Source organism: Neisseria perflava, from assembly GCF_024170405.1.
Taxonomy (GTDB): domain Bacteria; phylum Pseudomonadota; class Gammaproteobacteria; order Burkholderiales; family Neisseriaceae; genus Neisseria; species Neisseria perflava_B.
On sequence record NZ_JALJYC010000002.1, the window covers coordinates 1 to 112626 of the forward strand.

At 53.5% G+C, this 112626-nt stretch carries 117 protein-coding genes, 1 tRNA gene and 2 pseudogenes (1 of these 120 only partly in view); 73 read left to right on the plus strand and 47 right to left on the minus strand.

Annotation, left to right across the window (positions count from 1 at the left end):
- The 3 genes and pseudogenes from J2T37_RS00820 to J2T37_RS00830 form a co-directional block, all read left to right on the plus strand.
- Nucleotides 1-126 (plus strand): annotated as a pseudogene (locus tag J2T37_RS00820) (IS110 family transposase); the annotation flags it as partial.
- Between the two features lie 179 nt (nt 127-305).
- Nucleotides 306-620: a hypothetical protein gene (locus tag J2T37_RS00825; RefSeq protein ID WP_253353297.1), complete on the plus strand. Its 315-nt coding sequence runs from the start codon at nt 306-308 to the stop codon at nt 618-620.
- Nucleotides 621-995, plus strand: coding sequence for a hypothetical protein (locus tag J2T37_RS00830; RefSeq protein WP_253353298.1), 375 nt, complete (start codon nt 621-623; stop codon nt 993-995).
- Between the two features lie 53 nt (nt 996-1048).
- Here J2T37_RS00830 and recG read toward each other — a convergent pair whose 3' ends face one another.
- The 5 genes from recG to grxC form a co-directional block, all read right to left on the minus strand.
- Nucleotides 1049-3088 (minus strand): ATP-dependent DNA helicase RecG, encoded by a 2040-nt coding sequence (gene recG, locus J2T37_RS00835; RefSeq protein WP_253353299.1) that lies wholly within the window; start codon nt 3086-3088, stop codon nt 1049-1051.
- Nucleotides 3089-3217: 129 nt separating this feature from the next.
- Entirely contained in the window at nt 3218-4477 is a 1260-nt protein-coding gene (gene waaA / locus J2T37_RS00840; RefSeq protein ID WP_253353300.1) for a lipid IV(A) 3-deoxy-D-manno-octulosonic acid transferase, read from the minus strand.
- 409 nt (nt 4478-4886) lie between these two features.
- The gene (locus tag J2T37_RS00845) at nt 4887-6044 is read right to left on the minus strand and encodes an FUSC family protein (protein WP_253353301.1); all 1158 of its coding nucleotides are present in this window, start codon (nt 6042-6044) and stop codon (nt 4887-4889) included.
- A 139-nt stretch (nt 6045-6183) separates the two neighbouring features.
- Nucleotides 6184-6618 carry a protein-export chaperone SecB gene (gene secB, locus J2T37_RS00850; RefSeq protein ID WP_253353302.1) on the minus strand — a complete coding sequence of 145 codons (435 nt, stop codon included), beginning with the start codon at nt 6616-6618 and terminating at the stop codon, nt 6184-6186.
- Between the two features lie 25 nt (nt 6619-6643).
- Complete coding sequence (gene grxC / locus J2T37_RS00855) at nt 6644-6901, minus strand: glutaredoxin 3 (protein WP_253353303.1); 258 nt, start codon at nt 6899-6901, stop codon at nt 6644-6646.
- Nucleotides 6902-7161: 260 nt separating this feature from the next.
- Here grxC and rng point away from each other — a divergent pair, with 260 nt between their 5' ends.
- Nucleotides 7162-8655: a ribonuclease G gene (gene rng, locus J2T37_RS00860; RefSeq protein WP_253353304.1), complete on the plus strand. Its 1494-nt coding sequence runs from the start codon at nt 7162-7164 to the stop codon at nt 8653-8655.
- A 51-nt stretch (nt 8656-8706) separates the two neighbouring features.
- Here the strand turns inward: rng and J2T37_RS00865 are convergent, their stop codons facing one another.
- From J2T37_RS00865 to rlmD, 8 genes are all read right to left on the minus strand, one after another.
- On the minus strand, nt 8707-10266 hold the full coding sequence (locus tag J2T37_RS00865; protein WP_253353305.1) for a TerC family protein: 1560 nt from the start codon (nt 10264-10266) through the stop codon (nt 8707-8709).
- A 281-nt stretch (nt 10267-10547) separates the two neighbouring features.
- Nucleotides 10548-10623 (minus strand) — tRNA-Asn (locus J2T37_RS00870).
- 105 nt (nt 10624-10728) lie between these two features.
- Nucleotides 10729-11088: a roadblock/LC7 domain-containing protein gene (locus tag J2T37_RS00875; RefSeq protein ID WP_253353306.1), complete on the minus strand. Its 360-nt coding sequence runs from the start codon at nt 11086-11088 to the stop codon at nt 10729-10731.
- 38 nt (nt 11089-11126) lie between these two features.
- Entirely contained in the window at nt 11127-11768 is a 642-nt protein-coding gene (locus tag J2T37_RS00880) for a peptidase M23 (protein WP_253353307.1), read from the minus strand.
- Between the two features lies 1 nt (nt 11769).
- Nucleotides 11770-12306 carry a GTP-binding protein gene (locus J2T37_RS00885; RefSeq protein ID WP_253353308.1) on the minus strand — a complete coding sequence of 179 codons (537 nt, stop codon included), beginning with the start codon at nt 12304-12306 and terminating at the stop codon, nt 11770-11772.
- Between the two features lie 18 nt (nt 12307-12324).
- Entirely contained in the window at nt 12325-13422 is a 1098-nt protein-coding gene (locus J2T37_RS00890; protein WP_253353309.1) for a response regulator, read from the minus strand.
- A 41-nt stretch (nt 13423-13463) separates the two neighbouring features.
- The gene (locus J2T37_RS00895; RefSeq protein WP_437179428.1) at nt 13464-14795 is read right to left on the minus strand and encodes a 23S rRNA methyltransferase; all 1332 of its coding nucleotides are present in this window, start codon (nt 14793-14795) and stop codon (nt 13464-13466) included.
- A 236-nt stretch (nt 14796-15031) separates the two neighbouring features.
- Nucleotides 15032-16396, minus strand: coding sequence for a 23S rRNA (uracil(1939)-C(5))-methyltransferase RlmD (gene rlmD, locus J2T37_RS00900; RefSeq protein WP_253353463.1), 1365 nt, complete (start codon nt 16394-16396; stop codon nt 15032-15034).
- 146 nt (nt 16397-16542) lie between these two features.
- Between rlmD and J2T37_RS00905 the strand changes: the two genes are divergently transcribed.
- Nucleotides 16543-17529: a L,D-transpeptidase gene (locus tag J2T37_RS00905; protein ID WP_253353311.1), complete on the plus strand. Its 987-nt coding sequence runs from the start codon at nt 16543-16545 to the stop codon at nt 17527-17529.
- A gap of 202 nt (nt 17530-17731) precedes the next feature.
- Nucleotides 17732-18778 carry an N-acetyl-gamma-glutamyl-phosphate reductase gene (gene argC / locus J2T37_RS00910; RefSeq protein WP_253353312.1) on the plus strand — a complete coding sequence of 349 codons (1047 nt, stop codon included), beginning with the start codon at nt 17732-17734 and terminating at the stop codon, nt 18776-18778.
- Nucleotides 18779-18908: 130 nt separating this feature from the next.
- Here the strand turns inward: argC and J2T37_RS00915 are convergent, their stop codons facing one another.
- Entirely contained in the window at nt 18909-19184 is a 276-nt protein-coding gene (locus J2T37_RS00915) for a hypothetical protein (RefSeq protein WP_253353313.1), read from the minus strand.
- Between the two features lie 292 nt (nt 19185-19476).
- On the opposite strand from J2T37_RS00915, the gene J2T37_RS00920 reads away from it, so the two are divergent.
- The 6 genes from J2T37_RS00920 to tyrS all read left to right on the plus strand — a co-directional run bounded on the left by J2T37_RS00920 (nt 19477) and on the right by tyrS (nt 25932).
- Nucleotides 19477-20163, plus strand: a complete 687-nt coding sequence (locus tag J2T37_RS00920; RefSeq protein ID WP_253353314.1) for a S24 family peptidase — start codon at nt 19477-19479, stop codon at nt 20161-20163.
- Nucleotides 20164-20282: 119 nt separating this feature from the next.
- Complete coding sequence (erpA, locus tag J2T37_RS00925; RefSeq protein ID WP_253353315.1) at nt 20283-20621, plus strand: iron-sulfur cluster insertion protein ErpA; 339 nt, start codon at nt 20283-20285, stop codon at nt 20619-20621.
- A 315-nt stretch (nt 20622-20936) separates the two neighbouring features.
- Nucleotides 20937-21608, plus strand: a complete 672-nt coding sequence (locus J2T37_RS00930) for a hypothetical protein (protein ID WP_253353316.1) — start codon at nt 20937-20939, stop codon at nt 21606-21608.
- Nucleotides 21609-21730: 122 nt separating this feature from the next.
- On the plus strand, nt 21731-23242 hold the full coding sequence (ubiB, locus tag J2T37_RS00935) for a ubiquinone biosynthesis regulatory protein kinase UbiB (RefSeq protein WP_253353317.1): 1512 nt from the start codon (nt 21731-21733) through the stop codon (nt 23240-23242).
- A 180-nt stretch (nt 23243-23422) separates the two neighbouring features.
- Nucleotides 23423-24514 carry a redox-regulated ATPase YchF gene (ychF, locus tag J2T37_RS00940; protein ID WP_253353318.1) on the plus strand — a complete coding sequence of 364 codons (1092 nt, stop codon included), beginning with the start codon at nt 23423-23425 and terminating at the stop codon, nt 24512-24514.
- A 116-nt stretch (nt 24515-24630) separates the two neighbouring features.
- Nucleotides 24631-25932 carry a tyrosine--tRNA ligase gene (gene tyrS / locus J2T37_RS00945; RefSeq protein ID WP_253353319.1) on the plus strand — a complete coding sequence of 434 codons (1302 nt, stop codon included), beginning with the start codon at nt 24631-24633 and terminating at the stop codon, nt 25930-25932.
- Between the two features lie 150 nt (nt 25933-26082).
- Here tyrS and putP read toward each other — a convergent pair whose 3' ends face one another.
- Both putP and dacB read right to left on the minus strand, forming a co-directional pair.
- Nucleotides 26083-27600: a sodium/proline symporter PutP gene (gene putP / locus J2T37_RS00950; RefSeq protein WP_253353320.1), complete on the minus strand. Its 1518-nt coding sequence runs from the start codon at nt 27598-27600 to the stop codon at nt 26083-26085.
- Between the two features lie 188 nt (nt 27601-27788).
- On the minus strand, nt 27789-29204 hold the full coding sequence (gene dacB, locus J2T37_RS00955; RefSeq protein ID WP_253353321.1) for a D-alanyl-D-alanine carboxypeptidase/D-alanyl-D-alanine endopeptidase: 1416 nt from the start codon (nt 29202-29204) through the stop codon (nt 27789-27791).
- Nucleotides 29205-29375: 171 nt separating this feature from the next.
- Here dacB and J2T37_RS00960 point away from each other — a divergent pair, with 171 nt between their 5' ends.
- Nucleotides 29376-29900: an SRPBCC domain-containing protein gene (locus tag J2T37_RS00960; protein WP_253353322.1), complete on the plus strand. Its 525-nt coding sequence runs from the start codon at nt 29376-29378 to the stop codon at nt 29898-29900.
- Between the two features lie 147 nt (nt 29901-30047).
- Here the strand turns inward: J2T37_RS00960 and J2T37_RS00965 are convergent, their stop codons facing one another.
- The 3 genes from J2T37_RS00965 to J2T37_RS00975 form a co-directional block, all read right to left on the minus strand.
- Nucleotides 30048-31505: an efflux transporter outer membrane subunit gene (locus J2T37_RS00965; protein WP_253353464.1), complete on the minus strand. Its 1458-nt coding sequence runs from the start codon at nt 31503-31505 to the stop codon at nt 30048-30050.
- A 69-nt stretch (nt 31506-31574) separates the two neighbouring features.
- Nucleotides 31575-34808, minus strand: a complete 3234-nt coding sequence (locus J2T37_RS00970; RefSeq protein ID WP_253353323.1) for an efflux RND transporter permease subunit — start codon at nt 34806-34808, stop codon at nt 31575-31577.
- Between the two features lie 17 nt (nt 34809-34825).
- A complete protein-coding gene (locus J2T37_RS00975; protein ID WP_253353324.1) occupies nt 34826-36097 on the minus strand; it encodes an efflux RND transporter periplasmic adaptor subunit in 1272 nt (423 codons plus the stop codon).
- A 233-nt stretch (nt 36098-36330) separates the two neighbouring features.
- Here J2T37_RS00975 and mtrR point away from each other — a divergent pair, with 233 nt between their 5' ends.
- Nucleotides 36331-36966 carry a multidrug efflux system transcriptional repressor MtrR gene (gene mtrR, locus J2T37_RS00980; RefSeq protein WP_253353325.1) on the plus strand — a complete coding sequence of 212 codons (636 nt, stop codon included), beginning with the start codon at nt 36331-36333 and terminating at the stop codon, nt 36964-36966.
- Between the two features lie 96 nt (nt 36967-37062).
- On the opposite strand, the gene J2T37_RS00985 is transcribed toward mtrR, so the two are convergent.
- The 11 genes from J2T37_RS00985 to J2T37_RS01035 all read right to left on the minus strand — a co-directional run bounded on the left by J2T37_RS00985 (nt 37063) and on the right by J2T37_RS01035 (nt 55561).
- Nucleotides 37063-39147, minus strand: a complete 2085-nt coding sequence (locus J2T37_RS00985) for an O-linked N-acetylglucosamine transferase family protein (RefSeq protein WP_253353326.1) — start codon at nt 39145-39147, stop codon at nt 37063-37065.
- Nucleotides 39148-39222: 75 nt separating this feature from the next.
- On the minus strand, nt 39223-39981 hold the full coding sequence (locus J2T37_RS00990) for a glycosyltransferase (RefSeq protein WP_253353327.1): 759 nt from the start codon (nt 39979-39981) through the stop codon (nt 39223-39225).
- A gap of 44 nt (nt 39982-40025) precedes the next feature.
- Complete coding sequence (locus J2T37_RS00995) at nt 40026-41906, minus strand: O-linked N-acetylglucosamine transferase family protein (RefSeq protein WP_253353328.1); 1881 nt, start codon at nt 41904-41906, stop codon at nt 40026-40028.
- Nucleotides 41907-41928: 22 nt separating this feature from the next.
- On the minus strand, nt 41929-43920 hold the full coding sequence (locus J2T37_RS01000; RefSeq protein ID WP_253353329.1) for an O-linked N-acetylglucosamine transferase family protein: 1992 nt from the start codon (nt 43918-43920) through the stop codon (nt 41929-41931).
- A 70-nt stretch (nt 43921-43990) separates the two neighbouring features.
- The gene (locus J2T37_RS01005) at nt 43991-45886 is read right to left on the minus strand and encodes an O-linked N-acetylglucosamine transferase family protein (RefSeq protein WP_253353330.1); all 1896 of its coding nucleotides are present in this window, start codon (nt 45884-45886) and stop codon (nt 43991-43993) included.
- A 97-nt stretch (nt 45887-45983) separates the two neighbouring features.
- On the minus strand, nt 45984-47870 hold the full coding sequence (locus J2T37_RS01010; RefSeq protein WP_253353331.1) for an O-linked N-acetylglucosamine transferase family protein: 1887 nt from the start codon (nt 47868-47870) through the stop codon (nt 45984-45986).
- 80 nt (nt 47871-47950) lie between these two features.
- Nucleotides 47951-48838 carry a glycosyltransferase family 90 protein gene (locus J2T37_RS01015; RefSeq protein WP_253353332.1) on the minus strand — a complete coding sequence of 296 codons (888 nt, stop codon included), beginning with the start codon at nt 48836-48838 and terminating at the stop codon, nt 47951-47953.
- Nucleotides 48839-48855: 17 nt separating this feature from the next.
- Nucleotides 48856-50700 (minus strand): O-linked N-acetylglucosamine transferase family protein, encoded by a 1845-nt coding sequence (locus J2T37_RS01020; protein ID WP_253353333.1) that lies wholly within the window; start codon nt 50698-50700, stop codon nt 48856-48858.
- A gap of 30 nt (nt 50701-50730) precedes the next feature.
- Nucleotides 50731-51606, minus strand: coding sequence for a glycosyltransferase family 90 protein (locus J2T37_RS01025; protein WP_253353334.1), 876 nt, complete (start codon nt 51604-51606; stop codon nt 50731-50733).
- Nucleotides 51607-51638: 32 nt separating this feature from the next.
- Nucleotides 51639-53537, minus strand: coding sequence for an O-linked N-acetylglucosamine transferase family protein (locus J2T37_RS01030; RefSeq protein ID WP_253353335.1), 1899 nt, complete (start codon nt 53535-53537; stop codon nt 51639-51641).
- A 137-nt stretch (nt 53538-53674) separates the two neighbouring features.
- On the minus strand, nt 53675-55561 hold the full coding sequence (locus J2T37_RS01035) for an O-linked N-acetylglucosamine transferase family protein (RefSeq protein WP_253353336.1): 1887 nt from the start codon (nt 55559-55561) through the stop codon (nt 53675-53677).
- A gap of 391 nt (nt 55562-55952) precedes the next feature.
- On the opposite strand from J2T37_RS01035, the gene J2T37_RS01040 reads away from it, so the two are divergent.
- Nucleotides 55953-57506, plus strand: coding sequence for a glycosyltransferase family 61 protein (locus J2T37_RS01040; RefSeq protein WP_253353337.1), 1554 nt, complete (start codon nt 55953-55955; stop codon nt 57504-57506).
- A gap of 3 nt (nt 57507-57509) precedes the next feature.
- Nucleotides 57510-59180 carry a glycosyltransferase family 61 protein gene (locus tag J2T37_RS01045; protein WP_253353338.1) on the plus strand — a complete coding sequence of 557 codons (1671 nt, stop codon included), beginning with the start codon at nt 57510-57512 and terminating at the stop codon, nt 59178-59180.
- Between the two features lie 429 nt (nt 59181-59609).
- Here J2T37_RS01045 and J2T37_RS01050 read toward each other — a convergent pair whose 3' ends face one another.
- The 3 genes from J2T37_RS01050 to ettA form a co-directional block, all read right to left on the minus strand.
- The gene (locus J2T37_RS01050; RefSeq protein WP_253353339.1) at nt 59610-60770 is read right to left on the minus strand and encodes a CDP-glycerol glycerophosphotransferase family protein; all 1161 of its coding nucleotides are present in this window, start codon (nt 60768-60770) and stop codon (nt 59610-59612) included.
- A 147-nt stretch (nt 60771-60917) separates the two neighbouring features.
- On the minus strand, nt 60918-61550 hold the full coding sequence (locus tag J2T37_RS01055) for a hypothetical protein (protein ID WP_253353340.1): 633 nt from the start codon (nt 61548-61550) through the stop codon (nt 60918-60920).
- Between the two features lie 78 nt (nt 61551-61628).
- On the minus strand, nt 61629-63302 hold the full coding sequence (ettA, locus tag J2T37_RS01060) for an energy-dependent translational throttle protein EttA (RefSeq protein ID WP_253353341.1): 1674 nt from the start codon (nt 63300-63302) through the stop codon (nt 61629-61631).
- A 188-nt stretch (nt 63303-63490) separates the two neighbouring features.
- On the opposite strand from ettA, the gene J2T37_RS01065 reads away from it, so the two are divergent.
- Nucleotides 63491-63709, plus strand: coding sequence for a hypothetical protein (locus tag J2T37_RS01065; RefSeq protein ID WP_253353342.1), 219 nt, complete (start codon nt 63491-63493; stop codon nt 63707-63709).
- 32 nt (nt 63710-63741) lie between these two features.
- Here the strand turns inward: J2T37_RS01065 and J2T37_RS01070 are convergent, their stop codons facing one another.
- Nucleotides 63742-64461: a LexA family transcriptional regulator gene (locus tag J2T37_RS01070; RefSeq protein ID WP_253353343.1), complete on the minus strand. Its 720-nt coding sequence runs from the start codon at nt 64459-64461 to the stop codon at nt 63742-63744.
- Nucleotides 64462-64679: 218 nt separating this feature from the next.
- On the opposite strand from J2T37_RS01070, the gene J2T37_RS01075 reads away from it, so the two are divergent.
- From J2T37_RS01075 to J2T37_RS01085, 3 genes are read left to right on the plus strand one after another with little or no spacing between them, the layout of a single operon-like run.
- Nucleotides 64680-64931, plus strand: a complete 252-nt coding sequence (locus tag J2T37_RS01075) for a helix-turn-helix domain-containing protein (RefSeq protein ID WP_253353344.1) — start codon at nt 64680-64682, stop codon at nt 64929-64931.
- Between the two features lie 38 nt (nt 64932-64969).
- Nucleotides 64970-66997, plus strand: coding sequence for a Mu transposase C-terminal domain-containing protein (locus J2T37_RS01080; protein ID WP_253353345.1), 2028 nt, complete (start codon nt 64970-64972; stop codon nt 66995-66997).
- A 23-nt stretch (nt 66998-67020) separates the two neighbouring features.
- On the plus strand, nt 67021-67254 hold the full coding sequence (locus J2T37_RS01085; protein WP_253353346.1) for a hypothetical protein: 234 nt from the start codon (nt 67021-67023) through the stop codon (nt 67252-67254).
- On the opposite strand, the gene J2T37_RS01090 is transcribed toward J2T37_RS01085, so the two are convergent.
- Entirely contained in the window at nt 67222-67509 is a 288-nt protein-coding gene (locus tag J2T37_RS01090; protein ID WP_253353347.1) for a hypothetical protein, read from the minus strand. The two genes, J2T37_RS01085 and J2T37_RS01090, sit on opposite strands and share 33 nt — an antisense overlap.
- Before the next feature lie 52 nt (nt 67510-67561).
- Here J2T37_RS01090 and J2T37_RS01095 point away from each other — a divergent pair, with 52 nt between their 5' ends.
- From J2T37_RS01095 to J2T37_RS01145, 11 genes are all read left to right on the plus strand, one after another.
- Nucleotides 67562-68476, plus strand: a complete 915-nt coding sequence (locus J2T37_RS01095) for an AAA family ATPase (RefSeq protein ID WP_253353348.1) — start codon at nt 67562-67564, stop codon at nt 68474-68476.
- A 25-nt stretch (nt 68477-68501) separates the two neighbouring features.
- Complete coding sequence (locus tag J2T37_RS01100) at nt 68502-68699, plus strand: hypothetical protein (RefSeq protein WP_253353349.1); 198 nt, start codon at nt 68502-68504, stop codon at nt 68697-68699.
- A gap of 72 nt (nt 68700-68771) precedes the next feature.
- A complete protein-coding gene (locus J2T37_RS01105) occupies nt 68772-68975 on the plus strand; it encodes a hypothetical protein (protein ID WP_253353350.1) in 204 nt (67 codons plus the stop codon).
- The gene (locus J2T37_RS01110) at nt 68956-69402 is read left to right on the plus strand and encodes a hypothetical protein (RefSeq protein WP_253353351.1); all 447 of its coding nucleotides are present in this window, start codon (nt 68956-68958) and stop codon (nt 69400-69402) included. The genes J2T37_RS01105 and J2T37_RS01110 overlap by 20 nt, the downstream gene beginning before the upstream one ends.
- A gap of 96 nt (nt 69403-69498) precedes the next feature.
- Nucleotides 69499-69666 carry a hypothetical protein gene (locus tag J2T37_RS01115; RefSeq protein WP_253353352.1) on the plus strand — a complete coding sequence of 56 codons (168 nt, stop codon included), beginning with the start codon at nt 69499-69501 and terminating at the stop codon, nt 69664-69666.
- Nucleotides 69663-69803 (plus strand): hypothetical protein, encoded by a 141-nt coding sequence (locus J2T37_RS01120; RefSeq protein ID WP_253353353.1) that lies wholly within the window; start codon nt 69663-69665, stop codon nt 69801-69803. Before J2T37_RS01115 ends, J2T37_RS01120 begins: the two co-directional genes overlap by 4 nt.
- 54 nt (nt 69804-69857) lie before the next feature.
- Nucleotides 69858-70157 carry a hypothetical protein gene (locus J2T37_RS01125; protein WP_253353354.1) on the plus strand — a complete coding sequence of 100 codons (300 nt, stop codon included), beginning with the start codon at nt 69858-69860 and terminating at the stop codon, nt 70155-70157.
- A gap of 1 nt (nt 70158) precedes the next feature.
- The gene (locus J2T37_RS01130) at nt 70159-70449 is read left to right on the plus strand and encodes a hypothetical protein (RefSeq protein WP_253353355.1); all 291 of its coding nucleotides are present in this window, start codon (nt 70159-70161) and stop codon (nt 70447-70449) included.
- Entirely contained in the window at nt 70446-70895 is a 450-nt protein-coding gene (locus tag J2T37_RS01135) for a hypothetical protein (protein WP_253353356.1), read from the plus strand. The genes J2T37_RS01130 and J2T37_RS01135 overlap by 4 nt, the downstream gene beginning before the upstream one ends.
- A complete protein-coding gene (locus tag J2T37_RS01140) occupies nt 70892-71374 on the plus strand; it encodes a hypothetical protein (protein WP_253353357.1) in 483 nt (160 codons plus the stop codon). Before J2T37_RS01135 ends, J2T37_RS01140 begins: the two co-directional genes overlap by 4 nt.
- Complete coding sequence (locus J2T37_RS01145) at nt 71367-71891, plus strand: host-nuclease inhibitor Gam family protein (protein ID WP_253353358.1); 525 nt, start codon at nt 71367-71369, stop codon at nt 71889-71891. The genes J2T37_RS01140 and J2T37_RS01145 overlap by 8 nt, the downstream gene beginning before the upstream one ends.
- A 76-nt stretch (nt 71892-71967) precedes the next feature.
- Here the strand turns inward: J2T37_RS01145 and J2T37_RS01150 are convergent, their stop codons facing one another.
- The 3 genes from J2T37_RS01150 to J2T37_RS01160 all read right to left on the minus strand — a co-directional run bounded on the left by J2T37_RS01150 (nt 71968) and on the right by J2T37_RS01160 (nt 73091).
- A complete protein-coding gene (locus J2T37_RS01150) occupies nt 71968-72165 on the minus strand; it encodes a hypothetical protein (protein ID WP_253353359.1) in 198 nt (65 codons plus the stop codon).
- A gap of 3 nt (nt 72166-72168) precedes the next feature.
- Nucleotides 72169-72771, minus strand: coding sequence for a BRO family protein (locus J2T37_RS01155; protein ID WP_253353360.1), 603 nt, complete (start codon nt 72769-72771; stop codon nt 72169-72171).
- Nucleotides 72772-72896: 125 nt separating this feature from the next.
- A complete protein-coding gene (locus tag J2T37_RS01160; RefSeq protein WP_253353361.1) occupies nt 72897-73091 on the minus strand; it encodes a hypothetical protein in 195 nt (64 codons plus the stop codon).
- Between the two features lie 593 nt (nt 73092-73684).
- Between J2T37_RS01160 and J2T37_RS01165 the strand changes: the two genes are divergently transcribed.
- The 13 genes and pseudogenes from J2T37_RS01165 (at nt 73685) to J2T37_RS01225 (ending at nt 78583) form a co-directional block, all read left to right on the plus strand.
- Nucleotides 73685-73876 (plus strand): hypothetical protein, encoded by a 192-nt coding sequence (locus J2T37_RS01165; RefSeq protein WP_253353362.1) that lies wholly within the window; start codon nt 73685-73687, stop codon nt 73874-73876.
- The gene (locus J2T37_RS01170) at nt 73873-74301 is read left to right on the plus strand and encodes a hypothetical protein (protein ID WP_253353363.1); all 429 of its coding nucleotides are present in this window, start codon (nt 73873-73875) and stop codon (nt 74299-74301) included. The genes J2T37_RS01165 and J2T37_RS01170 overlap by 4 nt, the downstream gene beginning before the upstream one ends.
- Nucleotides 74302-74466: 165 nt before the next feature.
- Complete coding sequence (locus tag J2T37_RS01175; RefSeq protein WP_253353364.1) at nt 74467-74913, plus strand: gp16 family protein; 447 nt, start codon at nt 74467-74469, stop codon at nt 74911-74913.
- Nucleotides 74910-75389: a Mor transcription activator family protein gene (locus J2T37_RS01180; RefSeq protein WP_253353365.1), complete on the plus strand. Its 480-nt coding sequence runs from the start codon at nt 74910-74912 to the stop codon at nt 75387-75389. Before J2T37_RS01175 ends, J2T37_RS01180 begins: the two co-directional genes overlap by 4 nt.
- Before the next feature lie 150 nt (nt 75390-75539).
- Nucleotides 75540-76031 (plus strand): annotated as a pseudogene (locus J2T37_RS01185) (glycoside hydrolase family 108 protein); the annotation flags it as partial.
- Nucleotides 76032-76159: 128 nt separating this feature from the next.
- Nucleotides 76160-76399: a hypothetical protein gene (locus J2T37_RS01190; protein WP_253353366.1), complete on the plus strand. Its 240-nt coding sequence runs from the start codon at nt 76160-76162 to the stop codon at nt 76397-76399.
- Nucleotides 76400-76402: 3 nt separating this feature from the next.
- Entirely contained in the window at nt 76403-76633 is a 231-nt protein-coding gene (locus J2T37_RS01195) for a hypothetical protein (protein ID WP_253353367.1), read from the plus strand.
- A complete protein-coding gene (locus J2T37_RS01200) occupies nt 76620-77039 on the plus strand; it encodes a hypothetical protein (RefSeq protein ID WP_253353368.1) in 420 nt (139 codons plus the stop codon). The genes J2T37_RS01195 and J2T37_RS01200 overlap by 14 nt, the downstream gene beginning before the upstream one ends.
- On the plus strand, nt 76933-77256 hold the full coding sequence (locus J2T37_RS01205) for a hypothetical protein (protein ID WP_253353369.1): 324 nt from the start codon (nt 76933-76935) through the stop codon (nt 77254-77256). Before J2T37_RS01200 ends, J2T37_RS01205 begins: the two co-directional genes overlap by 107 nt.
- Nucleotides 77253-77597 (plus strand): hypothetical protein, encoded by a 345-nt coding sequence (locus J2T37_RS01210; protein WP_253353370.1) that lies wholly within the window; start codon nt 77253-77255, stop codon nt 77595-77597. Before J2T37_RS01205 ends, J2T37_RS01210 begins: the two co-directional genes overlap by 4 nt.
- A complete protein-coding gene (locus tag J2T37_RS01215) occupies nt 77594-77869 on the plus strand; it encodes a hypothetical protein (protein WP_253353371.1) in 276 nt (91 codons plus the stop codon). Before J2T37_RS01210 ends, J2T37_RS01215 begins: the two co-directional genes overlap by 4 nt.
- Entirely contained in the window at nt 77866-78075 is a 210-nt protein-coding gene (locus J2T37_RS01220; RefSeq protein ID WP_253353372.1) for a hypothetical protein, read from the plus strand. Before J2T37_RS01215 ends, J2T37_RS01220 begins: the two co-directional genes overlap by 4 nt.
- 1 nt (nt 78076) lies before the next feature.
- Nucleotides 78077-78583 (plus strand): DUF1804 family protein, encoded by a 507-nt coding sequence (locus tag J2T37_RS01225; RefSeq protein ID WP_253353373.1) that lies wholly within the window; start codon nt 78077-78079, stop codon nt 78581-78583.
- 63 nt (nt 78584-78646) lie between these two features.
- Here the strand turns inward: J2T37_RS01225 and J2T37_RS01230 are convergent, their stop codons facing one another.
- On the minus strand, nt 78647-79060 hold the full coding sequence (locus tag J2T37_RS01230) for a type II toxin-antitoxin system HicB family antitoxin (protein ID WP_253353374.1): 414 nt from the start codon (nt 79058-79060) through the stop codon (nt 78647-78649).
- 40 nt (nt 79061-79100) lie between these two features.
- Complete coding sequence (locus tag J2T37_RS01235) at nt 79101-79283, minus strand: type II toxin-antitoxin system HicA family toxin (protein WP_253353375.1); 183 nt, start codon at nt 79281-79283, stop codon at nt 79101-79103.
- A gap of 215 nt (nt 79284-79498) precedes the next feature.
- Here J2T37_RS01235 and terL point away from each other — a divergent pair, with 215 nt between their 5' ends.
- From terL to J2T37_RS01295, 12 genes are all read left to right on the plus strand, one after another.
- Nucleotides 79499-81118: a phage terminase large subunit gene (gene terL, locus J2T37_RS01240; RefSeq protein WP_253353376.1), complete on the plus strand. Its 1620-nt coding sequence runs from the start codon at nt 79499-79501 to the stop codon at nt 81116-81118.
- A gap of 112 nt (nt 81119-81230) precedes the next feature.
- Nucleotides 81231-82682 carry a phage portal protein family protein gene (locus J2T37_RS01245; RefSeq protein WP_253353377.1) on the plus strand — a complete coding sequence of 484 codons (1452 nt, stop codon included), beginning with the start codon at nt 81231-81233 and terminating at the stop codon, nt 82680-82682.
- A complete protein-coding gene (locus J2T37_RS01250; protein ID WP_253353378.1) occupies nt 82682-84043 on the plus strand; it encodes a phage minor head protein in 1362 nt (453 codons plus the stop codon). The genes J2T37_RS01245 and J2T37_RS01250 overlap by 1 nt, the downstream gene beginning before the upstream one ends.
- On the plus strand, nt 84040-84375 hold the full coding sequence (locus tag J2T37_RS01255; protein ID WP_253353379.1) for a glycine cleavage system H protein: 336 nt from the start codon (nt 84040-84042) through the stop codon (nt 84373-84375). The genes J2T37_RS01250 and J2T37_RS01255 overlap by 4 nt, the downstream gene beginning before the upstream one ends.
- Nucleotides 84376-84422: 47 nt before the next feature.
- Entirely contained in the window at nt 84423-84782 is a 360-nt protein-coding gene (locus J2T37_RS01260) for a DUF2513 domain-containing protein (RefSeq protein ID WP_253353380.1), read from the plus strand.
- 246 nt (nt 84783-85028) lie between these two features.
- Nucleotides 85029-85961, plus strand: a complete 933-nt coding sequence (locus tag J2T37_RS01265; protein ID WP_253353381.1) for a hypothetical protein — start codon at nt 85029-85031, stop codon at nt 85959-85961.
- Nucleotides 85962-85972: 11 nt separating this feature from the next.
- Entirely contained in the window at nt 85973-86299 is a 327-nt protein-coding gene (locus J2T37_RS01270; protein WP_253353382.1) for an oxaloacetate decarboxylase alpha chain, read from the plus strand.
- 34 nt (nt 86300-86333) lie between these two features.
- Nucleotides 86334-87317, plus strand: a complete 984-nt coding sequence (locus J2T37_RS01275) for a major capsid protein (protein ID WP_253353383.1) — start codon at nt 86334-86336, stop codon at nt 87315-87317.
- Between the two features lie 3 nt (nt 87318-87320).
- Nucleotides 87321-87752: a phage protein Gp36 family protein gene (locus J2T37_RS01280; RefSeq protein ID WP_253353384.1), complete on the plus strand. Its 432-nt coding sequence runs from the start codon at nt 87321-87323 to the stop codon at nt 87750-87752.
- Nucleotides 87730-88179 carry a phage virion morphogenesis protein gene (locus J2T37_RS01285; protein WP_253353385.1) on the plus strand — a complete coding sequence of 150 codons (450 nt, stop codon included), beginning with the start codon at nt 87730-87732 and terminating at the stop codon, nt 88177-88179. The genes J2T37_RS01280 and J2T37_RS01285 overlap by 23 nt, the downstream gene beginning before the upstream one ends.
- Nucleotides 88176-88661, plus strand: coding sequence for a phage tail terminator protein (locus tag J2T37_RS01290; protein WP_253353386.1), 486 nt, complete (start codon nt 88176-88178; stop codon nt 88659-88661). Before J2T37_RS01285 ends, J2T37_RS01290 begins: the two co-directional genes overlap by 4 nt.
- A gap of 2 nt (nt 88662-88663) precedes the next feature.
- On the plus strand, nt 88664-89422 hold the full coding sequence (locus J2T37_RS01295; protein ID WP_253353387.1) for a hypothetical protein: 759 nt from the start codon (nt 88664-88666) through the stop codon (nt 89420-89422).
- 108 nt (nt 89423-89530) lie between these two features.
- On the opposite strand, the gene J2T37_RS01300 is transcribed toward J2T37_RS01295, so the two are convergent.
- Both J2T37_RS01300 and J2T37_RS01305 read right to left on the minus strand, forming a co-directional pair.
- Complete coding sequence (locus J2T37_RS01300; RefSeq protein ID WP_253353388.1) at nt 89531-89959, minus strand: hypothetical protein; 429 nt, start codon at nt 89957-89959, stop codon at nt 89531-89533.
- On the minus strand, nt 89952-90146 hold the full coding sequence (locus tag J2T37_RS01305; protein ID WP_253353389.1) for a hypothetical protein: 195 nt from the start codon (nt 90144-90146) through the stop codon (nt 89952-89954). Before J2T37_RS01305 ends, J2T37_RS01300 begins: the two co-directional genes overlap by 8 nt.
- A 378-nt stretch (nt 90147-90524) precedes the next feature.
- Between J2T37_RS01305 and J2T37_RS01310 the strand changes: the two genes are divergently transcribed.
- From J2T37_RS01310 to J2T37_RS01375, 14 genes are all read left to right on the plus strand, one after another.
- Complete coding sequence (locus tag J2T37_RS01310) at nt 90525-93722, plus strand: tape measure protein (protein WP_253353390.1); 3198 nt, start codon at nt 90525-90527, stop codon at nt 93720-93722.
- Between the two features lie 125 nt (nt 93723-93847).
- Nucleotides 93848-94258: a hypothetical protein gene (locus J2T37_RS01315; protein WP_253353391.1), complete on the plus strand. Its 411-nt coding sequence runs from the start codon at nt 93848-93850 to the stop codon at nt 94256-94258.
- 32 nt (nt 94259-94290) lie between these two features.
- Nucleotides 94291-97845 (plus strand): hypothetical protein, encoded by a 3555-nt coding sequence (locus J2T37_RS01320; protein ID WP_253353392.1) that lies wholly within the window; start codon nt 94291-94293, stop codon nt 97843-97845.
- 382 nt (nt 97846-98227) lie between these two features.
- Nucleotides 98228-99148 carry a hypothetical protein gene (locus tag J2T37_RS01325; protein WP_253353393.1) on the plus strand — a complete coding sequence of 307 codons (921 nt, stop codon included), beginning with the start codon at nt 98228-98230 and terminating at the stop codon, nt 99146-99148.
- 2 nt (nt 99149-99150) lie between these two features.
- Nucleotides 99151-99456: a hypothetical protein gene (locus J2T37_RS01330; RefSeq protein WP_253353394.1), complete on the plus strand. Its 306-nt coding sequence runs from the start codon at nt 99151-99153 to the stop codon at nt 99454-99456.
- Nucleotides 99449-101302, plus strand: coding sequence for a hypothetical protein (locus J2T37_RS01335; RefSeq protein WP_253353395.1), 1854 nt, complete (start codon nt 99449-99451; stop codon nt 101300-101302). Before J2T37_RS01330 ends, J2T37_RS01335 begins: the two co-directional genes overlap by 8 nt.
- Nucleotides 101303-101400: 98 nt before the next feature.
- Nucleotides 101401-101628, plus strand: a complete 228-nt coding sequence (locus tag J2T37_RS01340; protein WP_253353396.1) for a hypothetical protein — start codon at nt 101401-101403, stop codon at nt 101626-101628.
- A 63-nt stretch (nt 101629-101691) separates the two neighbouring features.
- A complete protein-coding gene (locus J2T37_RS01345; RefSeq protein ID WP_253353397.1) occupies nt 101692-102033 on the plus strand; it encodes a hypothetical protein in 342 nt (113 codons plus the stop codon).
- Complete coding sequence (locus J2T37_RS01350) at nt 102017-102220, plus strand: hypothetical protein (RefSeq protein ID WP_253353398.1); 204 nt, start codon at nt 102017-102019, stop codon at nt 102218-102220. The genes J2T37_RS01345 and J2T37_RS01350 overlap by 17 nt, the downstream gene beginning before the upstream one ends.
- An 11-nt stretch (nt 102221-102231) precedes the next feature.
- Nucleotides 102232-102723 (plus strand): hypothetical protein, encoded by a 492-nt coding sequence (locus J2T37_RS01355; RefSeq protein WP_253353399.1) that lies wholly within the window; start codon nt 102232-102234, stop codon nt 102721-102723.
- Nucleotides 102720-103076, plus strand: coding sequence for a hypothetical protein (locus tag J2T37_RS01360; protein ID WP_253353400.1), 357 nt, complete (start codon nt 102720-102722; stop codon nt 103074-103076). The genes J2T37_RS01355 and J2T37_RS01360 overlap by 4 nt, the downstream gene beginning before the upstream one ends.
- Nucleotides 103077-103254: 178 nt before the next feature.
- Nucleotides 103255-103365: a zinc finger domain-containing protein gene (locus J2T37_RS01365; protein WP_253353401.1), complete on the plus strand. Its 111-nt coding sequence runs from the start codon at nt 103255-103257 to the stop codon at nt 103363-103365.
- A gap of 72 nt (nt 103366-103437) precedes the next feature.
- On the plus strand, nt 103438-104274 hold the full coding sequence (locus J2T37_RS01370) for a DNA cytosine methyltransferase (RefSeq protein WP_253353402.1): 837 nt from the start codon (nt 103438-103440) through the stop codon (nt 104272-104274).
- Nucleotides 104275-104313: 39 nt separating this feature from the next.
- Nucleotides 104314-105150, plus strand: a complete 837-nt coding sequence (locus tag J2T37_RS01375; RefSeq protein WP_253353403.1) for a hypothetical protein — start codon at nt 104314-104316, stop codon at nt 105148-105150.
- A 67-nt stretch (nt 105151-105217) separates the two neighbouring features.
- Here the strand turns inward: J2T37_RS01375 and J2T37_RS01380 are convergent, their stop codons facing one another.
- From J2T37_RS01380 to J2T37_RS01390, 3 genes are all read right to left on the minus strand, one after another.
- A complete protein-coding gene (locus tag J2T37_RS01380) occupies nt 105218-105562 on the minus strand; it encodes a type II toxin-antitoxin system RelE/ParE family toxin (RefSeq protein ID WP_367398799.1) in 345 nt (114 codons plus the stop codon).
- Nucleotides 105495-105692, minus strand: coding sequence for a type II toxin-antitoxin system RelB family antitoxin (gene relB / locus J2T37_RS01385; protein WP_253353405.1), 198 nt, complete (start codon nt 105690-105692; stop codon nt 105495-105497). Before relB ends, J2T37_RS01380 begins: the two co-directional genes overlap by 68 nt.
- Before the next feature lie 113 nt (nt 105693-105805).
- On the minus strand, nt 105806-107278 hold the full coding sequence (locus tag J2T37_RS01390) for a protein adenylyltransferase SelO (protein ID WP_253353406.1): 1473 nt from the start codon (nt 107276-107278) through the stop codon (nt 105806-105808).
- Between the two features lie 197 nt (nt 107279-107475).
- On the opposite strand from J2T37_RS01390, the gene J2T37_RS01395 reads away from it, so the two are divergent.
- A complete protein-coding gene (locus J2T37_RS01395; RefSeq protein WP_253353407.1) occupies nt 107476-107970 on the plus strand; it encodes a DMP19 family protein in 495 nt (164 codons plus the stop codon).
- Nucleotides 107971-108246: 276 nt separating this feature from the next.
- On the opposite strand, the gene J2T37_RS01400 is transcribed toward J2T37_RS01395, so the two are convergent.
- Both J2T37_RS01400 and gdhA read right to left on the minus strand, forming a co-directional pair.
- Nucleotides 108247-109440, minus strand: coding sequence for an L-talarate/galactarate dehydratase (locus tag J2T37_RS01400; protein WP_253353408.1), 1194 nt, complete (start codon nt 109438-109440; stop codon nt 108247-108249).
- Nucleotides 109441-109697: 257 nt separating this feature from the next.
- Nucleotides 109698-111035, minus strand: a complete 1338-nt coding sequence (gdhA, locus tag J2T37_RS01405; RefSeq protein WP_253353409.1) for an NADP-specific glutamate dehydrogenase — start codon at nt 111033-111035, stop codon at nt 109698-109700.
- A 416-nt stretch (nt 111036-111451) separates the two neighbouring features.
- Here gdhA and J2T37_RS01410 point away from each other — a divergent pair, with 416 nt between their 5' ends.
- Together J2T37_RS01410 and J2T37_RS01415 are read left to right on the plus strand one after the other, a co-directional pair.
- Nucleotides 111452-112246 carry a thymidylate synthase gene (locus J2T37_RS01410; RefSeq protein ID WP_253353410.1) on the plus strand — a complete coding sequence of 265 codons (795 nt, stop codon included), beginning with the start codon at nt 111452-111454 and terminating at the stop codon, nt 112244-112246.
- A gap of 79 nt (nt 112247-112325) precedes the next feature.
- Nucleotides 112326-112626: the 5' portion of a sugar O-acetyltransferase gene (locus tag J2T37_RS01415; RefSeq protein WP_253353411.1), read on the plus strand. It continues 296 nt past the right edge of the window; only the first 301 of its 597 coding nucleotides appear in the window; it begins with the start codon at nt 112326-112328; the stop codon falls past the right edge of the window.

Consider the following 112626-nt stretch of genomic DNA (forward strand, 5'->3'; position numbering starts at 1 on the left):
GAGCGGCTGAAAGACAAGAACAAACCGTTTAAAGTCGCCATTAATGCGTGTATGCACAAACTGCTGCGAATTCTGAATGCGCGGGTAAGGGATTACCTGAAGTCAGACGGCCTGCAATGTGCATAATTAACCGTGTTTGATGTTACTGACCGACGGGTTGGCAACACAGTTGCTACGCATAGAATGGCATAACTATGCAGTCTACCGCTTGCTACGGCTTGCAAGTTATAATTCTATCAAGGTATTGAAATATGCTAATTTGACTATATATTTCTAGAATAATTAAATTACTAGCCATGATAAGCATGTTATACAAAATTTATGTAGATAACTGTACTGTTATTGCGCCTTATTCCTTAAAACTTACTAGCAATATAGATGTTACCCTTGATAATGTACAAGCAAATGGTGTAGATACTGTTGTTACCCTTGATAAAGTTCCTCAAAAATCTTCTAATACTTCCATGACTGTGAGAAATAGCTGCTTCTATGGTCATGAAACTCTTAATTCAAGTACACCTACCAACAGGCATTTTTTAAAGGGAAGTACTGAATATTTTAAAACATCATTTTCTTTCCCTATTTTTTACTCATGTTTAACATCTAAAAAGGTTAGATAAATGGCCGTAAAAATTAAAAATAGTAACATAAGAAATTTTAATACTCTCGTATCAAGTCCTGCAAGTAATCAAGAAATTGATATTAGTATCGTCGGCTCCGAAATTGATAATTTCCACACGCTATTAGATATTCGTGATTTTTCTCATGATTATTCTGAATTCTGTAAACAAATAGGTCTTAATGACCCTATTCCTAAAGATGATCTTGTAGATATTCTAACCTTAGTTCATGAAAAGAATTTAACTGTAAGTAATGTCAAAAATTCAAAGTTTGCTCAAATAAAAGATATTGTTGATGTTATATACAAAATAACTCTTTTATTAAAAAACTGCAGTATAGAAGCTATTAAATCCCACATTTCTTCGTGGTTTTAATTCTGTCTAAAAAGCCATCTGAAAATTTTTCAGATGGCTTTCCTATATTTTAATCACACCCCCAAATACCCTTCCCTGCTCGACAACCACATGTCCAAATGCGCTTCAACAATATCCGGCCGCTCTTCTATCAGTTTCGGCGCGATTTCGCGGGCTTTTTCCAGCAGGTGCAAATCTTCTTCCAAGTTGGCGAAGCGCAGCATGGGTACGCCGCTTTGCCGTGCGCCGAGAAATTCGCCGGGGCCGCGGATGTTGAGGTCTTGGCGGGCAATTTCGAAGCCGTCAGTATGCTCGTAAATCACTTTCAGGCGCGCTTTGGCCAGTTCGCTCAGGGGTTCGGCAAACAGCAATACGCAATGGCTGGCGGCTGCGCCGCGCCCGACGCGCCCGCGCAGTTGGTGCAGTTGCGCCAAGCCCATGCGCTCGGCGTGTTCGATGACCATCAGGCTGGCGTTGGGGACATCGACGCCGACTTCGATAACGGTAGTCGCGACGAGTACATTCAGACGGCCTGCGCTAAATTCGGCCATCACTTCGGCTTTTTCGGCGGCTTTCATGCGCCCGTGTACCAAGCCGATGGATAATTCGGGCAAGGCCGCTTGCAGCTCTTCCAGCGTTTCGGTGGCGGTTTGCAGTTGCAGGGTTTCGCTCTCTTCAATCAGCGGGCAGACCCAATACGCCTGCTGCCCTTTGCGACAGGTGTTCAACACAAAACCTTCCACTTCGGCACGGCGGGCGTTGTTGACGAGGCGGGTTTTAATCGGGGTGCGGTTGGGCGGCAATTCGTCGATGACGGAGACATCTAAATCGGCGAAAAAGCTCATCGCCAGCGTGCGCGGGATGGGGGTGGCGGACATCATGAGCTGGTGCACGTCCTGCCCTTTGGTTTTCAAGGCCAGCCGCTGCGCCACGCCAAAGCGGTGCTGCTCATCGACAATCACAAGGCCGAGATTGTGAAACTGCACGTCATCCTGAAACAGCGCGTGGGTGCCGACGGCAATCGGCGCAAGGCCGTCTGAAATGGCGGCTTTGTTTTGGTCTTTGGCCTTTTTGCGCTGGCTGCCGGAAAGCCATGCCACAGCCAAGCCCAGCGGCTCAAACCATTGTTTGAACTTAATATAGTGCTGCTCGGCGAGAATTTCGGTCGGTGCCATCACTGCCACTTGAAAACCGGCTTCGATGGCAGTCAGCGCGGTCAGCGCGGCGACGATGGTTTTGCCACTGCCGACATCGCCTTGCAGCAGGCGGTGCATGGGGTGGGTTTGCGCGAGGTCGGTGCGGATTTCGGCCAATACGCGCTGCTGGGCATTGGTGAGGGCGAAGGGCAGGCTGTGCACGAGTTTGTCGGAAAGCTCGCCGTTGCCCGCCAAAGGCTTGGCATTGCCGCTGACGCGCTTTTGCCGCGCCAGCCGCATGGAAAGCTGCTGCGCCAAAAATTCGTCAAATTTCAGCCGCTGCCACGCGGGAAGCGTGCCGTCGGAGAGCTGGTAGATGGTGTAGCTGGGCGGCGGCGAATGTAACAGGCGCAGGCTTTCGGCCAAGTGAGGCAGTTTCAGACGGCCTAAGAGTTCGTCGGGCAGGGTGTCGTGCAGCGGAATGACTTCCAAGGCCGTCTGAATAATGCGGCGCAAAGTGGGCTGGTTGAGGCCGTTTACCGTCGGATAAACGGGGGTCAGGCTTTCGGCAAGTCCGCCGCTGTCGGCATCGCGGATTTTCGGGTGTATCATCTCGTCGCCGTAAAAGCCGTGTTTGATTTCGCCCACGGCGCGGATACGTTTGCCCACTGCCAACTGCTTCTGGTGGCTGGGATAAAAATGGATAAAACGCAGGTGCAATACGCTGCCCGAGCCGTCGGCAATCTGTACGATTAATTGTTTGCGCGGCTTAAATTGCACCTCTTGGTGCAACACCTCTCCTTCCACCTGACAGGGCACGCCCGCCGGCGCATCGGCAATCGGCATGATGTGGGTTTCGTCTTCATAGCGCAGCGGCAGGTGCAAGGCAACTTCCCACGGCGTGTTGAGATTGAGCTTTTCCAGCTTTTTGGCGGTGGTTTCGGTAATTTTGAGCTGTTTTTGGTGGACGGGCAGCATGGCGGTATCGTCGGTTGGTTCGTCTAATCGGGCTATTGTAAAGGAAATTGCCGTAAAAAGGCCGTCTGAAACGGGAATCTGTTTCAGACGGCCTTGGGCATCTATAAAATATGCGCATGCCTATCCACTTTAGGATTTGACCACCTTCGCCACTTCCGCCGCCATCAGCGCACTGGCGCCGCGATGTTTCGCCACAAACGCCTGCGCCTTTTGCGCCATCTCCTGCCGCTGCGTGTCATCGGCCAGCAAATGCTCGGCCGCCCGTCGCCATTCGTCCGCGCTCTGCACCTGCCGCGCCGCGCCCGCCTTGACCGCATTTTCACACGCGGAAGCGAAATTATAGGTAGAGTAGCCGAACAGCGTCGGCACGCCGCAGGCAACGGGTTCGATGATGTTTTGGCAGCCGCTATCAACTAAGCTGCCGCCAACAAAGGCCACGTCCGCCGCCAGATAGTAGGCAAACAATTCGCCCATGCTGTCGCCAATCCAAACTTGGGTTTGCGCCGACACCATATCGTGCGCACTGCGTTTTTGCACGGTATAGCCCATCGCCTGCGCGGTTGCAAAAGCCGTCCGAAAACGCTCGGGATGGCGTGGCACGATGACCAATAATGCGTCGCCGCGATAAGCCTGCCACGCTTTGAGCAGCAGCTCGGTTTCGTCTTCGCCTTTGTAAAAGCGCGTGCTGGCGCACACCACAACGGGGCGCTTGCCGATACGCTCGCGAAACGCCACCGCCAGCGCGCGCATGCTGTCGGGCGGGGTGATGTCGTATTTGCTGTTGCCGCAGATGTGTACGTTAGACGCGCCGATAAGGTGCAGCCGTTCGGCGTCGGCAGCGGTTTGCGCGAAACAGCCGCTCAGGGTCTGCATGGCCGGTTCGACCAGACTGTGGATTTTCAGATAGCTGCGCTGGGATTTTTCCGACAGCCGCGCATTGGCCAGAAACAGCGGCACGCCCGCTTCGGCGCAGCCGTACATCAGATTCGGCCAGATTTCCGTTTCCATCAGAATGCCGCAGCACGGTTGGTGTTCGCGCAAAAATTGAGCCACCCATTCGGGGCGGTCATACGGCAAATAGCGGCATTGCGCCTGCGGAAACAGGGATTCGGCAGTGGCGCGGCCGGTGGGCGTCATCTGCGTCAGCAGCAAGGGCGCGTCGGGGAAATATTGCCGCAACGCCGCCACCAAGGGCTGCGCGGCGCGGGTTTCACCCACGGACACGGCGTGTATCCACACCGGCCGTTGCACCGGATTGGGATAAGCGCCGCCAAAACGCTCGTTCCAATGTTCCAAATAGGCAGGGGATTTTTGCGCACGCTTTTTCAAATAGCGGCGGATAAAGACAGGCGCCATGCGCCATAGAAAGGTGTAGAGGCGGCGAAGCATAAACGGGCAATCGAAAATAAGGCAAAACGGCGGCAAACCGTTGGAATCCGGCAGAAACTTTCAACCATTCTTTCAGACGGCCTGATACAGTCGCCCCCTTCATTTGATACCGCGCTACTGCGCTTTATCTCAAACTAACGAAACGGCTGTATTTTACCGGCCGGGATGGTTTCATCTGCCTGACGTTTTAGAACCTGTATTCATAAGATTGATAGATGGATTTTTGTTGAATAATCATACGAATACAAGGCGGACTTTTACGCCAATAGTCCACTATTGGCGTAAAAGTCCAACGCGGTAGGCGTGTGGTTAGGCAATAAAAAAACGCTATCAAGATTGTGAATACAGGTTCTTATATATAGGCAGACCATTCTAGCCCATTTTTCCCGCCAACGAAATGCCGCTTTTTTCAGACGGCCTCGGCGCGCGGTTCTTCTTCACGCGCGTCGGCTTTATTGCCGCGCAGGTGTTCGCGCAGGCGTTGGCGCTCGTGCGCGTCCAGCCATTTGCGGCGCGTGCGCTGCAACAGAATCACCAGCGCCGCCACTTCGCTGCGGGTATTGGTGCCCAGCCAGACAAAGCCCTGCCATTCAAACGGCAGATGTGCCGCCATTTTGCCCAGTTCGGGATTCAGGCGGGTGTCGATACGGATACGGCGGGCGTAGTGGCCTTTAATCAGGCGCACGGTCAGGCGCAGTTCGCGCTGCAACCGGGTAAAATGGCGTTCGAGCAGTTTTTTTTCATCCTCGCTCAACTCGGTGTTCGGCAATTTGGCGGCGGTGTTGAGTAATAGCTCGGTGCTGTTGACGATTTTGCGGTGCGCCAACTGCATGGCCTCCATCGCGGCGCGGGAAATATGGCTTTCGCCGGAAGTTGCCGCCAAATGGCTGCGGCTTTGCACCAAGCGCGAATTGATTTTTTTCATTTTGGCGGCGTTCTGCTCATACTGCTCGCGCGTCATGCGCTTGCCGCTGCCGATTTCGGCCATCAGACGGCCGCATTCGGTGAGGTTGTCTGCCAGCATAAAGCGCCACATCAGCGTCGAGCGCAACGGCAGCAGCTTGGCGGCGCAAATGGCAATCAACGCGCCGAGTAAAACATTAAACGCCCGCATTAAGCTGCTGTGCAGCCATTCGTCGCCCGTGTTCGCCAGCAGCATACACATCGTCAGCCCCGCCAGCATATGAATGTAGCCATTTTTTCCCACCGCCCACCAACCGGCCAAAGCGCTGGTGGTGCCGACGGTCAGGTAAAACAAAATGCCGTTATGAAAATACTGCTGGTTGAGCCACAACACGGCCAAACCGATGCCCAAGCCGATGACCGTGCCCAGCATACGTTCCACCGCCTTGGAATAAATTGCCCCCTGAAACTGCAACATGCCCAAGACCACGAATACCGTCATGCCGATCCATTCACCGTGTTGCAGATGAAACAGCCGCGCAATCAGCGTTGCCAGCAACACCGCCAACCCCAGCCGCACGGCATGAATCAGGCGGCGGTGGCGGTAGCGTTCGTAAGAATTGAGCCAACGCTCGGCAAAGTGGACACGTTCGGATGTTTTCATGGGCGGGCGCGAAATCATGGCGAAAATCAAGATGTAATCATACCTGAAACGGGATTTTTAGACGACAGGTATGACAAAAGGCCGTCTGAAAATTTAAATTTTCAGACGGCCTCATCAAGCGCTGCACAATCCATGCGGATTAGGCGTTGCCTTCCTGCTGTTGCTGGTAAATCGCTTCAAAGTTAATCGGCGCGAGCAATACCGGCGGGAAGCCTGCGCGGGTCACGGTTGAAGAAATGGCTTCGCGCGCATACGGGAACAGGATGTTCGGGCAGGCCACGCCGAGCAGCATTTGCACGTCTTCTTCCGGAATGTTTTCTAAACGGAAAATACCGCTTTGGGTCACTTCGTTCAGGAACATGGTGCGGTCTGCGCCCAGTTTGGCAGTCACGGTTACGGTAACGTCCACGCCGTAGAAGCCTGCTTCCAACTGGCTGCTGGAGGTAGAAACGCGCATATCCACTTCAGGTTCGCCGTTTTCCAGGAAAATCTGCGGGGCGTTGGGCACTTCCAACGACAAGTCTTTTACATACAGACGTTCAATGCTGAATACGGGTTGCAATTCTTCTGCCATTTTTATTTCCAATCAAATAAAGGGGTTAGGGATTGAGTAAATCGTTGAGTTCGCCTTTTTGCTGCAAGGCATATAAATCGGTAAAACCGCCGACGTGAGTGTCGCCGATGAAAATCTGCGGAATGCTGCGTTGACCGGAAAGCTGCTGCATTTCGGCGAAGTCTTCAGGATTTTGATCGACGCGGATTTCTTTGATGTCGGTCACGCCCACTGCGGCCAGCAGCTTTTTGGCCATGGAGCAGTAAGGGCAAAACGCGCCGGTGTATAGGGTAACGGGTTGCATGGTCGGTTTCTTCAATCAATAATGTCTTTACTATATGGGCAGCAGGCGGATTTTACAAGCGGTTTTGAGTATCGCTTGCCCAATCGGATAAACGGGCGCTTTTTTTCAAAGGCTTTCAGACGGCCTTATCGTGGCAAAACGGGCGTTTTTGCAGTATGATGGAGGCCGTTTATTATCTGCTTGAATGCAAGCTGCTTTTGCCATCGGTTTTTGAAAAAGAATTGATTGCAAAAGTATTTTTTATATTGATTGGAACAACCATGTTAGCCGGAATCCCGATTCCTAAGGACACTATCCGTCCGCCCGAAACCGTATTGGTCAACATCACGCCGCAGGAAACCCGCGTGGCGGTCTTGGAAGAAAACAATATTTGCGAACTGCATATCGAGCGCAACAGCGGCCACAGCTTGGTCGGCAATATTTATTTGGGCGTGGTGCGGCGCGTGTTGCCGGGTATGCAGAGCGCGTTTGTGGATATCGGCTTGGAACGCGCGGCATTTTTGCATATTGTCGATGTGTTGGAACAGCGGCGCAATCCCGATGAAACCCAGCGTATCGAGCATATGCTGTTTGAGGGGCAGTCGGTATTGGTGCAGGTTATCAAAGACCCGATTAACACCAAAGGCGCGCGCCTTTCTACGCAAATTTCGCTGGCGGGGCGTTTTCTCGTTCACCTGCCGCAAGACGAGCATATCGGCATTTCCCAGCGCATTGAAGACGAAGCCGAGCGCAGCAGCCTGCGCAACCGTCTGCAAAACCTGCTCTCGGAAACCGACTGCCACGGCTACATTATCCGCACCAATGCGGAAAACGCCACCGACGAGCAGCTTCAGGCCGACATCAGCTACCTGACCAAGGTGTGGGAACATATCCAATACCAAGCCAAAACCCAGCCGCCGGAAACCCTGCTGTATGAAGATTTGCCGCTGACCCTGCGCGTGTTGCGCGATATGTTCAGCATAGACACGCAGAAAATTCTGGTGGACTCTACCGAAAACCACCGCCGCATGACGCAGTTTGCCGAGCAATATGTACAAGGCGCAGTGGACAAAATCGAGCTGTTTAAAGGCGACCGGCCGCTGTTTGAAACCCACAATATCGAGCAGGAAATCAACCGCGCCTTACAACCGCGCGTCAACCTCAATTTCGGCAGTTACCTCATCATCGAATCTACCGAAGCGATGACCACTATTGATGTGAACACCGGCGGCTTTGTCGGTGCGCGCAACTTCGATGAAACCATTTTCCGCACCAACCTCGAAGCCTGCCATACCATCGCCCGCGAACTGCGCCTGCGCAACCTCGGCGGCATCATCATCATCGACTTCATCGACATGGCGCAGGAAAGCCACCGCGAAGCCGTGTTGCAGGAGTTGGCCAAAGCCCTGAGTTTCGACCGTACCCGCGTTACCCTCAACGGCTTTACCAGCTTAGGACTGGTGGAATTGACCCGTAAACGCTCGCGCGAAAACCTCAACCAAATTCTGTGCGAACCCTGCCCCGCCTGCCAAGGCCGAGGCCGTCTGAAAACGCCGCAAACCGTGTGCTACGAAATCCAGCGCGAAATCGTACGCGAAGCCCGCCGCTACGACGCGCAATCCTTCCGCATTCTCGCTGCGCCGAATGTGATTGATTTGTTTCTCGACGAAGAATCGCAATCCTTGGCCATGCTGATTGATTTTATCGGCAAACCGATTTCGCTGGCGGTGGAGACGGCTTATACGCAAGAGCAGTATGATATTGTTTTGATTTAATTGTTTGAAATAAAAATGCCGTCTGAAAATTTCAGACGGCATTTTGCTCATTTACTCTTCTTCCGGCAACTTGGTGATTTTCACCCGCTCAATCCGCTGCCCTTCTTTTTCCAGCACTTCAAAACGCCAGCCGTGGAAATCGACATAATCACCGACGTTGGGAATGCTTTGCAGCTCTTCCATAATCAAACCGGCCACGGTATGGAAATCAGCATCTTCCTCCGGCGGCGGCAAATGAAGCTGCGGTGCCAAATCGACATATTCCAATGCACCGTCCACAGTCAGGCTTTCGTCGGCGTTTTCCTGTACTGCTGGCTCTTCTTCGCGCTCAAATTCTTCCGGAAACTCGCCGGCAATGGTTTCAAACAAATCTTTAATCGTCACCATACCCAGCACTGCACCAAATTCATCCACCACCAGCGCATAATCGGCGCTACTTTGGCGGAACAGCTCGATGGCATTCAGCGCGGTTGTCGTTCCCGGCAAAACCAGCGGTTGGCGCAAGGCCGTCTGAATATTGATGTCGCTGCCGTCCAATAATTGCACCAGCAAATCTTTTTTGTTGATATAACCCAGCGGCTCGTCCACCCCAGCTTTGCCCACCACCAGCAAACGGCTGTACGGCGTATTTTGCAACTGCTCGCACTGTTCTTCTTTGCTTTGCGAAATATCCAGACGCTCAATATCGCGGCGCGGAATCATCACGCCCTGAATCGGGCGTTCCGCCAGCGTTAACACGCTGCGAATCATGGATTTTTCATTTTCCTCAAAATGGCCGTCATCCTCTGCTTCGTCACCGGCTTTGGCCAAAACGCTTTCGCGGATACCCATCATACCAAGTACGTTTTCCGCCGTGCGTTTGCGCCATGAGCTGCTGATGTAGGCATTTTTGCGGCTGTTTTTCTGCGAAATCTGATTAAACGCCTCAATCAAAATTGAGAAACCGATGGCAGCATACAGATAGCCTTTCGGGATATGGAAATGGAAGGCTTCGGCAATCAGGCTGAAACCAATCATCAGCAAAAAGCCCAAACACAGCATTACTACGGTCGGATGTTTATCTACAAACTCAGTCAACGGTTTGCTGGCGGTAATCATGACCGTCATGGCCACTGCCACCGCTGCCATCGCCACCACGATATGATCCACCATCGCTACGGCGGTAATCACCGAATCAATGGAAAATACCGCATCCAAAATCAGGATTTGCGCCACCACACCCCAAAAAGTGGAATGTTTTTTCTGGCTTTCCGCCACGGCAAACTGATTATGCCCTTCCAAGCGTTCATGCAGCTCGGTTGTCGCTTTATACAGCAGGAAAAGGCCACCGGCAAACATGATAATGTCTTTACCAGATACCGCTAAACTGCCAATGTCAAACAGCGGACGGGTAAGCGTCATGATATGAGCCATAAAGCCCAGCATAATCATGCGGATCAGAATAGCCAGTCCCAAACCGGTTACCCGCGCCCTGTCGCGCTGAGAAGGCTTGACCTTATTGGCCAAAATCGCCACAAAAACCAAGTTATCAATACCCAAAACCACTTCGAGCACAAACAGCGTTGCAAAGCCTACCCAAGTATGCGGTTCGGCTAACCAACTAAAATCCATAATTCTTCTTTTCCTTTAAATGCAAAAAGGCAGCCTGACGACTAAAAAAGCGTCGGGCTGCCTAAAGCGGGCATACACGTAGGGCACGGTATCGGACTACTCTGCTCTGCGTCTTTCATGATAAATGGGATATGCCTGTCGAAATAATGTGAACAGTAGTGTAACAGTTTGAACGGCTAATAGCAAAATTTGCCGTTCATCATTCAAAGGCCATCTGAAATCTTGGTATTTTTCAGACGGCCTTAAAGAGAAAACCACCCTGATAGGGTGGTTTTCAAATTTGGCTCCCCGACCTGGGCTCGAACCAGGGACCTGCGGATTAACAGTCCGTCGCTCTACCGACTGAGCTATCGGGGAAGAAAGGGGAATTATAGAAGCAAACCCTTACTTCGTCAATAAATCAATTTCAATCTAATCTCAACCATCTCATTTTCATAGAAATTAATTTACCAAACAAGAAAATTACAGAATATCGGCAATATGCTTGGCCGCACGTTTGGCATCCAATAAAATCAATCCAAGCTTACCGCTTTCTTTGGCAATCAACGCCAATACTGCATTATCCCCAGCTTGGCTCAATAAGATATAACCATGTTTGCCTTTTACCATGACCTGTTCCAATTCGCCACATGCAGACTCCTGCACGGAGCGGTTACCCAAAGCCAATAATGTTGCCGACATCGCTCCGACACGATCAGCATTCAAATGGCTGGGCAATAAAGTCGCAATTGGCAAACCGTCACGAGAGATAACAGCCGAAGCAATAATGTCAGCAGAAGTATTGTTCAAATCGCTCAATACAGAAAGTAATAATTGTTGCATATCGATTCCATTTCTAATAAACCCGGCAAAGACCAACCTTAGCGGCTGCCATACCGGTGATACAATACTTTAACCAATGTCACAAACGCTTCTTTATTCAAATCAGGCATACCGCCGATGACCAAGATAAGTTTGGTTGAACCAACATACAGCGGGAAAAAGGTCAATTCGCTTTGACCTGAAGGATCGCAAATCCCCCAAGCGCTGTTATTGATATGAAGGTTATTTCTAACCAGCAAGCGGTGTTTTTCTTCCATCTTGGCCACTTCACTGGCCAGTAATCCCAATTCTTCTGCTGCCTCATGATGGAAACCTACGTTAGCAAAATATAAACCGTTTTCATCCGCAAGCAGTACCTTACCCGTATTAGACAGTTGCGCCAATAAATTAGGCAACTGTTCATCAGATAAATACATATCATCTGTGCTGGCGGTTTCATCGCCATATAAGAATTCTAAGCGCTGCAAACGGTACAACAAACTTAACGCTGCATTAATATCGCTGGTATCTGCCCACGCCAAAATCTTTTCACTGCTGATGATTTCTGTTGGCTCTGCCCGCAATAATCCGTATAGCAAAGTTCTACTGGCGCTGGGCGTATCACTGGAAACGGCATAATATGCACCGGCAGGGGTAATACGGGGATACAAATTTGATTGTAAAGAAAGTGTTAATTCCATCTTATACCTCTAAGCCCGGATCAATCGAAAACAACATGGCACTTACCAGCTGTTTGACATCATCCTCACGCCGAGCATCAATTTCGAAAACCGGCACATTAAAATTGTTTTGAGCCAAATATTTCTGATAGACATCCACTCCCGGCAATGACCGGATATCCATCTTGGTTACGCCGACAACCAATGGTGCTGTTTTAAGCAAATCACGAAACGCATCCAAGAAAAACTGTAAATCTTTCAAAGGATTAGTTCGGGTATTATCCAGCAGCAAAACTAAACCCATGCTGCCTTGGCTTAAAATTTCCCACATAAAATTAAAACGCTCTTGGCCGGGTGTACCATATAAATGGACTTTGGTTTCCTCATCTAAATGAATAACACCGTAGTCCATTGCAACAGTGGTATAACCTTTGCGTACCAATGTCATATCCGAAGCAGATGCATCCGTCTGGACAGGCGGTTCATCCGACAAAGCGGCAATAGCAGTGGTCTTACCCACCCCTACCGGACCGGTAAAGATGATTTTGTTTTCCTTCATTGCGTATCTTTCTTAACCTTATCGTTTGCCAAGCAGTTTGCGCATCAAGCGTTGCAGCAAGCCGCGCGGTTGCTCTTTGGATGGACCGGCCACTTTTTCTGCCTCTTTGGCCATTTGGTTATCCGGAACATCGCTGCTGACATTTACCCGATCACCTACGCCGGAAGCAGCTTGCGAACCTGCATACTCACTATCCGTCGCTAAGAAGCCGGTAATGGAAGTGGCTGCCAAATAATTCAAAATATCCGGCATTTCCAATGGCATGACTTTATAAAGAATATTCAAATTAACCGACGTTTTGGTCAAAAATGCTGACAAGCGCATGGATTCCGGCACATGCGCCAAACGGGTCAAATTAGGCCAGCGTTTCAAAGTAAAGACCGTCTGCGGGGTCATCGGATAAATCAGACGGCCTTGGGCTGTCCAAATGGCCATCTGCCACAAACAAGACATGATGGTAACTTTGGCTTTTTCTTTCCACTGAGGATTGTCAGGAACAGCTTTGCATACGACAGTAAGATTATCATCTTTACATAATTTTTCCAGCTCTGCTGCACCAACGGTTAATAAAATGCGCTGAATGTTAGGAAAAACGATGAGAACCGGTTTTCCTTCATGCAAAACGGCAATATCTTGATGACCTTGGCTGGCTAATTTTAATGCACCCAACAGCCCTTTTTGCGGATTAAACCGGCGAATGGTGGCTTTGCGGGTACCGTCTGCATTAGTATGACCTACCAACGACTCGTCAGGCTGATTTTCCGAAACTTCAAATACATGCCCACCTTGTGCCAAACTGCGCAAAATAGGGAAGAGCGTATCAAATTTGATGGGTTTAGGAAGATAAGGCGTTGTTACGGTAGGCTCTTGCACAGAAAACATAGCAACGGGAATATCCGGATAAGTCTGTTTCAACGACTTCCAAGCTTCTATACCTTGAGCAGCATCCGTATCTACCAAAATTAAATCTGGTTTAACAGCAGATTCAGGTGTGACGATTTCGTAATTGGTCGTATTGTGCATTTTAAAAGCCATACGGAAGACAGCTTCTTGCTGCTCACCCATTTCTTGCAGCATAACCCGTATGGTTTTAATTTTAGGTAACAGATTGTCCATTATGATAGGTACTCTCTAATTTTATTTTATTTTAATTTATTCTATTTCTTAATATGCTGGTTGACATGTTGCAGCAAACCACTCATGGCCAATACTACTTCTTCTGGCAAGCTGACCACACGTTCGCGCAAAATCCGTAAGAACTGTTCCAAGCGAGACCAATCTTCGGCACGTTCATACAAATCAAACAGCATAATATACAATTGAGACTCCTGCGGGTATTGCAATACAGCCTGCTCCAAAGTATGAATCGCTTGATCCAGCTGTCCATACATCAGCAAAGATTCCACTTCTTTCAAAGCTTCATCAGCAGGAGAAGCGTGAGCGCTGATAATAGAAGAATCTTTTTGTACCAAATCCCGATATTTTGCTTTGACCTGCAAAGAAGTGGGCTGCAAGTATCCCCGCTCCAAACCAATTTCGCGAACCTGCTGTTCGTTTGGACCTTTTTCTAAATCATCGAATAATTCGTGATAGCCCAAACTGTATCCCCAGCCCAACATGCGCTCTTTGACTTGGCGGCCGTATTGACCCAGCGAGTAATATAAGCGCCATAAGTGTCCGGCAAATTGACCGACTTCTTCGTTTTGATAATCCAGCTTCAACGCATCAATAATCAGGCTGGCCGGCTTGGGAGAATGTTTAATCGCACGGTTATACTGCTGCAAAGCAGTCTCATAACCGACTTTGTCTTTTAAAATTTTTGCACTGTGCTCAGGTTTCACGAAACCGATGACAGCACCCATTTCTTCAGGCGTAATATCATCCAAATCTTTTTTACCGACCACAATAGGCGCATGATGTTTGGCAGCAATCGAGGCAGTTTGCTGCGCCGCTTCGGAAGATAATGCAACGGCACTGTTTTCTTCCAATCCTGTACGCTCGCCGATTTGACGGGCAACCTCTTGCATATTCCAGCCCAGCTGATTTTCTGCCAAAACACGCAAACGCAAGTTGGTAGGATCAGTTGTCAAGCCGACTTTGACATACTCTGCCAAACTGTCATGCGGCAAGGAAGCGCCGTGTCGTTCCAGCGTTTCCGCCAGCATATCGATATTGCCGACACGCAAATTCAAACCGACTAATTCATGCACCAATTTTTCAGGTGCACCATCCGGCAGGCGGTTGAGATAACCAGCCAAAGATTCGGCTGCTTTGCTCTCATAACCAAATTGCTTATATACTTGGTATTCTGTTAGCGGATCAACTTCTTGCGCGGACACGGAGGCGGTAGCTCCGCTACTGCCGTCACTACCCCACTCCCAGTCTTGATTATCTGCATTGGATACAGATTGGTTGACTTTATTCATCCAATCTGCATTTTCTGCAGCATCTGCAACTTGGCGCTCTTGGCGGTTACGCACCGCCTTCATTGGTTTGCCAGCCGCTGCGCCGCTTTGTTTATAGCGCACAAACAACAGCACCAGCAGCAGAAGCACCAGCAGAATGATTAAAAGCGAATAATTCAAGAATACCTCCCAACAAAGTATCGGAGTAGTAGATTAAACATCTGTAAATTTACGGCATTATATTAAAAATATGGTTGACATGCCGTATAAAACGTTATTCCCGAGGCGTTTATGATACCATGATTTAACCGATAATTACATTAAAAACCATCGTATTCTGCCCCGTTGGTGTCGTTTTGCAACTCAAACACGCCAATAGATTCTACATGCGCCGTTTGGGCAAACATATTCATAACCCCGGCCGCCTGAAAAGCATAACCTTTTTCAACCAAAACCGCCGCATCCCGCGCAAACGTTGCCGGATTGCAAGACACGTAAACAATTCTCTGCGGTAAATAAGGCTTATATAGGGATTTAACGACCGCATAGGCACCACTGCGCGGCGGGTCTAGCAGCATTTTGTCAAATTTCCCCCAAGACGTCACAACGGTTTCATCAGTATCAAACAAATCTGCCGTCAAAAATGTCGTTTGTTCTGCGCACAGGTTTTCCCGTGCATTTTGATGAGCGCGAACGACTAATGTTTCCGAACCTTCAATACCGACAACCTCCGCTCCGCATTTTGCCATTGGTAGGCTGAAATTGCCCAGCCCGCAGAACAAATCGGCAATTCTTTCGCCTGAACGGATGTCCAGCAGCTTCAAAGCACGCCCGACCATCACATTATTCATCTCGGCATTAATTTGGGTAAAATCGCCGGGGCGGTAAGGCATGTGAACATTAAATTCCGATAAATCATAAGTCAGCCCAAGCTTCCCTTCAGGATAAAAGGGGTGAGATTGCCACCCCTCCTGTAACCACACCTGCCATTGTTCGGGCTGCGCTTTGAGCGTGGTATCAAACCAGCGTTTGAGCGCGGTTAAATGGGTTTCAGACGGCCTTTTTTGAAAACCAAGATTCATTACCGTCAATTGCTTACTACTGAAAAACTCAACGAATTTAGCCGTTGCCCCTTCTGCCGCCAACTGCTGGAGCAATTTTTTCACCTCAGGCAATAGTAAAGACACATGGCGCGGCAAGATACCGCACGACGCAATATCCACCACATCATGCGTTTTTTTTGCCTGAAAGCCCATTTTCAGACGTCCTTTTTGATTAACAGATACGCTCAGGCGGGCACGGTCACGATAATGCCACGGCATACCGTAGATTGGCGGCAGGATTTGACTCGGCTTAACCTTACCAATCCGCTCAAGCTGCTCTTCCATAATCCGTTGTTTAAACGCTACTTGCGCTTGAGGACGGACATGCTGCAACACGCAGCCGCCACATGTCTCAAAATAACGACACTCAGGGCGTATCCGCTCCGATGACGCCTGTTCGATTTCTACTACCTCGGCTTCGTCAAACTGCTTTTTAGATCGGGTGACCCGATAGCAAACCTTTTCAGACGGCAACGCGCCTCTGATAAACACAGCCTTACCGTCAACCCGCGCCACACCGCGCCCCTCGTAATCTATCGAAGTTACCGTGGCCGTCTGAACCGCCTTTTCCACATCCCGCATTTGTTCCTCATTTACCTCTTGCACGGCATACCGCTACCGCAAGCACCTTACCGAAACCGCATATTTTCGCACAAAATGGTACATTTTGCGGTATGATTCACTAAAATCTTCTTTTAATCACTTTTAATTAAAATACAGACAAATACATGAAAAAGACTTGTTTCAGTTTATTCGCACTCACCTTGGCAACATCCGCATTGGCCAATACCGGCGCAACCTCCCTGCTGCCCGACGTTTCACCGGTTTCCGAAGGCTACCATGTCGTCATCAGCGTCACGCAGCAACGCCTGTTCCTCTATAAAAATGGTCAGATTGAAAAAGTTTACCCTATTACCGTCGGCAAAGCATTAACTCAAACCACACTGGGTGAACACAAAATCGGTGCCAAAGCCTTCAACCCGACTTGGCACATCCCGAAATCCATCCAAAAAGAACGTAACGACGGCGTTAAAAGCATTCCGCCCGGCTCGAAAAATCCGCTGGGGCCGGTTTTCGTCCGTCTTGGCGACCCGAAACTCGGCTTGGGCATTCACGGTACCAATGCGCCTTCCAGCGTACCGGGCGTACGCAGTCACGGCTGTGTCCGCATGAAATCTCCGGACGCTTTGGAATTCGCCAAAACCGTCACCACAGGTTCGCCCGCCTCCGTTATCTACCAGCTGGCTTCATTGAACGAAGATGCCAACAAAAACTTATGGTTAGCAGCTTACCGCGACCCTTACAACAAGAAAAATCTCGACACGGCTGCGTTGCGCAAAAGCATTGCTGCTTGGTCAAAAGCGCACGGCAAAAACATCAACAGCAAACGTGTTGACGCTATTCTGAAAAACCGTACCGGCGCCTCCAACTGCTTGACTTGTGCCAAAGGTGAAAAATTGAAAACTCCGCTGAAATCCATCGCCTGGACCAGCGGTTCGGCTGCATTCAGCAAACCGAAGGTTGTTCCGAAACCGGCACCGGTTCAAGATCAGGTATTACCGGCAGGCTCTGAAATTGAAATTGATGCCGGCGACAGCGTACCGAATTCCGCCGCTTCTGCCATCACCGCTCCGGCCAACAAAGCCGCTTCTGCACCTACTTATCCGGCTCAAAGTATTCCGAGCGGCAGTGAGCCGACCGAGCTGTTATTCTAAGCAAAATTCGTTTCTTGCCAAAAGGCCGTCTGAAACACAATCCCAGCTGTTTCAGACGGCCTTTGTTCATACCGCAATCCAAGCGTAATACTATTCATCAACTATCAAAAGAAAGCAGGTTCTCCCTTTTCAGACGGCCAAACAACCCTTAAACTACCCATCAACTGTTTTCAAACCAATAGCCATCGGAAAATCATTTATCATGAACACAAAAATTAAAGTTGGTATCGTCGGCGCCACCGGTTATACTGGTGTCGAACTGTTGCGCCTGCTGACCACACACCCCAACGTCGAAGTAACCGCCGTCACCAGCCGCAGCGAAGCGGGCATTGCCGTAGCCGATTACTTCCCCAGTTTGCGCGGCATTTATGATTTGGTGTTCCAAACACCCGATGAAGCAAAACTCGAGCAATGCAATGTGGTATTTTTTGCCACACCAAACGGCGTTGCAATGAAGGAAGCGCCCGCACTCTTGGCTAAAGGCGTGCGCATTGTGGATTTGTCGGCCGATTTCCGTTTGCAAGATATTCCGACTTGGGAAAAATGGTACGGAATGACCCACGCCTGCCCTGAAATCGTTCCGCAAGCGGTGTATGGTTTATGTGAAATGAACCGCGAAGCCATTGCAGGTGCGAAAATCGTCGCCAATCCTGGCTGCTACCCGACTTGCGTTTCCCTACCTTTGCTCCCCCTACTGAAAAACGGCTTACTGCAAGCGCACGCGCCGCTGATTGCCGACTGCAAATCCGGTGTGTCCGGCGCAGGCCGCAAAGCCAGCGTCGGTTCGCTGCTGTGTGAAGCCGGAGACAACTTTAAAGCCTACGGTATCGGCGGCCACCGTCATCTGCCGGAAATCAAGCAAACCATCGCCGGTTTGCAAAACGGTGTCGCCGAAGGCTTCGTGTTCGTCCCCCATCTCACGCCCATGATTCGCGGTATGCATGCCACCGTTTACCTACACCTGCAAGACGGTTGCAACCCCTATGACATCTTACGCGACTTCTATCAAGACAGTCCGTTTGTCGATGTCATGCAACCTGGTTCAACGCCAGAAACCCGTAGTGTTCGCGGCGCCAATATCTGCCGTATCAGCATTCAAAAAGCGGCGGGCAATGAGAATGTTTGGGTCATCTTATCGGTGATTGATAACTTGGTTAAAGGTGCAGCCGGGCAAGCCGTTCAAAATATGAACATTATGTTCGGCTTTACTGAAAATACCGGTTTACAAGCCGCACCGCTGCTGCCTTAATAAGCCCTTCCCATAATCGCCAACATGAATGAGGCCGTCTGAAAAAATCTATCTTTTTTTCAGACGGCCTGACCCCTACACATTGCATTTTGGCCGTTGTTTGCAGCACGAATGCCAACCGGTAATCATATTATTCATACACCACACCAGCCATCCGCTCCTGCTCGTTTAAACCGCCATACTGCTGCTCCCAATCATGCGAAGCCTCCAGCATATCGCACTGAAAAGACACCTCCTGCTGACGGATACTCATCTTTTCTAAAACCAAACCATCTAATTGCTCACATTCCGAAGCAGATAAATGTAAACCTGACGATTGCGCTTCCGAATAGCTGACCGGGAATGCCACCAACCCCAACACTACCGCTGCAACAGCCAACCAAGTATTTTTGCGATAAACGGTCATATCCATTCCTTTCCAATAAAATCTTACTTTTGCCAAAAATAGTAATATTTTTCTTACCAAATTAATACTCAAAAGCTGTTATAAATAATTAATCTATACATAATCGTACAAATACCCGAAAGAGCTACGATTAATCTTGAGTTAATCGAATAATACTAAGCAAAAACAAAAAATGCAATACTTTTTCTTATATCGACTAATATTTTTCTTACATTTTTCTGAAAAATAAGATAAACTATGGATAAATCACCCAGCGTAGTATGAAAAATCACACTACCCGCAAAGGAATAACATGAATACCTTTAAAGACAGATTGGCTTTTTTATGGAAAGACGAAGCCAAACAAGCCAAAATTGCCGCCGATATCGACATGACCATCGCCGGATTCAGTCGGATTTGGAATGAAGGCGGTCTACCGAAATCCGAGACTTTAAAAAAAATCAAGCAATTAAAAGGTTGTAGTATTGATTGGCTGCTTACCGGAGAAGGCGACCCTTACCCTAACGCTGCTGCTCAGAATACGACCGCTTACGATACGCTCGGTAATCCGGTGGATGTGGATGAATTTATTTTTATCCCCCGTTACGACATCCAAGCCGCCGCCGGTCACGGCCAACTGGTCGGCAACGAGAAACCTGTTTTTACCATGGCTTTCCGTCGGGACTGGGTAGAAACTTACGTTACCCGCGATACCAAGAATTTGTCGGTTATTTCCGTTAAAGGCGATTCGATGGAAGGCGTTTTGAATGACGGCGACACCATCCTGATTAATCATGGCGAAACCACACCGCGCGACGGTCTGTATGTATTGCGTTTAAACGAAAACCTGCTGGTCAAACGCCTGCAACTGATTCCGGGGGGTATCGTCAATGTCATCTCGGCCAACGAAGCCTACCCCGCTTTTGAAATTGATTTGAAACACCCGACTGATGACGTTGCTGTCATCGGCCGGGTGGAATGGTTTGGCCGCAGCATCTGAATCTCTGACATTTTTATCACTGCCTCTTGATTTTTGCGCAATCGGCCAAACTTGCCTTAGCAAACCGTTTGCGCGACAATACGCAGACATATCTACATAAAAGTAAAAGGAATCACATCATGTCAGACGAAAGCCCGATTGTCTTTACCGACAGCTGCTGCACCAAAGTGGCTGACCTAATCGCTGAAGAAAACAACCCCGATTTGAAACTGCGCGTCTTCGTTAACGGCGGCGGCTGCTCCGGTTTCCAATACGGTTTTACCTTTGACGAAATCAAAAATGACGACGATTTCGAAATTGAGAAAAACGGTTTGACCTTCTTGGTTGACCCGATGAGCTACCAGTATCTGGTCGGTGCAGAAATCGACTACACCGAAAGCCTACAAGGTTCGCAATTTGTAATTCGTAATCCGAATGCTGAAACCACTTGCGGTTGCGGCTCGTCATTCTCAGTTTGAGGCAAATCATGATGAAGGTCGTCTGAACAGTTTTTCCAAGCTGTTCAGACGGCCTTTGCATTTCCCCTACTTTTAAAGAACCGGGCTATCATTTATAATCCGCCTGTTTATATCTTCCAAAGTGATTTACCAAACTGGGGAGCTTACGTCTTATCGCAACCGCAGTGCCGATTTTAACCGAATAATACCCATTTATCCGTTGTGCAAGACAAGTGTCTGCATAACACTTATACTGAATAAAACAATTAGATAATCCGACGTGCCGGCGAAAATACCAAAAATGCGGCATTGCCATCCTTATCTACTGGGACAATAATGACGCAACAAAAAAAGTTTTATGACGTGTACGTTTCCTACCCTCCCGAAGTCGATCGGGAGCGTATCAACGCCTGCCTGTATGAGAATCTTCCTGAAACAGAAGCCGAAGATTTGATTAAAGCGCTGGCAGAGCGCCCGCAGGTCATCATCGCCGAAAACTGCACCCAAAGCGAACGTGAAAACGCCCAACACTATTTCAACTACTTGGGCTTGGACGTTATCGTGCGCCTTTCGATGGAATTGGAACCCAACAACGACGAAGCGGAAGAAGAAACCGGTACGCCCGAAATCCATCAATGTCCGGTTTGCCTGACCATCATCGAAAATCCCGAAGATACCGAATGCCGGATTTGCCACTTCCATTTCGCTTATGCCAACGAGCAAACCATCCAGCGCAAGCGTATCGAGTGGCAGGAAAAATTAGCGTTCGAGCATAAAAAGCAAACCGAAATCGCCCATAAGCTGCAACAGGAAAAAGAAAAAGAAGAAAAACGCCTGCGCAAACAAATCCGTGCGGAATTGGAAGAAAAATTGCGCGAAGAGTTGGGCAAAAATCCCGATTTGAAGTCGATTGCCAGCAAGCGGAAAAACTTCTTTCTCGGCATTTTCGCTGCCGTTCTGATGTTTGCCCTCATTGCCGTCGGCTATTTCGCAGCCAAATTTTTGTAAACCGTATCGTCAGGCCGTCTGAACCCTATCCGTTCAGACGGCCTTTTTCTGCTTGACTCCGCTTTGGCGATACCCGCCCATATCCCGTATAATCGTGTTTCCCCCGCTACCGAATGCTTGCTATGAAATGGTTCAAACGCATTAACACCATCCTGCGCACCCTATATCTCTACGGCTTGGCCGATTTATTTGCCGGTTTGGTTCAGCCCGGCTGGGCGCGCACGTTGCTGGGAAAACTGCCGCAATCCTCCGAATACGCCACCGAGCCGCTGCCGGTACGCCTGCGTTTGGCCTTGGAACACCTCGGCCCGATTTTCGTCAAATTCGGCCAAGTCCTGTCCACCCGCCCCGACCTGATTCCGCACGCCTATGCCGTCGAACTGGCTAAATTGCAAGACCGCGTGCCGCCGTTTGACGCGCAGTTGTCACGCCGCCAAATCGAGCAGTCTTTAGGCAAACCGATTGCCGAACTCTACGCCGAATTTGAAACCGAACCTGTCGCCAGCGCCTCCATCGCCCAAGTTCACCGGGCTCGTCTGCACAGCGGCGAGCATGTAGCAGTGAAAGTGTTGCGCCCGAATCTGATTCCCGTAATTGAGCAGGATTTGGCCTTAATGCGCTTGGGCGCAGGCTGGGTAGAACGCCTGTTTTCAGACGGCAAGCGCCTGAAACCGCGCGAAGTGGTGGACGAATTCGACAAATACTTGCATGACGAGCTGGATTTGATGCGCGAGGCAGCCAACGCCAGCCAAATCGGGCGCAATTTTCAAAACAGCGATATGCTGATTGTGCCGAAAGTGTTTTACGACTATTGCAGCCGCGACGTGTTGACGATTGAATGGATGGACGGCACGCCCATCAGCGACATCGCCCGCCTCAAAGCCGACGGCATAGATTTGAAAAAACTGGCCGATTACGGCGTGGAAATCTTCTTTACCCAAGTGTTCCACGACGGCTTTTTCCATGCTGACATGCACCCAGGCAATATTTTAGTGGGCGCCGACAACCGCTACATCGCGCTGGATTTCGGCATCGTCGGTACGCTCACCGATTACGACAAGCGCTATCTGGCGATTAACTTCCTCGCCTTTTTCAACCGCGATTACCACCGCGTCGCCACCGCCCACATCGAGTCGGGTTGGGTACCGGCCGACACCCGCGCCGAAGATTTGGAAGCCGCCGTACGCAGTGTGTGCGAACCGATTTTCAACAAGCCGATTTCGCAGATTTCCTTCGGCTTGGTACTCATGCGCCTGTTTGAAGTCAGCCGCCGTTTTAATGTGGAAATCCAGCCGCAACTGGTTTTGCTGCAAAAAACCCTGCTCAATATCGAAGGCTTAGGCCGCCAGCTCGATCCCGATTTGGATTTATGGGCGACCGCCAAACCGTTCCTTACCCGCTGGATGAACGAGCAAATCGGCCCCAAAGCCCTCTTCAACAACCTGAAAAACGAAGCGCCGGATTGGGCGCAAATCCTACCCAGCCTGCCGCGCAAACTCAGCGCACTGGTGGATGAAAACCGCCAGCAGGAAATGCGCGACGCCTATGTCCATCTGGTGAAAATCCAACAACGGCAAAGTCTGTGGCTGGCAGTGATTGCAGTGGCTTTGGTGTTGATTTTATTGTTTAAATAAACTGATAGCATCAAATACAACCATACGCCCGGTAAGCGCCCGCCTATCAATTTTGCCAGTATATAAGGCCGTCTGAAAACCTCTACCGGCATATCGTTTTCAGACGGCCTTGCCGTCCGCCCCATATGGCGCAACTATGCTATAATCCGCGATTAAATCAATCTATTTTCAGGAAAAAACATGAGCTTGAAATGCGGTATCGTCGGCCTGCCCAACGTCGGCAAATCCACCCTGTTTAACGCGTTAACCCAATCGGGCATTGAAGCGGCCAACTATCCGTTTTGCACCATTGAGCCGAACGTCGGCATTGTCGAAGTACCCGACCCGCGCATGGCGGAGCTGGCAAAAATCGTCAACCCGCAAAAAATGCAGCCTGCCATCGTCGAGTTTGTCGATATTGCCGGTTTGGTGGCAGGCGCGAGCAAAGGCGAAGGCTTAGGCAACCAGTTTCTCGCCAACATCCGCGAAACCGACGCGATTGTAAACGTGGTGCGCTGCTTTGACGACGACAACATCGTGCACGTGGCCGGTAAAGTCGATCCGATTGCCGACATCGAAACCATCGGCACCGAGCTGGCGCTGGCCGACCTCGCTGCCGTAGAAAAAGCCATCGTGCGCGAAGAAAAACGCGCCCGCAGCGGCGACAAAGACGCGCAGAAGCTGGTGGATTTGTGCAAAAAGCTGCTGCCGCATTTGGACGAAGGCAAACCCGTGCGCTCGTTTGGCTTGGACGACGAGCAACGCGCCATGCTGCGCCCGCTGTTTTTGCTCACCGCCAAACCCGCCATGTATGTCGGCAACGTCGCCGAAGACGGTTTTGAAAACAACCCGCATCTTGACCGCTTAAAAGAGTTGGCCGCCAAAGAAAATGCGCCTGTAGTAGCCGTGTGCGCCGCGATGGAGAGCGAAATCGCCGAGTTGGAAGACGATGAAAAAGCCGAGTTCCTCGCCGAAATGGGCTTGGAAGAGCCGGGCTTAAACCGCCTTATCCGCGCTGGTTACGACCTTTTGGGTCTGCAAACCTATTTCACCGCAGGCGTCAAAGAAGTCCGCGCTTGGACGATTCATAAAGGCGATACCGCCCCGCAAGCTGCCGGCGTCATCCATACCGACTTCGAGCGCGGCTTTATCCGTGCGCAAGTGATTGCCTATGAAGACTTTATCGCCCTGGGCGGCGAAGCCAAAGCCAAAGAAGCCGGCAAAATGCGCGTGGAAGGTAAAGATTATGTCGTGCAAGACGGCGATGTAATGCATTTCTTGTTTAATGTGTAAAAGCGCTGCCATCATGTTTTGGCATAGGAAAAGCGCAACGGCATGGCCTCCTGATTCCCATGCTGTCTGAAAACCGATTTTTCTAATCCACAACAATAAAAATTGAGAAAATATAAATGACCTCTGTTATCCAAGACCTCCAAGCGCGCGGTTTGATCGCGCAAACCACTGACATCGAAGCCTTAGACGCTTTGTTGAACGAACAGAAAATCGCCCTCTACTGCGGTTTCGACCCCACTGCCGACAGCCTGCACATCGGCCATTTGCTGCCGGTATTGGCTTTGCGCCGTTTCCAGCAGGCCGGTCATACGCCGGTGGCACTGGTGGGCGGAGCAACCGGTATGATCGGCGACCCGAGCTTTAAAGCCGTCGAGCGCAGCCTGAATACGCTGGAAACCATACAGCAATGGGTAGCCAGCATTCGCGCCCAGTTGGAGCCGTTTTTGAGTTTTGAAGGCGACAATGCCGCGATTATAGCGAATAACTACGATTGGTTCGGCGGCATGAACTGTCTGGATTTCCTGCGCGACATCGGCAAGCATTTTTCCGTGAATGCGATGTTGAACAAGGAATCCGTCAAGCAGCGTATCGACCGCGACGACGTGGGCATTTCGTTTACCGAGTTTGCCTACACCCTGCTGCAAAGCTATGACTTTGCCGAGCTGAACAAACGCCACGGCGCAATGTTACAAATCGGCGGCAGCGACCAATGGGGCAACATCACCAACGGTATCGACCTGACCCGCCGCTTAAACCAAAAACAGGTATTCGGCCTGACCCTGCCGCTGGTCACCAAATCCGACGGCACCAAATTCGGCAAAACCGAAGGCGGCGCGGTATGGTTGAATGCCAAGAAAACCTCGCCGTATCAGTTTTACCAGTTCTGGCTGAAAGTGGCCGACGCCGACGTGTATAAATTCCTGAAATTCTTTACCTTCTTGAGCGTGGAAGAAATCGACGCGATTGAAGCGCAAGACAAAGCCAGCGGTGCGAAACCGGAAGCGCAGCGCATTCTGGCCGAAGAAATGACGCACCTGATTCACGGCGAAGCGGCTTTGGAAGCGGCGCAACGCATTTCCGCCAGCCTGTTTGCCGAAGACCAAAGCAGCCTGACCGAAGCTGACTTCGAGCAGCTGGCTTTAGACGGCTTGCCGGTATTCAAGGTATCCGGCCATCTGAACGTGGTGGAAGCCTTGGTAACGGCGCAACTGGCGTCTTCCAATAAAGAAGCGCGCGGTTTTGTCTCCAGCAAAGCGGTGGCTTTAAACGGCAAGCCTGCCGAGCAAAACAACCCCGACCATGCTGCGGAAAAACCGGATGATGCTTACTTGTTGACAGACGAACACAAGCGTTTCGGCAAATACACCATCGTGCGCCGTGGCCGCCGCAATCATGCGCTGTTGGTGTGGGAAGACTAAGCGCCTTTTTCTTACACGCAAAAACGCCCGATAATGTTATCGGGCGTTTTATTTTGGCAACATAAGAGGCCGTCTGAAAAATGTGTCTAACTCATTTTTCAGACGGCCTGATGTTATTTACGCGACAGCTTACCCCGCGCCCATGCACCATTATTTCGCGGCATGATATTCTGCGTCGGCCTGCTCAAATGTTGCGATAACGGAAGCCTCCGGTTTTTTATCCAACAGCGAAACCACAAACACGGTCAGGCCGCAGGCGATAAATCCGGGGACAATTTCATACATGGTTGACCATCCGGCTGCTTTCAATGCCGGATTCGCCCATTCCGCCCATGACACGCAGACAACGGCACCGGCAATCATGCCCCACAATGCGCCGTTGGCTGTCATGCGTTTCCATAAAACCGACAAAATCACCACCGAGCCGAAGGCCGCGCCGAATCCTGCCCAAGCATAGGATACCAAGCCCAACACCTTGCTTTCCGGATCGGCAGCAATCAAAACAGCGATAATGGCAACCGCCAACACCATAATGCGCCCTACCCACACCAGCTCTTTTTGTTCCGCCTGCGGGCGCAGGAAGCCTTTGTAAAAGTCTTCTGTAATCGCGCTGGAGCAAACCAACAGCTGGCAGGAAAGTGTGGACATGACCGCCGCCAGAATCGCGCTCAGGATGATACCGGCAATCCACGGATTAAACAGCAGCGTCGCCAACGAGATGAAAATGCGCTCGTTGTTGCCGCCCATTTCGGCGAGCTGCTCGGGGTGTCCGCCAAAATAAGCGATACCGAAATAGCCAACCGCCACTGCGCCGCCCAAGCATAAAATCATCCAAGTCATGCCGATACGACGCGCGTCCGACAGCGCTTTGACGTTTTCCGCTGCCATAAAACGCGCCAAAATATGCGGCTGTCCGAAATAGCCCAAGCCCCATGCGGCGGTGGAGATAATGCCTAAGAATGTGGTTCCGGCAAACAGGCTGCCGTAATGCTTGCCGGTTTCGGCAGAGGCCGTCTGAATGGCGGCCTGCATTTCTGCCGCACCGCCTAAAGAAAGATACACCATCACAGGCGTCAGAATCAGGGCGAAAATCATCAGCGTGGCCTGCACGGTATCCGTCCAGCTTACCGCCAAAAAGCCGCCGATAAAGGTGTAGGCAATGGTTGCGCCTGCGCCCAGCCACATCGCCGTTTCATAGCTGATACCTTCAAACAAACTTTGGAACAAGCGTGCGCCCGCCACCACGCCGGACGCGCAGTAAATGGTAAAGAAAAACAAGATAATCACAGCGGAAATCACCTTCATCGCCCGCCCTTTGGCGCCGAAACGGTGATAGAAATAATCCGGCAGGGTCAGCGCATTATTGGCATGCTCGGTATGCACGCGCAATCGCCCGGCCACAATCAACCAGTTAAGCCACGCGCCGATAATCAAACCGATGGCAATCCACGATTCGCTCAAACCCGCCGCGTAAACCGCACCCGGCAAGCCCATCAAAAGCCAGCCCGACATATCCGACGCACCTGCCGACATCGCCGTGACAAACGGGCCGAGGCTGCGGCCGCCGAGGATATAGTCGTCAAAATTGCGCGTGGAAAAATACGCAGCCAAGCCGATCAGCAAGACCGCAATCAGATACAAACCAAACGTGATATACATGGGATTCATGTATGCATTCCTTTATTCTTCTCATCAATAACTGCCAAAGACGCTTATGTCCATCATCAAGCGCCCGAGGCAGGATACCGCAAATTCGGAGAATTGCAAAGTATTGTCAAGAAACTGCACACCGCGAGACCGCCTATAATAGCAAGGCCGTCTGAAAAAAGCCCATCGGCATGGTCTTGGATACCCACTTAGGCAACCAAACGCTTATCGCAGCTGCTTTTGGCATCCACCCAGCTGTCCCCGCCGGGTAAAACGATTTTCGACACCAAGCGGTCTAAATCTTTCAAATACGCATCGGAATGCGGGCTGTTAATCACGGCCACCACAATCATCGGCTTTTCGCCCAGCCAATAACCGGCCAATGCGCGGACATCTTTGAGCGTACCGGTTTTCAAGCGCAGCGGCGTACCCGCCTGCTTGAGGCGTTTTTTCAGCGTACCGTCAGTACCGGCAATCGGCAGCGTGTGGATAAATTCCTGCTTAAATGGGCTGAAATAGGCTTTTTCCAGCATTTGCGCCAACAGTTTGGCGCTCACCCGCTCTTTGCGCGACAAACCCGCGCCGTTTTCCAATACCAAGCCTTCCGTATCCACACCGGCCGCCGCCAGCTCGCGCCGAACCACCGCTTCAGCTTGCTGCAATGCCGTCTGAACGTCCGGACTGCCGCCCAATTTCAGATACACCGAGCGGGCAATCAGATTATTGGAATGCTTGTTCATTTCAGTCAGAATGTCTTGCAAGAGCGGAGAAAGATGCCGTACCAATACTTGCGCATTCGGCGGAGTCACCGCCGTTTGTAGGCCGTCTGAAATTTCTCCGCCCGCATTGCGCCATGTATTCACAAAACTGCGGTAGGCAAAATCTTTTACCGTCAGCATGTTGACATACATTTCCTGCTCCAAACACGAAGCGGGAATTTTACCGCTGACATGCAGCACTCCGCCCGCGTAGTTCGCCCGCATATGGCGGCTCAACACCGTACATTCGGCAGCAGAAGATGTCAGCGTGACTTTATTATCCACTTTGATTTCCGGCAACAGCGGTTTGGTTTGGATGTCCACCTCACCCTGCGCATTGCGCTGCGGCTTTAACCACACCACTTTATAGGCCAGCATATTGGGATCGGGCGGGGTCATATAGGCTTCCGCCGTATCCGCCGCAAATTCTTTGTCATTGCGCACATCGCCCCATAAGCTGCGATCCAAGACCAGTTGGCCGCTGATTTTGCGGATACCTTTGTCGCGCAACCCTTGTTGCATGGCCTGTAAATCTTCCTGATTGAAGACCGGATCGCCGCTGCCCACCCAATATATATTGCCTTCCAGCATGCCGTTGCGAATAGCCGCATTGCTTTTCCATTCGGTCGGCCAGCGATAATCTTTGCCCAACACCTGAAAAGCCGTAAATGCGGTCACCAGCTTCATAGTAGAAGCCGGATTGACCACGGCCATCGAGCGGTGGTCGACCACCACCCTACCACTGTCCAATTCCTGCACATAAACCGAAATTTCATTTGGCGGAATACGGCCGAAATCCAGCGCGGCGGCAGAGACGGCCAGCGGTGCGCAAAGCATTAAAGCGCTCAGTGTTGCTTGTAATTTCATGGGCTTAGAGAAGACGAAAAAAGCAATATTATATGCCAGGCCGTCTGAATCCGTTTAATTATATATTTTTATAATAAAAAATATCACGATAAACGATTATACAAATATCTAATCCAACCGTATCATAGCACCATCGAAACACGATAACGACTCAATACGAAAGGATACATCATGAGTAACCAACAACCCGCCATCATTTGGCCAGAAAAATATACCCCGGGCGAAACCGACAATTTTGCTTCCAACGAAGTCATCGTTAAAGGCTTGAGCATTGCCGATGTGTTGCCCTATTTGGAAGACACCCGCGCTTGGGCGATTTACTATCAAGACAACTGCGACAATGTCAGAGTCGGCGACGGCAGCCAGACCCTGCTTTCAGACGGCATCCCGTTTACCTTTGATACCTTCGGCTTTACCGTCTATGCCGAAGTCTTGGAGTTTACCCGCGAAGAGGGCTTGGTTCGCTTGGCTTGGAAAGGATTATGCGGCGAAGGCGACGGCCTGCTGGACGTGTACCACGCTTGGCTGCTGCAAGATTTACCGGGCAACCGCGTGCGCATTCTGACCCAAGAATCGCAAATCGGTAATCCCGCCAAAGAATTGGCGCAAAGCGTACCGAATATTATGGTCAACGGCCATCAGGCTTGGCTGAAAGGCTTGGTGGAAACGGCGCGGAATAAAGTGGCGATTGCTTAAAGCAACGATAGGCGTCAAACAAGGCCGTCTGAAAACGCTAGATTTTCAGACGGCCTTGTGATTAAACGCCCATCAATACAGCCCATATAAAATACCCGAACCTTTATCAAGATAAAGATTCGGGTATTTGATTTTAACAGCAACCGCTTAATTACCGGCAGTCTGCTGCACACCTTCGGCTACCGGTTCAGCATCGTTGGTAAAGCGTTTCAAACCGCCGCCCAAGACTTTATACAAGTCGGCCATATTTTCCAAGCGAGTCAGTTGATTAGACAACAACGTGGTTTCGGCAGTGTAATCGCTGCGTTGCGCTTCAAACAAGGTCAGAGCGCTGTCAACACCCTGTTTGTAGCGCAGCTGTACCAAGCGCAGGTATTCGGAATAGGCATGAGCCTGTTTCTTATACGCCGCATAGGTTTTATCCAACTGCTCGTGCGCCACCAAAGCATTGGCAACATCTTGGAACGCGGATTGTACCGCAGCTTCGTAAGCCACCACTTGTACTTGTTGTTGGATTTTATAGTAATCCAAGCTGGATTTCAGGCTGCCCCAGTTGAAAATCGGGATATTGATACTCGGCGCGAATGACCAAGTGCGGTTCGGGCCTTTAAACAAATCGCTCAATTCGGTCGAACCGCTGCCGATGGTGCTGGTCAGCGTAATGCTCGGGAAGAATGCCGCACGCGCCGCGCCGATGTTGGCATTGGCTTGTTTCAAAGCAAATTCGGCCGCACGGATGTCCGGTCGGTTAAGCAATACCTCTGAGCTCAAACCGGCAGGCAAGTTGCGGATTTTGAATTGTTTGTCTAACGGCAGACCCGCAGGCAAATCATCCGGAATCGGCTGATTAATCAAAACGGCCAAGGCATTACGCGCCTGCTCGCGGGTTTGCACCGCGCTCTCGTAGCTGGCTTTGGCTGATTCGATTAAGGCTTCCTGTTGGCGCAAATCCACAGCAGAAATCACCCCAGCTTTATAGCGCAACTGCATCAAAGCGTAGGTGCCTTGGTAGCTTCTCAGCGTATCTTTCGCCAAGGCCATGCTGTCTTCGGCGTAGCGCTCGTTGAAATAGGCTTTGGCTACGGAAGCAATCAAGCTCAAATGCGTGGCGTCGCGGGTCGCGGCCATATTGAAATAGCCTTGCAGCGCGGCTTGGGTATTGCTGCGCACTTTGCCGAACAAATCCAACTCGTATGAGGTAATGCCCAAACCGACGCTGTATGATTCACTGACGTAGGCGTTGCCGGTACTGCTCAAATCACGTGCAGTACGCGAACGACCGCCACTGCCGGTGGCGCTAATCGCCGGCAAAGAATTGGCACGCTGAATCATATATTGTTTGCGGTAGGCTTCCGCATTCAGCGCGGCAGTACGCAAATCGGTATTGCGCTCCAGCGCGATTTCAATCAGGCGGTGCAAACGCGGATCAGCGAAATAATCCTGCCAGCCCAAAGAAGACGCCTGAATACCGTTTTGCGCGGTATCGTATTTAAACGTATCGGTCACGGCCACATTCGGCTGCTCGTATTTGGGAATCATGGTACAAGCCGACAACACGGCAACCGTCATGATGCCCAATACGGGTTTGAAATTTAATTTTTTCATCATCAATTCATCCTTGAGGCCGTCTGAAAACAGACCATTAATCCAATCCGTTTCAGACGGCCTGTTTGCTTACTTGCGTTTGTTATCCGTATCGTCGTCAACATCAGGGATATTATCGACATCGTAAGTACCGGTTTCAGCCAAGCGCTGTGCAGCCATTTCTTGCTCATGTTTGCTCGGTTTGAAAATCTTACGAACCACCACGTAGAACAACGGCACCAGGAACACGGCCAACAATGTACCAATCAACATCCCCCAGAACACGGTCGTACCAATCGCACGTTGGCTGGCCGAGCTTGCGCCCGACGCAATGTACAGCGGTACCACGCCCAAAATAAAGGCGAACGAGGTCATGAGAATCGGACGGAAACGCAGGTGTGCGGCAGCCAGCGCGGCACGCGCCGTACTCAGACCCTGCGCCTGCAAGTCTTTGGCAAACTCGATAATCAAAATCGCGTTCTTCGCGCTCAAACCCATTACCGTTACGAAACCGACTTGGAAGAAGATATCGTTCAGGTAAGTATCCGAACTGCCGATCAGACTTTCAAACATATTGCGGCCTGAAGTACCCAAAGCAGCACCCACCAAACCCAACGGGATAACCAAAATCACAGACAGCGGAATCGACCAGCTTTCATACAGCGCAGCCAACACCAAGAATACCGCCGCAATCGAGCAAGCATACAGAATCATGGTTTGCGAACTGCCTTTGGCTTCCTCGCGGCTTTGACCACCCCATTCGAGGCTGTAACCACCGCCCAGCTCGTCCACCATCTGCTGAACCGCAGTCATGGCCTGACCGGATGAATAACCGCTGGCAGCAGAACCTTCCAACTGCATGGCCGGATAGCCGGTAAAGCGCACGCTTTGCTCCTTACCGACAACCCATTGCGCTGTGGCAACGGTTGACAGAGGCACTTCTACGCTGTTGCTGTTCGGCACGGTCATATTCAAAATGTCTTGCGGTTGCATACGCGATTTCGCATCTGCCTGAACAATCACACGTTGCAGACGACCATTATTCGGGAAGTCGTTCACGTAGTTGGTACCCAAGGCATTGGACAACGTGGTTTTAATGCTGGAGAAGTCGATACCTTGCGCAGCAGCGGCCTGGCGATCGATGGTGATTTGCAGTTGCGGCGCGTCTTCGATACCGGTAGAACGCACGGTACTGGCATCAAACACAGGGCTTTGTCGCATTTTGTTCAACAACTCATTACGCGCAGCCAGCAGCTCTTCATGCGTATGGTTGCTGCGGTCTTGCAAATAAATGCTCAAACCGGAAGACGTACCCAATTCCATAATGGAAGGCGGCACTACGGTAATACCGAAACCGTCTTTCAGCGTACCGAACATCGCGCCGGTCAATTTACCGGCAACCGAGCTGGCATCTTGACCTGCGCCGGTACGCTCAGACCAGTCTTTCAGGATGATAAAGCCCATACCCATATTTTGGCCGGAACCGGAGAAGCTGAAACCGGCCACGGTAATGATACTTTTCACTTCCGGCATAGACTGCGCCAGCTGGGTAATTTGCGCCAAAGTCGCGTCGGTACGCTCTTTACTTGCGCCGGACGGCAACTGTACGCTCAACATCAAGTTACCTTGGTCTTCTGTCGGCAGGAATGAAGTCGGCAAGCGGGTAAACATAAATGCACCCACCGCAGCGATGGCCAAATAAATCACCATCATGCGGCCTGCTTTGCGCAAAATCTTCAATACCCAGCCTTCATAGCCGTGGGTCAATGAAGTAAATTTGCGGTTAAACCAGCCGAAGAAACCTTTTTTCTCTTCGTGGTGGCCTTTCGGAATCGGTTTGAGCATAGTGGCGCACAAAGCCGGCGTCAGCGTCAGCGCCAAGAAAGCGGAGAACACAATCGCAGCGGCCATAGTGACGGCAAATTGACGGTAAATATTACCGGTTGCGCCGCTAAACATCGCCAACGGTACAAACACAGACACCAATACGGCGGTAATACCGACTACCGCACCGGTAATCTGCCCCATCGCTTTTTTGGTGGCTTCCTTAGGCGGCAAACCCTCGGAGGCCATGATACGTTCGACGTTTTCCACCACCACGATCGCATCGTCCACCACAATACCGATAACCAACACCATCGCAAACATCGTCAAGACGTTAATCGACATGCCTGCATAGGCAATGAAGGCGAAACCGCCCAAGATGGAAATCGGCACCACGATGGTCGGAATCAGGGTATAGCGCCAGTTTTGCAGGAACACATACATCACGATGAATACCAACACGATGGCTTCCAACAGAGTGTGTACCACTTTTTCAATCGACAATTCGACAAACAGCGAAGTGTCGTAAGGCGCAGACCAAGTCATACCGGTCGGGAAGAATTTCTGCAGACTTTCCATTTTGGCTTTAACCGCAGTGGCCGTAGCCAGCGCGTTACCGTCGTTAGACAGCATCACCGCCATACCGGTAATTTCTTTACCGTTTAAGGTAGAAGAAGCCGCATATTCCTGTTGACCCAAGCCAATGGTCGCCACGTCTTTCAAATACACGTTGGCGCCGGAAGTGGTTGAAGCCAAAACGATATTGCCGAACTCTTCAGCCGTACTCAACTGGCCTTGCGCGGTCACAGTAGCGGTAATGGTTTGGCCTTTTACTGCGGGTAATGCACCAATCGAACCGGCAGAAATCTGCGCATTTTGGTTACTCAGCGCCGTTGCAACGGTTGAAAACGACAGGTTGTAGTTTTGCAGTTTCTTCGGATCGACCCAAATACGCATGGCGCGTTGCGCACCAAACAAACGCACTTGACCGACGCCGTCGATACGTTGCAACTCAGGCACGACATTACGTTGGGCATAGTCGTTCATTTCTTCCGTGCTTTGGCTGTCGGAAGAAAGCGCTACCATCATCAAGAAGTTGGAACGCGCTTTAGAGACAGTCACACCGTAAGACTGCACAGTTGACGGCAGTGTCGATAATACTTCCGACAGTTTGTTCTGCACGTCCACCTGCGCCATGTCTTCATTGGTTTCCGGCGTAAAGGTAATGCTGACGGTACCGGAACCGCTGGAGTCGGCGGAAGTCGTCATGTAGTCGAGGCCGTCCACGCCATACATATTACGTTCGATAACGGCCAACACGCTGTCTTCCATTACCTGCGCAGACGCACCCGGATAGGTGGCGGTCAGCGTAATGGTCGGTGACGCTACCGACGGGTATTGCGAAATCGGCAGGCTATTGATGCCGAAAATACCCGCTGCGATGATGAAAATCGCAATCACCCACGCAAAGATGGGGCGGTCAATAAAAAACTTAGACATTTAACGTGTCTCCCTGATTATTTCTGTTCCGCAGAAGCGGCTGAAGCGGAGACTTGCGCCGGTGCGGAAGCGGCGGCTTGCGGCGCAGAGGCAGCCTGCGTTGCAGCGGCAGAAGCGGCTTCAGACGGCGGTGTCCATTCTTTCGGCGTTACTTTTTTCGCGCCGCTCATACCGGCAATCATGGTGCCGTCCACAACAACTTTGTCGCCGTCTTGCAGGCCGTCTGTAATAATCCAGTTAGTACCCTGCTGTTGACCGACAGTAACCACGCGTTGCTCCATCGCGCCTTGCGCATTAACAATGGTAACGGTGTCTTGTTTACCGCGTGTCACTGCCTGTTGCGGCACAACATAAGCATTCGGAATATCCGCCATACTCATAGATACACGTACATACAGACCCGGCATCAGCACATTGTCATCATTCGGCACCAAGGCGCGCAAAGTAATTTGACCTGTCGTGCTGCTAACGGTCGGGTCTGCAAACAGCAGACGGCCTTTTTGCGGATAAACCGTACCGTCTTCCAACTTGATATCGACTTCAATGCCACCGTTTACCATTTGCAACTTACCGTCGGCAACAGCTTGACGCAGTTTCAAAACATCGGTAGCTGATTGAGTAAGGTTAACGTACATCGGATTGGTTTGTTGGATGGTTGCCAACACAGTGGTATCGCTGGCAGTCACCAATGCGCCTTCGGTCACATTGGATTGGCCGATATAGCCGGAAATCGGCGCGGTAATGCGGCTGCGTTTCAAGCTGATGGCTGCGGTTTTGATGGCAGCTTTGGCAGAAGCGACGCTGGCTTCGGCAGAACGCTTGGATTGGATAGCCGCATCATATTCCTGCTTGCTAATGGCATCTGCTTCAACCAGCGGTTTGTAGCGCACCAAGTCGGCATTGGCTTTAGCCAAGGTCGCCTCAGCAGAAGCCAAGGAAGCTTTGGCACTTTCCAAGCTGGCTTCGTAAGTCGAGCTGTCGATTTGATACAACGGCTGGCCGGCGCGTACATAGCTGCCTTCTTGGAACAGGCGTTTTTCAATGATACCGCCCACTTGGGCGCGTACTTCTGAAGTACGCAGCGAAGCCAAACGACCCGGTAAGTCGATGGTCAGGGAAACGGTTTGCGGATGTACCGTTACCACACCGACGGTAGGCGCCTGTTGCGCAGACTGTTGCGAACCTTGTTGTCCGGCAGCGCTGTCGCCTTTGCCGCAGGCGGTCAAAGCCAAAGCCGTAGCGGCGGCAATTGCTGCAATACGCAGCGTATTGGAAGCATAAAGTGCCATATTTTTCCTATCTTCGTAAAAAACTTTGTAGATTTATTACATGCAGCGCAGACACCAAGAGCCCGTCCTCATCTTTTTATTTGAAAATGAGCCGGGCGTTGACTGTTTGACCACATAGCGGAATAAAAAACATTACAATCAGGTTCGGTATTATACATACAATGTTGCATGTTCAAAAACATTTTTTTATAATTACGCACAATTTTTACACTTTTCCCCACTTGAAATCTACCATGAGAAAAACCAAGACCGAGGCCATGAAAACCAAAGAGCATCTGATGTTGGCCGCATTAGACACCTTTTATAAAAAAGGGGTGGCCCGTACATCGCTCAACGAAATCGCACAAGCCGCCGGCGTGACGCGTGGGGCGTTGTATTGGCATTTCAAAAACAAAGAGGATTTGTTTGACAGCCTGTTTCAGCGGATTTGCAAAGATGTGGACGAATGCATCCAAAACGATTTGACCAACAACAATGGCGATCACTTTTCCACCTTCCGCCAAATGCTGCTACAATTTTTCGAGCGTATCCAAAGCAACGATATGCACAAAAAGTTCTATGCCGTTTTATTTGTCAAATGCGAATATACCGAGCAAAATGAAGCCATTATCGCGTTAACCGACACCTACCGCGCGCAATGGCATGAAAACCTCGGCATAACCCTGACCAACTGTATCAGCCAAAAAACCTTATCGGAAGATTTGGACACCGAGACCACCATCATTTATCTGAAAACCGTCATCAACGGCTTAATCAGCGAATGGCTGACCGCACCCGAACCGTTTGATTTGAACAAAATCGCCCCTTGCATGATTGACATGGCTTTGGATAATTTAAAAAATCATGCCCTGCTGCGCAAGGCCGTCTGAAAACCAAATGCTTATCTAAATTAGTAATACTATCTGATTGTTTTAATTATAAGAAAGGCCGTCTGAAACCTTATCGATTCCAGACGGCCTTTTTATCTAAGCACGTTCACACGCATCCGCCCAAATCTGTTTGACTACTTCGCACCAATCTGCGGCAAAAGCATTACCGTCGAAAATCGGCGAAGCGGCGGCTTTTTCGCGCATACCCAAACGCAGGGCGTTAAGTTCGTCGCGGTGCGCCGGATCGCACCAATACAGGGCTTGGGCAATGTAATCGGCTTCGTTTTGGCACACAAATTCAGGGAATCCTGCCGCCGACAATACCTGCTGCCCCTGCCGCGCCAACATGCCCGGCTGCGCCAGCGAAATGGTCGGCACGCCCATCCACAGCGCGTCCACCGTGGTCGTGCCACCCGGATACGGGAAGGTGTCCAAAATCAAATCCACCTGATTGTAGGTCGGGAAGTATTCTGAATAATGGGTGGTGCCGTGGCAGGAAACCTGATCCATCGGAAAACCGAGTTTTGCCAATTTATCTTTAAACGGCTGCAACATTTCGCTGCCTTCGGCCAGCAGCATGGTTTGGAAACGCCAATGCGCGGTCGGTACCTGCTTGGTGATTTTCGCCCACAGCTGCAAGACTTCATCGTTGACTTTGGTCAGGTTTTGGAAGCAGGCGAAGGTGATGTAGCCGCGTTCCAACGCGGGCAGCGGTTTGACTTCCACATCCAACGCGGTCGGCTGCATACACAAGCGGGTATGCGGCAGGCGGTACACTTTTTCGCTGTATAAATGTTCTTCAGACGGCGGCACGCAATAGGGGTCAGCCAAAATCGCATCCATATTCGGCAGGCCGCTGGTGGCGAAATAGCCCAGCCAGGTGGCCTGCACCGGCGCCGGTTTGATGGCGAAAATGCCCATGCGGTAGCCGGCGGTATAACCGTTCAAATCCAACAGGATGTCCACGCCGTCGGCTTCGATTTGCTTGGCGGCTTCTTCGTCGCTCAACTCGGTAATGTTGCGCCATTCTTTGAAAATCGGGCGGATTTCTTCGCTGACTTCGTCGTAAATTTCCGAATTGGCATAAGCCGTCCAATCGAATTGCTTGGCCTCTTCCGACAACAATACGGCTTTGGCAAACAGGCCGACCGGATGGCGGCGCAAGTCGGACGACACCACGCCGATATGCAGCCGCGCTTTCGGTTTGGCGGAAATTTGCGGCATTTTGACCGCACTTTTCACATAGGTTTCGCCCAAACGGAAACTGTCTTTCGCCACCTGTTCGGCCTGACCGACAATGTATTGGCGGTTGAGCACCAGGCTGACCAACGCGCCGATGTCGTCGGGCTTGATGCCCAAACCTTTTTCAATCGCCGCGCACGCCTCGGCAAATTGCAGGGTAAAGTGCAGGCATTTGCCCAAGCCGAACCAACCGTCGGCATTGTCCGGTTGCAGTGCCAGGCCACGGCGGTAATAATCCGTGGCCGCCAGATATTCTTTCAGACGGCGTTTGGCCCAAGCGCCGTTGAGCAGCGCATCGGCATTGTCCGGCTCGAGCGCGATGAGTTTGTCGTAATACGGCGCGGCATGCGCATGATCTTGCCGGTTGAAATACAAGGCGGCAATGTTTGCCAAGACTTTGGTATTGTTCGCATCGAATTTTAAAATCTGCCGATAGGCCTCAATCGCTTCGTCAATCCGCTTGTCGTCTTGTTGCAGCACAATGCCCAAATTCCACCAAGCGTCTTTATTGTTTTTTGGCTGCAATTTTATGGACTGGCGCAGATTTTGTTCGGCCTGAGCCAGCAAGCCCAGTTTTTGGCTGGCCTGCCCGATATTATTGTAATGGGCAGCCGTTTTCTGATTGTCGGGAATGCTTTGCCACAAATCCAACGCCGCTTGGGTTTGACCGCTTTGCGCCATCACGACACCGGCCAAGTTCAAAATATCACCGGAATGCGGAAATTCCGCAGCCGCCTTTTGCGCTACCGGCAAAGCCGCGGCTGCGCCTTGCTGCTGCCATACTTTTGCCAGCTCGGCATAACGCTGCTTGGCCGCCGGATTCGCCGGCGCTGCCACAGGTTTGCCCTGCACGGCCACTCCGGATTTTTGAAATAATTCGCCCAACAGCGGATTGGCGGCTACGGCTTTTTTTTGTGGTACGCGCGGTTTTTTACTCATTTTATTGTTTTCCTGTTCTATCTAAAGACGGTAGGCCGTCTGAAAAATTCTGTCATCAAACCCACTTCTTAACTGCTACTCGATTTTCGCCGAACGGCGGCGGTGGCTGACCACTTTCAGGCTGGATTTGCGCGGCGGGTTCCATTTTTCCAAATACACCTGATATGCCTTGCGCCATTGTCTCTTAAAAGCGCCGCCGCTTTGGTGGGTCATGACAATCGGCCACGTGCCGATATTCAGTCCGGCAGCAATAGCGCTGCGGCAGAAGTCCATGTCGTAAAAATGGAAATCGAAACGGGTGTCAAACTGCACGTCGCTTTCCAGCAGGCGGCGCTTGTTCACAGCAATGAACACGCCGTCGAGTACCGCCACGGGCTGCGGACTTACTCCCCATGATTGCAACACACCCAGCGCGTCTTCGCCTTGCGCAATCGCGCCGCTGAAATGGCTGCGCACGTCCCGCACCAATTTGCCGCGCTCATCAAATCCCGTATGACACCAAGAAGGCTGCGTCGGCGTGCAATAACGGTTGCCGACCACGCCCACCACGTCAAATTGCTGAAACGCTTCGCGCAAACGCTGTGGCGTAAAGTAGTCGTTTAGCCATACATCATCATGTACAAACACCAGATATTCGCCGCTATTCGGGTCGTTAATGCGGCGGTTATATACCTCCGGCAAGCCTTGGCGGTTTTCAAAGCGCACGTAAATCGACGTGTTGTTTTTCCAATCCTTACCCGCCTGATGGTGGCGCCAAGAAATGCCGAAGGCGGTTTCCTGCCAAAATTGCTCGGCATTTTTGGTAGTAGCCACCACAAATTCAAATTCGTACATCGCGTTTTCCCTTTATTTTTCTGCGTTTTCAGACGGCTTCCGCCCTACTTGCCCGTCTGAATCGCGCATTGGTCGCGCCAGATTTCACGCACTAAGTCGCACCAGTCCTGCGCGAATTGGGCGGTGTCGAACAACGGCGAGGCCAAGACCTGCGTGCGCATGTTGGCGCGCAGCGCAGCCAGTTTTTCTCGGTTTTCCGGTGCGCTCCAATACAGCGCTTTTTCAATGTATTCCTCGCGTGAGCGGGTGATGAACTGCGGCAGGCCGGCGGCGGTCTGCATTTGTTCGCCTTGCCGCGCAATCATGCCTTTTTGCGACAAAGTGACCGTCGGCACACCCATCCACAGCGCTTCGGAGGTGGTCGTTCCGCCCGGATAGGGGAAAGTATCCAAAATCAAATCAATGTTTTGGTGGGCGGCAAAATAGTCGGTGCGCGAACTGCTGCCGGCAAAGACCACGTTGTCCAAATTGAAGCCCTGCGCTTTGAGTTCGTCGGCGAAGGCCAGTTGCTCCGGGCTGCCCGGCTGGTGGTGACCGCTTTGAATATACCAATGGGCGTCGGGCAAGGCGCGGGCGATTTCGCCCCATGTAGCGACGACTTCTTTATTGATTTTGCTCGGATTTTGGAAACAGCCGAAGGTCATGTAGCCGTTTTTCAGCGCGGGCAGCTCAGAGACTTTCACATCGTCCTGCGGCGGGGTCATGCACAAGCGCGTGTGCGGCAGGCGGTACACTTTTTCGCTGAACAAATCTTCTTCGCCCTCGGGCACGCAATAAGGGTCGGCAATCACGGCGTTCATATGCGGCAAGCCCATGGTGGCAAACCAGCCCAGCCATTGCGCCTGCACCGGCGCGGTTTGCGCGGCGAAAATCCCAAAGCGGCTACTGCTGTCAAAGCCGTTGAGGTCAATCAGAATGTCCACGCCGTCGGCGCGGATCTGCTCCATGGTTTTCTCATCCGACCAAGCGCCGATGTCGTGCCAGTTTTGAAACAGCGGGCGCACGGCACGGGTCAGGTTGTCGTTGAACGACTTGTTCATATAGGCCGACCAGGTGAATTGTTTCACCGCGTCGGAGGTCAGCAGCCCCTGCACAAAAAAGCCCACGGGGTGAAAATCTTTCAGGTTTGCCGTTACCAGCCCGATGTGCAGCAGCTTGTCGGGATTTTGCGCTTTCACCGGCGGCAGATTGAATTTGTGCGCCGCGCTGTAACGCTTGGCGAATTTGATGGTTTCCCTGGCAATGCGTTCCGGCTCGTAAGGCACGCGGTAGTTTTGGATAAACGCCCAGTTTGCCAGCGCGTTGCCGAAAGTCGGGTCGATGTCCATCGCCTTAATATAGTATTCCGAGCCGTGCGCCAAATCTGCTTTTTGGTAAATGGTCGCCAGATTAAACGCGGCCTGACGGTTTTTCGGATTGGCTTTCAACGCTTTTTCGTAATACTCCGCCGCCAGCGCCTGATTGCCCAAATCGCCCTGCACCAAGCCCATGTTCAGCAGCGCGTCGGCATTTTGCGGCTGTACTTTCAGGGCTTTTTCCAAATATTCGGCGGCTTTGTCAAACTGCTTGAGCTGCTGGTGGGCAAAGCCGAGGTTAATCAGCGCGGGCGCGTTTTTGTCCACATCGGGAATGCGCAGAAACATAGCGATGGCTTCCTGTTGGCGCTTCACCTGCATCAGCATGACCGCCGTCAGGTTCAGCAGATTGCCGTAAGCGGGAAACTCTTTTACCGCCGCTTCCGCCAGCGGCAAAGCCTCTGCCGTACCGCGCTGCTGCCAGAATTTGTGGATTTCCATATAGCGTTTTTTCGCCGCCTCATTGTTTGAGGCCGTCTGAACGTTTACCCCCGCTTTTTGGAAGAACTTGCTCATCAAAGGATTGACTGCCGCTTTTTTCTGCTGCGGCGCTTTCGGTTTTTTGCTCATTGTTGTTTTCCTGTTTTATTTTTTAATTCGAGGCTGTCTGAAAGCAGGCATCGCGCCAGATTTCGCGCATTAATTGACACCAGTCGTCGGCAAATTTTTTCGTATCAAACACCGGCGAACGGCGCGCTTTATGGTAAATATCGGCGCGAAGTGCGGTCAGTTTTGCGCGATTTTCCGGTGCGCTCCAATACAGCACTTTTTCAATGTATTCGTCGGTATTTTGACACATCAGCTCGGGAAAACCCGCCGCACGCATAAATTGCTCGCCCTGCCGCGCCAACATGCCCTGCCCCGTCAGCGTCAGGGTAGGCACCGCCATCCACAGCGCAATCGCGGTGGTCGTGCCGCCGGGATAGGGGAAGGTATCGAGAATCAAATCAATGCCGTGGTGCGCCTGCAGAAACTGCGCGCGCGGGATTTTACCACTAAAGTCCATCTGCTCCGGCTTGAAGCCGAAAGATTCCAGCTTGGCCTGAATGCGCTGCTGCAACGGCGTGCCCACTTCCTGCCCTTTGCCTTTAAACTGCCAGCGGGCATCCGGCCGCGCTTGCGCGATTTTTGCCCACACCGCCAATACCTCATCGCCGATTTTAAGCGGATTTTGGAAACAGCCGAAGGTCATGTAGCCGTTTTGCAGCGACGGCGGCAGCGGCGGCGTTTGCTCATCCGTCTCCAACGGTTGCATGCACAGGCGCGTATGCGGCAGCCGCCAGACTTTCTCCGTGTACAAAAATTCTTCGCCCAGCGGCACGCAATACGGGTCGGCGATAATGCCGTTCATGGCGGGCAGGCCGGTGGTGGCGAACCAGCCCAGCCATTCGAGCTGCACCGGCGCGGTTTGCTCAGTGAAAATGCCCGCGCGGTTGTGCGCCGTATAGCCGCTCAGGTCAATCAGAATGTCCACGCCGTCGACGCGAATCTGCCCCATCGCCTTTTTATCCGACCAGGCTTGGATATTGTGCCAATGTTTAAACAGCGGGCGCACTTGGCGCGTTAATTTATCATCATGAGCGGCGTTGAGATAGGCCGACCAGTCAAACTGCTTCACCGCTTCCGCAGTCAGCAGCCCTTGCAAAAAATAGCCCACAGGATGACCCTGCTGCAAGTCGGCAGTCACCAAGCCGATGTGCAATTTTTTATCGGGATCGGCGGCGGCTGCGGGCGGCAGATTGTGCCGCAACGCTTCGGCGCAACGGCGGGCGTAGTGCGCAATTTCCCGCGCAATGCGCTCGGGGTCGTAAGGGGTCAGGTAATTCTGAAAAAACGCCCAGTTGCCCAGCGCGTTGGTGTGGGTCGGGTCGATGTCGAGCAGGCGGCGGTAATAGTCGCACGCCTCGCGCAAATCACGCTCTTTGGCCGACACCGCCAGATTAAACAGCGCCTGCGTATTCTGCGGCGACACCGCCAACGCCCGCTCATAATAATCCACCGCCGCCGCGCGGTCGCCCGTTTCGCCGCTCAACACACCCATGTTCAGCAGCGCGGTCACATGCTGCGGATTAACGGCTAAGGCCTTGCGAAAATAATCCGCCGCCTGGTCATAATGCTTCTGCTGCAAAGTGGCATAGCCCAAATTGGTCAGCACCGCCGCATTGCCTGCATAATTCGGAATCCGGCGAAACACCGCCTCCGCCTCCGTATGGCGTTTGGCCTGCATCAGCAGCAGCGCGGTCAGGTTTAGCAGATTGGCGTCATTTGGGAACTCGTCCAACGCCCGCTGCGCCGCCGGCAACGCCTCCTGACTGCCGCGCTCTTTCCACAGCCGCTCCACTTCCTTAAAGCGCCGCCCCGCCGGATTGCGGGTAATTTTCGTCGTCACCTTTTGGCCGGACTGCACAGAAGGCTTGCTGATTTGTACCGTCGGTGTGCTAACTTGCGCGGACGGCTTATTGCCCGGCGCGGAAGACACGGACGCATTTTCAGACGGCATTACTGCGGCTTGCTCCGCCGCAGCCGTCTGCGTATCCTGTTTCACCACCCGTTTGCGCACTATGCGGACGCTGAGATTTCCCATTTGCTTTTCCCGTTTTTATTCAATTTATTGCATACAGGCCGTCTGAAATTTTTCAGACGGCATTGCTTGTTCAACCGCGCAAGCTGCATTGGTCGCGCCAGATTTCCCGAATCAATTTGCACCAGTCTTCGCTAAAGGCTTTGCTGTCGAACACCGGCGAGGTCAAGACTTGGTCGCGCATTCGGGCGCGAAGTGCGGTCAGTTTTGTGCGATTTTTTTCATCCGCCCAATACAGCGCTTTTTCGATGTATTCGTCTTTGGTTTGGCACACAAATTCCGCCAATCCCGCCGCGCTCATCAACTGCTCGCCTTGCCGCGCAATCATGCCCGGCAGGGTCAGGGTAATGGTGGGCACGGCCATCCATAAAGCGTCTGCTGTGGTCGTACCGCCGGGATAGGGGAAGGTGTCGAGTATCAAATCACTGTCGTTATACGCCCGCAGATAATCGGCGCGGGGCAGTTTGCCGCTGAAATCCAGCTGCGCGGGGTTGAAGCCGTGCGCCGTGAGTTTACGCGCGATTTGCTGTTGCAGTGGCGTGCCGGTTTCCTGCCCTTTGCCTTTAAACGCCCAACGCGCGTCAGGCAGTTGCTGCGCGATGTGCGCCCACGTTTGCAATACTTCATCGCTGATTTTCAAAGGATTTTGATAACAGCCGAAGGTAATGTAGCCCTTTTGCAGCGACGGCGGCGGCGCGGTATCCACCGGCTCTTGCGGCGGCTGCATACACAGGCGCGTGTGCGGCAGGCGGTACACTTTTTCGCTGTATAAATGTTCTTCACTTTCCGGCACGCAATAGCCGTCGGCGAGAATGCCGTTCATGGCAGGCAGCCCCGTGGTGGCGAACCAGCCCAGCCATTCGAGCTGCACCGGCGCGGTTTGCGCGGTGAAAATGCCGACGCGGTTGTGGGCGTTGTAGCCGCTCAGGCCAATCAGAATATCAATGCCGTCTGAACGGATTTGCCCCCGTGCTTTTTCGTCCGACCATAATTGGATGTTGCGCCAATTTCGGAACAACGGTTTCACGCGGCGCGTGAAGCGGTCGTTTTGCTCGCCGTTGAGATAGGCCGACCAATCGAATTGTCGCACCGCGTCAGCGGTCAGCAGCCCTTCGATAAAATAGCCGACGGGATGGTTGTCATGCAAATCTGCCGTGACCAAGCCGATATGCAGCTTTTTCTCCGGCTCGGCGGGCGCAAGCGGCGGCAGTTGGCTGGTATGGGCGGCGGCGCAGGCTTGCGCGTAGGCGATGGTTTCGCGGGCAATGCGTTCGGCATCGTACGGCACGAGGTAATTTTGGATAAACGCCCAATTCGCCAGCGCTTTGGTGTGCTGCGGCGCGAGCGCCAAAACGCGGCGATACCAGTCGGAGGCTTCGTTCAGACGGCCTAATTCTTTGTAAACATTACCCAAATTATACGCCACCGCCGCATTATCCGGCTCGATGTCTAAAAGCCGCGTAAAGCAATCCGCCGCCTGCGCGTAGTCGCCCATATCCGTCAGCACCGCGCCTTTGGTCAGCAATACGGCGGGCTGTTTGGGATTGAGCGCCAAAGCTTTGTCCAAGGCCGCCAGCGCCTGATCGTAGGCTTTCATTTCGCGGTACGCGCCCGCCAAATTGCCCAATACGCCGACGTTTTTGTCATAACCGGCAATGCGCTTAAAGGTCTCCACCGCCTCGGGATAACGACGGTTTTTCGCCAGCAGCAAAGCGGTGTAGTTAAGCAGATTGATGTGCGCCGGAAACGCCTGCAACGCTTCTTGCGCCAACGCCAGCGCCTCCTGCACCCCGCGCTCACGCTCGGTTTGCTGAATCTGCGCCAGCTTGTCTTTCACCTGCTGCTCCGTTTGCGCCGTGGCAGCCGGTTGCGCCGTGGCCACGCCCGCTTTTTGGAACAGCTTACCCATCAGCGGATTGGCCGCTGCGGGGCGTTTTTGCGTGACATTGCGTTGGGGTTTCTTCGCCATAATGTTCTCTTTTTATTGTTATTTAAATCCCCCTAAATCCCCCTTTTGCAAAGGGGGACTTTACTCCCCTCTTTGAAAAAGAGGGGATGGGGGGGATTTACAAACTACACTGGTCGCGCCAGATTTCCCGAATCAACTTACACCAATCTTCGCTAAAGGTTTTGCTGTCGAACACCGGCGAGGTCAAGACTTGGTCGCGCATTTGAGCGCGAAGTGCGGTCAGTTTTGCGCGATTTTTTTCATCCGCCCAATACAAGGCTTTTTCGATGTATTCGTCTTTGGTTTGGCACACAAATTCCGCCAGCCCCGCTGCGCTCATCAGCTGTTCGCCTTGCCGCGCAATCATGCCCGGCAATGCCAGCGTTACCGTCGGCACGGCCATAAACAGCGCGTCGGTGGTGGTTGTGCCGCCGGGATAAGGGAAGGTGTCGAGAATCAAATCCACCGCGTTGTGCGACTTCAAATACTGCTCACGCGATACGGGCGGGAAAAATTGCAGGTTTTTGGCGTTAAAGCCAAGCGACACCAGCTTTTGCTGGAAACGGATTTGCGACGGCGTACCCGGCGCGTTGACGATGTTGCGGAAATGCCAGCGGGCATCGGGCAGCTTTTGCGCGATGTGCGCCCACACAGCCAGCACGTCATCGCTGATTTTCGACGGATTCTGATAGCAGCCGAAGGTCATGTAGCCGTTTTTCACGGCGGGCGGCGGCGCAACGGGCGCGTTGACTTTCGGCGGGCTCATGTTCAGGCGCGTGCTCGGCATGCGGTACACTTTTTCGCTGTACAGCGCTTCTTCTTCAGGCGGCACGCAATAGGGGTCGGCAATCACGCCCTGCACATGCGGCAAACCAAGCGTGGCAAACCAGCCCAGCCATTGCAGTTGCACCGGCGCGGCCTGCCCCATAAAGATACCGGCGCGGTTTGTCTGACCGGTGTAGCCGCTCAAATCAATCAGAATGTCTACGCCGTCGGCGCGGATTTGCGCGCGCACTTTGTCGTCGTTCCAAGCGTCGATGGCGTGCCAATGGGAAAATAACGGCCGCACGCGGCGGGTAAAATCGTCATCGGCGGCGGTGGTAAGATAGGCCGACCAGTCAAACTGCTTCACGGCGGCGCTGTTCAAGAGCCCGTCGAGAAAATAACCCACGGGGTGAAAGCCTTTCATGTCGGCGGTGACGATACCGATACGCAGCTTTTTATCGGGATTGGCAGCGGCCACGGGCGGTAGCTGCACATTAAACGCCTTGCTGCACGCCTCTGCATAGGCGATGGTTTCACGGGCAATCCGCGCCGCGTCGTAAGGCACGAGGTAATTTTGGATAAACGCCCAGTTGCCCAAGGCGTTGACATGTTTCGGATTCAGCGCCAGCACTTGGCGGAACCATTTGTCCGCCTGCGGCAGATTTTGGATTTTGCGGCGGTACAATACGCCCAATTCAAAGGCCAATTCGTCGCTCGGCGCGATGTCAAACGCCCGTTGATAACGCTCCGCCGCCACGTCAAACTGCCCCGCGTCGATATGCAGCAGGGCGCGTAAACTCAAGGCCGCCACGTTGTCCACCTGCAATGCCAAGGCTTTGTCCGCCAGCGCTGCTGCTTGGTCGTTTTGCTTCAATTCGTGGTACAAACCCGCCGCGCGGATCAGGCTGTCGGGCTGCTGCGCGTAACCGCTTTGGTTTTCAATTTGCGCGATATCGTTTTTCAGACGGCGTACCTTGTCGCGCAACGCTTGGGTGTAGGCGCTCAAGGCGGCATGATTGGGGTAGGTTTTCAAGCTGCTTTCCGCTTCCGCCAAGGCCGCCGGCATACCGCGCTGCTGCTCGATATTACGCAACTGCGCCAGCCGCTGCTGCACCGCCTGTTCCGCCTGCGGATTCGGTTTGCTCTGCACTTTCACCCCGCCCTGCTGCAAGAGCTTGCTCATCAGCGGGTTCACCGCCGCCTTTCTCTGCTGCGGCATGCGTGTCGGTTTTTTACTCATAAAATTTCCTGCTTTTTGACCGCACTTTTTCAGACGGCCTTTTTATTCTGTTCGACAGTGCAAGGCCGTCTGAAAATGGTTTAAATCGCCAAAATCTTTTGCTGCAAGGCTTCAATCACTTTCGGATAGCTGAGTTTGTTTTCCACAAACGCCAGCGCATTGTCGGTGATTTTGTTGTAAAACCCGCTGCCCTGGCTTTCCACAAATTCCAGCTGCGCCATCAGGTCGGACAAATCGTTTTTCACCGGAATAAAATGCTTATAGGGTTGCAAATCAAAGTGATAAAAGCCCTTCCATTTGCGCTCCTGCAAAAACAGCAGCCGCTGTGTGGCGAGCAGAAACGGAATGCGCCCGCTGTACCCCACGCCCTCGATGTCAATCAGGTATTTATAGCGGGCATGATCCGGCAGGGTCACATAATTTTTGCTCTCCAACACCGCGCTCACGCCGGTGGTCATGGCGAGAATTTTCTGCTTATTGCGTTTGGCAATGTCGGCAAACACCATGCGGTTGTGATGGGTAAAGCTGCCCACCCAAAACAGGCGTTCGTCCTCATAGGGCTGCCGCCCGCGCGCGATAATCTCGGCCTGCGTGTCGCGGTAATTCAAAATGCCCGACTGCGGCCAAGCATCGAAGATAAAATCAGGAATCACATTGCCGATGTCTTTTTCATGCGCCACGCAATAATAAAAATGCCTCGGCTCGATCAGGTCTTTCACCGGCCGGTCGTTGGGGTGGATAATCAGCTCCTTGCTGATTTTATGCCCCGCCATATTCAGCCCGATCAGCGCGTCCAGCACCATGCGCAGCGTAGATTCGCCGCGCGTGTGCACGCTGCCGTACTGCTCCACCCCCGCCAACGCACCCTCTTTCACGCTCACGCGCAACACCGTGCGCGAATGGGGAATCACCTTCGGTTTGTCTTGTGCGGCGGGTGGTTTACGGGTCGTTCGGGTTATCGTTACCATTTCGTTTTCCTTATTTTTCAGACGGCCTTGGCGCAGGCATCGCGCCAGATGTCGCGCATGAGATTGCACCAGTCTTCGCTAAATTGCGCCGTATCGAATACCGGCGAACGGCGCACTTTATCTCGCATACCGGCGCGAAGTGCGGTCAGTTTTTCACGATTTTTTTCATCCGCCCAATACAGCGCTTTTTCGATGTATTCTTCCTGCGAACGACAAACCAGCTCGGGATAGCCCGCCGCGCTCATCAGCTGTTCGCCCTGCCGCGCTATCATGCCGAGCAGCGCCAGCGTGATGGTGGGTACGCCCATCCACAACGCGTCGGCGGTGGTGGTGCCGCCGGGATAAGGAAAGGTATCCAAAATAATGTCTAAATCGTTGTAAGATTTCAAATATTCCTGCCGTGCGCTGCGGCCGCTGAAATGCAGTTGGGCGGGTTTAAAGCCCAAGCCGGTTAATTTTTGCAGCAACAGCGTATGCGCCGGTTTGCCCTCCGCCACGGCGCCGCCTTTGAAATGCCAATGCGCACTCGGTAATTTGGCGGCGATTTTTGCCCAGGTTGCCAATACCTCATCGCTGATTTTCAGCGGATTTTGGTAACAGCCAAAGCTGATGTAGCCGTTTGCCAACACCGGCGGCGACAAAACCTCGGCTTCTTCACGCGGCGGCTGCATACACAGGCGCGTGTGCGGCAGCCGCCAGACTGTTTCGCTGTATAAATGTTCTTCTTCAGATGGCACGCAATAAGGGTCGGCGATAATCCCGTTCATATGCGGCAGGCCGGTGGTGGCAAACCAGCCCAGCCATTCGAGCTGCACCGGCGCGGTTTGCGCAAAAAACACGCCTGCGCGGTTGCCGCCGGTATAGCCGCTCAGGTCAATCAGAATATCAATGCCGTCTGAACGGATTTGCTCGCGCACTTTGGCGTCCGACCACGCCTGTATGCCGTGCCAATGTTTGAAACGCGGCTTAACGGCGCGGGTCAGGCGGTCTTCTACGCTGTTATTGAGATAGGCCGACCAGTCGAATTGGCGCATGGCGTCGCCGGTAAGCAGCCCTTCCAGAAAATAGCCCACGGGGTGGGTGGCTTTTAAATCCGCCGTCACCAAACCGATGTGCAATTTTTTCTCAGGCTGGCTGGTGGCGACGGGCGGCAGCTTGATGTTGGTCGCTTTCACGCAAGCGGCGGCGTAGGCAAAAGTTTCGCGGGCAATGCGTTCGGCGTCGTAAGGCACGATGTAATTTTGAATAAACGCCCAGTTGCCCAGCGCGTCTTTGTATTTGGGGTCTAGCTGCATGGCGTGGCGATACCAACGCTCGGCCTGCGCCAATTCGTGCAATTTTTGATACGCCGTGCCGAGGTTGAAAGCGGTCATGGCGTCTTGCGGCTTGGCCGCGAGAATGCGCTCGAAATAGCCTACCGCCTCGCGGTAATTGCCCAAATTAACCTGCGTTGCGCCCAGCGTTTGCAGATTGGAAAGATTGTCCGGCTCCAACGCCAGCGCTTTTTCCAGCCATTCCACCGCTGCGGCAAATTGATTCAGACGGCGGTAGCAGGTGCCGATATTGCCCAGCACCACCGCGTGCTGCTCGTAATCGGGAATGCGCTGAAATTGGGCGATGGCTTCGTGATAGCGCTGGCAGCGCATCAGCATGACACCGGTGTTGTTGTTGAGCGCAAAATTATGCGGATACACCGCCAAAGCCTGCTGCGCCAGCGCAAGGGCTTCCTGCGCCCCGCGTTCGCGCTCGATACAGGCGATTTCTTCGTTGTATTCGCGGCTGCTTTTCTGCGGTTTGGCCGCAGGTTGCGGCGCGGCGGCAGGCTTTTTGCGCGTTCGTTTGACGGTAATGCTTAATGCCATATTGCTCTCGTTTTCAGACGGCCTTGCGGCTTAATGCCTGGTCAGTAATTTTTGCTGCAAATTTTCAATCGCCGCCGCATAGGTCAGCTTGTTTTGCACAAATTGCAGCGCGTTGTCGGTGATTTTGTTGTAAAACCCGCTGCCCTGATTTTCCACAAATTCCAGCTGTTCCATCAGGTCGGATAAATCATTTTTCACCGGCACAAAATGCTTGTAAGGCTGCAAGTCAAAGTGAAAATAGCTGCGCCATTTGCGCTCTTGGATAAACAGCAGCCGCTGGGTGGCGAGCAAAAACGGAATGCGTCCGCTGTATCCCACACCTTCGATATCAATCAAATATTTGTAGTCGCAATGGTCGGGCAGGCTCACATAAGGCGCGACCGGTTCGCCCGCCAGCGCTTTTTTCACCTGCGTGTTGTAGGCTTCAATTTTGTCGGCATTGGCTTTGGCAATGCGCATAAATTTGAAGCGGTTTTTGTGGGTAATCTGATTACCGATCCAAAACAGCTTGTCGCTTTTCCATTTTTGCCGCTGCCCGCGTGCGATGATTTCGTCAATCATGTTGCCGTAATGGGCAATGCCCGGCTCTTTCCACGAATCAAAAATAAAATCGGGAATAGCGTGCGCCAGCTCCGATTCGTCGCCCACGCAGTAATAAAAATGGTCTTTCTCCAATTCGCCGCGCGGATGGTCGCCGATGTGAATCACGATATCGCGTGTAATATCCTGCTTGCCGAACAACCCGATAAGCGCGTCAATCACCATTTTCACAGTGGATTCCCCGCGCGTGTGCATACGCCCGGTTTGCACCACGCTTATCAGCGAGCCGTGCTTGATGGAAATTTTTACCTGCGCATCTTGATCCGCCAAGGTCGGTATATCAATTTTCGGCGCAGTGCTCGTCATTCGATTGCCACGTATGCGGTTAACGCTGATTTTCATTGCGCACCGCCCTTCTCAGCTTTTTCACAAGCATCACGCCAAATCTCACGTATCAAATCACACCAGTCTTGCGCGAACTGTTCCGTATCGAACACCGGCGAGGCCAGCACTTTATCGCGAATGGCGGCGCGAAGTGCGGTCAGTTTTTCGCGGTTTTCCGGTGCTGCCCAGTAAATGCCTTTTTCGATAAATTCGTCGCGCGAGCGGCAGACGAATTCGGGATAGCCCGCTGCGCTCAGGAGCTGTTCGCCTTGGCGGGCAATCATGCCCGGTTGGGTCAGGGTCATGGTGGGCACGCCCATCCACAGGGCTTCGACGGTGGTGGTGCCGCCGGGATAAGGGAAAGTATCGAGAATCAGGTCAATGCCGTTATAGCTTTGCAAATACTCTTGGCGCGGGCTCGGGCCTTCAAAATGCAAGTTGGCGGGGTTGAAGCCGAATTCTTCCAGTTTTTGCTGAAAATGCTGCTGCGACTGCGAACCTGGCACGTATTTGCCTTTGAAAAACCAGTGCGCGTCAGGGCGGGCTTTGGCGATTTCGCCCCAAGTCTGCAACACTTCATCGCTGAGTTTGCGCGGGTTCTGGTAGCAGCCGAAGGTGACATAGCCGCGCTCGTTGGCGGGCAGCGGTGCCACGGCGATGTCAAACTGCGGCGGCTGCATACACAGGCGGGTGTGCGGCAAGCGCCACACTTTTTCGCTGAACAAATGTTCGTCTTCAGACGGCACGCAATACGGGTCGGCCAACACGCCGTTCATATGCGGCAGGCCGGTGGTGGCGAACCAGTCGAGCCATTCGAGCTGCACCGGCGCGGTTTGGCCGAAGAAAATGCCGGCACGGTTGCCGTCGGCAAAGCCCGCTAAGTCGATTAACACGTCAATGCCGTCTGAACGGATTTGCTCGGCGGCTTTTTTGTCCGACCAAGCCAGAATATTGTGCCAATGTTTGAACAGTGGCTTCACTTCGCGCGTGAGTTCGTCGTCTTTTTCGCGCGGCAGATAGGCCGACCAGTCGAACTGTTTGGCGGCCTCGGACATCAGTAGCCCTTTGAGAAAATGGCCGACGGGATGGATGGCGTTCAAAGTCGGGGTGAGCAAACCGATGTGCAGCTTTTTCTCCGGCTCACGCGCCACGGCGGGCGGCAGATCGCTCGGATTGGCTTCAGCGCACAGCTTGGCATATTTCATGGTTTCGCGGGCGATGGCCTCGGCGTCGTAAGGGTGCATATAAGAACGGTTGAACGCCAAATTGCACAGCGACAAAATATGCGTCGGGTCGGCATCCAAAATGCGGCGGTAACAGTCCACCGCTTTGTCCGCTTGGAAAGAATTGGCGTAGGCGCTTGCCAGATAAAACAACGCGTCGGTGTTTTTCGGGTTGGCGGCAATCACTTTTTCATAGCATTCCGCCGCGTATTCATAACGCTCCACTTTGGCGTGCACCTGCCCCATCGCCAGCAACGCAGGCTCATAGCTCGGATCGACTTTCAACGAAGCCGACAGATATTCCGACGCCTTGCCGTAGTCGTTTTGCCGCAGCAGCGACACGCCGATGTTGGACAGCGCCTGCGCGTCTTTTGCGTAATTCGGAATCTGTTTGAACGCCTCCACCGCTTCGGCATAGCGGCGGCTGCGCATCAGCATCACGCCGAGATTGTTTAAAATACCGCTGTGATTCGGGTATTTTTTCAGCGCTTCACGCGCATAATTCACCGCTTCGCCCGCGCCGCGTTCTTTTTCGATGGTGACGATTTCATTCTGCGCGGCTTTGGCGGCTTTCTCTTCCGCCGTCTGCTCGGCCTTTACCTTAACCCCGCCCTGCTGCAGGAATTTGCCCATCAGCGGATTCACCAGCGTGGCTTTTTTCTGCTTGGGCAGACGTGGTTTTTTACTCATAAAGATTCCTAAAATTTTTTATTTTTTGACCGCACTTTTTTCAGACGGCCTTCTGCCAATTCGTAGGGTGGGCACTCGTTGCTCACCGCTTCAGCATTTCCCGAAATTGGTGGGCAGCAAGTGCCACCCTACCCGCGTTAAGCCTTTTGACACGCGTCGCGCCAAATTTCGCGCATAAGTTTGCACCAGTCTTCGGCGAAACCCACGCTTTCAAATACCGGCGAGGCCAATACTTTTTCGCGCATTCCGGCACGTAATTCTGCCAGCTCGCCGCGTTTTTCCGTGCTCCAGGCAACGGCTTTTTCAACGTATTCTTCACGGCTGCGGCAGACAAATTCGGGATAGCCCGCCGCGCTCATGAGCTGTTCGCCCTGCCGCCCGATCATGCCCGGCAAGGCCAGCGTCAGCGTCGGCACCGCCATCCACAGCGCGTCGGTGGTGGTCGTGCCGCCCGGATAAGGGAAGGTATCCAAAATCAAGTCGATTTTATTGTGCGAACGCAGGTATTTTTCGCGCGAGGTGCTGTTGTTGAAAATCAGGTTGTCGGGGTTGAAACCGAGCGACACCAGCTTTTCTTGGAACGCGATTTGCGACGGTTTGCCCGGCGCGTTGTCCGAGCTTCTGAACGACCATTTCGCATCCGGCAGCGCGGCGGCGATTTGCGCCCAAGTGTGCAGCACGTCTTCGCTGATTTTGCGCGGGTTCTGATAGCAGCCGAACGTCATATAGCCGTTGGCCAGCGCGGGCAGCGGCGCGGTGTCCACATCATATTTCGGCGCTTTCATATTCAGGCGGGTATGCGGCATGCGCCACACTTTTTCGCTGTACAAATGCTCTTCGCCCTCGGGCACGCAATACGGGTCGGCAATCACGCCGTTCATATACGGCAGGCCGGTGGTGGCAAACCAGCCCAGCCATTGCAGCTGCACCGGCGCATTTTGTGTGGTAAAAATACCGGCGCGGTTTTTACCGGTAAAGCCGCTCAAGTCAATCAGAATATCAATACCGTCTGAACGGATTTGCTCGACGGCTTTGTCGTCCGTCCAAGCCTCGATGTCGTACCAGTTTTTGAACAACGGTTTCACTTGGCGGGTCAGGGTGTCGTCGTAAGCGCCGTTCATATAGGCCGACCAGTCAAACTGCTTCACCGCCTCCGAAGTCAGCAGCCCTTCCAGGAAAAAGCCCACCGGGTGCACGTCTTTCAAATCCGCCGTTACCAAACCGATATGCAGCTTTTTCTCCGGATCGGCGGCTTTTTTCGGCGGCAGCTGCGCCCCCACCGCCTCGCTAAACGCCTTGGCAAACTGCATGGTTTCGCGCGCAATGCACTCCGCGTCGTAAGGCACCATATAATTCTGAATCAGCGCCCAGTTGCCCAGCGCGTCTTTATGCGTCGCGTCCAGCTCCATCGCCTTGCGGTACCACTTGCTCGACTCGGGCATATCCTGCAATTTGCCGTTGGTTACGCCCATGTTGTAAGTCACGGCGATATGCTTCGGATCGCCTTTCAACACCTTTTCATAATACTTCAACGACTCGGCGTAATTGCCCATATCCGTCTGCACCAAGCCCATATTCTGCAAGGCGGAAGGATGGTTCGGCTGCAACGCCAAAGCCTTGCCCAACACCTCCGCCGCCTTGTCGTATTGCTGCATTTGGCGGTAGGTCACGCCCATATTGGTGAGCACGGCGGCGTTTTTCTCGTAGCCCTGCACCGTCTGAAAAGTCGCAATCGCGTCTTTAAAGCGGTTGTTTTTCATCATCAGCACCGCCGTGGTATTAATCAGCCCCAAATGCTGCGGATACAGCGCCAGCGCCTGCTCCGACAACGCCAACGCCTCCTGCGCCCCGCGCTGCGCCTCCACGCGCAACACCTCATCCTGCTTCGCCTGCGCCAGCTTCTTATCCTGCTCCGACATCGCCGCCTTCACCTCGACCCCGGCTTTTTTGAGGAAACCGCTCATCAGAGACGAAGTTGCGGCAGGACGTTTTTGCTGCAATGTGCGTTGTATTTTTTTAGCCATCATGTTTCCTAAACGATTTGACGATTTAAAATATTCTATTATTAATCAATAATTTCCAGCATAGCTACCCTATAATCAAATAGAGCCAGCGCCATCATCCGATTATAGCCGATTTATCCGGTAGAGGCCGTCTGAATGCAAGCAAACATCAGTCTTCCCGCATACACGCCAACCATGTTTCCATTCAGCCAATCAGACCATGAAAATTTTTCAGACGGCATTATAACCAATATTATAACCGATTCATCGGCCAAAACCTTGCGCCTCTTCACACCTCATGCCGTCTGAAAAATCATGACTATTTTCAGACGGCATGTTAATATCAACCGCAATATTTTCAACACACCCAATCCCGACAGACACCTCTGCGCCATCCCTTAGGATTCTTCCAATGCCAGCATTTAAACGCCCGCTTTACGGATTAAATCTCCCCAAATTCGAAGAACAAATCGCCCATCGCTATTTTGCCGAACACCAGCCCCTGTCCGCACAAACCATTGCCAACGGCATTATCCTACCCCTGCTCAAAACCGAATTGCCCGCGCTCAAAGCCGTGTATGAAGGCGGCGTGTGTGACAGCCAGTTTAATTTCATTGCCGGTTATAAACGCAACAATACCGAAAAAGCCCGCAACTACGAATGTGTGCGCGCTTATACGCCGTCGGCGCAAACCACCATTCTCAATAGCGATGAAGACGTCATTTGGGGCGGAATTGCCTACTCCCATTTCGGTCATTTCATTACCGACACCTTCGCCCGCCTATGGTGGGTCATTCGCAACCAAGCATTTGATAAAAAAATTATTTTTGTCAAAAACCGTGCCTTCAATCATGAAAACTTCATGCCGTTTTTCCGCATGATGGGCATTAATCCCGACAACATCGTCTTTCTCGATAAGCCCACCCGTTTCAAGAGCATTACCATCCCCGACCAATCCTTTTATTTTTTCAGCAACTACCATCGGGAATTTACCGTCCCCTACGAGGCCATCCGCCAATCCGTGCAACCGGCCGAGCATAAAAAAATCTACCTGTCGCGTACCCGCTTGGCGCGGCAAGACTGCGTCAACGAAGAATATTTTGAAAATTTCTACCGCGAACGTGGCTATACCATCGTTTACCCGGAGCAGCTCTCATTGGCCGAGCAAATTGCCCTGATTTCCGGCGCCGATGAAGTCGTCTGCACCTTAGGCACTTTGTCTCATCTTGCCCTGTTTGCCAAATCGCAAACACGCTTTGTGATTCTGCTGCGCACGCGCGAAAAATTAAACGTTACCCAAATCCTGATTAACCAAGCCAATGACATCCATGCCGTCTTTGTTGACGTAACCTGCAACTTCCTGCCCAGCCGCTACACGGCCTACTGCTTCTACATCGGCCCCAACCATACTTGGAAACGCTTTGTCGCCGAAGAATACGGCGAACAGCTGGATATCGACCTCACTACCTATCTCAATTCTGCCGAATCCCGCTTCGGCAAATATTTACAACTCTGGCAGCAAGTATTTAGCGAACCTAAGGAATTTAAGAAAATTCAAAACGATACCGCCTTTGATTTTTTAGAAAATTTGGAAATCATCTTTTCCCACAGCGATGTCTCATTTGAAACCGTTGCCGCCAAATTAGCCAAACAATTCAATGATTCAGACGGCCTCAAAAACAAACTGGCCGACAAAACCTTTGTCTTCTCCCGAATCGACGGCTCACATGCGCGCACCATACGGCTAAATGGCAACGGGGCGCTTGATACGGTAGCGGGAGAAGCCAATCGAAATGAGCAATTTTGGCGTATTCAAAACAATAAACTGGTTTTCTTAGACCACCGTAAAGGACTAACCAGCACCTATTTTTCCGTCCACCCCGCTAAAAATGGTTTGGAAGCGCTCGGTTATTTTGAACGCAATCATGCAATCGTATTCAAATTAAGTGAAGTGATAGAGAAATAAGCAATGACTCCATTTAAAAAAAATCTGTATGGCAGTAACCTGCCAATGTTTGAGCAACAAATTGCACGCAGCTATCTGCATACCAATCCGCTGGGTATTCAGATAATCGACAATGGTTACATTCTTCCTCTCATTCGTGACCCACAATACACCAATGTTGCTATCTATAAAGGCGGTGTATGCGATGGCGAATGCCAGTTTGTTGCAGGCTACCAGCGGCATAATTCCAATACTGCTGCGGCATGGCAATGCCTTTCTGCTTATGCATTCAGTCCGTCGAACACAGACTTTTCGGAAGACGAAGTTATTTTTGGCGGCATTGCATTCAGCCAATTCGGTCATTTTCTGATTGAAACACTCAGCAGAATGTGGTGGGTCGCACAAAACAAAGTATTTGATAAAAAAATTGTTTTCCTAAAAAACAAACTATTTGACCACAGCCATTTCATTGCTTTTCTAGTAATGATGGGTATTCCGCAAGAAAACATCATTTTTTTGGAAAAAACAACCCGTTTTCGCAAAATTTATGTACCCGACCAAGCGGTCTGCTTCCACAGTTTCTTTAACCAAGAATACGCTTACCCTTATAATCTGATTCGGGAAAACGTCAAACCGGCTTCGGATAAGAAAATTTATCTCTCCCGCACTCAATTTTCTCGTGGTAATACCGATAAAAAAGACTGTATTAATGAAGAATATTTCGAGAATTTTTATAGAGAATTAGGCTACCGAATCATTTATCCCGAACAGCTGTCTTTGCAGGAACAAGTTTCCATCATTTCCGGAGCAGAAGAAATTGTTTGTACAGTGGGTACTTTGTCTCACATGGCACTTTTTGCCAATGAGCAAACCCGTTTGGTAATTCTGCTGCGTTCACGCAGTTCACTAACCATCCCGCAACTGATGATTAACGAAGTCAAAAAATTAAATGCGGTATTTGTTGATGTATCCTGCAACTTTTTACCCAACCGACATTTTTCTTATTGCTTCTACATTGGCCCGAATCAATCTTGGCAAGAATTTGTTCGTGAAGAATATCATCTAGATATTGATGTTGATTTATACCGTTTCCTAGATTCGGAGCATTCCCAAGTCGGCGATTATATGAATCTTTGGTTACGCAACTTCAGCCAACCAGCAGAATTTCAAAAAATTAAAGAAGATACCGTATCTGATGAGCTGTCCACATTAGAAACCATTTTTTCATCTGATTCGATAACTGCTGATAATAGCATTGTAACCAAATTAAAAGCCGAGGCCTCGCGCGCCACTCCCGAATATGCATTATTGAAAAATAAACTCTTCCTATTTTCCCGCTTTAACGGCAGTCATAGTAGAGTATTGTATTTAGCCGAAGACGGCATAATTCATACCGTTGGCGGTAATGGCAATGCCAACGAAGCCTTTTGGCGCATTGAAAACAATGTTTTGGTTTTCCGGGATAAAAGCCGAAACCTTACCAGCACCTATTTTCACCTAGACGAAAAAAGGGGTTTTGTTGAAGCCTACGGCTATTACGAACGCAATAAATCCATTATGTTCAAGCTACGGGAAATGAGAGCCGTCTTGCCTGACGAACCACCTCCGGTATTGGCAGACGCGCAAGAAGAGGCAGATGATGAATCCGCCAACAGCGGCGGTTTGATTAAAAAGCTCTTTACCAAAAACAAATAGCGCGAAAAGGCCGTCTGAAAATATTTTCAGACGGCCTTTATCATTGATTTATTACTTAACGTGAATTCGGGATAAGCATTTAAAATATTTTATTATTTTCAGAAATGTACGGTATCACAGCAGACAGAAAATCGCCAGATTTTCGTCATTCCCACGCAGTTGGGAATCCAGATGTTTGAGTTTCTGATTTTTTGAAAACATTTCATAAATGTTAGGCTTCTGGATTCCCGCCTGCGCGGGAATGACGAATCCTTCCGGATTCTGTCTGCCTAATAAAATACGTTTCTGAAATTTAAAAAGATATTCTATTGGTTTATCCCAAACTCACGTTACTTACTACTGCATATGAAAGCTCAGATGAGAAGGTAAACCCAACAGCCTAAATACCCATTGGGATTAAATCCCAAGCTGAACACTACATCGCAACCTCTATTCTGCCGCGCCAGCCCACGCCTCAGCGGTAATGGCTTTAAGCTGTCGTTCAAATTCATTATGCCGCGTTTGCTCAACGCTCATCAGATAATCCATCGCCAATGCGCGTTGCGACGCTTTGGGGTCGTTACCGGCCAATACTTCCGCCAGTTGTGTGCACAATTCTTCGATATTGGAGAAGGTGTAGGCATAATCTTCGTAAGTCATATCGCTTTGTGAAATCTCAATCACACGATCTTGCGGGATATGCACAAAAATCGGGCCGTTGGCAGCAATGCATTCGGACACCACAGCCGAAATATCGCAGATAAAGATATTGACATTAACCAGCAGCTCATTGACCGGCACCATTTTATCCGCCACGTAAATGCTGTCTTCGCCAAATTCTTCAAAGCGGGTTTTTACCATTTGCTCCAGCGTTTTCAGCTCGGTAAGGCGGTTGCCGGTAGAGGGATGAAATTTAGTAGAAATCAGAATACCGAAACGCTGATACAGCTCGGCCAGTAAATCAGCGGCAAAGCCTACCGAAGCGTAATTGCCCTCTTCATACACCCCTTCCCATGTCGGCAGATACAAAATCCTCGGCGCTTGTCGTTCGCGCCAATCTTGCTCATTGTTCACGAGAATTCCGCGCAAATTCGGACGGCCGACTTTGACAAATTCAACATTGGAAATATTGAATCCGGCATTTTTAAAGCGGTCGATATGCGCCTGCCCCGCCACCCAAATTTGGTCATACACACGGAAAAATTTATGCGCGCTGGCCGATTTGTCGCTGTCGCCGTGTCCCAAAAAGATATGTTTGTATTGATTGAAACGGATGGTGTGAATCACGTTGCCGGTATTGGAAAGATAGTAAATCGCTTTGATGGTGTCTTGCGTATTCAATACTTTTTCAATGTCAGTCAAACCTTTAGCATAAAAAGCGTCCACATAAGGATAGGTTTCGCGCAACCAATTAAACAGCTCCAAATTACGCGTCAACACTAAAAAATCTTCACCTGAGCGTAAAAATTCCGGCAGCCAGAGTTTTAAATGGGATGAGCCGTTAATTTTCTGTTCGCCGGTATGAATTAAGTGAACGTATTTTTTGTAAGGGTTAACGCATTTGGCAATGCAGGTTGGAGAAGCCGCCTTTTTAATAGCGGCTTTTTTCATAATGACTTCATCTTTACCTAGCAGCCTGTTTCTTAAAGCATCTTTAAAAAAAAGTCCGGGATGATTCACAAATTTATTCAGTTTTCCCATTACGGTATCCTTATTTTCAATATCATTTTATTTATAACTTATAACAGCATATATATATTATTCTAATTTTCCCTCTAACTCTTTCAATTTCCCCTGCATTTTTGCCTCAGCTTTCTTATTATAGGATTGACCGCTTTCTTTAACCAGTTGAACAAAAAGCTGCAGCCCCTGCATAATTTCCGTGCCGTATTCTTTGATTTTCGGATTGAGTTCGTTAAGCTGTACCGCACCCTCCGGCGAAGTCATGTCCAACTTTTGCATGATTTCTAAGATACGGCACATACCGGAAAAACCATTCAGCATTTTCTGGCGCACTTGCGTACCTTGTTGACTGACGGTATTTATGGCCGACAGCTCTTGCTCGGCCTGCCGGTAATACATTAGTTGGTCACGCACAACCGCCTGAACCTCTTCGTTGGTTGTTACTGCCGCCAAGCGCCGATTCCACTCTGCTTCTTTTTGTTCACCCTTCTCAAAGCCTGCATTTTTCAAGGCTTGGCTGATTTTTGCCACATCCAGCTTTTCCTCGTAATGAGCGATGTTTTTAGGTTCAAGCTCAGCAGGCAGGCCACTTTGGGTGTTACTTTGGGTTGAGGCGGCGGCCTTGCCATTTTCTTTATTTTCTTCAACCGAGCCGGAACAAGCCTGCAATGTAACCGACAGCACTAGTACGGTAAATAAGCGTTTCATGACGTTTCTCCTATTGATTTAATATGATTTCATCTGCGTAAGGCCGTCTGAAAAAATTTTCAGACGGCCTTTTCCCGCTTAACGCGTTACCGGTTTGTATTTGATGCGCTTCGGTTTCGCGCCTTCTTCACCCAAGCGGCGTTTTTTATCGGCTTCGTATTCCTGATAGTTGCCGTCGAAGAATACCCATTTGCTGTCGCCTTCCGCCGCCAGAATATGCGTGGCGATGCGGTCGAGGAACCAGCGGTCGTGCGAAATCACCATCACGCTGCCGGCAAATTCCAACAAAGCGTCTTCCAGCGCGCGTAAGGTTTCTACGTCCAAATCGTTGGAGGGCTCGTCCAGCAGCAGCACATTGCCGCCCGCCAGCAGGGTTTTCGCCAAGTGCAGACGGCCGCGCTCGCCGCCGGAGAGGTTGCCGGCGATTTTGCTCTGGTCGCTGCCTTTGAAATTGAAGCGGCCGAGGTATTGGCGGGCGGGGATTTCAAATTGGCCGACCTGCAAAATATCGCGGCCTTCGGCGATGTTGTCGAACACGGTTTTGTCGTTTTGCAAACCGTCGCGGCTTTGGTCGATCAGCGACATTTTCACCGTTTGGCCGATTTTCACTTCGCCGGAATCGGGCTGCTCTTTGCCGGAAATCAGCTTGAAGAGGGTGGACTTGCCCGCACCGTTGGGGCCGATGATGCCGACAATCGCCCCGGCCGGCACTTTGAAGCTCAAGTCGTCAATCAAGAGTTTGTCGCCGAAGGATTTGGAAACATTGGTAAACTCAATCACTTCGTTGCCCAAACGCTCGGCCACGGGGATGAAGATTTCCTGCGTTTCGTTGCGCTTTTGATACTCGAAATTGCTCATCTCTTCAAAACGCGCCAGACGCGCTTTGGATTTGGCCTGGCGGCCTTTGGCGTTTTGGCGCACCCATTCCAACTCCTGCTTCATCGCTTTGATGCGCGCGGCTTCGGATTTGGCTTCGTTTGCCAAACGCTGCTCTTTCTGCTCCAGCCATGAGGAATAGTTGCCCTTCCACGGAATGCCGTGGCCGCGGTCGAGTTCGAGTATCCACTCGGCGGCGTTGTCAAGGAAATAGCGGTCGTGGGTAACGGCCACCACAGTACCGGGGAAGCGCACCAAAAACTGCTCCAGCCATTCCACCGATTCGGCGTCCAAGTGGTTGGTCGGCTCGTCAAGGAGCAGCATATCGGGCTTGCTCAACAATAATTTGCACAAGGCCACGCGGCGTTTTTCACCGCCCGACAACACGCCGATTTTGGCATCCCAATCGGGCAGGCGCAGCGCGTCGGCGGCGATTTCCAATTCGTGTTCCGCACCGCCGCCGGTAGAGGAACCGGCCGCGATAATCGCTTCCAAACGCCCCTGCTCTTCGGCCAGCGCGTCAAAATCGGCATCGGGATTGGCGTATTCGGCATACACTTCTTCCAAACGCTTCTGCGCCGCCGCCACTTCGCCCAAACCGCTTTCCACTTCTTCGCGCACGGTTTTTTCCGGATCCAATTCCGGCTCCTGCGGCAGGTAGCCGATTTTGATGCCGCCCATCGGCACGGCTTCGCCCTCGAATTCCTTATCCACGCCCGCCATAATGCGCAATACGGTGGATTTGCCCGCACCGTTCAAACCCAACAGGCCGATTTTCGCGCCGGGGAAAAATGACAGGGAAATGTCTTTGATGATGGTTTTCTGCGGCGGCACAACCTTGCTCACGCGCAGCATGGAATATACATATTGGGCCATAAATCTGCTCTCTTTTCATGGAAATATCAATCGCCTGATTTTAACCGAAAAACGGGTTTCAGGCAGCTATGAATCTTCAGAATAAAGGCCGTCTGAATATTTTTCAGACGGCCTTTAACGATTAGGGTTGGATTTAAATGGTGCCCAGGAACGCCCTACATGGACTAGTTGGGATAATTTTTCCGAGTATGGACAATATTCAAGATTTCCACCTTGTGTGGGGTACTGTTTATTTTTGCACCGGTATCCAATCAACAAAAAAACGGCTGAAATCCAATAAAAACGCGGATTTCAGCCGTTTTTGGCGTTTTAGAAACTTGCAGAATCTTTTGCAACAAAATGCACCAGAATGCGCAGATTTTGGTGCGGGATTAAACAAAAAACGGGCGGATTTAAGACGGGATTAAACCGGTTTTAAATCCGCTTTAATTGTATGCGGTCAGTTGACTGTGCGGCCGTACCATTCTACGCGGCCGATGATGGCGGTGTCAGCGTTGTCGCGGGTGAGGTCGATTTCGAAGGGTTCGTAAACGGGGTTGGCGGACTTGACGAGCAGGCGGCCGGGGAGGCGTTGGATGTGTTTGACGAAGAGGTCGTTGCCGATGCGCAGGACATAAAGGCCGTCGCGGGGGTCGGTTTCGGCGTGGTTGACGAGGATGTTGTCGCCGTGGTTGAGCACGCCTTCCATGCTGTCGCCTTTGACGGCGATGACGGAGAGCTTGTCGATTTGGCGGGTGACGTAATTTTCTATCCAATAGCGGCGGAACGCCATACAGAACAAGGGTTTTTCGTCTTCCACGGGGTAGCCGTGGCCTGCGGCGGCGGCCACGCTGTAACGCGGCACAAACACGAATTCGGCCAGATTGACGGGGTTGCCGAGGGTGTCGAACACTTCCGCGCCGCTGCCGCTGACGGGAAATGCGCCTGCGTTTTCCATGCGGCTTTTGTCCAGATAGGGCGTGCCTTGGCCGGTGAGCAGCCAGTTGAGGTCGCAGCCGGTCACTTCTTGGATTTTTACGAGTGTCTCGGCTTTCGGAATACTGCCTTCATACCAAACTCGCGCAAATCCTGCGTATTTCATACCTATCGATGTGGAGATTTTAGTCGGCCCTGCGTCTTGTCCGAATAAAAATTCCAATCTTTCCTTAAAAGTTTCCATTGCTATCCTTTTTTTGCAAACAACCAAGCTATTTGCAAATCTATTTGCAAATAAAACTATAATTTGCAAATAAAACATTCATACAAAAATCAATCAGTTGATTATTTCTAGTAAAAAACGCAAACAAGTCTATTTGCAGATCTAAAATTTGCATATTAGAATGCGGTTAAGTTAGTTAAGCAAGTATGTGAATGCGGTTACTTAATAAGGAGTGTTTTATGTCGAAAATTAAACTTGATTGGCACCGCGCGGACGTTGTCGCCGCTCTCAAAAAACGTGGTTGGTCAGTCCGAGCCTTGAGCATTGCTTCGGGGCTAGCCCCAAATACATTAGGAACTGCGTTGCAGTGCCCGTATTTGAAAGGCGAAAAAATTATAGCCGATGCAATTGGAATTAGCCCGAACGAAATTTGGCCGAGCCGGTATAAAGCAAGAGAATTAAAACCACGCATTACTGAATTAAGTAAGTGAATTATACGCAAAAGCATATAAAAGATAAAGGTTAATTTATGGTTTATGCGCTAAATGCAACAGAATTGGCCGAGCTTGGAATTAAAGGTCTGCCCAAAACACGGCAGGCAATAGAACACAGAGCCAAAAAGGAGAGCTGGCCGTTTATAGAAATCAAAGCGAGCGGTAGGAACGGCCGTCTGAAAAAATACCTGGTCGCTTCCCTGCCTCTCGATATTCAGACGGCCATTAAGGAAAAAACGGCGGCGGATTTGTTGGAACAGAGCCGGGATACGGCGGTGGCGGTCAAGCCGCCGCACACCCAGCCCGCCCTTATCCCCGAGGAAGCGGCGGGCTTGCTGACCGACAAGCAGCGCGAGTGCGCTTATGCGCGGATGGCGCTGGTGGCGGAGGTGTTGAAAATGCACCGCGTGGCGGGTTTGAGTATCAGCCGCTCGCAGGCTTATGTGTTGGAGCAGTTTGAAACGGGGCGGCTGCCGCCCGAATTGGCGGAGCTGATTGCGCTGGCTAATGCCCGCAGCGGCGGGGCGGCGAAGCTTTCGATGCGTTCTTTAAAAGATTGGACGGCGAAATTCCGGGCGGCGGATACGCCGCTGGCGCGGCTGACGGCCTTGGCGCCGAAACCGACGCGGCAGGAAGCGCCGATTGCGGGGTATGTGTGGCTGGCGGATTTTATGCGCTTTCACTGTATTCCTTCTGCGCCGAAGCTGGCGCACAGCTATGCGCTGTTTCGGGATTGGTATCTGGCGGACAAGTCGCGGCCGGTGAATGATCTGCCGTCGGAAAGCCAGGTGCGGCGGGTGTGGGACAAGCTGCCGCCGATGGTGCGGGAGCGGGGGCGGAAAACGGGGGCGGCTTTGAAATCGCTGCAGCCGTATGTGAAGCGCAATTGGGACAAGCTCAAGCCGAATGATGTGTGGATAGGCGACGGCCACAGCTTTAAGGCGAAGGTGGCGCATCCGGTACACGGGCGGCCTTTCAAGCCGGAGGTAACGGTGATTTTGGACGGCTGCACGAGGTGCGTCATGGGCTTTTCGGTGAGTTTGGCGGAAAGCTGCGTGGCGGTGGCGGATGCGCTGCGTATCGGGATGACGCATTTCGGCGTGCCGCTGATTTATTACTCGGACAACGGCAGCGGCCAAACGGGTAAGACGATAGACCATGAGATTACGGGTTTGGCGGCGCGGCTGGGTATCTGCCATGAAACGGGGATTGCGGGCAATCCGCAGGGGCGCGGGATTATCGAGCGCTGGTGGCAGGACAATCTGATCCGGCTGGCAAGGGGTTATGAGACTTTTACCGGCTCGGGGATGGACAGCAGCACGAAAAACCTGACTTACCGCAAGCTGGAATCGGCGTTTAATGCGCTGGAAAAGGGTAAGGAATTGAGCGAGGAGCAGCAGCGGTATTTGAAGAAGCTGCCGAGCTGGAAGCAGTTTATGGCGGATGTGGCGCGGTGTGTTGACGAATACAACCGCCGACCGCACGGCGAGCTGCCGAAAAAGGCCGACGGGTCGCGCTTTGCGCCGCTGGAGTATCGGGAATACCGCTTACGTTCAGACGGCCTGACGCCGGATTTTTTGGCGAGGGAGGAGCTGGATACGCTGTTTCGGCCGCAGGAAATCCGGACGGTGCAGCGCGGTTGGCTGGATTTGTTTGGCAACAGCTATTTTTCTGCGGACTTGGGCGCTTACAACGGCGACAAGGTGCGGGTGGCCTACGATTGGAGCGACGCGCGCAGCGTGTTGGTTTATGACATGGCGGGCAAGCTCTTAGCGAAGGCGCTGCTGGACGGCAACAAGCATGACGCGTTCCCGACCACGCGGCTGGAGCAGCTGGCGGAACAACGGCGCAAAGGCCGCGTGAAACGAGCCCAGCAGGTTGTGAAGCTGGCGAATGCGGAGGCGAATCCGGCTTTGGAAATGGCGCAGGATTACGACGCGCTGATGGGGTTTTCGGGCGGCTTGGAGCAGGTGTTGCAGCCGGTGCAAAAGGCGGCGGAGAAAACGCGGCGGCCGGCGCTCAAGACGGGTACGGATGACGAGTGGGACGGCGATATTTATTAAATGGTTTTTGAAAGGATTTTGAGATGGAACAAATGGAAACAGGCGGCAACGCCGTGATTAATCAGGAATTGTTGGACAAGATACGGGCTGCCCGTGAAGCGGGTCAGGATGTGCAGATGGAGGTGCTTTTTCCCAACCCGCAGCTGCGCGGGGTGTATGAGCGGCAATTGCGGGCGGAAAAAATGGCGGCAATCGTTGCACCTTATTTAAAGCGTGACCCTGAATTATTCCGAGGCGCGGAGGATTTTATTAGTTAGTTCTGCCGCATAGCCATCTAGGCCGCGTCGGATTTGCAGCAAGTGGGTGTGCTCAGGCGTATCGGGGTCGGTGTTGGCGGTAATGCGGTCAATATAGGCGACGGACTCCTGAAGCCCACCGGTAAAACGGGCTTCACGGCTGAACAGCCAAGCGGTTAAGACAGTATTGTTGGTATGGCATTCTTCGAGCTCGCCAACCCGCTTTTCCAGCTGCGCTATACGTTCTTCAAGGTTTTTTAAGGTTTCGTTATCCATTTTCAGACGGCCTTTAAACAGTTTTTAAACCAATATTATCAAGGATTTTGAGATGAGTAAGCAAATCAACAAGGCATTGCAGCGCCGTTTGGCGGAGTTTAAGGAAAAGAGCGGCATGAACCAAAGCCAGATGGCGCGGGGCATAGGCTGCGCGGCGGCGGTAAGCATGTATCTGAACGGCAGCTATGCCGACAAGGGCGGCAATTACGACACCATCGAGCCGAAAATCGAGGCATTTTTGGCATTGGAGGCGGAACGCGCGGCGCGGCAGGAGCTGGAAATTGCGTTTGTGGAAACGAAGACGGTGCGCCGGATTGCGGAGGTGATGCGCGATGCGCATCAGGGCGGCGAGGTGGCGGTGATCTACGGGCAGGCGGGTTTGGGCAAGACGCGGGCGGTGCGCCATTACTGCGAGGGCTCTCCGGCGGCGGTGTTGGTGGAGGCGAATCCGAGCTTTACGGCGCGGGTGTTGATGCAGAAATTGGCCGAAGGCTGCAAGGTGTCGGCGGCGGGAAGTTTGAACGAGGTGTATGAGGCGGTGGCCGACCGCCTGCGCGATACGGGGCGGCTGATTGTGGTGGACGAGGCGGAAAACCTGCCCTTGCGGGCTTTGGAAATCCTGCGCCGCTTGCATGATGAAACGGATTGCGGCTTGGTGCTCTCGGGTATGCCGCGCTTGGTGGCGAATTTGAAGGGTAAACACGGGGAATTGATGCAGCTTTACAGCCGCGTGTCGGTGGCTTTGAATTTGGGCAATACGCTGCCGGAGGAGGAATTGGAGCTGATTGTGCGCGCTAGCCTGCCGCAGGCGGATGAGGAGACGGTGGCGCAATTGGTGGCGCACAGCAACGGCAATACGCGCCGCTTGGGGAAAATCATGCGCGGCTCGGTGCGCACGGCGGTGAAAAACAATATCCGCCTGCAGGCGGGGATTGTGAAGAAATACAGCAAGCTGATTATCCGCTAAAGGCCGTCTGAAAGGGAGCGAGGCGATGGGCAGAATCAAAGGCAGCGTGTACCGCGATACCAGCAGCAAGGGGATTTGCTGCGGCGGTAAGGAAGCCCGGCACAACTGCTTTCGGGCGGAGGTATCGGGCTGGGAAAAGGGGTGGCGGATTTGGCGCAAACGGCGGCGGTTTAAAAGCGAGCAGGAAGCGCGGGAATGGCTGGCGGCGGGTGCGCCGGGGTAAGCCCTTGATACGGCGGTATATTTTTTTACCTTATGGATTTTATAACTAATTGATTTTAAAGGAATATGAAAAATGAAAGGTATGATTCGGGTATTCGGCATGGGGTTTCTGACGGCTTTGCTTATCGGCGGCGGCATTGCCCGCTGCGCGTGGGAACCGGCGCAGGCGGCGGCGAAAAAGCTGGAAACGCGCGAGGCGCAAATCGAGCGCATGTATGAGGGGATGAGCGATGAGGAGCGGATGGAAGGAGTGGTGTATGAACCCGACGGCCAATAGCGGCGTTTACCGCTGCCCCGCCTGCTCGCGCTGTTTGGCATATGCGGCTTTTGTGCGCAAAAACGGGCAGGTCAGGAAAAGCTGCAACGAATGCGCGCAAAAGGATAAGGAGCGGCGGATTGCTTGGGAGGAGCAGGCGGCGGGCGCGGCGGCGCTGACCTGCTGCCGCTGCAAGAAAACCAAGCCGCGAGCGGATTTTTTAACGAAAACGGGGCGCGTGGTGAAACATTGCCGCCGCTGCCTGTTGGAAAAAGACCATGCTTTCGGCAGCAATGCGCTTGTCAAGCGCACACCGGCGGAAAAATCGCGCCGGGAAATGAATTGGGATATACACGGCGCTGATTTCGGCTTTGCGCCGGAGGCGTGTAAAAACGAATATTGGCCGGTAACGCGGCCGGATTTTAGGAAGGTGTTAAATGAGCTTTAAATTTTGGCGTTTTGCCCTCTCCCTAACCCTCCCCCACGGGGGAGGGAATGCAGGCGCAGCAGGCCGCGCCGCAATGGGTAAACGGAAGGAAATGAGATGAGTTTCAGACGGCGCAATACAGACTGGCAGGCCTACGGCCAGCACCGGAGGCGCGGCACGGCGTATTTTTTAAAACGGCAGCGCGAGCGGGTTGAGGATTATCAGGCGGGCTTTAAACAGCCCGAAGCGGGCAAACGGGAACAAGATAAGGAGCAGGAAAAATGATGTGGATTGTATTCGGCCTTTTTTCGGGCGTGTTGTTTGGGGTATTGGTGATTGCGCTGGCGGAATGGCTGCGCAAAATCAAGCGGGAGATGGACGAATTGGACAAGGCCTATTCGGACGATCCGGACTGGTGGTAAAAATTTTTGCCCGATGGATTTTATAAGCATTTGATTTTTAAAAGGACGTTAAAAATGACCTTAAGCGACAAATTACTGGCGGCCGGCTGCAATCCGGCGCTTTCAGACGGCCTGCAAAGCCTGTTGACCGAAGCGGCGCAGGCGGTGGCGGCGAAAAGCGCGGCGGCGGATTATCCCGACGAGCAGCGCGTGGATTTCTTGGAAGACCAAGGCCATTTTCTGCTGATTAAGCCCGACGGCGGCGATTTCCGCCTGACGCGGATTCATGCGGGTGGCGGCAAAACGGTGGTGCACGGCGATACGCTGCGCGAGGTGTTGGATAAGGCGGCAGGTTTTGAATGGGCGGGGGTGTGAGATGGCGGTTTACCTGAATATCCACCGCAGCGGCTGGCTGGCGGTAACCACCGGTGCGGCGGCCTGCGGCGACGGCGATTGGGCGGCCTACCGCCTGCCCAATGTACCGGCGCAAATGGTGACGGACGCTTTGCGGCAAATCGCAGGCGTGGACTTTGCGGACAACTGCCTGCGCTACACCGCGCTGAAACGGCGCAGCCGCAACTGCTCGGTGTGGCAGAAAGAAGTGGAACTCTTCCGCAATAAGCTGGAGACGAAATTGGCGGTGTTGGGTATGGAGGGAAAAGTATGAATACCCGCTGCCCCAACTGCGGCGCGGTGCACAGCCTGGACAGCCTGATTAGCGACAGCGAAGCGGCGGAGGTATTGAAAATGCTGCTGGAAATGGATGTGGAAACGGGCAAGGCGGCGGTACGGTATGCGGGTTTGTTCCGCCCCGCCAAGTCGCAGCTGAGCTGGGGGCGCACCGCCAAGATTTTGAACGAGATGGCCGCGCTGCTGCAAAGCGGGGATTATCCGCCCGAAGCCTGGCTTTACGGTTTACACGAAACGCTGGCGGCGCGGGAGGCAGGCCGTCTGAAAACGCCGCTTAAATCGCACGGGTATTTGTGCGGCATTGTGAAAAATTGGCCGGGCGCTTTGCCCTCTCCCCAGCCCTCCCCCACGGCGGAGGGAACAGTAAGGAAGCCCAGCCAAACGCTGGCGGCTGCGGCGCAACTGGAGGGGTTGAAACGATGAGCAGAACCTTACCCGCCAATCTTTACAACGAAATGGTCGGCGGCCTGCAGATGATGTTGGCCTTGCGGCTATCGGGCGCACCGGCGGCGGATACGGTGGGCGCACTGGCGCAGGCGTGGGAAATCGCGCTGACCTGCAACCGCGTTTGGGACGCAACCTTAGACGCGGGGCGGTTTCAGACGGCCTTTGCGGTATTGGCGGGGCAAATCAACCGCTGGCCTGTCCCCGCCGACGTATTAAATGCCCTGCCGCCCCGCCCCGAGCCGCCCAAGCTGGCGCACCGCTACGCGCCGACGGCGGCGGAGAAAGCGCAAGGCAAAGACAATCTGCGGCGCATTGCCGAGAGCGTGAAGGCAGTATTGCTAAACAAGAAAATGCCGCCGGGCGAGCCGGAAACGCCGTTTACGCAACAGGTTTTACAACACCGCGAGAAGGTCGCGGATTTGATTCAACGAGAGAAAGGAAACAGAAATGGCTAAAACCAACCGTATCAAAAAAGCCGCCATCGAAGCGGCGCAGGACAAGGGCGAAGTAACCCTGTTTATCCGCCGTATCGGCGACGCGCAGCGCGAAGTGAAGCGGCTGGAAACCGAGGCGGGCGACAAAAAAGCCCTGATTGAGGAAGAGTACGCCGCGCTGGCCGCGCCGCATATCGCCGAAATCCTGAGCCTGACCGAGCGCGTGGCGGCCTATTGCGAAGCGCATAAAGACGAGCTGACCGAGGGCGGCAAAAGTAAAACCGCCGACTTTACCACCGGCCTGGTCAAATGGCGCATCCGCCCGCCGAGCGTGAAGGTTACGGGCGTGGCGGCGGTGCTGGCCTGGCTGAAAGAGAAAACGGCCTACGCGGAATTTGTGCGCACCAAGCATGAAATCGACAAAGACGCGATTCTCAATCAGAAAGAGCGCTTTGCCGAGGGGCAAGTGCCGGGGATTAAGATTGTGAGCGGGGTGGAAGATTTTGTGATTGAGCCGACGGAACAGGAGCTGGCATAGGTTTGAAATATGATTAAAGGCCGTCTGAAACAGGGTTGAAGCTGTTTCAGACGGCCTTTTTACGGCTTACGGACGGCTACGGGCGCACGGTCTGCATGGATTCGACGGCATGCTGCAAACCGCCTTTGATTACACCCACCAGCGCGGCCATCGGATTGTCGGTCTGCGCCATCAAGTCGGCAAGATTGTCCAACGCATCCTGCACCTGCACCAGCCGCCAGTGGTCGTCTTCGCTGGCAAAATAGCCGGTTTCTTTGATTTCGCTGGCTTTCATGGCTTAACCCTCCAATCCCAAAGACTGCTGCGCATCCATCATGGCCTTATAACCCAGCCTGCCGCGCGCCGACAATTCCGGGTCGGGCGTGTAGGCGGTGAAGCCCAAATCGTTGAGCTTTTTGAGGCGGTAGGCGACCGAGCCGGGCTTCATACCGAGCAGTTTGCCGATTTCCGACAGCCCCAGCCCCATCTCGTGATAGCGCACCAGCTTGGCGGTTTCGGGGCTGGATTCGAGAAAGGCGGCTTTGAGCTTTTCGTAGGCGGCGGTATCGGCTTCGGGCGCGGCCAGCTTCACTTTCGCCCACGCACGGAAGGCTTTGGCATTCGGAGTGTTGGCGAAAAAGCTCAAAAGGTTGCAGCCGGTAAAGCTGAAAATCCTTGTTTCTCTTTGCTTTCCGTCAACCGCCATCAATTTGATGGTGGTTGAATCCTGCTCGGAAAATTCGTCAATATGGCGGTTGTAGAGGTTGTTCACACCGTCACGGGCGCGTTTTACAGAAAATCCCAAAGCCAAGCCTAGCTGCTCGGCGGTCAGCCATTTGTGGCCGTTGTGGTCGGTTACGGCGATTTTGGACGGGTTGAATTGTTGAACCAGTGCGTTCATGGTATGATTACCTTTCATTTCTAGTAAATGACACGAAAGGAGCTTTGCGAGAGCTGCCTTTCATCGGAAGCCGACAAGCCCTAACTTGTCGGCTTTCTTTCTACTTGTTTCCAAGTGTTTATATATTATGGTGTAGCTACATCTTTATCAAGCTGATTTTTGAACTCTTTGCGTATCTGGTCTTTAACCCATTGAGAAAAATCAAGATTATTGGCTATTTCCAAAATTTCTTTTTCTGTCTCTCGGTTAAATGAAACGCGCTTAGTCATTCGGTTGGCTTCTGCCTTTTTCCGATACTCAGCCAGCTTTTTGTCAACCATAGGCACTCCTTGATTTTTCAAACCGTTGGCGGTATAGTTTAAGAAAGTTTGGAAGAAGGGCAGCGGTGTTCTGCCGCCCTTACTGCTAGTTAGGTTTTATTACCAAGCCGGGAAGCTGATAAGTAATAAACCCAACAGGATTAAGAACTTAATTATTTTCATCACCTCCTTTCTTTTTTGAAGCCCTGTCCTCCAATGCAGCGGGGCTTCTTGCTTAATCCATGAGATGAATTATAAGATGTAGCCACAAAAAGTCAACTACTTTCTAACAGAAAACCAAACCCAAAAGGCCGTCTGAAGCCCTGATGATTCAAGGTTTCAGACGGCCTTTTGTTGCAAGCGGGTTATTTCCCTATCTCTTGGCGGATTTTTTCTTCCAGTCTTTGGGCCGTGTGTGAATTTTACACTACCAAATATACCGGATTTCTCTTTATTTTATAAATATAAGCACAATATATTGCATTCCGATACTTAATGGTAATTTGACGCGACGGTCAATATTCCCCATCTTGGCGAGGCTTGTATTAGAATTGCACTACGAGGTAATTTGGCGACAGTCCGTGTCGGCCATTATTCCGGAGAAAGGAAAAGCGATGAATATTGAAAACAAAGAATATAATGCCGTACGTGAGCGCGTGCTAAAACCTTCCGCTTATCTGGCGGAAATGAAAAACGACAGAGGTGGCAATATTGAAAAAGTGGAATTTATACCGCCCAAAATCGGACAGCGGGGATTCGGTAAATTTCGAGTCCGTTACAAAACCTTAGTGGCGGTTGAAGCATGAAACCGGATCAGCCGTCTCCGGAGGAACAGCAAAGCCTGCCTGCGGGTGAGCAGCAGAGAATGATGCAGGAATTTATAGAGCTGCAAAAACAGGAAGTCGCAGTCCGTCATCGGGAGCAGGAAAACCGGAAAGACGAAATCCAGTCAAACGAACGTATCGCCCTTGCAACAATCGAAGCGCAGAAAAGCAGCGACTTGAAGCACGGCGAAGTCTTTACTCAGGTGCACAGCAAGCTACTAACCACGATAACGGCAATCGCTTTTTTCGTGGCAGCAGTCTTGGTGGTTGCTTTGTGTCTAAACAAGGATAATGTGGCGATTGAGCTGATTAAAATAGGCGGAGCTGTTTTGCTGGGTTATTTTGCTGGCATTAACAAAGGCAAGGCAGAAGCCTTGGAAAGACAAAGGCGCGAGAAAGAAGACTAAAACCGGATGGATGGCAAAGGCCGTCTGAAACCTTGATTTTATCGGGTTTACAGACGGCCTTTTTTTACGTCTGTATTAAGTTTTCAAAATATCAACATATTGTATTGATTAAGCTAAATATATCCAATAATATACCATATATTGATTTTAATCTGAAAGCCTGCCATGTCTTACGCTTATGCCGGCAATCCCGCAAGCCGACGTGCGCTGATTGCGAAAATCAAAATCGCGCAGAAGGAGCTGGCGATGGATGACGATACCTACCGCGCGGTGTTGCTGCGGGTAACGGGTAAGGATTCCTGCGCCAAGATGGGTGAGGGGGAATTGGAGGCGGTGTGCGCCCAGATGGTGCGCTTGGGGTTTCGGGTAAAGCCGAAACGCAAGGCGGATGTGGGGCAAAGCCCGCAACGCCGCGCTTCTGCCGACCCGATGATGCGCAAAGTCGAAGCCTTGCTGTTGGACAGCGGCTGGCATTGGAATTATGCCCACGGTACGGCGCGGCGCATGTTTGGCGTTGACCGCGTGGAATGGCTTTCAGACGGCCATATGCATAAATTGGTGGCGGCGCTGCAAATCGCGGCCAACCGTAAAAAGGCAGCGGAGGCGAAATGAAGTGGGAATTGACGGAAAACGACCTGCGCGATTTGGGGCATTTGCTGCCGGAATCGGCGCACAGCCTGATAACGGTGGTGGGGCTGGCTAATGCCTTTACCCTGATTAAGCGCTGGGGCGGCACGCATTTCCCGCTTTCCACTACCAAGCGCAAACGCAGCGCGGCGGGTCAGGCTTTGCATGACGCGCTGGCGCACGAAATCGGCGAAGAGGCGGCCTGCCGCTTGGAAGAGGCGTATTGCGGGCAGCGGCATGTGTTGATTCCGCGCTGCAAGGAGGTTATGCTGGAGCTGCAAAAACGCGCCATCCGCCGCGAGTATGACGAGATGACGGGGCGGGATGTGATTCCGATGTCGGACGGTATGGCGGTCAGGCTGCTGGCCTTGAAATACCATATCACCGAGCGTTGGGTGCGCTATATTTTGGCGGAGGCGGACAAAACCGCCGCGCCTGCCGTTCAGACGGCCTTGTTTTAAAACCCGTTTAAAATCCGATTGAATGCTGATTAAAGCCCTGTGTTTGCGCACGGGGCTTTTGCTTTGTCTGAAGATATGCCGCCTGCTTGGAGGCCGTCTGAAAAAGATAATGGAATCCTAGAAAAGCCGATGGATACTGACTTTGAAAGGATAAGCATGGATTTTAATACCGCAGTCGATCGCGTGTTGGGACATGAGGGCGGTTATGTCAACCACCCTGCCGACCCCGGCGGCGAGACGAATTGGGGCGTAACCAAGGCGGTTGCCCGCGAACACGGCTATACCGGCAGCATGCGCGAGATGACGCGCAACGAGGCGAAAAAAATCTACCGAAAAGCCTACTGGCAGGCGGCGCGTTGCGATGAGCTGCCCGCTGCGCTGGCGTTTCAGGTATTCGACGCGGCGGTGAATCACGGCGTGAAACGCGCGGTGATTCTGCTGCAACGCGCGGCGGGCGCGGATGATGACGGCAAGTTCGGCAAGGATACGCTGGCGGCGGTCAAATGCGCCTCGCCCAACCGACTGGTGGCGCGTTTCAACGGCTACCGCTTGCAGTTTTATACGCAGATTAAGACTTTCCCGACCTTCGGCAAGGGCTGGAGCCGCCGCGTGGCGGGCAATCTGCGCCATGCGGTCAATGACGGCTGCTCTGCCGAGCTGCGCACCATCGCACGCGGTATTGAGGCGTATTTTGACGCGCACAGCGCCAAGGCAGCCGGAGCGAAGGCGAATATGGCGGCCTTTGCGCAAAAATTGAAGGAGACGGCGTAATGGGCTTTTTCGATAAAGTGAAGCAGCTGGCGCGCCGCTTGAAAATGACAATTGGCGCAATCGCCAAGCCGCAGCCTGAGCCGTTGCAACTGCCGGAATATCTGATTGAGCCGGAGTGCCACTTCCCGCAATGGCGCTATGCGCCGTATTGGATGCTTTACCGCCAAAGGCCGGGCAAATCGGGTGTGGCGGCGGCCAAGCGTGCGGCGGCCAAGAAGAAACGCCAAGCGAAAGGCTGACGCGTGAAGCTGACGGACATCATCAAAGACCCGTATTCCGACACCATTTCCCACTCAAAGCTGTGGGCGAACATCGCTTGCGCAGCGGCAACCTACAAATTTGCCGTCACGCCGGAAATGCCGTCTGAAATTTGGGCGATTTATCTGGGCGTGGTCGGCGGCTATGCGGTGGCGCGGTCGCTGGTGGCGGTCAAACGCAAGGAGGTGCAGCAGCATGAGCATGAGTTGGAATAGTGTGTGGCTGGGCGGGCGCTCGTTTATCCTGCTGGCGGCGCTTGCCGTTGCGCTGGCGGCGAGCTACTACAAAGGCCGCAACGCCGCCGCCGAGGAATATCTGGCGGAAATTGAAACCATCAAGGCCAATTATGCCGCCGCGCAGCTGAAAGCCGAGCAGAGCTATGCCGCCGAATTGGAACGGGTCAACGGCATTATCCAAGCGCAGGCCGCACAGACTCAGGCAGTCGGCAAAGAATTGGCGCAAAAGCAGGCAGAAATCGGCCGTCTGAAAGCGGCCAATCGGGAGAATACGGAACATGCGATCAAACAAGACCAACAAGCAAACGGCGGCGGCTGTATTGACGGCCTTGGCGCTCACAGCCTGCGCCAATACAAGCAATCCCTCGGCTACCGCGCCGATTAAAACGGTAGAAGTACCGGTCATGCCCGCGCCGCCGTCTGCGCTTTTGGTTGCGCCGCTGCGCCCGAATCCGCCTGCCGACGGCACGGTGCGCAGCCTGCTCAACCACGCGGCGGAATACGGCGCGTATGTGGCGGAGCTGGAAGCGCAAAACGCCGCTTGGCGCCAATGGGCTGCGCCGTCTGAAAGCCAAACGGCCACTACGGAGGCTGCGCCATGACGACGTATAACGAACTGGTGCAGCGCGTGTTGGCGGGCAAGCAGGCGGATATTGAATTGGGCTTGGCGCGGGCGCGGGAGCAGAAGCCGTTTGTGGAACAGGTGTCGCGGGTGTTGGACAGACTGGTTTTGCGCTATACCGTGCGCATGGACGGGCGTTTCGGCGTAATCTTTTGCTTGGAAACCGAGCCTGCCGATATTCGGCTGCGCCGCAACAGCGTGGCCGCCGCCATGCAGCGTTACGCCGTGGCGCAGCCGGAAGGTGCGGACAAGCTGTATCTTTCCTGTTTGAAAGAAGACGGCATAGTCTGCCGGATTGTGTTTGGAGATATTCCGCAATGATTCCGTTTACTTTAGAACAAGCCTTCGGCGGCATTACCAGCGCGTTTACCGCCATGCTTTGGTATTGGGTACGCGGGATAGACAGCCGCCTGAAGCAGGCGGAAAGCGAGCGCGCCGCCTTGCAGAAGGAATTGCACGACGTGAAACTGATGTACGCCACCAAAGCCGAAGCCCGCGCCGACCGCGACACGATTATGAGCAGCCTCACGCGGCTGGAAAACAAGATGGACAAAATGGCCGACAAGCTCGACCGGAAAGCGGACAAATCATGACCGACTTGCAAAAAGACCCGATTCTGCAAGCGCTGGCGCGAATCGAAGCCAAGCAGGATTTGCAGATGGCCAAAACCGAAGAAATGGAGCAGGAATTGCGCGAAATCCGCAAAGAATGCCGCCGCACCTCCGCGCTCTACGGCGGCTTGGGCGGCGCCATCGTATCCACCGGCTGGGAATTTATCCGCCTGAAACTGGGAGGCTGATATGGCGCACCCGAAAGAAACGCGCGAAAAGCTGCGCAGCCTGTATGTGAGCGGGCAGCAGACGCTGGAAACGGCGGCGATGATGTGCCAAATCCCGCAGGCCACCGCCCGCAACTGGAAACGCGCCGCCGCCGACAAAGGCGACGACTGGGACAAATTACGCGCCGCCTACACGCTGGCGGGCGGCGGCATTGAGGAATTGAGCCGCGCCATGCTGGCAGGCTTTTTGGTGCAATACAACAGCACCATGACGATGTTGCAGGACACCGCCGTGGAAAACCTGCCGCCCTCCGAGCGCGCCAAACTCTTGGCGAGCCTGGCCGACGCGTTTACCAAAACGGTGGCCGCCAATGCGCGGGTGATGCCGGAAACCTCGAAGCTGGCCACGGCTTTGGAGATGTTGGAAATGCTGCTGGTATTTGTACAGGAAAAATACCCGAAACACTTGGCCGCGTTTGTGGAAGTGGCCGAGCCGTTTGGGGCGGAAGTGGAGCGCAAATTCGGATAAGGAAAAGGCCGTCTGAATATACCGGATATTCAGACGGCCTTGCGTGTATGGGAATGCAATTATTTAGGAAAAGCTGATGTTCAAATGCTTGCCCAATTTGGCGGCGGCTTTTTCCAAAAAGTCGATTTTGGTGTTGTGGCGCAAATCCAGCAGGCGGTCGATTTGCGGCATATGCACGTCCAACTGCCGCGCCATTTCCGCCTTTTTCACGCCCTGCGCCAGCATTTCGTTGAGCAGCAGCACTTTGGCGGTTTCCAGCGCAGGCAGCGCCACGCTTTGCGCCTTGTCTTCAGACGGCAGCGGAATCGGGCGGCGGTCGGCAAAATAGCCTTCCAATGCGCAAATCAGGCCGTCTAAGGCTTCGATGGGGGCGCTGTCTTCGTCTTCGGCTACGGCTGCCGCTTCGGGAATATCGGGGAAAGTGACTAAAAACGTGCCGTTGTCGTCGGGGGTAAGCTCATAGGGGTAAGCTAACATATGTATATCCTTTCAGGGCAAACCCTTGCGGGCTTGCCTCCTATTTGAGACCTAAGTCTTTTTTGATTTTGTTGACCAATCCCGTACCAATCTCCTTGCTGCCGTGATTCGGGAAAACCGATGTTTTGCCGCCCAACCTGAGCAGCTGGTGGCTGCCGCGCTTCATGGTGGTAAATTCAACGCCTTGGGCAAGCAGCCATTTCCTGAATTCACTGTATTTCATCCGACCTCCTTTCCCATACAGTGGTTAAATAATACAACAAAAATGTTGTGTTTGTCTATAAAAATATAACAAATTTGTTGTATTTTATTTCAATGGGGAAAACTGGAACGGTAAACGGTACACACCCCGCCGCATGAAATGACGGAAACCGTGCCAACGAGTCAGGCCGTCTGAAAATAGGACAATCGTCTTTATTTCAGACGGTCTTTTTGCGCATGAAAAACAAAGATTTCTTAAAAAGTCTGGCTGCGCTGGCGGATAATTTCCGCCGCGTGATTGAGGCGGAGGTGGACGGCTTCGACCCGTCGCCCAAGGCGGTGGCGGCGCGGCGGGCGAAGGTGTTTGATCCGGTGGGCGGCTATGAGTATTTCGTCAACACCTATTTTCCGCACTATATCCGCAGCGGCTCAAAATCGGAGTTGCACGAATATCTGTTTGCGCGTCTGCCCGAAATTCTGCGCGAGGCAGACGGGCAATGCGAGGCCACGGCTGCGCCGCGTGGCGAAGCGAAGTCCACGCTGGTAACGCAGCTTTTTTCGCTGTATTGCATTGTGACCGGCCAAAAACATTACATCGTGATGGTAATGGACAGCATAGACCAAGCCTATCCGATGTTGGAGGCGGTAAAGGCGGAGCTGGTGTTTAATCCGCGCATTGCCACGGATTTCCCCGAGGCGGCGGGACAAGGCCGCGTGTGGCAGGCGGGGACGATTGTGACCGCCAACGATATTAAGGTGCAGGTGGCGGGTAGCGGCAAAAAGCTGCGCGGCCTGCGCCACGGCCCTTACCGCCCCGATTTGACCGTGCTCGACGATATTGAGAACGACGAGCAAGTCAGAAATCCCGAGCAGCGCGACAAGCTGGATGCGTGGCTGAAAAAGACCGTATTGCCTTTGGGCGGCGTGGGGCAAAAATATGATGTGGTGTATATCGGCACGATTCTGCATTACGACAGCGTGTTGAACCGCACGCTCAACAATCCTTTCTGGCACAGCATGAAGTTTAAAGCCATGAAACGCTGGCCGGACAATATGGCGCTGTGGGATGAGTGGGAAAGCATTTTGCGCAACAACGGCAGCGCGGGCGAAGCGATGGCCGACGCGTTTTACCGCACCCGGCAGGCCGAGATGGATAAAGGTGCGATTACATCATGGGCGGCACGCGGCGTATTGGCGCTCATGAAAATCCGTGCGCGAGACGGTCATGCCACGTTTGACAGCGAGTATCAAAACGACCCGGTCAGCGGCGAAGACGCGCCGTTTGCCAATATGTTGGAACGCTGCTTTTACAAGCCGTCTGAAATTCCGGCGGACGCGGTGTTTTACGGCGCTCTTGACCCGAGCTTGGGCAAGGCGGGCGCGGGGCGCGACCCTTCTGCCGTCTTGGTGGGGGCGTTTCACCGTGCCACGGGTGTGTTGTATGTGGTGGCGGCGCAAATCAAAAAGCGCCTGCCCGACCGCATTATCGAAGATGTGATTGCCATGCAGGAGCGTTACCGCTGCCAGGTGTGGGCGGTGGAAACGGTGCAGTTTCAGGAGTTTCTGAAAACGGAATTGGTCAAGCGCAGCGCGGCGCGGGGGATTCCCGTACCGGCGCGGGGCGTAAAGCCCAACAGCGACAAGGCGCTGCGCATTGAGAGCCTGCAACCGCATATCGCCAACGGGCTGATTAAGTTTGACCCGAATCAGGCGGAATTGTTGAACCAACTGCGCCATTTCCCCAAAGCCGACCACGATGACGGCCCCGACGCGCTGCATATGCTGTGGATGGTGGCGCAAAGCGGGCAAAACCACGCCGCCCGCCGCCCGATTGCGCTGCCGCAGCCGCGTTTTTAGTTTGTGTAGGGTGGGTTAGCCGCGCTTTTTGCGGCGTAACCCACGCGGTGCGTGATGTTTCCGATGGTGCGTGGGTCAAGACCCAGCCTACGGGTTTTAAATGGGATTTAAAATGTTTGGAAAACTCATCAAAAAGCAAAACGAAGCGAAAAAGGCGCGTTTCGCCGGCCTGATTGCCGACACCACGCGCCGCATGGAAGATTTGATGTTCGGCAACATCGACCGCGTGGACGAAGTCTTGCGCCGCCTCGGGGTCAGCTATCACGAAGCCTACGAAACGGTGAATGCCGACGATGAAGTGGAAGCCTGCAAAGAAGATTTGCGCATGGCGATGACGGCGGCGGCTTGGCGCATTTACGGCGAGGGCTTGGGCGAGGAGGACAACGACCGCCTGTACCGCATGGTGCGCCGCCATCTGCCCTCGTTTGTGGATTTGGTGATTACCGCCAAGCTCTACGGCTTTGCCGTGGCGCGGTATGTGTATGAGGTGCAGGCCGACGGCTTTATCGCCATCCGGCAGGTGCTCGACCGCCGCGACGAGCTGTATGACTACCGCCCGCTTTCAGACGGCCGCCTGCTGTATTTGGGCAACGGCTTTGAGGAAGAAATCAATACCGATGTGCAGCATTTGCTTATCCGCAACCGCCCCACCGCCCGCCATCCGCGCGGCGAAATGACGGCGGCGCGGATTTATCCGGCGATTGCGGTGCGCAATAACGGCTGGCTGTATGCCAACCAATTCATCATCCGCTACGGCCAGCCTTATCTGGTGGGCAAAATCGACGGCACGCAAACCGAAGCGGAAGACTTTGTCGGCAAGCTCTACCAATTCGTCAAAGGCGGGGCGCAGACCATCAACCGCGAAGACGAAATCCAAATGCTGACCAATCCGGCCAACGGCGAAGCGTTTAAAACCGTGGAAAACATGGCCAATGCGCGGATTCAGAAACTGCTCTTAGGCCGCGTGAAAACGGGCGATTTGAGCAGCTCCAGCCGCGCCGCGCAGGAAGTGGACGAAGTGACGCGCCAAGAGCGTATCCGCGCCTATCTCAATCTCTTGGGCGTGGCGGTGCAGCATGCGGTGGACGCGGTATTGGCGGTGAATGCCGCCTACGGCAAGGAAATCCACGCCCCGGCGGGCGTGTGGTTTGAGTTTGACAAAGAAACCATTGTGGACAAAACCCGCGCCGAACGCGACCAAATCTACGCCGCGATGGGCTTGAGCCTGACCGAGGATTATTTTGTCAACGTCTTGGGCTACGAGCCGGAGCATTTCACATTGCACCCCGCCGCCGCGCCCAATACCGCCGCCGCGCTGTCGCTGAGTTTGGCTGAAAACGGCGCACCCGCGCTGGGCAAGCCTTACGATACCGACACCGCCCTTATGCAGCCGAAAATGCAGGCGGTGATGGCGGCTTTGGCGGAAGCGGAAGATTTTGATGATTTTCAGACGGCCTTGGCGGAATTGGATTTGAGCGCAGGCGATTTGAACATTGTTGACCAACTGGTCAACCAAGCCTGCCGACAGGCGGCGGACGATTTGAGCCAAGACGGAGCGCAATAATGACCGAGCCGGTAATCCGATACAACAGCTTAATCGACCGCGCGGCCTTAGGCCATCTGAAAAGCAAAAAGCTGCTGGCGGGCTTTTCGCATTACGACGTATGGATGCAGGAGCACGCCGTGGCCTTTACCGTGGCCAAGATGATGGATGAGGATATGCTCGCCGATGTGCGCGACGCCTTGAGCCGCGCCATCGCGGGCGGCACGCGCTTTGATGATTTTCAAAAGCAGCTTAAACCCTATTTAATGGCCAAGGGCTGGTGGGGAGAGCAGATTATGACCGACCCTGTGGACGGCGTGCCCAAACTGGTGCAGCTGGGCAGCACGCGCCGTTTGAAAACCATTTTCGAGACCAACCTCGCCACCGCCCGCGCCGCCTCGCAATGGAAACGCATTCAAAGCCGCAAGGAATCGCTGCCCTATCTGAAATACATTCCCAGCTACGCGCATGACAAGCGCGACAGCCATAAGCAGTATTACAACCTGATTTTGCCGGTGGAGCATGAATTGTGGAGCGTGATTTTCCCGCCCAACGGCTACGGCTGCAAATGCGGCGTGCGCCAGATGTCGGCCAAAAAAGCCCTGCGCGAACGCTCGCGGGATATTGAAGAAAACCCCGACGGCTTTACCGACAAACAAAAAGCCGCCAGCAAAGCCGGTAAGCTGGAAGACGATCCGCATATCGAATGGCGCACCTTTACCAATCCGCGCACCGGCAAAACGGTGGAAGTACCCGCCGACATCATCCCGACCTTCGCCCACAACCACGGCGACCGTATCGGCGCACTCAACACGCTGGCGGCGGAGCGCCACGGCAACGGCTTTGTCGATAAAGTGCGCGAACTGACCGAGGCTTACCTTGCCGCCAAACTGACCGCGCCGGAGGATACGGTGGCGGTGTCGGCGCTGCCGGATAAAGTGCCGGAGAAAGAAGTGAAACGGCTGACGGCTACCAATACGGATAACAATACCCAAGACCACGAAGCACGGACAGCCGCTGCTTGGCAACTGGCGACAGGGGATAAGCTGGAAATCTTCGACTTGGCGGTTGAGAAAGGCATGAAGCAACCGGATTATCTGATTGTTTCAGACGGTCTTGAGCGGGGAAATTGGGTAAGTTTGGATTTTATGTTTACCGAAGACGTAAAAGTTGCAAGGTTAAACCAATATTTTGCCGATACCGATAAAAACTGGCAGGGTAAGATTCGGCAGATTCAAAGCCATTTGGAAAAAGCCGACATCGTGCCACTGGATATGCGCAAGCTGACCGCGCTAAACCGTGCAAAATTACTGACTTATGTGCTATCATTGCCAAAAGAACAACGGGATAAAATCCGATTGTTGGTTAAGGAATCGAAATGAGTACACCCGAAGAATTTACCGTAAACTTCAAGCAGAAGACAGACGGCGGCTATACTTGGCAGACTGTGTTTTTAGGCAAGTCCGCCTGCGCTGCGCTGTATGACTTTCTTGAGCCGTTGTTTTTACAAAAATGGGGCGAAGAGGAGCCGACGGGGCAGTTTATCGGCCTGTATTCGGGAGAAGACTTTACCGTGGATTTTCTTTCTGCTGATGAATACAACCTTGTTTACGGCTGGATAATGCAGGCCGCCGACGAGTTGGAATACGTCAAGCCTTATAAAGACGACCTGAAAGCCGCGCTCGAAGCCGACCCGCGATTCAAAACGCAGTAAACCAAACCCGCTTTAAAAGCGGGTTTAAAATTATCAAGGAGAACATCATGCAGCGCGATTGGGAGCTTATCCGCGCCATTCTCGCCCGTTTGGAAGACGAGCCGGAAGCGGCAGCCGATGTCATGCCGCATACGTTTGAGGGTTACGCGGCGGATAAAGTGTCTTACCATATCTGGCTTTTAATGCAGTCCGGCCTGATTGTCGGTATCTGCAACGGCGATTATCCGCGCCGCAACTTCCAATGCTATGCCGTCAGCCTGACGTGGGCGGGGCATGAATTTCTCGCGGCGGTCAAAAGCGACGCCGCTTGGCGCAATATCCGCAAAGCCGCCAAAGAGCGCTCATTGGAGCTGTCTTTTGAGGTAGTGAAAACCGTGGCCGCCGCGCTGGTGGGCAAGGTTTTTTGAAAAGCGCCCAAAACGCTGTTTTTAGCGCGTTTTGCCCTTAAGGTAAGCAAGGGTATAGGCGCGGCATTTAACCGCCCTTGTGCAAGGGCTTAAACGCCCCTTAAACGCGGTTTCAAATGCAAGGCCGTCTGAAACCCGACATCCCTTTCTGATTCTGTAAAAACCACCCGAACGTCTGAATCCGTGCCAAGCGGATTCGGGCGTTTTTTTATTTACTATTGCCCCGTGTTTTGCAACGGAGGTCGTATGACTTTTTTAAATGTGCGGCTGGCGGCGGATGAGGCGGCGGCGGTCGTGACCGGCGAAGACGGGCAGCGTTCGTTTTCCGGCATTGCCAACAGCGGCACGCCGTTTTGGCTGTGGGGCGAGCAGTATGTGGTGGACTTTGCGCGGCTTTCGCACAAAGACAAAGTGCCGGTATTGGTCGAGCATGACCGCCTGCGCCGCGCGGGGAGCTGCCAACTGACGGCTGCTTCAGACGGCCTGCGCGCCGACGGCCTGCTGCTGGCCAACGAATACGGCAATGCGGTTGCCGAAGATTCCGACGGCGGTTTCCCGTGGGAAATGAGCGTGGACTTACGCGCCGCCCGCCGCGAGTTTATCGACACCGGCACGGCGGCCACGGTCAACGGCGCGGAATATGCCGGTCCGATGTGGATTCTGCGCGACTGCACCATCCGCGAAGTATCGTTTTGCGCCTTGGGGCAAGACCCCAACACCTCGGCGGTGGCCTTGTCGGAAAACGGCACGGCGCTGGCGGGCAAGCCCGATTTTTTATTTACACAACCGGAAGGAAACGACATGACTGTCTCTAAAGAAGACTTTGACAAGCTGAACGCCGAAAAAGCGCAGCTGGCCGCAGAAAAGCAAACCCTGCTGGCGCAAGTGGCCAAAGCCGAAACCGACGCGCTCTTAGCGCAAAACGGCTTTGCCTTTGCCGAGGGCAAGCCGCAGGGCTTATCCGATGCCACCTACCGCATTTTGATGGCGGCTGCGGCAGACGAACGCGCCGTGCTCTTGGCCGATTTGAAACCGCAAGCCCCGGCGCAGCCTGCCGTCAAGCCGGAAGTCCCCGCCGCGCTGCTGGGCGACAACGGCGCGAGCCACCAACCCGAACAAACCGTCAGCGCACTCTTGGCCGACGCCAAAGCGCGTGCCGAACGTGCCAAACGCAAATAAGGAGCTGAATCATGACGCAAAAATCCAATCCGCAAGCGTTGGGCTTACTGGTCAGCGATATTCTGCAATGGGAAGCCACGCCGCTGACCCGCGTGATCGTTACCGCAAGCGAAGGTTTGAAAGCCGGTGAGTTTGTCGAATACGGCCTGCGCAGCAAGAAATACGTTGCCCTGACCGATGAAAACAACGGCACGGTCATCATCCAGCCGCACAACTGCATTATCAATCTGAATGTGTTGTCGTCTGCCGCCATTACCGCCGCGCGTACCGACTTGAATACCATGCAGACCGAAGACGACGCCTACGGCATTGTCTATAAAGGTACGCCGCAAGCGTAAGGCCGTCTGAAAACCATTTGAACAAGGAAACCCCATGAAGCAATTTCCGTTTACCAATGAAGAGCTGACCCTTGCGGTCAACGAGCTGCCGGGCTTGGACACCACCATCGGCAATTTGGGCATTTTCAAAGCCGAATACCACGCCACTACCCGCGTGCGCGTGGATAAAAAAGACAGCACCTTAACCCTGGTCAAATCGCAAGAGCGCGGCGCAGGCGGCGAAGCCGGTACGTCCGACAAGCGCACCAGCCGCATTTTCGAGACCGTGCACCTGCCGCGCCACCGCACCGTGTTGGCCGAAGATGTGCAAAACCTACGCCAGTTTGGCGGCACGGGCTTGGAGCGTCCGGTCAATTATATGAACGACGCGCTGACCGCCATGAAAGGCGACATCGACATCACCCGCGAGCATTTGATGTTGGGCGCGTTGAACGGCAAGATTTTGGATGCCGACGGCAGCGAGATTTACGACCTCTATACCGAGTTCGACATCAAAGGCGGCCGCACCAAAAAATCGTGGGCATTGTCCAGCGCCGATACCAAGGTGGGCGCGAAGATGGACGAGGCCAAGCGCCATATCCGCAAATTGTCGGGCGGCGAGGTAGTGAGCGGCTTTACCGTATTGTGCAGCCCGGAATTTATCGACGCGCTCAAATACCACGATTCGATGGTGGAACTCTACAAACGCTTTGAAGCCGGTAAGGTGTACCGCGAAGACGGCGGCGTGGAATTTGTCCACAACGGCATCAGCTTTATCGAATACAACAACGATTTCGGCACGAAAGCCGCCAAAGTCGAAGCCGGTAGCGCCATCATGCTGCCCAACGGCACGCGCTCGACCTTTGTGGAAGTCTTCGCCCCGTCGGACACCATTTCTGCCGTCAACACGCTGGCCAAGCCTTATTACGCCTCCGCCGAGCTAATCGGCCACGAAAAAGGCTGGGACTTGGAAGCGCAGTCCAACCCGCTGCCGCTGGTGTTGCGCCCGAATCTGGTGATTACCCTGACGGCGGACTAAGCCATGATTACCCGCGAGGATATGCTGGCGCGGTTTGCCGAGCGCGAAATCGCCCAACTGACCGACCACGAAAACGGCCGCACCATCAATGACGATGTGTTGCAACGCGCCATCGACGACGCGGCCGCCGAAGCGGGCAGCTATCTGCGGGCGGCGGGGTTTCAAACCCTGCCCGAGCCGACCCCGCGCGTGTTGGCGGTGAAGGTGTGCGATATCGCCCGCTACTACCTGCATGAAGACGGCGTAATCGATATTGTCGAGGCGCGTTACAAATCGGCACTGGAATGGCTCAAGGCGCTGGTGAAAAATCCGAATCTCTTGGGTTTGGACGTATCCGCCGCCGCCACCCGCGCCGCCGAAGCAAGCGGCAGCGCCTATGCGGTGCGCCCGAATCAGGCGGAGGGCTGGGGTCATGCGCCTAATCGTCGCCGCTGACGGCTTGGGCGTATTGCAAGCCCACCTGAGCGAACTCTACCGCCGTTTGGACGGCGATTTGAGCGAGCCGCTGAATGCCGTGGCGGGGGTACTGGAAGACAGCACCCGCGAGCGGTTTGAACGCGAAACCGACCCACAGGGCAAAAAGTGGGCGGATTTGAACGAAAACACGCTCAAAGCCAAGGCCAAAAAAGGCTCGGCAGAACACGGCATCCTCACCGACGAAGGCCATTTGCGCAACATCCTCTCGGAGGTGACGAAAAACCAAGCCCTTGTCGGCACGGCGCAGCCTTACGCCGTCTTCCATCAGGACGGCACGAAAAACATGCCATCCCGCCCGATTTTCGGTATCAGCGCCGAAGACGAGGAAGAAATCGGCGACCGCCTCGCCGAATGGCTGGACAAACTTTGGAGCAATCCCGTATGAGCAAAATCCCCGCGATGTACACCAATATGCTGGCCTGCTATCCCGCGCTGCTGGCGCGTTTGGCGGGCGTGCCGGGTGTGAAGCAGGTGTTGGAAGCGCAGGATTTGGCGGCGGTGGCGGGCGAGCGCAAGGTATTGCCTGCCGACGGCGCGGTGTATGTGGTGTTTGACGGCTTTACGCCGGAAAACGAAACCGCCGCGCGTAAACGGCTGGCGCAGGAGCGCTTGAGTTTCAGCCTGATTCTCGCCAAACGCCAATACACGCCCAACCGCCTGCAATTCGGGGCGGACGGCGTGGGCGAAACCCTGACCGCCATCAAATCCGCCTTTCAGGGCTGGACGCCGAAAGATTCAGACGGCCTCGCCCTGGCCCTGACCCCTTTCCAAGCCGCGCAAGCCCTGTCGATTTACTACCACGACGGCTACGCATTTTTCCCGGTGCGCTTTACCACCACCGTTAACATCCAATTACAGGACGACTAAACATGGCAAAATCTGTTGACCACGGCTTAATTTTCGAAGGCGACGTCAAAGTGCGTAACCGCAATCAGGCGGGCGCAGGCTTTATCGACATCGGCAACACCACCGCGCTGACCACCGCCACTTCGGTGGAAACCGCCGAGCGCATTTCCAAACAGAAAGGCACTTACGGCAGCGCCTTGGATTCCCTCAAAACCATGCAGCCGACCGAAATCGGCCTGACGCTGGACACCTTCGACAAAGACAACCTCGCCTTGGCCTTGATGGGCGAAGCGGCGGTGATTGCCGCCGAAGCGGTCAGCGTGACCAACGAAGAAATCGTCATCAGCCAATACGGCCACGCCTACAAGCTGGCGCACGGCAATATCGACCCGGCCACGGTGAAAGTAGTCGATTCCGACGGCACAGACGTACCCGCCGCCGAGCTGGACATCAACGCCACCGTCGGCCTGATTGCCGTCAAATCCGGCACGGAAGTGGTGGTGGAAGGCGAAACCGTCAAAGTGACCTACAAAACCCGCGCCGCCGGCGGCTACAAAGTCTCCGCCGCCACGCTCTCGCGCCTGGATTTGGAAATCTACGTCGATGGCCGCAACCGCGTCACCGGCGAAGCAGGCGTGCTGCATATCCCGCACGCGGTGTTGGCGGCAGACGGCGAAATCGACTGGTTCGGCGACGACTTCAACGAAGCGGCCTTTACCGGCACGGCAGTGGTGGCCGACGGCGAGACTTCGACTTATTCGTTTACCAGCTACAACAATTAAACCGGGTTTCAAAGCATGTTTAAAGGCCGTCTGAAACGAGCTGCCGCCTGTATAGGCAGCGGTGCCGGAGTTTCAGACGGCCTTTAACTTTAAGACAGTAAGGAGCGGCTATGACGGCAGTTTCAGCACCACAACCACCCAGCAAACCAATGCGCTGGCCAGCGCAGCATAACAAACGTATTCGGCTGCTTTATGAATGGCGCCGCGCGGTGCGACATGGTAAGCGGGCGTTGCGCCGCTGTTTCGGCGGTATGTGTCTGCTAAGCTGTCCGCCTGCAACTTCAGAAGCCGATTTAAAGCGTACACTTCGCCGTGTAGTACGACTGCACCGGCTAGGATACCGGCCGCGTTTAATACAAATGCCGCCTTTATCCACACCACCGGCAGGTTGGCCGTATTCTTGCCGAGAAGCTGGCCGGCCATAACCGAAAAGAAACCGGCGCACAGCAAAACCAGCCATCGCAGCCATGCATAATAAGCGGCATTGCGCTGTTGGCCAGTCTCAAAAGTTTGCAGCTGACTGGAGAGATTACTCATGCGCCCCCGCCTCCCGCGCTGCCAGCTCACGCACCGCCCTGACGACCAAGTCTGCCTGACTGATTCCCAACGCGGCGGCGGTCTGCTCAATCAGCGCGATGTCTTCCAGCTTAAGCTTGAAGCCTTTGACCTTAACACCGCGTTTTTCTTCGGATTTCTTTTGAATTTCGTTTCTTGACAAAGCCATTTTTACACCTTAAGATTTGAGAATCGGCGGAGTGGTAGGACACCCCGCCTATCTCAAGGTTAGTAAGCGTTAGCGCTCAAAACCAAGAGAAGAATTAAAATGAGATACTTCATTTTGAATCCTTCTGCAAATGCCCTTAAGCAGGATTGCGGGTTAGGCGTTCAACCCACCGGTTCTTGCTCAACCGATGGATAGAATTATAGGTTAACCTACAATTTAAGTCAAGCATAAGCAGATGAAAAAGCCCCGAATTTCGGGGCTTTTTTTATTGCCGCTGCTAAGCTGCCCAAACCCCGTTTTACCTGAATCCCTGCCCGTATCCCGCCCGAAGGCCGCCGCGCATAATCGGGCGGGATTTTTATTGTTGAGGACAAGGCAATGGCGGATAAAACCATTACGGCGGGTTTGCAAATCAAGGCATCGGTTGACGGCGAGGTCGAAATCAAGGGCTTGGCGGCGGAGGTGGACAAGGCTGCCGAGAAAGCGGACAAGCTCGACGGCAGCGGTAAAAAGCTCGGCGATACCTTTGACGGTATGCCCGGCAAGCTCAACCCCTTTGCCGCCGCTTTGGGCAAAACGGGCGACGGTTTGGATAAGGTCGGCGGCAAATCGGCTTCCGCCGCCGAATCGCTGCTGTCGTTCGGCAAGGGCGCAGCGGCGGCTTTGGGCGTAACGGCGGCCTTGGACAAGGTTTCAGACGGCCTGCAGCGGGTGTTGGATACGTCCACCGAATACACCGCCATCAAAAGCCGCATGGAGTATGCCTTCGGCGGCGTGGAGGCGGCGGGGCAGCAGATGGAATGGGTCAAAGGCGTGGCGGCAGAGCTGGGATTGGAGGTCAAATCCGTGGCCAACGGCTATGCCCAACTTGCCTCAGCCACGAAAAACATCAATATGTCCACCGAGCAGACGCAGCAGGTGTTTGAAGGCGTGGCCGCTGCCGCCGCCAGCATGAATCTTTCCACCGAGGAAACCAACGGCGTATTGCTGGCGCTCTCGCAGATTGCGGGTAAGGGCAAGGTGTCGATGGAGGAGCTGCGCGGGCAGTTGGGCGAGCGGCTTACGCCTGCGATGGCGATTGCGGCCAAATCTATGGGCGTAACCACCGCCGAGCTGGAAAAAATGGTGGAAAGCGGCATTGCGGCGGAAGAGTTTCTGCCCAAATTCGGCGCGGCGATGGCAGAGGCGTTTTCCGGAGCGGAATCGGCCTCCGCCCCGCTCAACCGCCTGAAAAACCAGCTTGACGAGCTGATGCTGAAAATCGCCGATTCGGGCTTGAACGACGCGTATAACCAACTTCTGACCGAAGTGGGCGACGCGCTGACCTGGATAGAAGAAAAAGTCAGCGGCTTGGACGGCGCATTAACCGGCGCGTTCGGCGATTCGCTGACCGGCGCGTGGGACACGCTGAAAACGGGCTTGCCCGAGCTGGGCGATATGGTGGCGACCGCCTATGACGGGATTAACAGCATAGGCTCGGCGCTGGACAGCTTGAGCGACGGCAGCGGCAATTTCGATTTGATTAAAAACACGCTAGACGGCCTGAATGTGGCCTTAGGCGTGATTTCAGACGGCTTCAAGGGCTTGAGCATTGCTTTTGATGTATCGGTGGGCGCGATTCAAAGCGTCATCGGCGATATTCTGCTCGGTCTGTCGAAACTCACTTTTGGTGAGGTGAGCGCAAACTTCGCCCAAGCCGCCGCCGACATCGAAGCAAAGGCAGCGCAGCATTTCGACGCGGCGCAGGAAAAGGCGTTGGCCTTTGAATCATCCTCCGTGGCCGCGTTTAAACGGGCGCAGGAGAGTGAGGCCGAGCGCTATGCGCGTTTGGAAACCGAGGCACGCGAAGCCTACGCTGCCGCCAGCCAAGCCGCCGTGGAAGCCGCCGCCAAAGCCAAACAAGCGCAGGAAGCGGCTTTGCAGGCGGTGGGCACGTCGCAGGAAGAAGCGGCCAAGAAAGCCGCCGAAGCCGCCGACAAACAGGCCGCCTCCGCCTTAAAAGCAGCGCAGAGCAGCGGCACAGCATGGGAAGAAGCGGCGGCAAAAGCCGGTGTCGGCGCAGAATCTGCCGCCCAAATCAAGCAGCCTTTGGCCGAATTGGAAGCCGCCGCGAAACAATCCGCCGCAGCGGTGGCCGATGTGGGCAATTCGGCACAGGCGGCGCAAAGCAAGGTAGCCGAGGCCTTTGCCAAAATCGGCGTGGACACCGAGGCCGTCACCAACGGCGTGAGCAGCAAGGCGAAACAGGCGTTTGCGGATTTTCAGACGGCCTCGCAACTGGCGGCGCAGAGCGGCGAAACCGACGCGCGCTTAATCAGCGCGGCGTTTGAGCAGATGATGGGCAAGCTCGAATCGGCCAAAGAATTTGAAGCCTTCCGCGCCCAGTTGGAAGAGAGCGGCAATGCGGCCTATCTGACGCAGGAGCAGTTAGGCCGTCTGAACGAAGCGGCCAAAAGCGGCGCGGGCGCGGCGAAAACGGCGTATCAGGCTTTGGCCGACAGCATCAAATCCGCCGCCGCCGCCGATTTAAGCAATATCGGCGAACAGGCGAAGGCGGCGATGGAGTCGGGCAGCATTTCGGCGGCGCAATACGACCAAGTGATTGCTCAGGTCAACACGCGCACGCGGGAGCTGCAAAGCGCCAGCGCCGATATGGGCGTTCAGGCGGAGGAATCGCACCACCGCGCCGCAGCCGCCGCGCAAAGCCATGCGGCGGCGGAGCGTGAGGCGGCAAGTGCCAGCAAGGAAGCGGCGGAAGCCACGCAAAAATCAAGCTATATGGCGGCGGGTTACTATCAGCAGGCAACGCTGAATGCGGATGCAGTCAAACGCTTGAAAGAGGTACAAGGTGCGGCGATTAAGGCTAATCTCGGTTGGGCGGAGACAACGTATTCCGCCATGCTGGGGATTCAGAAAATCAATGCTGTTTATTCGGCCTTCAAAAAGGATTTGGTGGACGCGGCAGACGCAACGACTGCCTTGAATGAAAAAGTGTCGGCAGGCACGGTGACCATGCGGGACATCAGCGAGGCGACAAGTAAGGCGTCAAGCCGTTTCGGTCAATTGGACAAAACCACCTTGTCGAATTTGAACGCCGCCATCGAATCTGCCCGAAAATCCATCCAAGCCTTATCCGACGAGGCGCAAGACACTCTGGCGGAAATCAACGCCGAATTAGCCGAAATCAACGGCGACAGCGAGGCGACCTATGCCTTGCAGCAGACGAAAAAGCTGGCCAAGTTGCAGGAAAAAATGCAGGAAGCGCAAAAGGCAGGCAATTCGGAAGCCGTGGGCTATTATGCGCAGGCCATTGCCGCGCAGAAAAAGCTGTATCAGGCGCAAAAAGAGCAGCGCGAGAGCGCCGCGCAATCATCGTCTGCCTCGTCGTCCGGCAGCGGCGAGGCCAAAAGCACGCTGAACTTGGCGCAGCTTTTCGGCAATGCCGCCACGCCGCAGGTCAATATCGACGCCGACGGTTTGGCCGAAGTGTTGGCGCAGCGCGATCAGGCGGTGGCGGATAAAGTAACGTCGCAGCTTTTGAACCAACTTAACAATGCAGTCAAACGCAGCGTGTAATGTTCAGACGGCCTCAGCCTGAAGCCCTGCTCCCCTTGGGATGGCAGGGCTTTTTTTATACTGGGGCAAACCCTTTGTAGGGTGTTTGCGGTATGCACACCCTACGGCTTTTTCAGGAAAAAACAATGGCAAACGAATACTGGCAACTTACGCGCAAAGACACCGGCGCGGCGGTGAAGCTGCCGCAGGACATGCGCTGGACGGATGAATACGACTGGTCGAAAGTCGCCCAAGCCGCGCCGCAGCGCACTTTGTCGGGCGGGCTGATTATCCAGCAGGGTGTAAAGAAAAACGGCCGCCCGATTACGCTCTCGGGCGATTGGGTGTGGATTAACCGCGCCGATTTACAGACCCTGCGCGATTGGAGCGATACGGCGGAATTGGAAATGACCCTGACCCATTACGACGGGCGCACGTTTAACGTCATCTTCCGCACCCACGACGGCGCATTGGGCAGCGCCGAGCCGGTATTGTATGCCACGCCGGAAAAAAGCTCGGATTACTACACGATTGAAATCAATTTAATGACGGTTTAAAGCCCCATTAAACCGCAACCAAAAGGCACGATATGGCGACCAAAACCACCCGCATTACCCAGCAGGATTTGCAGATTTACCCTTCCGAGCGCATGACCGACACCGATGACGGCGGCGGTCTGATGACCGGCACCGCGCTGACGGGCGCGGACAACGAAGTCTTCCCGCCCGTGTCCGACGTTGACCGCACGATGGGCAGCTTCGACGCGCGTTTGCTGTATCCGGCGGTGTTGCGCAGTGACGCCGAGCCGTTTTACGGGGCGCACTTTATCATTTCCGAGCCGCCCGAGGCGGAGAATGTTTCGTTTTTGGCGTTCAAGGCGCGCAATTACGGCGAAGAGCGCGCGGATATTATGCCGTATATCGCGGCATACAGCGTGCCGACGATTGAAAGCCGCATGACGCTGCTGGGCAAGCATATGGCGGGTATCCGCATTATCCAAGCCTATCAGCGCACAGACGCAACCTTGCCCAAGGTGGGCGAACGCTATTGTTTGGAAAAGGGCAATACGCAGGAGTATTTCCGTATTGCGGCGGTATCGAGCGAGGTGCGCACGTTTGAGTATGTCAATTCAGACGGCAGCGTGATTGAATTTCAGCGCACGGTGTTGAATATGGAAATCACCTCGGCGCTGACAAATGACTATTCGGGTATTGATTATCCGGTGCGTGGTTATGCGAATATTGATGTGGCGATTTTGGAAACGCAGGTGGCGGATTCGGCCAGCTACTACGGCGTGCGCCCGTTGGCCAAGGCCATCAGCCAAAACGACGCGGTGATTTATGCCGACAGCGTGTATGAAAAGCTGGTGCCGACTTCGACCATCGAAACGGCCTATACCGACAATTACCCCGTGGAATCCAACGCATGGGTGGCTTCGGGCGCGACTAAAGTATTGTACAGCACCAATTCTACGGTATCGGGTACGATTTACCTGAGCCAGCCGGTGATTCCGGGTACGGTATCGGTAAGCGGCTACACCGACAACGCCTTGGGGCAGCTGGTCGGCACGTCCAACACCATCAGCGTGGACTACGAGCGCGGGATTTTACAGAACGTGCCCTCCACTTACGCCCTGCGCGTGACCGGCACGCCGGGGGCAAAGGTCAGCGCGGCGCGTTATGCCACTTATATCGCGGTGAAAGACAGCAATCAGGGCACGGCCTGGGTGCCGCTTTTAACCCCCGCGCCGGTATCGGGCAGCCTGACGGTGTCGTATATGAGCGGCGGCGATTGGTATGTTTTAAGCGATAAGGGCGACGGCATTTTGCGCGATGATGAGGGCGATTCCTGCGGCACGGTAGCGGGTAGCGGCTCGGTGGCCTTGAGCCTGCCCGCCACGCCCGATGTGGGCAGCTATATCGTGTTGGCGTGGGCGGATTCGGCGATGTATCAGACCTACGACGCGCAAAAGGCAGGCAGCACGCCGGCGGCGAAAACCGTCAGCGGCTCGGTGGTGATGCCGTCTGAAGCCAGCGCCTACATCAAGCCGGGGACGTTTACCTTAAGCTGGAATGACGGCGAAAGCGATAAAACCGCCGGCGACAACGCAGGCGCGTTAACGGGCGACGCTACGGGGCGCGTGGGCTATTACTACGGGCAGGCGGTGTTGACCGGCTGGAGCAGCATGAATCCGGTCAAAATCAGCTTTGAAGAATACACCGGCACGCCCGAAGTGGTGAATCAAACCTTTAGCGATAAAGCGGCGGCAGTGAGCCTGACCGTGGGCAAAACCGCGCCGGGCAGCCTGCTGTTGGCGTTGGCTTATACCGTCAATGTGACCGTGGCGGATACCGAATGGGTCAAAGCGCTGTACAACAGCTATTCGGTCGGCGATTCGGCCTTGGGCGGCGTGATTTTGGCGCGGGCGAAGCATGATATTTTGCTGGCGACAGACGAAGAGGAAGACAAAGCCAGCTTTACCGTGAATATTTTGGATGACGGCGCAGGCAACCTGCTCAATGAGGCGGGTCAGGCCATCGGCGGCACGATTGACTACACCACCGGCAAAATCACGCTGCCGTCGCCCGCCGCGTGGACAGTTGCGCCGACGGTAACGGGCGGCACGTTTGCCTATTCCACCATCGCCGTGGGCGCGGCGGCGGTAGGCGCGGCGGAAACCAAGACCATTACCGATTATCAGATTTACGCCACCGAAGCGGCGTGGTCGCGCATTGCCGAGAGCGACACCAAACTCACGAGCGTGACCGAAACGCCGTCGAATGTGCAAATCAACGTGGCTTTGGCCACGGGCGGCCGTCCGGTATTGGATACCTGGTCGTTTAACGACGGCAGCAACGATTTGATTGAACGCGGCGGCACGATTTACAAGAGCTTCAACGGCAAAACCGGCACGGGTACGGTGGTCGGCTCGCTCAACAGCGACAGCGGCGCGGTCAAATTCTCCGCCACCGGCGTGAACGTGGCCTCTTTAAAAATCACCGGCGGCATTGTGGCCACGGATACGGATTACATCCAAAGCTACTCCGGCCGCACCGAGGCCGCGCCGGTGAAGCCGGAGAGCTTTACCGTGTATGCCGTGGTCGGCGGGCAGAAAATCAGCGGCACGTCTGACGGCGACGGCAATATTACCGGCGGCATTAGCGGCACGATTGATTACGAAACGGGCTTTTACAGCATTACCTGCGCCAACGGTTTCTACCCCGAAACCCTGCGCTACAACTGCGTGACCCAAGACAATATCCCGCTGGATTCGGATATTATCGGCATTGACGCCGTGCGCCTGCCTGCCGACGGCAAAGTGCCGGTGTTCCGCAAGGGGGATATGATTGTTATCGGCAACCGCTTAAAGCAGGATTTGGGCAGCGCCTTTACCAGCGGCCAAGTCATCCAGCTTGAGCGCAAAAACCTCGACCGCATGTGCTTGCTGGACGCAAACGGCGAGCATGTATTGGCGGAAAAATACAGCGTGGACTTGGAAACGGGCGTATTGACGATGGCCGAGCCATTGAGCCTTGCCGACTACACCCTGCCGCTGACGGCGGTGTTGGCATGGGAAGAGGAAAACCGCATCACCGGCGTGGATATTTCAGGCCGTCTGAAACTGCAATTTGCCGTGTCGCGTGATTATCCGCTGGAAAATACCTATGTTTCCAGCGCCTTAATCGGCGGCGATTTGCTGGTACGCGCCACCGATCCGTTCAGTCAGAATACTTGGGACAACGTGTGGTCGGATTCGCTGCGCGGCACGGCGATTTTGGCGCAGTTGGACGTGAAAAACTACCCGATTACGCTCACTTCCAGCGGCGCGATTAACGAGCGCTGGCTGATTCAGTTTATCTCCGCCACGCAGTTCCAGCTTTACGGCGAGAATCTGGGCTTGGTGGCGCAGGCCGACATCTACACCGACCTTGCGCCCGCCAACCCCGCCACGGGCAAGCCGTATTTTTCCTTGCAGGCGGCGGCCTTCGGCGGCGGCTGGGCGGCGAAAAACTGCATCCGTTTTAATACCTTCGGCACGCCGCTGCCGGTGTGGGTGTTGCGGGCGGTACAGCCCTCCGCCGCTCGCCAAACCGAACGCGACGGCTTTACCGCCTGTTTGCGCGGGAATACGGTGGCGGAGTAGTTTGCGGTCGCGGCAAAGGCCGTCTGAAACAGGGATTCTGTTTCAGGCGGCCTTTGTTTGACGTGAGTTCGGGATAACCAAACGCATGTTTCAGCCTGAAATGCTTGAAGTTCCTACAATCTGTTCTCTCCCCCGTGGGGGAGAGTTAGAGAGAGGGCAAAACGGTTGGATATAAGGAAACATTGCTTAAACCGCAAACATTTAGCCCTCTCCCCAACCCTCCCCCACAGGGGAGGGAGCAAGTTACTGAAATATTAAGTGTTACTCAAAGTGCTTATCCCAAACTCGCGTGATTCTTTCTGTCTGAAATTGAGCGGCACGGCTTCAGTCATAAAAACGCGATAATCAAAGCCGATAGAAAACCATCTTGCAGGACAGCCGAATGCCCATCATCACCACCCGCACCCCCGTCACCGTTTACCGCTCCACCGACACCGACGCGCCGCAGCTTTACGCCGTGGAAGGCAGCCTGAAAACGGTGTTGAAAGCCTGCCTGAACACCGGCTACGGCACGGGCGCGGATTATAAAGCGCCGCTGGGCTTTGAAGTCTTGTTTGAAGAAGACTATCGCGCGGCGTTCCGCTCTACCGACAATAAAACCGTCGGCGCGGTATTGGTGTGCGACAACACCACAACCAAAGTCGCCACCATTTCGGCGCACCGCAGCCTGACCGATTTGGACGACACCGCCAACCGCTTTGCCAAACTGGTCCAATCCAGCGGCCAATCGACCACCTCGGCGCAATCGTGGCTGCTCATCGGCTGCTCGCGCGGCTTTATGTTTATCCTGCCTTATTCGGGGCAGGCGCAATGGTTTCAGTTTAGCGAGTTTGCCAGCATTATTCCGGCGGATAACGGCAATGCGGCGCTTTGGGGCACGCATAACAGGCAGGATTACATTTATCTGACCAACTACGGCGCTCCTTATGTCGGCGGCACAATAGCTTACGATTATTTAGGGGTAATGAATTCTTACTCGGGCGGTACATCGAGCGATTTGTATCTGCGCTCGGTGATTGAACATTCACAAGGCACGGGCAGCATGCTTTCGCACGAGAATAATTTTTCCGGCGAGATTGTGGCGGCGGAAATTTATTTTGCCGAAAAGCCGAACAATTACTACTGCCTGCGCGGCATGGTGCCGGGGGTGTTAAACAGCGAAGGCCATTTAGCGGCCTATACCAGCGGCACGGTATTGGAAAATCTCGACGCCACGGGCGACCGCTATATCGTGGTACGCAACAGCGGTTCAAACAGCTACTCGCACAACTGGCTGGTTAACGCCGATTATTGGGAGCTTTAGCGATGACGTTTTTAATCAAGCGCGATTTATTGGTCGGCGGCGGCAATTACGGCGGTGAGGGCTATATCGCCGGCGAAAACGAAGGGATTGTGACCGTGGGCGGCGAGCCTGCCGAGCGGCGGATTTTTCTGCTTGACCGCAAAAAGATGAGCTGCGTGCGCGATGTATGGAGCGGCGAAGACGGCGCGTATGTGTTTGAACGGCTTAATCCCGCTGTGGAATTTCTCATGGTGGCCATCGACCACAAAAAACAATACGAACCCGTCGCCTATGATTTTGTAAAACCGTATGTAGCCCCCGATGAGTAGCCCGTTTGCCAACAATGCCGTTCTTCTTCCGTTTGCCAAATTAATCAGCGAACGTGCCCTCAGCCGCGAGCTGCCGCTGCCGTTCAGACGGCCTTGGGGCTATGCCGACGAAGCGGAAACGTCTGAAAAGACCGATACGCCGAATTATTACCAACCGGCGGCGGGTTATGCGGCGGTGTCGCAATCGTGGGGCTTTGCGCTGCATGCGGTGCGGGATATGGCGGCCTGCGCCGTGGGGCGTGCAAACGGCGCGGCTTTGGCGAATGATTATTCGGGCGCGTATTTGGCTACGCTGCCGGTGTCGTTTGATTTGAACATGGCAACGGCGGCGTTTGCGCGGCTGAATGCGAATCCGCAGTTGGTCTATACGCCTTCCCCCGCCTTGGGCGGCTACGGTCGGGCGCGGGTTGGCGCGTTTGGCGATATTTACGCCGACATCGCGCCGGTCACGGGCGTGGCGCGGGCGGTACGCGCCTGTTTGCATGCGGCGCAGGCGGCGGTGTCTGCGCCGTTTTTGCAAAGCTGCGCCGCGCCGCGTTATGCGGGCACGGCGGCATTGGAGCGCTATCTGCCCCATCTGTATCAGGGTGAGCCGCTGCTGCAAACGTGTTTCAAACCGCGCTGGCTGCCTGCGCTGGCCGTGCCGTGCGAATACTATGAAATCGCGGTGCCGGAAGAGACGGAAGAAAATACCTATGTCTGCGGCATCAAGCCGAAGTCAAACCGCATTCCGCTGCGTTTCAGACGGCATAAGGTGGCGCATTCGGCCAAATCCGTGCCGCTGCCTTTTGCCTGCGACATCGTCAGCAATACGCCTGTTTTGGATACTTATATGATTAATAACGCTGTTTCCGCCACTTTCGACAACGGCCAAGCGCTGGATTTGCTTACGGCTTCGTTTACCTGCGACACCGGCGGCTATTGCTGGCAAGGCTCGATCACGCTGCCGCCGGACGAGTTTGCCAAATTGGGCATGGACGGCCGCGAAAAAGGCGCGGAGGCGGAAATCAGCGTGGCGGTCAACGCCGAGACGTTTGTATTTTTGGCAGAGGATTACAGCGACAACCGCCGCTTCGGGCAGAAAATCTTTACCGTCAGCGGGCGCAGCCTGACCTCGCGCTTGGGCGGCGATTATGCCGAATTCGGCGACGGCACGTACCGCTCGCCGGTGTATGCGCGGCAGGTGTGCGACGATGTGTTGAAATACTTGGGTTTTGCCATCGAATCCTTCGGCTTGGAAGACTGGCTGATTCCGAAAGACGTGTATTCGCTGACGGAGAAAACGCCGATGGCGGTATTGACCGAAATTGCGCAGGCGGCGGGCGGCTTTGTATGCAGCAACACTGCGCTGCCGATGTTGAGCCTGAAACCGCGCTGGCCTGCGGCGGCTTGGAAAATCGCCGACACCGAGCCGGACGTGAGCATTCCCGCCAGCGTGGTCACGCAAATCAGCGGCCAGCGCAGCGTGGCGGTACGCGCCAACGGCGTGTTTGTCAGCGCCACCCACGCCACCGGCGCGGCGGGCGATGTGTACCGCGAAGGCACGAGCCGAGAACCGCGTGCGGCGGCGCAGACCAACGCGCTTTACACCGACCGCGCCGTGCTGCTGGCGACGGGCATTGCCGCCTTGAGCGATACGGGTATCCACAAAACGGAATCCGTAACCCTGCCGGTATCCGACAAATACGCCGTGCCGCTGGCGGAATTAGGGCAGATTTGGGAAGTGGCCGAACCTGCGGGGACGTGGAAAGGCGTGGTCGAGGGCGTCACGCTGGACATCGGTATTGAAAACGACGCGCCGACGGTCATGCAGACGGTAAAAATCAACCGCTATTTGGACAGTTGACAAATCAGGCGGCTGAGCCTGCCGCAGCCTGCGTTTCCCCGACAATAAGGCCGTCTGAAAAGCCGTTCAGACGGCCTTTAAACAAGGATTAAAAAGCTATGAATCTGCTGCAACAATTCGATGCCGTATTCAACCGCCGACAGCTCGGCGTGGCGAAAATCACCGGCGATTTGGGCGGCTCGGCGTGGGCGGCCACGGCGCAGGGCGGCAGCGCCTTGGTGTTGCAGGGAAATGCCGCCATCGGCAGCCGCGTGTTTTACGACAAAACCACCAATACCATTGTCAGCGAAGCGCCGGATTTGGATTTTACCGATTTATCCGTGTGAAAGCGTGCGGCGGCGGCAAGCCCGTCTGAAAGCCGATAATAAGGGTATTTGGAGGAGCGCACCATGCAGGCCATCCCGTTTAAGCGCGGCGAAACGCTGGAAATCACGCTGTGCTTTGAAATTGTAGACGACTACGGCATTTCCTCGCTCACGGGCGTCACCGCCGCCGCGCAGCTGCGCCGCAAGCATGACAACACGCCGGTGGCGGAATTTACCGTGTCGCTTTATCCCGACGAAAGCCGCGTATTGCTGACATTGCCGTCTGAAATTTCAGACGGCCTCAAAGAAGGATTGTATGTGGCCGATGTCGCCTTTACCCGTGTTTCAGACGGCCTAGTTCAATACAGCGGCGATATTGCCGTGGAAATCATCAAGAGTACCAGCCGCCATGTTGACCCAGTTTAAAGCCCATCGCGGCAACGTCGCCAACGCCGCGCAGCGCTACGACGACCTTTACCGCACTTGGCTCGCCCAAGCCGAAAACGCCGACAAAACCTTTGCCGACTTTACCGAGTGGCTCAAAAGCGTGAAAGACGATACCGCTGGCGCCGCCCCCGATTTTGTCGCCCGCCTGATTTTAGCCATGTCCTGAAAGGATAAACCATGACTCTGATTCAACGCATCAACCTCTTGACCGATTTTGTCGGCAAGCAGCTCAAAACCCTCTTCGGCAACGTCGGCACGCTGACCGACCTGACCACCGACGATAAAACCAGCCTCGTCGGGGCGGTCAACGAATTGAAAACCGGCTTGGACAACGCCAACACCGGCGGCAGCGGCGCAGCGATTGACGACAGCACCCCGTCTGCCTCAAGCGCTTATTCCTCCGCCAAAACCAACGCCCTCATCCAGCAGCTTAAAAACGAGCTGCTCGGCGGCGCGGGCGAAGCCTACGACACCCTCAAAGAGCTGGAAGACGCGCTGAAAAACGACCAATCCACCGCCGCCGCGCTCGCCCAAGCCGTTGCCCTGCGCCTGCGCCTCGACGAAGCGCAAACCCTCAGCAGCGAGCAGAAAGCCGCCGTCGAGCAGACCCTGAATCTGGGCGATACCGACACCGACTTCGTCGCCCGCCTGGAGGCCGCCTTATCATGACTCTGGTGCAGCAGCTTAATGCCTTAGTGGACAAATTAGCCGCCTTATTCAAAGCGCAGCAGGCCGCCCAGCCGCTGAAAAACTTCCAATCCGGCAGCATTCCCGTCGGCGGCCTGCCGGGTTATCCCACCGACGGCAATACGGGTAACGCAACCTCTTACTGGATTGAGTTTCCCGTGGCATACAGCAGTAAACCGATGGTGTTTATCGAGCAGGAGCGCACCATGAACGGCACTTATTTCTGCACCAAATGGAACGCCAACGACGAAGAAGCCTGCAAGGGCTTTTGGGTACGCACCAACTATTCGTCTGCGGCAATGGGCGTACAGTGGTTTGCGTTTAGCGCGGAATAAGAAACAGAAAGGAGAAAAGGCTTGAAATAACAGGATTAGATAAAGAGGGACGGTGGCACGGCGGTGTTGGCGCACCAACCGCGCCAGCCAAGCAGGGAGAAGCTGCATTGACTTCAAGGCCGTCTTGCTTCGCGCGAAGCAGGCGGGATTCTACACGAATCGTAAGGAAATGCAAAAGATGACCTACCGCGAAATGCACTGCGGCCGCTGCAACAAGCTGCTGGCCAAAGGCAGCGGCAGCGTGCAAATCAAATGCCACCGCTGCAAACACATCAATACATTCAATTAATTACTTCACTGAGTGCCGCGAGCACCGTTTTTAACCCTTCAAGAGCGCCCCGAGTGTCGAGGAAAGGACAAAATGGATGCCACAGCACCATCAAAACCCACCGTCGGCAGCCTGTTTGCAGGCATCGGCGGCTTCGACCTCGGCTTCGAGCAAGCCGGATTTCAGACGGCCTGGCAAGTCGAAATCGCCGACTTCCCCCACGAAGCCTTGCGCGACCGCTTTCCCCATGCCAAACAGTTCCGCGACGTTACCACCTGCCTGCCCGAACTCTGGCGCACCGATGTCGTCATTGGCGGATTTCCGTGCCAAGACGTTTCTACGATGGGCAAAAGAGCGGGACTTGGCGGCAAAAGAACAGGCTTGTTCTTTAACGCCATGCACATCGTCGATACCCTCAAACCGCGCTGGCTGGTGCTTGAAAATATCACCAGTCTACTCTCTAGCAACAATGGTCGAGACTTCCAAACGGTACTTGCAACGCTTGCCGAGTGCGGGTATGTGGGATTTTGGCGCGTGCTTGACGCTCGTTATTTCGGAGTCCCCACAAAACGCCGCCGCGTATTCATTTGCGCCGGTTTGGGAGAGCAACCCCCATTGGAGTTTATGGGTGATGCCGGATCAGTGGCACGCGTTTCTGGGCAGACAGAACCGTGCAGCCCCTGGGCGGATGCGCACCCTACGTTACTTGCGGGACTTGACAGCGGCACCAGTATCGACCTCGGTTGTTCAAACATCGTCGCTGTCGCCGATGGACGGCATCAGATGGTTGAGCGGCAAAGAGCGTCTGAAAATCATGGGTTTCGACGCGGACTGGGTGACACCGACTTTATTGCGTCTAAAGCTGCCGGAAACGCCGTCTGTCCGCCGGTCGCACGCTGGATTGCCGAAAAACTCATCAAAACCTTCTGATTAACCGATAAGGCAGAGCGCCGCGAGTGCCTGCTTTCTATGACTGTTTACCATAAAGCCCCGCTGCCCTTTGTCGGGCAAAAACGCAACTTTCTTCAAGCCTTTAGGCAGGTGTTGGCCGGGATTCCCGCCGATGGCGCAGGCTGGACGATGATTGACGTATTCGGCGGCAGCGGCCTGTTGGCGCACACCGCCAAACGCTGCAAACCCGCCGCACGCGTGATATATAACGATTTCGACGGCTACGCCGAACGGCTGCGTCATATTCCCGACACCAACCGCTTACGGCGGATATTGTCCGATTTATTACGCGATTTCCCGCGCGACAAACATCTGGACAAATCCGCCAAAGCTGCCGTGGTGCAGACTATTCAAGACTTTGACGGCTTTAAAGACATCCACTGCCTGCGCTCTTGGCTGCTCTTTAGCGGCAATCAGGCAGGCACATTGGACGAGTTTTACCGCAAACACATGTACCACACCGTCCGCCGCACCGATTACCCGACGGCAGACGGCTACTTGGAGGGATTAGAAATTGCACGCGCACCGTTCCAAACCCTGCTGCCACCGTACCTCGCGCAGCCGAACACCCTGCTTATCCTCGACCCGCCGTACGTTTCCACCATGCAGGGCATGTATGCCAACGCGCATTATTTCGGCATGGCCGACTTTCTACGCCTTATGCACATGGTGCGCCCGCCTTTCGTACTCTTCGGCAGCACACGCAGCGAGCTGTTGGCTTATTTGGATTATGTAAAAGAGTGCCGACCGGAGGAGTGGGCGGCGAAGTTTGAGGGGGTAAATAAGATTTCACTAACGGCCAGTGTTGCGCGGGGTGTAGCTGGGTATGAGGATAATATGCTGTGGCGGTTTTAGCGGAGGATTAAAGCCCGTTTAAAATAAATTTAAACGGGCAGGATTGGTGCAAAAGCTGGAGAAATTATCAGCGCCAGCCGGTGCAAAAGGTAGCGAAATTTAGTGCAAAAGATTTCGGCGCGTTACACTTGTCGGAAGTCACCCGATACACAATGATGTAGTTCGGATGGGCGATTTTTTCCCGCGTACCGGCCACACGGCCGCGACGGTTGATGTAGGGCATTTCCCCAAGCCGTTCGGCCGCTTCGTAAAGAATAAACTTCATTTGATCGGCGGCCTGCGGATTATCTCGGGCAATATAATCGACAATCTCAATCAAATCCGAACGGGCAGCGGTTTTCCATTCAACGGGCAGTACGGGCGGTCTTTCTGCGTTCCAGTTCGGCATCCATGGCGGCCAGAGCCTCATCATGCGGTAAGGCCGGGCGGATATCACACAGGGAGGCCTCTACCTTGGCACGCAGCCAGGTATCGTAACTGTCGGCTTCGGCTTGAGTATCGAAAACATCAACCAGTGGATCGAGTTTTAAGACAGTATTCATAGTAAACCCTTTCAAATGAAGGGATATTTTATCTTGAAATGCCCATCTAGGAAACACATACGGATACCGCAGCGCAACAACAGACTGTATACCCGCCTACGCTGCCCACCCGTTTAACTCGAACAGCTCACGCACACCGCCGCCATTTCCGCCGGCGCAGGGACGGCGAAATCGGCAAATTCGGCGCGTTCCTGATACGGGTCGGCCAAGCAGCGGCGCAGGCGTTCAATTTCGCGGTAGTCGCCGTTTTTCGCCAGCGCAATGGCTTGTTCGGCCAAATAATTGCGTAAGACATACAAGGGGTTGGTGCGATTCATGCGCTCGGCGCGTTCAAGAGGGTTGTTGTTTTCGGCACGCAGGCGTTGGCGGTAGCGCCCCATCCAGCGGCTGAACGCGGCCGGAATATCATCGCCAAAAAGTGCCGCCAATTCAGACGGCAGCGGGTCGCCGTGAACATTGCTCACGCCGCTTAAATGGCGGAAATACAGGGTAAAATCCACGCCCCTACCTTGCAGTGCGGCAAACATATCCGCCACCAGCGCGTCATCATCATGCTGCGCGGTCAACAGGCCGAGCTTGGGGCGCATGGCATTGAGATAGGCCGTCTGAAAATCGTTTGGCCATTGTTCCAACAAGGCATTGATGTCGTCGATGGCAATCAGCCCTTGCAGCGCCTGCGCCAGCGCGGAAATATTCCAATGCGCGATATACGGCTGGGCATTGTAGGCGTAGCGGCCTTTGCCGTCGGAGTGGTTGCAGATATGGTGGCGGTCGTAAGCCTCCATAAAGCCGAACGGCCCGTAATCTATGGTCAGCCCCAGCGCGGACATATTGTCGGTATTCAACACGCCGTGGCAGAAGCCGACGCTCTGCCAGCGGGCGGCGAGTTCGGCGGTGCGCAGGGCAATCTGTTGCAGCAGCGCGAGATAGGGATTTTCGGCGGCGGCGCAGTCGGGATAATGGTGGCGGATAACATAATCAGCCAGCGTTTTCACTTCGTCTTCCCGCCCTTTGTAAAACAGGTATTCAAAATGGCCGAAACGAATAAACGACGGCGCAACGCGGGTCAGCACGGCAGCGGTTTCCGCCTCTTCGCGGTACACGGAGTCATCGCTGCCGGTCAGCGCCAGCGCACGCGTGGTCGGAATACCGAGGCCGTGCATGGCCTCGGAGCAGAGATACTCGCGTATGCTGGAGCGCAACACGGCGCGGCCGTCGGCAAAGCGCGAATACGGCGTTTTGCCCGCGCCTTTGAGCTGCCATTCCCAACGGCGGCCTACTTCGTCCAGCGTATCGCCGATGAGCAGCGCGCGCCCGTCGCCCAAACGCGGGGTATAAACGCCAAACTGGTGGCCACTATATACGGTGGCAATCGGCTGCGGCTGGTAATGTCCGGCGCTGCCGGAGAGATAGGCCAAATTGTCGGCTGTTTTGAAATCGTTTTCAGACGGCAGGCCGAGTTCTGCCAACAAATCAGCGTTGACTGCCACCCAATACGGCGCGTTTAACGGCTCGGGATTGACGCTGGAATAGAAGGTGTTGGGGAGTTCGGCATATTGCGGGGTGTGCAGGGGGAGCGTGTGCATAGTGTTATCCTGTTTTCGGTTTGGCTACAATAGCATAGTTTGGATTTAATGGGTATTCGATAGTTTATTGTTCAAAACTATTGAATTACAGGCCGTCTGAAAATGCGCAAAAAACATACCGCATATGCCGACAACTAGCCCAAACACCACGTTTTTCTTTATAATCAAACCATTCTATTTTTTCAGACGGCCTCACCATGACTACCCTGCTCCAGCTTTCCGACCTCAATCCGCAAGATCCCACCGAATTGCTTTATACCCTTAGCGCCGTCTGTTTGGACTACACCGCGCAAAGGGGCGATGAAGAAATGGCCGCGCTAAACGACGAGCAGCACACGTTGGTTGCCTATTGCTATCTCGACAGCCAGGTGCAGGAAGGCGGCTTTGTGCAACTGATTGCGGCGGGCTACGGCGAATATATTTTCCATAACCCCGTGGCCGACAGCCTGCGCCGCTGGCGGATTAAGCCGACACCGAAAATTTTGGACAAGGCCAAAGCCCTGTATGCAAAATACGGCGCAGAAATTGAAGCGTTGGCGGAAAACGATACGCCTTTAGCCGACATCCGCGCCAAATTTAGTGATTTTGAAGAACTCGACGGCGAATATTACGAAGCCGCCGATGAGGATTTGGCGGCAGCGGCGAAATATGTGTTGGATAATTGGGCGAAATTTGCCGAAATTGCGGATTAAGTGTACCGTACCCGTCGTAAGCCGGATGACAAACCCAGCAAAATATTTGGAAACTATAGTCGGATATAGTCGGAAAAATTAGGTTCTGTGACAGCGTTGGCCTCTCCTTGCCGTATTACTTACTCTTAACACTGTCTGCGGCTCGCCACTTTATGCCAGAATTTACTTTTTCCAACTGTATATTGTGTCAGGTTTTCTCAAAAAGCCGGAGGCCGTCTGAAACAAATTCCGTTTCAAATGGCCTCCGGCTTTATCTTAAATTCAAGCACTCATACTTTATGGTTGCTTGCCGAACTCGGCAGTCTGCACCATCCATTTAAGCGCCTGTTCACTCAAGGTCACACCCAATCCATATCGGTCGGAAATCCACATCCTACCATCACGCAATTCAAGCTGCTCATTAAACAATGGATTAAGCCATTCAAAGTGTTCCAACCACGGTTCAATCGGATAAGCAGCGGCCAAGTGGATATGGATTTCCATGGCAAAATGCGGGGCGAGTTTCCGACCGTGCCGATGCGCAAGCTGCATGATTTGCAAAAACGGGGTAATACCGCCCACACGCGGGGCATCAGGCTGGACAAAGTCGCTGGCGTTACCCAAAATCAACTGCTCGTGTTCGCGGTAACTGGTCAGCATCTCACCAGTGGCAATCGGAGTATCCAACGCAGTAGTCAGCGCAGCGTGCCCTTCAACATCGTACGCATCGAGCGGCTCTTCAATCCATACCAAGTCAAACTGCTCCATTTTACGACTCATGCGGATGGCAGTATCTCTGTCCCATTGCTGATTAGCATCAACCATCAGTGGAAAATCACCCAATTCTTTACGCACAGCAATCAAACGTTTCAAATCTTCGGCGTTGTCGGGATGGCCGACTTTGAGTTTGATGCCGCCGATACCGCTTTCACGCGAAATGGCAACATTTTTCAACACTTGCTCAAGAGGAGTATGCAGAAAACCGCCGGAAGTATTGTAGCAGCGCACAGAATCTCGGTGTGCACCTATCAGCTTGGCCAAAGGCAACTTGGCACGTTTGGCTTTCATATCCCACAAGGCAATGTCAAAGGGGGAAATGGCCTGCACGGTCATACCGCTACGGCCGACCGAGGCACCCGCCCACAATAATTTGGTGTAAATTTTGTCGATATCGTTGGGATCTTCACCCAACAGATTGTCGGCAATTTCTTTAGCATGGGCAAAAATACCGTAGCCGCCTGCACGTTTAGAATAGCTGAAGCCGATACCGTCATAACCGTCGCGGGTACGGATTTCAGCGAATACCATCGCCACTTCAGTTAGCGGTTTTTGGCGACCTGTCAGTACCTTGGCATCACTGACCGGCGTGGACAGCGGTAAAAAAGCAAGGGATACTTTGACATACTCAATACGGTCGCCGGTTTCAGCGGCGGTTTTGCCGTCGGTAACTTTGGCATAACTGACGGCATCAGAATTTCCTGAAACAGACATACAATACTCCTTTTGAAGAGAAGAGAAAAAACAATGGTTAGAGATATTGATAGCGAGATGTTCGGAAAACTGCATATTGGCAGAATTAGATATATGAGTTAATGATAGACAAAATCGTTTAAAAAAACATTGTGCAGATGTCTGACTTTTAAAGATAAATCAGATGGATTTTCAAACAATCCTACAATAATAAAAGGCCGTCTGAAACCTTGAGGTTGCAGACGGCCTTAACTTTGATATTTTTAATCTATATCAACTTAGATACCTTGAGCCAGCATGGCTTCGGCCACTTTCACGAAACCGGCGATGTTGGCGCCGTCAACGTAGTTGATGCTGCCGTCTTCGCGTTTGCCGTATTTCACGCAAGATTCGTGGATGTCTTTCATGATGTTGAACAGACGTTGGTCAACTTCTTCGCGCGTCCAAGACAAACGAATCGCGTTTTGGCTCATTTCCAAACCGGAAGTAGCCACGCCGCCGGCGTTGGAAGCTTTGCCCGGAGCGTACAGGATACGGGCGTTCAGGAACTGCTCGACCGCGCCCAAAGTAGAAGGCATGTTCGCACCTTCGGCTACGACGAAGCAGCTGTTTGCCAGCAGGGTTTTGGCATCGTTTTCATCCAGCTCGTTTTGAGTGGCGCACGGCAGGGCGATGTCGCATTTGACACCCCACGGTTTTTGCGCGTCAAAGTATTGCAGGCCTTGCTCTTTGGCGTAAGTGGAAACGCGTTCGCGGCGCACTTCTTTCAATTCGATCAAAGCAGCCAGTTGCGCTTCGGTCATGCCGCTGTCGGGGAATAATACGTAGCCGTTGGAGTCGGAAACGGTCAACACTTTCGCGCCCAGTTGGATGGCTTTTTCGCAGGCATATTGCGCCACGTTGCCGGAACCGGAAATCACCACGCGTTTGCCTTCGAAGTTGTCGTTACGGGTTTCCAACATAGATTGGGCAAAGTAAACCGTACCGTAACCGGTGGCTTCCGGACGAATCAGGCTGCCACCCCATTGCAGGCCTTTACCGGTCAATACAGAGGCAAATTCGTTGCGGATTTTTTTGTATTGGCCATACAGATAACCGATTTCGCGGCCGCCCACGCCGATGTCGCCGGCCGGTACGTCGGTGTTCGGGCCGATGTGACGGTACAATTCAGTCATAAAGGCTTGGCAGAAACGCATTACTTCGGCATCGGATTTGCCTTTAGGATCGAAGTCGGAACCGCCTTTACCGCCGCCCATCGGCAGGGTAGTCAGGGCATTTTTGAACACTTGTTCAAAGGCCAGGAATTTCAACACGCCCAAATCGACGGTCGGGTGGAAGCGCAAGCCGCCTTTATAAGGGCCGATAGCGGAGTTCATTTGAATACGGTAGCCTCGGTTGACTTGAACTTGACCTTTGTCGTCAGTCCAGGTGACGCGGAACTGAATCACGCGCTCAGGCTCAACGATGCGTTCCAACAGGGCTTGTTGGGTGTATTTTGGATTTTTTTCCAAAAACGGTTTCAGGCTGCCGAATACTTCTTCTACGGCTTGGTGGAACGGCTCTTGGTTGGGGTTGCGTTTTTTCAGGTCTGCGAACAGAGTGTTCAAGTCAGTCATGGTAAGCTCCAAAATAGAGAGGGATGAATAAGGGGAAAATGCTGTATTTCAGTAGGGCGGAATATAAACCCTTTCTTTTTTTGCGACAAGCATTTTTTTGTAAAATTGTTGACAGTTTTTAAAACGGATTTTTGATGATTGGCATATTATTTTATAATTAAGCTATTAAAATCATATACTATTCCAATTATAAATTAAAATTTATCATATTATCCCATTTTGAATTTATAATTTTTTCTAAAATATTGATGTAAACTTTTACTCCGGCTTGATTCAAATCCTAAAAACTGTCAACAATTTTGCACACCGCCGCCCATTTCGGCGCATTTGGCCGGAGGTGCAATCCGAGGCCGTCTGAAGCGCATAAAAATGATAGAATAGCGGCCAAGCTAAAACCATCAAGACAAGGAAACCCGATGAAAGCCTATTTAGACTTAATGCGCCACGTTCTCGAACACGGCACCGACAAATCCGACCGCACCGGCACCGGCACGCGCTCGGTGTTCGGCTACCAAATGCGCTTCGATTTGAGCGAGGGCTTTCCGCTTTTAACCACCAAAAAGCTGCACCTGCGCTCCATCATTCATGAGCTGCTGTGGTTTCTCAAAGGCGACACCAACATCAAATATCTGAAAGACAACAACGTCTCCATTTGGGACGAGTGGGCCGATGAAAACGGCGACCTCGGCCCGGTGTACGGCTACCAATGGCGCAGCTGGCCCGCACCCGACGGCCGCCACATCGACCAAATCAGCAATCTGATTGCGCAAATCAAAAACAATCCCGATTCGCGCCGCCTGATTGTGTCGGCGTGGAATCCGGCTTTGGTGGATGAAATGGCGCTGCCGCCCTGCCACGCGCTGTTTCAGTTTTACGTGGCCGACGGCAAATTGTCGTGCCAGCTTTACCAGCGCAGCGCGGATATTTTCTTGGGTGTGCCGTTCAACATCGCCAGCTACGCGCTCTTAACCATGATGGTGGCGCAGGTATGCGGTTTGCAGGCAGGCGAATTTATCCATACCTTCGGCGACGCGCATTTGTATAACAACCATTTCGAGCAGGCCAAGCTGCAACTGACCCGCGAACCGCGCGCCTTGCCGACCATGACGCTCAATCCCGAAGTGAAAGATTTGTTTGATTTCAAATTTGAAGACTTCGAACTGAGCGGCTACGACCCGCACCCACATATCAAAGCGGCGGTATCGGTATAAAACATATCAAACAAGGCCGTCTGAAAACCAAGCGATTTTTCAGACGGCCTTTCCCATAAAATCAAACAGGATTATCCCCATGAAAACCGAAAAACAAAAAATGCTCGACAGCGAGCTGTATGACGCCAACTACAACCCCGAATTGACTGCCGAGCGTATCGCTGCCAAAAATTTATGTTTCGACTTCAACCAGACCAAGCCGTCTGAAAGTGACAAGCAGCAGCAAATTCTGCGCAAACTGCTGGGCAAAACACCCGCTCAGTTCTATATTACCCAACCGTTTTGGTGCGACTACGGCTACAACATCGAGCTGGGAGAAAATTTTTACGCCAACCATAATTTGGTCATTTTAGACGGTGCCAAAGTTACCTTCGGCAATA

Excerpts from the sequence above, each read along its gene's own strand:
- J2T37_RS01030 (WP_253353335.1), bottom strand. The coding sequence starts at position 53,537 with ATGAGTAAAAAACCACGTCTGCCCAAGCAGAAAAAAGCCACGCTGGTG.
- J2T37_RS01250 (WP_253353378.1), top strand. The coding sequence starts at position 82,682 with ATGACCGAGCCGGTAATCCGATACAACAGCTTAATCGACCGCGCGGCC.
- J2T37_RS01330 (WP_253353394.1), top strand. The coding sequence starts at position 99,151 with ATGACGTTTTTAATCAAGCGCGATTTATTGGTCGGCGGCGGCAATTAC.
- J2T37_RS01135 (WP_253353356.1), top strand. The coding sequence starts at position 70,446 with ATGAATACCCGCTGCCCCAACTGCGGCGCGGTGCACAGCCTGGACAGC.
- J2T37_RS00995 (WP_253353328.1), bottom strand. The coding sequence starts at position 41,906 with ATGAGCAAAAAACCGAAAGCGCCGCAGCAGAAAAAAGCGGCAGTCAAT.
- J2T37_RS01115 (WP_253353352.1), top strand. The coding sequence starts at position 69,499 with ATGAGTTTCAGACGGCGCAATACAGACTGGCAGGCCTACGGCCAGCAC.
- J2T37_RS01215 (WP_253353371.1), top strand. The coding sequence starts at position 77,594 with ATGATTCCGTTTACTTTAGAACAAGCCTTCGGCGGCATTACCAGCGCG.
- J2T37_RS01075 (WP_253353344.1), top strand. The coding sequence starts at position 64,680 with ATGTCGAAAATTAAACTTGATTGGCACCGCGCGGACGTTGTCGCCGCT.
- J2T37_RS01170 (WP_253353363.1), top strand. The coding sequence starts at position 73,873 with ATGAAACCGGATCAGCCGTCTCCGGAGGAACAGCAAAGCCTGCCTGCG.
- J2T37_RS00915 (WP_253353313.1), bottom strand. The coding sequence starts at position 19,184 with ATGACCGTTTATCGCAAAAATACTTGGTTGGCTGTTGCAGCGGTAGTG.
- terL (WP_253353376.1), top strand. The coding sequence starts at position 79,499 with ATGAAAAACAAAGATTTCTTAAAAAGTCTGGCTGCGCTGGCGGATAAT.
- J2T37_RS01130 (WP_253353355.1), top strand. The coding sequence starts at position 70,159 with ATGGCGGTTTACCTGAATATCCACCGCAGCGGCTGGCTGGCGGTAACC.
- J2T37_RS01280 (WP_253353384.1), top strand. The coding sequence starts at position 87,321 with ATGATTACCCGCGAGGATATGCTGGCGCGGTTTGCCGAGCGCGAAATC.
- J2T37_RS00930 (WP_253353316.1), top strand. The coding sequence starts at position 20,937 with ATGACGCAACAAAAAAAGTTTTATGACGTGTACGTTTCCTACCCTCCC.
- J2T37_RS01210 (WP_253353370.1), top strand. The coding sequence starts at position 77,253 with ATGACGACGTATAACGAACTGGTGCAGCGCGTGTTGGCGGGCAAGCAG.
- J2T37_RS01260 (WP_253353380.1), top strand. The coding sequence starts at position 84,423 with ATGCAGCGCGATTGGGAGCTTATCCGCGCCATTCTCGCCCGTTTGGAA.
- J2T37_RS00895 (WP_437179428.1), bottom strand. The coding sequence starts at position 14,795 with ATGAAGGCGGTGCGTAACCGCCAAGAGCGCCAAGTTGCAGATGCTGCA.
- J2T37_RS01245 (WP_253353377.1), top strand. The coding sequence starts at position 81,231 with ATGTTTGGAAAACTCATCAAAAAGCAAAACGAAGCGAAAAAGGCGCGT.
- J2T37_RS01230 (WP_253353374.1), bottom strand. The coding sequence starts at position 79,060 with ATGTTAGCTTACCCCTATGAGCTTACCCCCGACGACAACGGCACGTTT.
- J2T37_RS01055 (WP_253353340.1), bottom strand. The coding sequence starts at position 61,550 with ATGAAACGCTTATTTACCGTACTAGTGCTGTCGGTTACATTGCAGGCT.
- J2T37_RS01035 (WP_253353336.1), bottom strand. The coding sequence starts at position 55,561 with ATGGCTAAAAAAATACAACGCACATTGCAGCAAAAACGTCCTGCCGCA.
- J2T37_RS01290 (WP_253353386.1), top strand. The coding sequence starts at position 88,176 with ATGAGCAAAATCCCCGCGATGTACACCAATATGCTGGCCTGCTATCCC.
- J2T37_RS01225 (WP_253353373.1), top strand. The coding sequence starts at position 78,077 with ATGGCGCACCCGAAAGAAACGCGCGAAAAGCTGCGCAGCCTGTATGTG.
- J2T37_RS01175 (WP_253353364.1), top strand. The coding sequence starts at position 74,467 with ATGTCTTACGCTTATGCCGGCAATCCCGCAAGCCGACGTGCGCTGATT.
- J2T37_RS01285 (WP_253353385.1), top strand. The coding sequence starts at position 87,730 with ATGCGCCTAATCGTCGCCGCTGACGGCTTGGGCGTATTGCAAGCCCAC.
- J2T37_RS01300 (WP_253353388.1), bottom strand. The coding sequence starts at position 89,959 with ATGAGTAATCTCTCCAGTCAGCTGCAAACTTTTGAGACTGGCCAACAG.
- J2T37_RS01325 (WP_253353393.1), top strand. The coding sequence starts at position 98,228 with ATGCCCATCATCACCACCCGCACCCCCGTCACCGTTTACCGCTCCACC.
- rng (WP_253353304.1), top strand. The coding sequence starts at position 7,162 with ATGTTAGCCGGAATCCCGATTCCTAAGGACACTATCCGTCCGCCCGAA.
- J2T37_RS01145 (WP_253353358.1), top strand. The coding sequence starts at position 71,367 with ATGGCTAAAACCAACCGTATCAAAAAAGCCGCCATCGAAGCGGCGCAG.
- gdhA (WP_253353409.1), bottom strand. The coding sequence starts at position 111,035 with ATGACTGACTTGAACACTCTGTTCGCAGACCTGAAAAAACGCAACCCC.
- J2T37_RS00965 (WP_253353464.1), bottom strand. The coding sequence starts at position 31,505 with ATGAAAAAATTAAATTTCAAACCCGTATTGGGCATCATGACGGTTGCC.
- J2T37_RS01315 (WP_253353391.1), top strand. The coding sequence starts at position 93,848 with ATGGCAAACGAATACTGGCAACTTACGCGCAAAGACACCGGCGCGGCG.
- J2T37_RS00875 (WP_253353306.1), bottom strand. The coding sequence starts at position 11,088 with ATGCAACAATTATTACTTTCTGTATTGAGCGATTTGAACAATACTTCT.
- J2T37_RS01235 (WP_253353375.1), bottom strand. The coding sequence starts at position 79,283 with ATGAAATACAGTGAATTCAGGAAATGGCTGCTTGCCCAAGGCGTTGAA.
- J2T37_RS00990 (WP_253353327.1), bottom strand. The coding sequence starts at position 39,981 with ATGTACGAATTTGAATTTGTGGTGGCTACTACCAAAAATGCCGAGCAA.
- J2T37_RS01100 (WP_253353349.1), top strand. The coding sequence starts at position 68,502 with ATGGGCAGAATCAAAGGCAGCGTGTACCGCGATACCAGCAGCAAGGGG.
- J2T37_RS00845 (WP_253353301.1), bottom strand. The coding sequence starts at position 6,044 with ATGAAAACATCCGAACGTGTCCACTTTGCCGAGCGTTGGCTCAATTCT.
- J2T37_RS01340 (WP_253353396.1), top strand. The coding sequence starts at position 101,401 with ATGAATCTGCTGCAACAATTCGATGCCGTATTCAACCGCCGACAGCTC.
- J2T37_RS01345 (WP_253353397.1), top strand. The coding sequence starts at position 101,692 with ATGCAGGCCATCCCGTTTAAGCGCGGCGAAACGCTGGAAATCACGCTG.
- J2T37_RS01160 (WP_253353361.1), bottom strand. The coding sequence starts at position 73,091 with ATGGTTGACAAAAAGCTGGCTGAGTATCGGAAAAAGGCAGAAGCCAAC.
- J2T37_RS00880 (WP_253353307.1), bottom strand. The coding sequence starts at position 11,768 with ATGGAATTAACACTTTCTTTACAATCAAATTTGTATCCCCGTATTACC.
- J2T37_RS01000 (WP_253353329.1), bottom strand. The coding sequence starts at position 43,920 with ATGGGAAATCTCAGCGTCCGCATAGTGCGCAAACGGGTGGTGAAACAG.
- J2T37_RS00975 (WP_253353324.1), bottom strand. The coding sequence starts at position 36,097 with ATGGCACTTTATGCTTCCAATACGCTGCGTATTGCAGCAATTGCCGCC.
- argC (WP_253353312.1), top strand. The coding sequence starts at position 17,732 with ATGAACACAAAAATTAAAGTTGGTATCGTCGGCGCCACCGGTTATACT.
- J2T37_RS01255 (WP_253353379.1), top strand. The coding sequence starts at position 84,040 with ATGAGTACACCCGAAGAATTTACCGTAAACTTCAAGCAGAAGACAGAC.
- J2T37_RS01370 (WP_253353402.1), top strand. The coding sequence starts at position 103,438 with ATGGATGCCACAGCACCATCAAAACCCACCGTCGGCAGCCTGTTTGCA.
- J2T37_RS01155 (WP_253353360.1), bottom strand. The coding sequence starts at position 72,771 with ATGAACGCACTGGTTCAACAATTCAACCCGTCCAAAATCGCCGTAACC.
- erpA (WP_253353315.1), top strand. The coding sequence starts at position 20,283 with ATGTCAGACGAAAGCCCGATTGTCTTTACCGACAGCTGCTGCACCAAA.
- J2T37_RS01025 (WP_253353334.1), bottom strand. The coding sequence starts at position 51,606 with ATGACGAGCACTGCGCCGAAAATTGATATACCGACCTTGGCGGATCAA.
- J2T37_RS00985 (WP_253353326.1), bottom strand. The coding sequence starts at position 39,147 with ATGAGTAAAAAACCGCGCGTACCACAAAAAAAAGCCGTAGCCGCCAAT.
- J2T37_RS01295 (WP_253353387.1), top strand. The coding sequence starts at position 88,664 with ATGGCAAAATCTGTTGACCACGGCTTAATTTTCGAAGGCGACGTCAAA.
- J2T37_RS01045 (WP_253353338.1), top strand. The coding sequence starts at position 57,510 with ATGACTCCATTTAAAAAAAATCTGTATGGCAGTAACCTGCCAATGTTT.
- J2T37_RS01265 (WP_253353381.1), top strand. The coding sequence starts at position 85,029 with ATGACTTTTTTAAATGTGCGGCTGGCGGCGGATGAGGCGGCGGCGGTC.
- J2T37_RS01085 (WP_253353346.1), top strand. The coding sequence starts at position 67,021 with ATGGAACAAATGGAAACAGGCGGCAACGCCGTGATTAATCAGGAATTG.
- J2T37_RS00905 (WP_253353311.1), top strand. The coding sequence starts at position 16,543 with ATGAAAAAGACTTGTTTCAGTTTATTCGCACTCACCTTGGCAACATCC.
- J2T37_RS01305 (WP_253353389.1), bottom strand. The coding sequence starts at position 90,146 with ATGGCTTTGTCAAGAAACGAAATTCAAAAGAAATCCGAAGAAAAACGC.
- secB (WP_253353302.1), bottom strand. The coding sequence starts at position 6,618 with ATGGCAGAAGAATTGCAACCCGTATTCAGCATTGAACGTCTGTATGTA.
- J2T37_RS01360 (WP_253353400.1), top strand. The coding sequence starts at position 102,720 with ATGACTCTGGTGCAGCAGCTTAATGCCTTAGTGGACAAATTAGCCGCC.
- J2T37_RS01380 (WP_367398799.1), bottom strand. The coding sequence starts at position 105,562 with ATGATGAGGCTCTGGCCGCCATGGATGCCGAACTGGAACGCAGAAAGA.
- mtrR (WP_253353325.1), top strand. The coding sequence starts at position 36,331 with ATGAGAAAAACCAAGACCGAGGCCATGAAAACCAAAGAGCATCTGATG.
- J2T37_RS01375 (WP_253353403.1), top strand. The coding sequence starts at position 104,314 with ATGACTGTTTACCATAAAGCCCCGCTGCCCTTTGTCGGGCAAAAACGC.
- J2T37_RS01180 (WP_253353365.1), top strand. The coding sequence starts at position 74,910 with ATGAAGTGGGAATTGACGGAAAACGACCTGCGCGATTTGGGGCATTTG.
- J2T37_RS00825 (WP_253353297.1), top strand. The coding sequence starts at position 306 with ATGTTATACAAAATTTATGTAGATAACTGTACTGTTATTGCGCCTTAT.
- J2T37_RS01395 (WP_253353407.1), top strand. The coding sequence starts at position 107,476 with ATGACTACCCTGCTCCAGCTTTCCGACCTCAATCCGCAAGATCCCACC.
- J2T37_RS01095 (WP_253353348.1), top strand. The coding sequence starts at position 67,562 with ATGAGTAAGCAAATCAACAAGGCATTGCAGCGCCGTTTGGCGGAGTTT.
- J2T37_RS01110 (WP_253353351.1), top strand. The coding sequence starts at position 68,956 with ATGAACCCGACGGCCAATAGCGGCGTTTACCGCTGCCCCGCCTGCTCG.
- J2T37_RS01355 (WP_253353399.1), top strand. The coding sequence starts at position 102,232 with ATGACTCTGATTCAACGCATCAACCTCTTGACCGATTTTGTCGGCAAG.
- relB (WP_253353405.1), bottom strand. The coding sequence starts at position 105,692 with ATGAATACTGTCTTAAAACTCGATCCACTGGTTGATGTTTTCGATACT.
- J2T37_RS01165 (WP_253353362.1), top strand. The coding sequence starts at position 73,685 with ATGAATATTGAAAACAAAGAATATAATGCCGTACGTGAGCGCGTGCTA.
- J2T37_RS01125 (WP_253353354.1), top strand. The coding sequence starts at position 69,858 with ATGACCTTAAGCGACAAATTACTGGCGGCCGGCTGCAATCCGGCGCTT.
- J2T37_RS01020 (WP_253353333.1), bottom strand. The coding sequence starts at position 50,700 with ATGGCATTAAGCATTACCGTCAAACGAACGCGCAAAAAGCCTGCCGCC.
- J2T37_RS01220 (WP_253353372.1), top strand. The coding sequence starts at position 77,866 with ATGACCGACTTGCAAAAAGACCCGATTCTGCAAGCGCTGGCGCGAATC.
- J2T37_RS01275 (WP_253353383.1), top strand. The coding sequence starts at position 86,334 with ATGAAGCAATTTCCGTTTACCAATGAAGAGCTGACCCTTGCGGTCAAC.
- J2T37_RS01040 (WP_253353337.1), top strand. The coding sequence starts at position 55,953 with ATGCCAGCATTTAAACGCCCGCTTTACGGATTAAATCTCCCCAAATTC.
- J2T37_RS01050 (WP_253353339.1), bottom strand. The coding sequence starts at position 60,770 with ATGAAAAAAGCCGCTATTAAAAAGGCGGCTTCTCCAACCTGCATTGCC.
- J2T37_RS01150 (WP_253353359.1), bottom strand. The coding sequence starts at position 72,165 with ATGAAAGCCAGCGAAATCAAAGAAACCGGCTATTTTGCCAGCGAAGAC.
- ettA (WP_253353341.1), bottom strand. The coding sequence starts at position 63,302 with ATGGCCCAATATGTATATTCCATGCTGCGCGTGAGCAAGGTTGTGCCG.
- J2T37_RS00885 (WP_253353308.1), bottom strand. The coding sequence starts at position 12,306 with ATGAAGGAAAACAAAATCATCTTTACCGGTCCGGTAGGGGTGGGTAAG.
- J2T37_RS00960 (WP_253353322.1), top strand. The coding sequence starts at position 29,376 with ATGAGTAACCAACAACCCGCCATCATTTGGCCAGAAAAATATACCCCG.
- dacB (WP_253353321.1), bottom strand. The coding sequence starts at position 29,204 with ATGAAATTACAAGCAACACTGAGCGCTTTAATGCTTTGCGCACCGCTG.
- tyrS (WP_253353319.1), top strand. The coding sequence starts at position 24,631 with ATGACCTCTGTTATCCAAGACCTCCAAGCGCGCGGTTTGATCGCGCAA.
- recG (WP_253353299.1), bottom strand. The coding sequence starts at position 3,088 with ATGCTGCCCGTCCACCAAAAACAGCTCAAAATTACCGAAACCACCGCC.
- J2T37_RS01090 (WP_253353347.1), bottom strand. The coding sequence starts at position 67,509 with ATGGATAACGAAACCTTAAAAAACCTTGAAGAACGTATAGCGCAGCTG.
- ychF (WP_253353318.1), top strand. The coding sequence starts at position 23,423 with ATGAGCTTGAAATGCGGTATCGTCGGCCTGCCCAACGTCGGCAAATCC.
- J2T37_RS01365 (WP_253353401.1), top strand. The coding sequence starts at position 103,255 with ATGACCTACCGCGAAATGCACTGCGGCCGCTGCAACAAGCTGCTGGCC.
- rlmD (WP_253353463.1), bottom strand. The coding sequence starts at position 16,396 with ATGCGGGATGTGGAAAAGGCGGTTCAGACGGCCACGGTAACTTCGATA.
- J2T37_RS01105 (WP_253353350.1), top strand. The coding sequence starts at position 68,772 with ATGAAAGGTATGATTCGGGTATTCGGCATGGGGTTTCTGACGGCTTTG.
- J2T37_RS00920 (WP_253353314.1), top strand. The coding sequence starts at position 19,477 with ATGAATACCTTTAAAGACAGATTGGCTTTTTTATGGAAAGACGAAGCC.
- J2T37_RS01065 (WP_253353342.1), top strand. The coding sequence starts at position 63,491 with ATGGACAATATTCAAGATTTCCACCTTGTGTGGGGTACTGTTTATTTT.
- grxC (WP_253353303.1), bottom strand. The coding sequence starts at position 6,901 with ATGCAACCCGTTACCCTATACACCGGCGCGTTTTGCCCTTACTGCTCC.
- J2T37_RS00865 (WP_253353305.1), bottom strand. The coding sequence starts at position 10,266 with ATGGATTTTAGTTGGTTAGCCGAACCGCATACTTGGGTAGGCTTTGCA.
- J2T37_RS01120 (WP_253353353.1), top strand. The coding sequence starts at position 69,663 with ATGATGTGGATTGTATTCGGCCTTTTTTCGGGCGTGTTGTTTGGGGTA.
- J2T37_RS01015 (WP_253353332.1), bottom strand. The coding sequence starts at position 48,838 with ATGGTAACGATAACCCGAACGACCCGTAAACCACCCGCCGCACAAGAC.
- J2T37_RS00830 (WP_253353298.1), top strand. The coding sequence starts at position 621 with ATGGCCGTAAAAATTAAAAATAGTAACATAAGAAATTTTAATACTCTC.
- J2T37_RS01335 (WP_253353395.1), top strand. The coding sequence starts at position 99,449 with ATGAGTAGCCCGTTTGCCAACAATGCCGTTCTTCTTCCGTTTGCCAAA.
- J2T37_RS01200 (WP_253353368.1), top strand. The coding sequence starts at position 76,620 with ATGAGTTGGAATAGTGTGTGGCTGGGCGGGCGCTCGTTTATCCTGCTG.
- J2T37_RS01140 (WP_253353357.1), top strand. The coding sequence starts at position 70,892 with ATGAGCAGAACCTTACCCGCCAATCTTTACAACGAAATGGTCGGCGGC.
- J2T37_RS01390 (WP_253353406.1), bottom strand. The coding sequence starts at position 107,278 with ATGCACACGCTCCCCCTGCACACCCCGCAATATGCCGAACTCCCCAAC.
- J2T37_RS01410 (WP_253353410.1), top strand. The coding sequence starts at position 111,452 with ATGAAAGCCTATTTAGACTTAATGCGCCACGTTCTCGAACACGGCACC.
- waaA (WP_253353300.1), bottom strand. The coding sequence starts at position 4,477 with ATGCTTCGCCGCCTCTACACCTTTCTATGGCGCATGGCGCCTGTCTTT.
- J2T37_RS00890 (WP_253353309.1), bottom strand. The coding sequence starts at position 13,422 with ATGGACAATCTGTTACCTAAAATTAAAACCATACGGGTTATGCTGCAA.
- J2T37_RS01320 (WP_253353392.1), top strand. The coding sequence starts at position 94,291 with ATGGCGACCAAAACCACCCGCATTACCCAGCAGGATTTGCAGATTTAC.
- J2T37_RS01350 (WP_253353398.1), top strand. The coding sequence starts at position 102,017 with ATGTTGACCCAGTTTAAAGCCCATCGCGGCAACGTCGCCAACGCCGCG.
- J2T37_RS01310 (WP_253353390.1), top strand. The coding sequence starts at position 90,525 with ATGGCGGATAAAACCATTACGGCGGGTTTGCAAATCAAGGCATCGGTT.
- J2T37_RS01070 (WP_253353343.1), bottom strand. The coding sequence starts at position 64,461 with ATGGAAACTTTTAAGGAAAGATTGGAATTTTTATTCGGACAAGACGCA.
- J2T37_RS01080 (WP_253353345.1), top strand. The coding sequence starts at position 64,970 with ATGGTTTATGCGCTAAATGCAACAGAATTGGCCGAGCTTGGAATTAAA.
- putP (WP_253353320.1), bottom strand. The coding sequence starts at position 27,600 with ATGAATCCCATGTATATCACGTTTGGTTTGTATCTGATTGCGGTCTTG.
- J2T37_RS01010 (WP_253353331.1), bottom strand. The coding sequence starts at position 47,870 with ATGAGTAAAAAACCGACACGCATGCCGCAGCAGAGAAAGGCGGCGGTG.
- J2T37_RS01005 (WP_253353330.1), bottom strand. The coding sequence starts at position 45,886 with ATGGCGAAGAAACCCCAACGCAATGTCACGCAAAAACGCCCCGCAGCG.
- J2T37_RS01190 (WP_253353366.1), top strand. The coding sequence starts at position 76,160 with ATGGGCTTTTTCGATAAAGTGAAGCAGCTGGCGCGCCGCTTGAAAATG.
- J2T37_RS01205 (WP_253353369.1), top strand. The coding sequence starts at position 76,933 with ATGCGATCAAACAAGACCAACAAGCAAACGGCGGCGGCTGTATTGACG.
- J2T37_RS00970 (WP_253353323.1), bottom strand. The coding sequence starts at position 34,808 with ATGTCTAAGTTTTTTATTGACCGCCCCATCTTTGCGTGGGTGATTGCG.
- J2T37_RS01400 (WP_253353408.1), bottom strand. The coding sequence starts at position 109,440 with ATGTCTGTTTCAGGAAATTCTGATGCCGTCAGTTATGCCAAAGTTACC.
- J2T37_RS01270 (WP_253353382.1), top strand. The coding sequence starts at position 85,973 with ATGACGCAAAAATCCAATCCGCAAGCGTTGGGCTTACTGGTCAGCGAT.
- ubiB (WP_253353317.1), top strand. The coding sequence starts at position 21,731 with ATGAAATGGTTCAAACGCATTAACACCATCCTGCGCACCCTATATCTC.